Origin of the sequence: Mesorhizobium sp. WSM4884, assembly GCF_029625675.1 — a bacterium.
GTDB lineage: Bacteria > Pseudomonadota > Alphaproteobacteria > Rhizobiales > Rhizobiaceae > Mesorhizobium.
In genome coordinates this window covers 98,261-212,141 of the sequence record NZ_JARTVO010000008.1, presented here as the reverse complement: position 1 = coordinate 212,141, position 113,881 = coordinate 98,261, and the positions used below count along the sequence as shown (strand labels likewise).

The 113,881-nt window shown below is 61.7% G+C and carries 105 protein-coding genes, 2 tRNA genes and 4 pseudogenes (1 of these 111 only partly in view); 54 read left to right on the top strand and 57 right to left on the bottom strand.

Annotated features, from left to right (window positions below):
• From P9236_RS15405 to P9236_RS15370, 8 genes and pseudogenes are all read right to left on the bottom strand, one after another.
• Window positions 1-540 (bottom strand): annotated as a pseudogene (locus P9236_RS15405) (UDP-glucuronic acid decarboxylase family protein) (its annotated part extends 414 nt beyond the left edge of the window); the annotation flags it as partial.
• A 21-nt stretch (window positions 541-561) separates the two neighbouring features.
• The gene (locus P9236_RS15400; RefSeq protein WP_278075478.1) at window positions 562-1,671 is read right to left on the bottom strand and encodes a glycosyltransferase; all 1,110 of its coding nucleotides are present in this window, start codon (window positions 1,669-1,671) and stop codon (window positions 562-564) included.
• Window positions 1,668-2,762, bottom strand: coding sequence for a glycosyltransferase (locus tag P9236_RS15395; RefSeq protein ID WP_278075477.1), 1,095 nt, complete (start codon window positions 2,760-2,762; stop codon window positions 1,668-1,670). Before P9236_RS15395 ends, P9236_RS15400 begins: the two co-directional genes overlap by 4 nt.
• Window positions 2,759-3,889, bottom strand: coding sequence for a glycosyltransferase (locus P9236_RS15390; RefSeq protein ID WP_278075476.1), 1,131 nt, complete (start codon window positions 3,887-3,889; stop codon window positions 2,759-2,761). Before P9236_RS15390 ends, P9236_RS15395 begins: the two co-directional genes overlap by 4 nt.
• A gap of 2 nt (window positions 3,890-3,891) precedes the next feature.
• Window positions 3,892-4,953, bottom strand: a complete 1,062-nt coding sequence (locus P9236_RS15385; protein ID WP_278075475.1) for a glycosyltransferase family 4 protein — start codon at window positions 4,951-4,953, stop codon at window positions 3,892-3,894.
• 23 nt (window positions 4,954-4,976) lie between these two features.
• Window positions 4,977-6,269, bottom strand: coding sequence for a TIGR04295 family B12-binding domain-containing radical SAM protein (locus P9236_RS15380; RefSeq protein WP_278075474.1), 1,293 nt, complete (start codon window positions 6,267-6,269; stop codon window positions 4,977-4,979).
• Window positions 6,266-7,333, bottom strand: coding sequence for an NAD-dependent epimerase/dehydratase family protein (locus P9236_RS15375; protein ID WP_278075473.1), 1,068 nt, complete (start codon window positions 7,331-7,333; stop codon window positions 6,266-6,268). The genes P9236_RS15380 and P9236_RS15375 overlap by 4 nt, the downstream gene beginning before the upstream one ends.
• Entirely contained in the window at window positions 7,330-8,436 is a 1,107-nt protein-coding gene (locus P9236_RS15370) for an SDR family NAD(P)-dependent oxidoreductase (RefSeq protein ID WP_278075472.1), read from the bottom strand. Before P9236_RS15370 ends, P9236_RS15375 begins: the two co-directional genes overlap by 4 nt.
• A gap of 177 nt (window positions 8,437-8,613) precedes the next feature.
• On the opposite strand from P9236_RS15370, the gene P9236_RS15365 reads away from it, so the two are divergent.
• Window positions 8,614-8,886 carry a hypothetical protein gene (locus tag P9236_RS15365; RefSeq protein WP_278075471.1) on the top strand — a complete coding sequence of 91 codons (273 nt, stop codon included), beginning with the start codon at window positions 8,614-8,616 and terminating at the stop codon, window positions 8,884-8,886.
• A gap of 598 nt (window positions 8,887-9,484) precedes the next feature.
• Here the strand turns inward: P9236_RS15365 and P9236_RS15360 are convergent.
• The gene (locus tag P9236_RS15360) at window positions 9,485-9,748 is read right to left on the bottom strand and encodes a hypothetical protein (RefSeq protein WP_278075470.1); all 264 of its coding nucleotides are present in this window, start codon (window positions 9,746-9,748) and stop codon (window positions 9,485-9,487) included.
• Between the two features lie 249 nt (window positions 9,749-9,997).
• On the opposite strand from P9236_RS15360, the gene P9236_RS15355 reads away from it, so the two are divergent.
• From P9236_RS15355 to P9236_RS15345, 3 genes are all read left to right on the top strand, one after another.
• Window positions 9,998-10,489, top strand: a complete 492-nt coding sequence (locus P9236_RS15355) for a hypothetical protein (RefSeq protein WP_278075469.1) — start codon at window positions 9,998-10,000, stop codon at window positions 10,487-10,489.
• A gap of 741 nt (window positions 10,490-11,230) precedes the next feature.
• Window positions 11,231-11,662 (top strand): hypothetical protein, encoded by a 432-nt coding sequence (locus P9236_RS15350; RefSeq protein ID WP_278075468.1) that lies wholly within the window; start codon window positions 11,231-11,233, stop codon window positions 11,660-11,662.
• A 314-nt stretch (window positions 11,663-11,976) separates the two neighbouring features.
• Complete coding sequence (locus tag P9236_RS15345; protein WP_278075467.1) at window positions 11,977-12,564, top strand: diguanylate cyclase; 588 nt, start codon at window positions 11,977-11,979, stop codon at window positions 12,562-12,564.
• A 204-nt stretch (window positions 12,565-12,768) separates the two neighbouring features.
• Here the strand turns inward: P9236_RS15345 and P9236_RS15340 are convergent, their stop codons facing one another.
• A complete protein-coding gene (locus tag P9236_RS15340; RefSeq protein ID WP_278075466.1) occupies window positions 12,769-12,966 on the bottom strand; it encodes a DUF2934 domain-containing protein in 198 nt (65 codons plus the stop codon).
• A 153-nt stretch (window positions 12,967-13,119) separates the two neighbouring features.
• Here P9236_RS15340 and P9236_RS15335 point away from each other — a divergent pair, with 153 nt between their 5' ends.
• Window positions 13,120-13,434 carry a hypothetical protein gene (locus tag P9236_RS15335; protein WP_278075465.1) on the top strand — a complete coding sequence of 105 codons (315 nt, stop codon included), beginning with the start codon at window positions 13,120-13,122 and terminating at the stop codon, window positions 13,432-13,434.
• 19 nt (window positions 13,435-13,453) lie between these two features.
• Here the strand turns inward: P9236_RS15335 and P9236_RS15330 are convergent, their stop codons facing one another.
• The 3 genes and pseudogenes from P9236_RS15330 to P9236_RS15320 form a co-directional block, all read right to left on the bottom strand.
• Window positions 13,454-13,621: a hypothetical protein gene (locus tag P9236_RS15330; RefSeq protein ID WP_278075597.1), complete on the bottom strand. Its 168-nt coding sequence runs from the start codon at window positions 13,619-13,621 to the stop codon at window positions 13,454-13,456.
• A gap of 88 nt (window positions 13,622-13,709) precedes the next feature.
• Window positions 13,710-13,905, bottom strand: a pseudogene (locus P9236_RS15325) (erythromycin esterase family protein); the annotation flags it as partial.
• A 12-nt stretch (window positions 13,906-13,917) separates the two neighbouring features.
• The gene (locus P9236_RS15320; RefSeq protein ID WP_278075592.1) at window positions 13,918-15,678 is read right to left on the bottom strand and encodes a thiamine pyrophosphate-dependent enzyme; all 1,761 of its coding nucleotides are present in this window, start codon (window positions 15,676-15,678) and stop codon (window positions 13,918-13,920) included.
• Window positions 15,679-15,837: 159 nt separating this feature from the next.
• Here P9236_RS15320 and P9236_RS15315 point away from each other — a divergent pair, with 159 nt between their 5' ends.
• Entirely contained in the window at window positions 15,838-16,731 is an 894-nt protein-coding gene (locus P9236_RS15315) for an alpha/beta hydrolase (protein ID WP_278075464.1), read from the top strand.
• Window positions 16,732-16,941: 210 nt separating this feature from the next.
• Entirely contained in the window at window positions 16,942-17,205 is a 264-nt protein-coding gene (locus P9236_RS15310; RefSeq protein ID WP_278075463.1) for a hypothetical protein, read from the top strand.
• 256 nt (window positions 17,206-17,461) lie between these two features.
• On the opposite strand, the gene P9236_RS15305 is transcribed toward P9236_RS15310, so the two are convergent.
• Together P9236_RS15305 and P9236_RS15300 are read right to left on the bottom strand one after the other, a co-directional pair.
• Window positions 17,462-18,022, bottom strand: a complete 561-nt coding sequence (locus tag P9236_RS15305; protein WP_278075462.1) for a hypothetical protein — start codon at window positions 18,020-18,022, stop codon at window positions 17,462-17,464.
• Between the two features lie 20 nt (window positions 18,023-18,042).
• Window positions 18,043-18,771, bottom strand: coding sequence for a DUF4142 domain-containing protein (locus tag P9236_RS15300; RefSeq protein ID WP_278075461.1), 729 nt, complete (start codon window positions 18,769-18,771; stop codon window positions 18,043-18,045).
• Between the two features lie 579 nt (window positions 18,772-19,350).
• Here P9236_RS15300 and P9236_RS15295 point away from each other — a divergent pair.
• Window positions 19,351-19,959 (top strand): isochorismatase family cysteine hydrolase, encoded by a 609-nt coding sequence (locus tag P9236_RS15295; RefSeq protein WP_278075591.1) that lies wholly within the window; start codon window positions 19,351-19,353, stop codon window positions 19,957-19,959.
• 2 nt (window positions 19,960-19,961) lie between these two features.
• On the opposite strand, the gene P9236_RS15290 is transcribed toward P9236_RS15295, so the two are convergent.
• Window positions 19,962-22,262, bottom strand: coding sequence for an FdhF/YdeP family oxidoreductase (locus tag P9236_RS15290; RefSeq protein ID WP_278075460.1), 2,301 nt, complete (start codon window positions 22,260-22,262; stop codon window positions 19,962-19,964).
• A gap of 120 nt (window positions 22,263-22,382) precedes the next feature.
• Here P9236_RS15290 and P9236_RS15285 point away from each other — a divergent pair.
• From P9236_RS15285 to P9236_RS15245, 8 genes and pseudogenes are all read left to right on the top strand, one after another.
• Window positions 22,383-22,624, top strand: a pseudogene (locus tag P9236_RS15285) (adenylate/guanylate cyclase domain-containing protein); the annotation flags it as partial.
• Window positions 22,625-23,333: 709 nt separating this feature from the next.
• A complete protein-coding gene (locus tag P9236_RS15275; protein ID WP_278075459.1) occupies window positions 23,334-23,999 on the top strand; it encodes a hypothetical protein in 666 nt (221 codons plus the stop codon).
• 7 nt (window positions 24,000-24,006) lie between these two features.
• Window positions 24,007-27,054 carry an OmpA family protein gene (locus P9236_RS15270; RefSeq protein WP_278075458.1) on the top strand — a complete coding sequence of 1,016 codons (3,048 nt, stop codon included), beginning with the start codon at window positions 24,007-24,009 and terminating at the stop codon, window positions 27,052-27,054.
• Window positions 27,055-27,068: 14 nt separating this feature from the next.
• Window positions 27,069-27,563, top strand: coding sequence for a Rab family GTPase (locus P9236_RS15265; protein ID WP_278075457.1), 495 nt, complete (start codon window positions 27,069-27,071; stop codon window positions 27,561-27,563).
• 3 nt (window positions 27,564-27,566) lie between these two features.
• Complete coding sequence (locus P9236_RS15260; RefSeq protein ID WP_278075456.1) at window positions 27,567-28,637, top strand: adenylate/guanylate cyclase domain-containing protein; 1,071 nt, start codon at window positions 27,567-27,569, stop codon at window positions 28,635-28,637.
• A 664-nt stretch (window positions 28,638-29,301) separates the two neighbouring features.
• Window positions 29,302-30,516, top strand: a complete 1,215-nt coding sequence (locus P9236_RS15255) for a glycosyltransferase family protein (RefSeq protein WP_278075455.1) — start codon at window positions 29,302-29,304, stop codon at window positions 30,514-30,516.
• 1 nt (window position 30,517) lies between these two features.
• The gene (locus P9236_RS15250; RefSeq protein ID WP_278075454.1) at window positions 30,518-31,762 is read left to right on the top strand and encodes a glycosyltransferase; all 1,245 of its coding nucleotides are present in this window, start codon (window positions 30,518-30,520) and stop codon (window positions 31,760-31,762) included.
• Complete coding sequence (locus P9236_RS15245; RefSeq protein ID WP_278075453.1) at window positions 31,759-32,910, top strand: glycosyltransferase family protein; 1,152 nt, start codon at window positions 31,759-31,761, stop codon at window positions 32,908-32,910. Before P9236_RS15250 ends, P9236_RS15245 begins: the two co-directional genes overlap by 4 nt.
• Before the next feature lie 152 nt (window positions 32,911-33,062).
• On the opposite strand, the gene P9236_RS15240 is transcribed toward P9236_RS15245, so the two are convergent.
• Window positions 33,063-33,737, bottom strand: a complete 675-nt coding sequence (locus P9236_RS15240) for a class I SAM-dependent methyltransferase (RefSeq protein WP_278075452.1) — start codon at window positions 33,735-33,737, stop codon at window positions 33,063-33,065.
• A gap of 157 nt (window positions 33,738-33,894) precedes the next feature.
• Here P9236_RS15240 and P9236_RS15235 point away from each other — a divergent pair, with 157 nt between their 5' ends.
• From P9236_RS15235 to P9236_RS15225, 3 genes are all read left to right on the top strand, one after another.
• Window positions 33,895-36,609, top strand: coding sequence for an ABC transporter ATP-binding protein (locus P9236_RS15235; protein ID WP_278075451.1), 2,715 nt, complete (start codon window positions 33,895-33,897; stop codon window positions 36,607-36,609).
• A gap of 173 nt (window positions 36,610-36,782) precedes the next feature.
• Entirely contained in the window at window positions 36,783-37,232 is a 450-nt protein-coding gene (locus P9236_RS15230) for a cyclic nucleotide-binding domain-containing protein (protein ID WP_278075450.1), read from the top strand.
• A 76-nt stretch (window positions 37,233-37,308) separates the two neighbouring features.
• Window positions 37,309-38,163: an MBL fold metallo-hydrolase gene (locus P9236_RS15225; protein WP_278075449.1), complete on the top strand. Its 855-nt coding sequence runs from the start codon at window positions 37,309-37,311 to the stop codon at window positions 38,161-38,163.
• Between the two features lies 1 nt (window position 38,164).
• Here the strand turns inward: P9236_RS15225 and P9236_RS15220 are convergent, their stop codons facing one another.
• A complete protein-coding gene (locus tag P9236_RS15220; RefSeq protein WP_278075448.1) occupies window positions 38,165-38,929 on the bottom strand; it encodes a polysaccharide deacetylase family protein in 765 nt (254 codons plus the stop codon).
• Entirely contained in the window at window positions 38,926-40,014 is a 1,089-nt protein-coding gene (locus tag P9236_RS15215) for a glycosyltransferase family 4 protein (RefSeq protein WP_278075447.1), read from the bottom strand. The genes P9236_RS15220 and P9236_RS15215 overlap by 4 nt, the downstream gene beginning before the upstream one ends.
• A gap of 92 nt (window positions 40,015-40,106) precedes the next feature.
• Between P9236_RS15215 and P9236_RS15210 the strand changes: the two genes are divergently transcribed.
• The 8 genes from P9236_RS15210 to P9236_RS15175 all read left to right on the top strand — a co-directional run bounded on the left by P9236_RS15210 (window position 40,107) and on the right by P9236_RS15175 (window position 51,148).
• On the top strand, window positions 40,107-41,267 hold the full coding sequence (locus tag P9236_RS15210; protein WP_278075590.1) for a DUF3095 domain-containing protein: 1,161 nt from the start codon (window positions 40,107-40,109) through the stop codon (window positions 41,265-41,267).
• A 113-nt stretch (window positions 41,268-41,380) separates the two neighbouring features.
• Window positions 41,381-42,724 carry a nucleotide sugar dehydrogenase gene (locus P9236_RS15205; protein ID WP_278075446.1) on the top strand — a complete coding sequence of 448 codons (1,344 nt, stop codon included), beginning with the start codon at window positions 41,381-41,383 and terminating at the stop codon, window positions 42,722-42,724.
• Between the two features lie 258 nt (window positions 42,725-42,982).
• The gene (locus P9236_RS15200; RefSeq protein WP_278075445.1) at window positions 42,983-44,323 is read left to right on the top strand and encodes an adenylate/guanylate cyclase domain-containing protein; all 1,341 of its coding nucleotides are present in this window, start codon (window positions 42,983-42,985) and stop codon (window positions 44,321-44,323) included.
• Between the two features lie 167 nt (window positions 44,324-44,490).
• Entirely contained in the window at window positions 44,491-46,386 is a 1,896-nt protein-coding gene (locus P9236_RS15195; RefSeq protein WP_278075444.1) for an ABC transporter ATP-binding protein, read from the top strand.
• A complete protein-coding gene (locus P9236_RS15190) occupies window positions 46,383-48,281 on the top strand; it encodes an ABC transporter substrate-binding protein (RefSeq protein ID WP_278075443.1) in 1,899 nt (632 codons plus the stop codon). The genes P9236_RS15195 and P9236_RS15190 overlap by 4 nt, the downstream gene beginning before the upstream one ends.
• Window positions 48,282-48,283: 2 nt before the next feature.
• Window positions 48,284-49,282 carry an ABC transporter permease gene (locus P9236_RS15185; RefSeq protein WP_278075442.1) on the top strand — a complete coding sequence of 333 codons (999 nt, stop codon included), beginning with the start codon at window positions 48,284-48,286 and terminating at the stop codon, window positions 49,280-49,282.
• Complete coding sequence (locus P9236_RS15180; RefSeq protein WP_278075441.1) at window positions 49,279-50,460, top strand: ABC transporter permease; 1,182 nt, start codon at window positions 49,279-49,281, stop codon at window positions 50,458-50,460. Before P9236_RS15185 ends, P9236_RS15180 begins: the two co-directional genes overlap by 4 nt.
• Before the next feature lie 208 nt (window positions 50,461-50,668).
• On the top strand, window positions 50,669-51,148 hold the full coding sequence (locus P9236_RS15175) for a class I SAM-dependent methyltransferase (protein WP_278075440.1): 480 nt from the start codon (window positions 50,669-50,671) through the stop codon (window positions 51,146-51,148).
• Window positions 51,149-51,169: 21 nt separating this feature from the next.
• Here P9236_RS15175 and P9236_RS15170 read toward each other — a convergent pair whose 3' ends face one another.
• A complete protein-coding gene (locus tag P9236_RS15170) occupies window positions 51,170-52,585 on the bottom strand; it encodes an adenylate/guanylate cyclase domain-containing protein (protein WP_278075439.1) in 1,416 nt (471 codons plus the stop codon).
• Here P9236_RS15170 and P9236_RS15165 point away from each other — a divergent pair.
• From P9236_RS15165 to P9236_RS15155, 3 genes are all read left to right on the top strand, one after another.
• On the top strand, window positions 52,543-53,607 hold the full coding sequence (locus P9236_RS15165; protein WP_278075438.1) for a hypothetical protein: 1,065 nt from the start codon (window positions 52,543-52,545) through the stop codon (window positions 53,605-53,607). The genes P9236_RS15170 and P9236_RS15165 overlap by 43 nt on opposite strands.
• A 38-nt stretch (window positions 53,608-53,645) precedes the next feature.
• On the top strand, window positions 53,646-54,209 hold the full coding sequence (locus P9236_RS15160) for a GNAT family N-acetyltransferase (protein WP_278075437.1): 564 nt from the start codon (window positions 53,646-53,648) through the stop codon (window positions 54,207-54,209).
• Between the two features lie 196 nt (window positions 54,210-54,405).
• Window positions 54,406-55,791: a hypothetical protein gene (locus tag P9236_RS15155; protein WP_278075436.1), complete on the top strand. Its 1,386-nt coding sequence runs from the start codon at window positions 54,406-54,408 to the stop codon at window positions 55,789-55,791.
• Window positions 55,792-55,870: 79 nt separating this feature from the next.
• On the opposite strand, the pseudogene P9236_RS15150 reads toward P9236_RS15155, so the two are convergent.
• Window positions 55,871-56,161: pseudogene (locus tag P9236_RS15150) on the bottom strand (tetratricopeptide repeat protein); the annotation flags it as partial.
• 175 nt (window positions 56,162-56,336) lie between these two features.
• On the opposite strand from P9236_RS15150, the gene P9236_RS15145 reads away from it, so the two are divergent.
• Window positions 56,337-59,630, top strand: a complete 3,294-nt coding sequence (locus P9236_RS15145; RefSeq protein WP_278075435.1) for an adenylate/guanylate cyclase domain-containing protein — start codon at window positions 56,337-56,339, stop codon at window positions 59,628-59,630.
• A 17-nt stretch (window positions 59,631-59,647) separates the two neighbouring features.
• Complete coding sequence (locus P9236_RS15140; protein ID WP_278075434.1) at window positions 59,648-60,328, top strand: redoxin domain-containing protein; 681 nt, start codon at window positions 59,648-59,650, stop codon at window positions 60,326-60,328.
• A gap of 121 nt (window positions 60,329-60,449) precedes the next feature.
• On the opposite strand, the gene P9236_RS15135 is transcribed toward P9236_RS15140, so the two are convergent.
• The 11 genes from P9236_RS15135 to P9236_RS15085 all read right to left on the bottom strand — a co-directional run bounded on the left by P9236_RS15135 (window position 60,450) and on the right by P9236_RS15085 (window position 69,731).
• Window positions 60,450-63,377 (bottom strand): trifunctional glycosyltransferase/class I SAM-dependent methyltransferase/polysaccharide deacetylase, encoded by a 2,928-nt coding sequence (locus tag P9236_RS15135; RefSeq protein ID WP_278075433.1) that lies wholly within the window; start codon window positions 63,375-63,377, stop codon window positions 60,450-60,452.
• A gap of 29 nt (window positions 63,378-63,406) precedes the next feature.
• Window positions 63,407-63,482, bottom strand: a tRNA-Phe gene (locus P9236_RS15130).
• Between the two features lie 154 nt (window positions 63,483-63,636).
• Window positions 63,637-63,858, bottom strand: a complete 222-nt coding sequence (gene yacG / locus P9236_RS15125; RefSeq protein ID WP_278075432.1) for a DNA gyrase inhibitor YacG — start codon at window positions 63,856-63,858, stop codon at window positions 63,637-63,639.
• A 13-nt stretch (window positions 63,859-63,871) separates the two neighbouring features.
• The gene (locus tag P9236_RS15120) at window positions 63,872-64,498 is read right to left on the bottom strand and encodes a Maf-like protein (RefSeq protein WP_278075431.1); all 627 of its coding nucleotides are present in this window, start codon (window positions 64,496-64,498) and stop codon (window positions 63,872-63,874) included.
• A gap of 128 nt (window positions 64,499-64,626) precedes the next feature.
• Window positions 64,627-64,845, bottom strand: coding sequence for a translation initiation factor IF-1 (infA, locus tag P9236_RS15115; protein WP_006200926.1), 219 nt, complete (start codon window positions 64,843-64,845; stop codon window positions 64,627-64,629).
• 198 nt (window positions 64,846-65,043) lie between these two features.
• Window positions 65,044-65,496, bottom strand: coding sequence for a low molecular weight phosphatase family protein (locus P9236_RS15110; protein ID WP_278075430.1), 453 nt, complete (start codon window positions 65,494-65,496; stop codon window positions 65,044-65,046).
• Window positions 65,497-65,617: 121 nt separating this feature from the next.
• Entirely contained in the window at window positions 65,618-66,103 is a 486-nt protein-coding gene (locus P9236_RS15105; RefSeq protein WP_278075429.1) for a UPF0262 family protein, read from the bottom strand.
• A 2-nt stretch (window positions 66,104-66,105) separates the two neighbouring features.
• A complete protein-coding gene (gene hisD, locus P9236_RS15100; protein WP_278075428.1) occupies window positions 66,106-67,398 on the bottom strand; it encodes a histidinol dehydrogenase in 1,293 nt (430 codons plus the stop codon).
• A 9-nt stretch (window positions 67,399-67,407) separates the two neighbouring features.
• A complete protein-coding gene (locus P9236_RS15095) occupies window positions 67,408-67,842 on the bottom strand; it encodes a DUF2948 family protein (protein WP_278075427.1) in 435 nt (144 codons plus the stop codon).
• Window positions 67,843-68,047: 205 nt separating this feature from the next.
• Window positions 68,048-69,340, bottom strand: coding sequence for a UDP-N-acetylglucosamine 1-carboxyvinyltransferase (gene murA / locus P9236_RS15090; protein WP_278075426.1), 1,293 nt, complete (start codon window positions 69,338-69,340; stop codon window positions 68,048-68,050).
• A gap of 142 nt (window positions 69,341-69,482) precedes the next feature.
• Entirely contained in the window at window positions 69,483-69,731 is a 249-nt protein-coding gene (locus tag P9236_RS15085) for a hypothetical protein (protein WP_278075425.1), read from the bottom strand.
• Window positions 69,732-69,952: 221 nt separating this feature from the next.
• Between P9236_RS15085 and P9236_RS15080 the strand changes: the two genes are divergently transcribed.
• Window positions 69,953-70,027: transfer RNA gene (locus tag P9236_RS15080), tRNA-Thr, on the top strand.
• 77 nt (window positions 70,028-70,104) lie between these two features.
• Here the strand turns inward: P9236_RS15080 and P9236_RS15075 are convergent.
• The 6 genes from P9236_RS15075 to P9236_RS15050 form a co-directional block, all read right to left on the bottom strand.
• Window positions 70,105-70,812 carry an NAD(P)H-dependent oxidoreductase gene (locus tag P9236_RS15075; RefSeq protein ID WP_278075424.1) on the bottom strand — a complete coding sequence of 236 codons (708 nt, stop codon included), beginning with the start codon at window positions 70,810-70,812 and terminating at the stop codon, window positions 70,105-70,107.
• 25 nt (window positions 70,813-70,837) lie between these two features.
• Window positions 70,838-71,314, bottom strand: a complete 477-nt coding sequence (locus tag P9236_RS15070) for a DoxX family protein (RefSeq protein ID WP_278075423.1) — start codon at window positions 71,312-71,314, stop codon at window positions 70,838-70,840.
• Between the two features lie 11 nt (window positions 71,315-71,325).
• Complete coding sequence (locus P9236_RS15065; protein ID WP_278075422.1) at window positions 71,326-72,111, bottom strand: DNA-binding domain-containing protein; 786 nt, start codon at window positions 72,109-72,111, stop codon at window positions 71,326-71,328.
• Window positions 72,098-73,117, bottom strand: coding sequence for a DUF692 domain-containing protein (locus P9236_RS15060; protein ID WP_278075421.1), 1,020 nt, complete (start codon window positions 73,115-73,117; stop codon window positions 72,098-72,100). Before P9236_RS15060 ends, P9236_RS15065 begins: the two co-directional genes overlap by 14 nt.
• A gap of 43 nt (window positions 73,118-73,160) precedes the next feature.
• The gene (locus P9236_RS15055; RefSeq protein ID WP_278075420.1) at window positions 73,161-73,430 is read right to left on the bottom strand and encodes a DUF2282 domain-containing protein; all 270 of its coding nucleotides are present in this window, start codon (window positions 73,428-73,430) and stop codon (window positions 73,161-73,163) included.
• A 233-nt stretch (window positions 73,431-73,663) separates the two neighbouring features.
• Window positions 73,664-74,521: a hypothetical protein gene (locus tag P9236_RS15050; protein ID WP_278075419.1), complete on the bottom strand. Its 858-nt coding sequence runs from the start codon at window positions 74,519-74,521 to the stop codon at window positions 73,664-73,666.
• A gap of 233 nt (window positions 74,522-74,754) precedes the next feature.
• Between P9236_RS15050 and P9236_RS15045 the strand changes: the two genes are divergently transcribed.
• From P9236_RS15045 to P9236_RS15020, 6 genes are all read left to right on the top strand, one after another.
• The gene (locus tag P9236_RS15045; RefSeq protein WP_278075418.1) at window positions 74,755-75,009 is read left to right on the top strand and encodes a hypothetical protein; all 255 of its coding nucleotides are present in this window, start codon (window positions 74,755-74,757) and stop codon (window positions 75,007-75,009) included.
• 189 nt (window positions 75,010-75,198) lie between these two features.
• Window positions 75,199-75,474, top strand: a complete 276-nt coding sequence (locus P9236_RS15040; protein WP_278075589.1) for a hypothetical protein — start codon at window positions 75,199-75,201, stop codon at window positions 75,472-75,474.
• Window positions 75,475-75,638: 164 nt separating this feature from the next.
• Window positions 75,639-76,553 (top strand): LysR family transcriptional regulator, encoded by a 915-nt coding sequence (locus tag P9236_RS15035; protein ID WP_278075417.1) that lies wholly within the window; start codon window positions 75,639-75,641, stop codon window positions 76,551-76,553.
• A gap of 290 nt (window positions 76,554-76,843) precedes the next feature.
• Window positions 76,844-77,344, top strand: a complete 501-nt coding sequence (locus P9236_RS15030; RefSeq protein ID WP_278075416.1) for a cupin — start codon at window positions 76,844-76,846, stop codon at window positions 77,342-77,344.
• Between the two features lie 90 nt (window positions 77,345-77,434).
• Window positions 77,435-78,637 carry an MFS transporter gene (locus P9236_RS15025; RefSeq protein WP_278075415.1) on the top strand — a complete coding sequence of 401 codons (1,203 nt, stop codon included), beginning with the start codon at window positions 77,435-77,437 and terminating at the stop codon, window positions 78,635-78,637.
• A 138-nt stretch (window positions 78,638-78,775) separates the two neighbouring features.
• The gene (locus P9236_RS15020; RefSeq protein WP_278075588.1) at window positions 78,776-79,201 is read left to right on the top strand and encodes a DUF302 domain-containing protein; all 426 of its coding nucleotides are present in this window, start codon (window positions 78,776-78,778) and stop codon (window positions 79,199-79,201) included.
• 61 nt (window positions 79,202-79,262) lie between these two features.
• On the opposite strand, the gene P9236_RS15015 is transcribed toward P9236_RS15020, so the two are convergent.
• Window positions 79,263-80,174, bottom strand: coding sequence for a LysR family transcriptional regulator (locus P9236_RS15015; protein WP_278075414.1), 912 nt, complete (start codon window positions 80,172-80,174; stop codon window positions 79,263-79,265).
• Window positions 80,175-80,447: 273 nt separating this feature from the next.
• On the opposite strand from P9236_RS15015, the gene P9236_RS15010 reads away from it, so the two are divergent.
• From P9236_RS15010 to P9236_RS14990, 5 genes are all read left to right on the top strand, one after another.
• Window positions 80,448-81,230 (top strand): 3-hydroxybutyrate dehydrogenase, encoded by a 783-nt coding sequence (locus P9236_RS15010; RefSeq protein ID WP_278075587.1) that lies wholly within the window; start codon window positions 80,448-80,450, stop codon window positions 81,228-81,230.
• 22 nt (window positions 81,231-81,252) lie between these two features.
• The gene (locus P9236_RS15005) at window positions 81,253-82,404 is read left to right on the top strand and encodes a patatin-like phospholipase family protein (RefSeq protein ID WP_278075413.1); all 1,152 of its coding nucleotides are present in this window, start codon (window positions 81,253-81,255) and stop codon (window positions 82,402-82,404) included.
• A 30-nt stretch (window positions 82,405-82,434) separates the two neighbouring features.
• A complete protein-coding gene (locus tag P9236_RS15000) occupies window positions 82,435-83,829 on the top strand; it encodes an NAD(P)/FAD-dependent oxidoreductase (protein WP_278075412.1) in 1,395 nt (464 codons plus the stop codon).
• A 237-nt stretch (window positions 83,830-84,066) separates the two neighbouring features.
• Window positions 84,067-85,413 carry an NAD(P)/FAD-dependent oxidoreductase gene (locus P9236_RS14995; protein ID WP_278075411.1) on the top strand — a complete coding sequence of 449 codons (1,347 nt, stop codon included), beginning with the start codon at window positions 84,067-84,069 and terminating at the stop codon, window positions 85,411-85,413.
• Window positions 85,414-85,553: 140 nt separating this feature from the next.
• Complete coding sequence (locus P9236_RS14990; protein WP_278075410.1) at window positions 85,554-86,258, top strand: peroxiredoxin-like family protein; 705 nt, start codon at window positions 85,554-85,556, stop codon at window positions 86,256-86,258.
• Here the strand turns inward: P9236_RS14990 and P9236_RS14985 are convergent.
• Window positions 86,242-87,147, bottom strand: a complete 906-nt coding sequence (locus P9236_RS14985; protein WP_278075409.1) for a LysR family transcriptional regulator — start codon at window positions 87,145-87,147, stop codon at window positions 86,242-86,244. The genes P9236_RS14990 and P9236_RS14985 overlap by 17 nt on opposite strands.
• 148 nt (window positions 87,148-87,295) lie before the next feature.
• A complete protein-coding gene (locus P9236_RS14980) occupies window positions 87,296-88,189 on the bottom strand; it encodes a LysR family transcriptional regulator (RefSeq protein ID WP_278075408.1) in 894 nt (297 codons plus the stop codon).
• A gap of 108 nt (window positions 88,190-88,297) precedes the next feature.
• On the opposite strand from P9236_RS14980, the gene P9236_RS14975 reads away from it, so the two are divergent.
• A complete protein-coding gene (locus P9236_RS14975) occupies window positions 88,298-88,960 on the top strand; it encodes a peroxiredoxin-like family protein (protein WP_278075407.1) in 663 nt (220 codons plus the stop codon).
• A 19-nt stretch (window positions 88,961-88,979) separates the two neighbouring features.
• Complete coding sequence (locus P9236_RS14970) at window positions 88,980-90,212, top strand: MFS transporter (protein ID WP_278075406.1); 1,233 nt, start codon at window positions 88,980-88,982, stop codon at window positions 90,210-90,212.
• A 127-nt stretch (window positions 90,213-90,339) separates the two neighbouring features.
• Here P9236_RS14970 and P9236_RS14965 read toward each other — a convergent pair whose 3' ends face one another.
• Window positions 90,340-90,612: a hypothetical protein gene (locus P9236_RS14965; RefSeq protein WP_278075405.1), complete on the bottom strand. Its 273-nt coding sequence runs from the start codon at window positions 90,610-90,612 to the stop codon at window positions 90,340-90,342.
• 435 nt (window positions 90,613-91,047) lie between these two features.
• Between P9236_RS14965 and P9236_RS14960 the strand changes: the two genes are divergently transcribed.
• Window positions 91,048-92,478 carry an NAD-dependent succinate-semialdehyde dehydrogenase gene (locus tag P9236_RS14960; protein ID WP_278075586.1) on the top strand — a complete coding sequence of 477 codons (1,431 nt, stop codon included), beginning with the start codon at window positions 91,048-91,050 and terminating at the stop codon, window positions 92,476-92,478.
• A 73-nt stretch (window positions 92,479-92,551) separates the two neighbouring features.
• On the opposite strand, the gene P9236_RS14955 is transcribed toward P9236_RS14960, so the two are convergent.
• Window positions 92,552-93,298, bottom strand: coding sequence for a GGDEF domain-containing protein (locus P9236_RS14955; RefSeq protein ID WP_278075404.1), 747 nt, complete (start codon window positions 93,296-93,298; stop codon window positions 92,552-92,554).
• A gap of 240 nt (window positions 93,299-93,538) precedes the next feature.
• Window positions 93,539-94,240 (bottom strand): thermonuclease family protein, encoded by a 702-nt coding sequence (locus P9236_RS14950; protein WP_278075403.1) that lies wholly within the window; start codon window positions 94,238-94,240, stop codon window positions 93,539-93,541.
• A 206-nt stretch (window positions 94,241-94,446) separates the two neighbouring features.
• On the opposite strand from P9236_RS14950, the gene P9236_RS14945 reads away from it, so the two are divergent.
• A complete protein-coding gene (locus P9236_RS14945; protein ID WP_278075402.1) occupies window positions 94,447-94,983 on the top strand; it encodes a hypothetical protein in 537 nt (178 codons plus the stop codon).
• A 39-nt stretch (window positions 94,984-95,022) separates the two neighbouring features.
• Here P9236_RS14945 and P9236_RS14940 read toward each other — a convergent pair whose 3' ends face one another.
• The 10 genes from P9236_RS14940 to P9236_RS14895 all read right to left on the bottom strand — a co-directional run bounded on the left by P9236_RS14940 (window position 95,023) and on the right by P9236_RS14895 (window position 103,231).
• Entirely contained in the window at window positions 95,023-95,586 is a 564-nt protein-coding gene (locus tag P9236_RS14940) for a hypothetical protein (RefSeq protein ID WP_278075401.1), read from the bottom strand.
• Complete coding sequence (locus P9236_RS14935) at window positions 95,583-96,137, bottom strand: L,D-transpeptidase (RefSeq protein ID WP_278075400.1); 555 nt, start codon at window positions 96,135-96,137, stop codon at window positions 95,583-95,585. The genes P9236_RS14940 and P9236_RS14935 overlap by 4 nt, the downstream gene beginning before the upstream one ends.
• 64 nt (window positions 96,138-96,201) lie before the next feature.
• Complete coding sequence (locus P9236_RS14930) at window positions 96,202-97,368, bottom strand: AAA family ATPase (RefSeq protein ID WP_278075399.1); 1,167 nt, start codon at window positions 97,366-97,368, stop codon at window positions 96,202-96,204.
• Complete coding sequence (locus tag P9236_RS14925; protein ID WP_278075398.1) at window positions 97,365-98,012, bottom strand: TadE/TadG family type IV pilus assembly protein; 648 nt, start codon at window positions 98,010-98,012, stop codon at window positions 97,365-97,367. The genes P9236_RS14930 and P9236_RS14925 overlap by 4 nt, the downstream gene beginning before the upstream one ends.
• A gap of 2 nt (window positions 98,013-98,014) precedes the next feature.
• Complete coding sequence (locus P9236_RS14920; RefSeq protein WP_278075397.1) at window positions 98,015-98,563, bottom strand: TadE/TadG family type IV pilus assembly protein; 549 nt, start codon at window positions 98,561-98,563, stop codon at window positions 98,015-98,017.
• Between the two features lie 5 nt (window positions 98,564-98,568).
• Window positions 98,569-100,089 carry a pilus assembly protein TadG-related protein gene (locus P9236_RS14915; RefSeq protein WP_278075396.1) on the bottom strand — a complete coding sequence of 507 codons (1,521 nt, stop codon included), beginning with the start codon at window positions 100,087-100,089 and terminating at the stop codon, window positions 98,569-98,571.
• Window positions 100,090-100,155: 66 nt separating this feature from the next.
• Window positions 100,156-100,461 carry a hypothetical protein gene (locus P9236_RS14910; RefSeq protein ID WP_278075395.1) on the bottom strand — a complete coding sequence of 102 codons (306 nt, stop codon included), beginning with the start codon at window positions 100,459-100,461 and terminating at the stop codon, window positions 100,156-100,158.
• Window positions 100,448-101,893: a type II and III secretion system protein family protein gene (locus P9236_RS14905; protein ID WP_278075394.1), complete on the bottom strand. Its 1,446-nt coding sequence runs from the start codon at window positions 101,891-101,893 to the stop codon at window positions 100,448-100,450. Before P9236_RS14905 ends, P9236_RS14910 begins: the two co-directional genes overlap by 14 nt.
• Window positions 101,894-101,941: 48 nt before the next feature.
• Window positions 101,942-102,970: a Flp pilus assembly protein CpaB gene (gene cpaB / locus P9236_RS14900; RefSeq protein ID WP_347405191.1), complete on the bottom strand. Its 1,029-nt coding sequence runs from the start codon at window positions 102,968-102,970 to the stop codon at window positions 101,942-101,944.
• An 81-nt stretch (window positions 102,971-103,051) separates the two neighbouring features.
• The gene (locus tag P9236_RS14895; RefSeq protein WP_278075392.1) at window positions 103,052-103,231 is read right to left on the bottom strand and encodes a Flp family type IVb pilin; all 180 of its coding nucleotides are present in this window, start codon (window positions 103,229-103,231) and stop codon (window positions 103,052-103,054) included.
• A 499-nt stretch (window positions 103,232-103,730) separates the two neighbouring features.
• On the opposite strand from P9236_RS14895, the gene P9236_RS14890 reads away from it, so the two are divergent.
• From P9236_RS14890 to P9236_RS14865, 6 genes are read left to right on the top strand one after another with little or no spacing between them, the layout of a single operon-like run.
• The gene (locus tag P9236_RS14890) at window positions 103,731-105,116 is read left to right on the top strand and encodes a CpaF family protein (protein ID WP_278075391.1); all 1,386 of its coding nucleotides are present in this window, start codon (window positions 103,731-103,733) and stop codon (window positions 105,114-105,116) included.
• A complete protein-coding gene (locus tag P9236_RS14885; protein WP_278075390.1) occupies window positions 105,116-106,087 on the top strand; it encodes a type II secretion system F family protein in 972 nt (323 codons plus the stop codon). The genes P9236_RS14890 and P9236_RS14885 overlap by 1 nt, the downstream gene beginning before the upstream one ends.
• Window positions 106,088-106,129: 42 nt before the next feature.
• The gene (locus tag P9236_RS14880) at window positions 106,130-107,053 is read left to right on the top strand and encodes a type II secretion system F family protein (RefSeq protein WP_278075585.1); all 924 of its coding nucleotides are present in this window, start codon (window positions 106,130-106,132) and stop codon (window positions 107,051-107,053) included.
• Between the two features lie 51 nt (window positions 107,054-107,104).
• Window positions 107,105-107,656 (top strand): tetratricopeptide repeat protein, encoded by a 552-nt coding sequence (locus P9236_RS14875; protein ID WP_278075389.1) that lies wholly within the window; start codon window positions 107,105-107,107, stop codon window positions 107,654-107,656.
• The gene (locus P9236_RS14870) at window positions 107,653-108,171 is read left to right on the top strand and encodes a prepilin peptidase (RefSeq protein WP_278075388.1); all 519 of its coding nucleotides are present in this window, start codon (window positions 107,653-107,655) and stop codon (window positions 108,169-108,171) included. Before P9236_RS14875 ends, P9236_RS14870 begins: the two co-directional genes overlap by 4 nt.
• Window positions 108,171-109,256: a phosphatase PAP2 family protein gene (locus tag P9236_RS14865; RefSeq protein ID WP_278075387.1), complete on the top strand. Its 1,086-nt coding sequence runs from the start codon at window positions 108,171-108,173 to the stop codon at window positions 109,254-109,256. The genes P9236_RS14870 and P9236_RS14865 overlap by 1 nt, the downstream gene beginning before the upstream one ends.
• A 311-nt stretch (window positions 109,257-109,567) precedes the next feature.
• On the opposite strand, the gene P9236_RS14860 is transcribed toward P9236_RS14865, so the two are convergent.
• The 3 genes from P9236_RS14860 to P9236_RS14850 form a co-directional block, all read right to left on the bottom strand.
• On the bottom strand, window positions 109,568-110,794 hold the full coding sequence (locus P9236_RS14860) for an ABC transporter substrate-binding protein (RefSeq protein WP_278075386.1): 1,227 nt from the start codon (window positions 110,792-110,794) through the stop codon (window positions 109,568-109,570).
• 300 nt (window positions 110,795-111,094) lie between these two features.
• Complete coding sequence (locus P9236_RS14855; RefSeq protein ID WP_278075385.1) at window positions 111,095-111,463, bottom strand: hypothetical protein; 369 nt, start codon at window positions 111,461-111,463, stop codon at window positions 111,095-111,097.
• A gap of 72 nt (window positions 111,464-111,535) precedes the next feature.
• Window positions 111,536-113,875, bottom strand: coding sequence for a DUF5801 repeats-in-toxin domain-containing protein (locus P9236_RS14850; protein WP_278075384.1), 2,340 nt, complete (start codon window positions 113,873-113,875; stop codon window positions 111,536-111,538).
• Window positions 113,876-113,881: the final 6 nt, after the last annotated feature.

Sequence of the window (113,881 nt, the reverse complement as noted above, 5' to 3'; positions counted from 1 at the left end):
AGCGACACGGACGTCGGCGATCTCGGCCCGCAGATAGTCGAAACAAAGCGTCTCCGCGGTGCGCTTGCCTTCATCATAACAGGCGCGCGGACCGGTGCAGTTCACGTGACCCAGATAATCCTCGCGCTGCGGATGCTGTTCGGGATCGCCGTAGATTTCGCTCGTCGAGGCCTGAAGGAACCGTGCGCCGTCGCGCACTGCCAGTTCGAGCAGGTTGAGCGTGCCAATCACGCAGGTGCGCGTCGTGTGAACCGGATCGGCCTGGTACCGGGGCGGCGACGCCGCGCATGCCAGATTGAAAATACGGTCGACCGGCTCACCAAGCTCCAGCGGAGTGCAGATATCCTGCTCGATCAGCCGAAACCGCGATTGGCCGATAAGGGTCGTGATGTTTTCCATACGCCCGGTGAGGAAGTTATCGACACAGATCACGCGATGGCCGTCGTCAAACAGGGCCTCACATAGGTGCGAACCGAGGAAACCGGCACCGCCGGCGACGACCACCGTCCGTGTCTGTTGAGCCTTTCTTGAACGCCGCATCTCCATGTTCTCCCGTATGCCTCATGCTGCACTTTCGACGTCCAGATCGAGCAACGGACGTATCGGTCCGGGCTGCACGAGCACGGAAGCGAACTCACGCGCCCGGGCGTCTCCGGTGTGTCGGTCCAGGACCAGCGCATAAGCCTGCCTGGCCATATTGAGCCTGGCGCGGTCCGACTGTCCCAAAAGGATTCCTGTCACATCGTCCGCGCTCGCGGCCGTCTGGATTGCCGAAGCTGGAAAGAAGCTGTCGAGGCCGGGCCAGCGGTCGCTGATGATCGGCGTTCCGCACGCCGCGGCTTCGAAAAGCCGCACGCTGGGTGACCATCCAGCTGCGACCATTGAAGCGCGCGTCAGGTTCAGCGTGTAACGCTGCCTGCTATAAAAGGCGGCATGGTCGGCGGGCGGCAGGTGTTCGATCCGCTCGACGTTGGAAGGCCAGGCGATCTCCGAGGGGTATTGCGAACCGGCAACCGCGAACCGTCGCTCCGGCAGCCTGCGCGCCGGCTCGACCAGCAGCGTTTCCAACATCGGCTGCCGGTCCGCGCTGTATGTGCCGAGATAGCCCAGATCCCATTCGATCTTGCCTCCGGTCCGATGATGTCGCTCGGGATCAACGGAGCAGTAGAGGGGCTCCGCCCGGCGCGCGCCGAATTCGAGCTTCAGGCGTTCGAGGGTCGGTCCCCCAGTGAAGGAAAAATAGATATCGAAATAGGGGATCTGCCGGCGCGCGAGATAGTCGCAGTTGTCTTCGGCGACTCTTGCCAGCGTCACCGGCGTGTCGACGTCGTAGAAGCATAATTGCCCGGTGCACAACGACGCGAGGTCGTCGATGATCGCTCTGCCTTCCGGCACGAACGAACCGACGACCACGACATCGGCACGTTGAAGCTCTCGCTGATGGTTCCGGCGGAGTTCGTCCACCGTGTCGTAATAGCGTAAGTCACAGAAATCGGGGTCGCGCAGATCGCGGTGGTGCTCATACCAGGGCACGTCGCGTTCGAGAAACGTGACGCGATGGCCGAGCGTGTTGAGCGCGCGCAGCAGCCCCCGAAACGTCGTCGCATGGCCGTTGCCCCAGGAAGACGACAGCGAAAGACCCAGGAAAACGATGTCGAGAGCCTTGGTCATTCCGCGGCCTCCACGGCCCGGCGCTCGAAATGCGCCTTGAAGATGGAGTCAACCAGCTCAGCCCTCAATGTGTAGGTGTGTTCGGCGAGAACGCGACGGAGCGCCGCCGCGCCGATCGCCTTCGCTTGCTGTGCCGTGAGCGTGTGCATAATTGCGGCCACATCGGCGCCATCCCGCGCGACCAGGATTTCCTCGCCAGGCGTAAGGAACAGCTCGATACCGGCCCATGCATCCGTAATGAGGCATGCACCGGCGCCGGCCGCCTCGAACACCCGCGTTGCCGGCGAAAAGCCGTTGCTGGCCATGCTGTCGCGGCTGATGTTCAGCACCGCCTTCGGCGTGACATTGAAGGCGTTGTGGTCTCGCGTGCCGACATGGCCGAGCCAGGAGACATTCGCCGGCATCGGCTTGTCGCCCCAGCCTGATCCGCCGAGCAGGAACTTCTGGTCCTCCAGCGCGCGGGCGGGCTGGAGAAAGAAGTCTTCCACGCGCGCCTCGCGATCCGGCAGGCGATTGCCGAGAAAAGCGAGATCGCAGGCGAAACGGGGATCCGGAGCGATCGGGAAATGCGTCTCAGGATCGAGCGCGTTGTAGATTGGCAAACATTCAGCGACACCGAGCGCCCTATAGTCCCACACGACGGGATCTCCGCCGCCATAGGTCAGCACGAGGGCGATCCTTTTGAGCTCCTCGTGGAGAGGATGGCCGCCATCGTTCCGCAATTCGCTGAGCGTCGCAGGGGCGTCGACGTCCCAGAACACCGTCAGCGCGTCATTGCGAGCGTGGTCGAGCACGGCGCGCAACAGCGCTTCGTCTTCAAAACCGACACCACTTGCCTTGACGACGATATCGGCCTGCGCGGCACAGGAAGCGACCTGCATCAGCGCATCCGGCGTCGCCTCGTAGACAACGACGTTGCACCAGTCGGGAACCTCGATGTCGCGGTGCTTCTGCCGGTCAAAGGCGTCTGGTTCGTAGAAGACGATGTCGTAGCCTCGCCGGGAAAGTGCCTTCAGCAGGCCGCGATAATAGGTAGCTGCACCGTTCCAGTAGGATGATAACAGGCTGGACCCATAAAAGGCGATCTTCATGCGGCAGCCTCCTTTGCTGTCGTGCTGTCGACCGCAGAGCGATTGCCGCACGCGGCGAGTATGTCGAACAATTCGTCCACGCGGCGCCGGCACGTGTGCCGCGCGAGAACGGTTTCCAGCCCGGCTGTGGCCAGCGTCTTCGCAAGTCCGGCATCATGCAGCACATCGCGCAGGCGTTGCCGCATCTCGGCGCCGTCGCGGGCAAAGAGGAAATCCTGGCCGGGACGGAACAGCCCTTCGATGTCCGGCCACGGCGCCGAGATCAAAGGAATGCCGCAAGCCAACGCCTCGAACATGCGGATCGTCGGGATTCCGGCCAGTTGTTCCCGATATGGTCGGCGCGGAATGTGCACCGTGACGCGATGCTGCGCGAATGCCTTCGGAACGTCGGCATTGGCGAGCCAACCCTGATATTTGAGCCCAGCGCCGGCTAGTGCTGCCCGTGCTTGCGCTGGGTAGCGTACGCCGTGCACGGTTCCCGACAGGCCAAGCTCACGTGCCGGCTCGACGAGGAACTCCTGGATTTCGGCGCTGCGTTCGTCGTCGCCCCAGTTGCCGACCCACACCAGATCCAAGGCGGGATCGACGCCGGGGGACGGCTTGAATAACCGTTCGTCCGCTGCTTCATGCCAAGTGAAAACCCGTTTGCCCCAGCCGGCGCGAAGATAACTCTCCCGCAATGCCTCGCCGAACACCAAGACGCCGTCATAATGCTCGAGCTTCAGTGCCGAGATCCACTGCGTGGCCGATACGGCGCGATGATGCGTGTCGTGGAACAGCAGTGTGAAGTTGCCGCCGTTGAGCCTGGCCCGCCCGATACGGGCGACAAGGTCTGAATCGGTCCATTCATGGACGATCACCACATCCGCGTCCCCGATCCAGGCCTCGTGGTCGAAGGAGGCATCGTAGGTCACCGGTACCAGCTCGGGAAAATCCTTCCGGAAGCGTTCGACTGCGAAGCGGCCTTTCTCGGCCAGCAGGTTCGAACGGCTCCATCCGTCTGCGGGCTCGAGCGCGAATGCATGATGTCCGCTCGCGATAAGTTCGCGCATGATGCCGCGCTGGAAATGCGCATTGCCATGATTCCAGTCGGAAACGACGGAATGGGTGTAGAGCACGAACCGCATGTTCAGTGTCCCACGACGGCCATCGCCGCCCGAGCGTAGATTTCGCGCATCGCCGTTGCCTGAGCCTGCGGCGAAAATTGGCGCGCGCGCCGAGCGGCGCGCCGGCCGAATTGGTGCCGCAGGTCCGCGTCGCGGGCGAGTTGGGAGATGCGTTGGGCAAGTGCGTGAGGATCGTGCATGTCGAAGAACATGGCCGCGCCATCCCAGATCTCGCGATAGGTCGCAATGTCGGCGAGCACCAATGGCGCGCCCGAGAGGGCAGCTTCTAAAGCGGCAAGGCCGAAAGGCTCGTAGATAGATGGCGAAACGAAAATGCCGGCCCGCGCCATCAGCCGCCGCACCTCGGCATGGCCGACCGGGCCAAGCGTAACGCAATGATCGAGACAAGCCCTCTGTCCGTCCGCCCTGTCGAGCGGGCCAGCAGCGTAGACCGGCCATTCGGCGATCGCGGCGGCGGCATCGAGCACCTTCGCGTTCTTGCCCTCGTCCCACCAGCGGGCGGCGGCGAGGGCAAACGCATCGCGGTGTGACCCCACTGGGCCGGGCTGGGCGCTGTTGTGGACGATGCTCAGGCGCGCGATCGGTCCATAGCAGGTCTCCAGCATGGCGGCGTGGCTTCGGCTTGGCGAAACGACTGCACCGACACGGTCGAATCCGGCTCTGTTGCGATCCTCCTGCCAGGCCCACTCGGCCGCCACGGCTTGGCCGCGCACTGCCTGCAGCCACGTCACGACACAGGAATGCGAGACGACCACGACAGGGCAGGGCAGATCGATCCTGGCCGCTTGCGCCGGTGCATTGAGATGAACGAGGTCGGCGGCGAAGGCTGTTGCAAGGGCCTGCAGTTCGTCGGGAAACCGGTCGAGAGCGCCCTCGTCGAACGTCATCCAGTCCGGGGGGGTTTCAAGCCACGCGAGCGTGGCGAAGGACTGCACTTCCCGAACCTGTTCCACCGACGGATGGGGCCCGAGGCCGGCCAGCATGAGGCAGTCGCCGCCAGCAGCAAGCTCGCGTGCCAGATCGAGCGAATAGCGCCAGACCCCGCCGACGGCGTCGGTGGTCATCAGGATGCGCCTTGGGCGATGGGTCAATGACTGCAGCATGAGGATTCCAACTCGGCGAGCGCACGCGGACGCTGATCTTGGATGTCGCTGAATGTCCGGAACGAGGCGAGGTAGTGCTCATGCGCACGCTCCCAGGCGAAATCGTCGGGCTCGCCCCATAGTTCGCGATAGCTTGGTGAGCTTGGATAGGGATAAAGCGGCACCGGCTCGTTGGCCCAAACGCCGTTGTCGATGAGATGCTTGCGCCAATAGTCCACCAGCGCCGGATCGTCCTCGACCACGCCGATGAGATTGGCCTGGACGAAGGGAACGTGACGACGGGCGTTCACCAGCAGCGCGGCCAGTTCCTCGGTGCCCAGCCGACACCGCTTCGCCAGCATCTCGCGGCCTTCGACGGTCAGGCTTTCGAGGCCGGCTTCGATCGAGACGCAGCCAGCCTCGCCCAACAGTTCCAGCAGCTCCGGTTTCCAGAGATCGATGCGCGTCTGAACACCGAATTGGACGTCTCGGTCGATTAACGCCTCTAGCAGCGCCTTCTGTGGCAGGAAGATCTCGTCGATGAAATAGACGTAGCCGACGCCCTGCGCGATCAGGCCGTCGATCTCGGCGACGACGGCGTCATGGTTCCTGCGTCGATAGGTGTCGCGAAAATCGATCTTGGCGCAGAAGCTGCAATTGTACGGACAGCCGCGGGACGCCTCGACTTCCGCGCCGGCACCTTTCTGATTTGCGTCGAAGCGATGATGATGATGCGCGTGGGCGGCGATCCAGTCGGACGGCCAACGCAGCGCTGGGTGGTCCACAAAGCGGCTGACGCCCACGTCGCCATTGCTGGCCAGCACGCCCGCCTCGAGGCGGCAGGTGTGGGAAACGGTGCTCCAGTCGTTCCGCCCGGCAAGCTCCGTCACCACCTCCTCGCATTCACCGCGCACGACCAGGTCGACGTTGAGCTTGCGCAGGGTGGGGGCTGGCGTTGCCGAGCCGTGCGGGCCAACGGCTACGGTGCGGCCGCCGCGCCCGGCAAGATTCCTCAGAAAATCAGCAGGCACCCGCAGCTCCGGTGGCGCGCAGCGCCAGAACAGGTAAGTCGGCGCGGTCGTCACCACAGTCATATCGGGCCCGAACGCCGCCACGCGCTCGGCAAGGGCTGCGTTCTCAAGATCCTGCAATTGTCCGTCCAACATCAGGACTTCATGCTGGTTGGCGTCGAGCAGGGCTTTGCAGTATCCGAGCTCCAACGGCAGATGCGGCTGGCGGCAGCCGAAGTAGATGCTGTGCTCATACGTCCAGTGCGGGTTTACCAGCGCGACTTTCATGCGACATACCTCGCGGTTTCCGAGCGTGACTGGAGACGGTGCCGCAGCAGCCAGCTGGCCAATTCGCAGACACCTTCACGCCATGTCACATGTGCCCGCCAGCCGAGAGCGGCCTCTATCTTGCGGGTATTGGCGACGAAGAAGGGCTGATCGCCGGTGCGTTCAAGGTCGTGGCGAAGCACGACGTCGCGGCCGGTCACGGTGGCGATCTCCGACAGCAGCGCACGCAGGCTGACGGCGTTGTGCGGTCCACCACCGAGGTTGAACGCCTGGCCCTTGAGATCTTCGATCCTGGCCAGCACGCCGCGATAAGCGGCAACGGCATCGGATACATGCAGGATGTCGCGCACCTGCTTGCCGTCCCCGTAGATGGTGATGGGCCGGCCGCTGAGCGCGCTCAGCAGGAAATGCGCGACCCAGCCCTGGTCCTCGGTGCCGAACTGACGAGGTCCGTATATGCAACTCATGCGCAGGACCGCCGTCGGCAGGCCGTAGGATTTCGCATAATCGAGGACATACTGATCCGCCGCGCCCTTTGAGCAGCCGTACGGCGTGCAGAAGTCGAGCCCGATCGTCTCGTCCACACCATTGGCGCGGATGGCGTCATCGGCGGGCTCGTAACGATCGTTCACCTCCCGCACCGCGACTTGAGGTAAGCTGCCATAGACCTTGTTTGTGCTGGCGAAGACCACCGGTGTGCTAGCCTGGCGAGCAGCTTCGAGCACGTTGAATGTGCCTTTCAGATTGATGTCGAGGTCTTCCGCGGGATCGAGCAGGCTCGTGGTTACGGCGGTCTGCGCGGCCAGATGGAAGATCGCCCTGGCCGGCGCCAGGGTCGAAGCCAGCGTGCTCCGATCGCGTATATCAACGGTTTGCATGCTGAGATGGCTGCCATGCCTGCGCTGCAGCCATTCGAGGTTCTGTTCAACGCCGGGGCGGCTGAAATTGTCGATGACCAGGACCGGCTCGCCGTCCGACAGCAGGCTGTCAGCCAGATTTGAGCCTATGAAGCCGCTGCCGCCGATAACGGCCACCGGGGCCTTGTCGCGATGCGGTTGGCTCATGATACCAGTCCCCGCTTTTCGAGCTCGCGCTTCATGTCGGCGCCACGGTCGACGGCAACGCTGTTGCGTACCCAGGCTGCGAATTCACCGAGCGAATTCTCCAGCATGTGGTTTGGCTCGAAACCGAGCAGTTCGCGCGCCTTGCCGATATCCGCGAAGCAGTTGCGAATATCGCCGGAGCGGGCTTTTCCAAGAATCTCGGGCGGCCGCTTCGGAATGCCCATCGCCTCGGCAAGCAGGCGGGCGACCTCGTTGATGGTATAGGAGCGTCCGCTGCCGATATTGATGGCGTGGCCGGCAGCCTGTCGCTGCTCCAGCGCCAGCCGGAATGCCCGCGCGACGTCACGCACGTGGACGAAATCGCGTTTTTGCTTGCCATCCTCGAACACCATCGGCCGCTTGCCGTTGGCGAGCCGCGCGGCGAAGTTGGCGAGCACGCCGGTGTAGGGATTGGCGAGCGCCTGTCCGGCGCCGAAGACGTTGAACAGGCGCAAGGCCACGGCATCCGTATCGTAGGCCTGGCCGAAGACCAGCACGGCGCGCTCCTGCGCATATTTGGTCAGCGCGTAGATCGAGGCGAGATCGGGCCGCTTCGCCTCGTCGGTGGGGATCGGCGACAGCGTTTCGCCCGTCGGCGACAGCAGGTCCCATTGACCGGTCTTGACGTCGAGCGGCCTGCGACGGGCATCATCGATGCGCTGGCCGTCTGGCGTCTCGTACAGCCCCTCGCCGTAGATACTCATCGACGACGCGACGACGACACGTTCGACCGGGTTTTTGATCAACTCCTCAAGCAGGGTAGCGGTGCCGAGATCGTTGCTGCCGACATAACGGACGATCTCGTACATGGATTGGCCGACGCCGACCTCGGCGGCCAGGTGGATGACGGCATCAGCATCGGAAACCGCTTCGGTAATCGCGTCTCGATCGCGCACGTCACCCTTTATCAACTCGGCGCCGGGCGGGATGTTGATTGCATCACTGCCATGCACCTGGTCCAGCAGTGCGTCCAGAAGGCGCACCTCGTAGCCGTGTTCGATAAGCTCATGGGCGACATGTCGGCCGATAAAGCCACAGCCCCCTGTAACCAACACTCGTTTCACGAGAACTCCTTGCGGATCTGGCGTTGGGCTACCGAACTGCGGGACCAAAGGTTTGTTCCCTCCTTCGACCAAGTTTCCCGCAAACGCCGGAGGTCCGCCGAGCCGGCGCCCCCTTTGGAACATTGCCATCGGCGCGCTGTTAGGACCGCATCGTTCCGCAGCGAGAAAGGGAAAGCCATGTCCGAAGCGAAGACGACGACCAATCACGAAGAGATACGCAGATGGGTTGAAGAAAGGGACGGCCAACCCGCCGTGGTTCGTACGAAAAGCGAGGGCGGCATCTTGCGCATCGACTTCGGCGAACCCGAGGAAGCGCTCGAACCGATCGAGTGGGATGAGTTCTTCCGGATATTCGATGAGAACGACCTCGCCTTTCTGCATCAGGACGAAGCTGGCGGCGGAGGAAAGAGCCGTTTCAATAAATTCGTCGAGCGCAGCCGGAGCTCTTGACCTCGCATTGGCGGCTACAGTGCATCAAGCGGGATCGACCTTGGTCGACTTCGATCCAGCCGCGTGTCTCCCAAACGGGTGCGGATATTTTCTTCGAAAACTGAGATGTACGCGCAGACGCGGCCGCTGCAGGACGGAACCGTTTTCCGGATCCGGCCGTTCCGGCGTTAACGCGGAGTCACATCTATGGTACCTTTTCGGATCTGGACAAGAAACTCACCGAAAACATCTACGACCATGGGAGTCGCTTGACCGACCGGAGCGCTGATCTGCCACGGCGGGTCAAAGAGACGGTCGATCTCCTCATGCCGTTTGTGCAGCCCCAGCGGGCCGTTGTTCCGAGCGCCTGACGCCAGGATCGAAATTTCTATCCTTTGTCGCCGTGCAACTCCCGGTCCTTTGTTTCGCGCAACAGCCGGACGATCGCGTCGACCGGAGAAGGGTCGACCGTCGGGTGGATTTTCCGCCGCCACAGATGGCGAAGGAGCTTTTTCAACGTTGGCATCGAAAATCACCTCCTGAGCTATCGATATTGCATGGAAGATGGATGTCTCAGAGTTGGGGCGCGACGTCCTTTGACGAGCCGCCGGCATAGTCGTCATCTGAGCAGTGCAGCGAGCAGGAACGCGGCAGCCGCCAGGATCACGAGCGCTGCAATCACCAGCACAGGTCCCTTCCTGCCAGGCTGAAGGCCGGACGCATTCTCCGGACGCCGCATCGCGTTGGCGAAGCTCGCCTGGTTGGTGAATTTCGGTTCATGCCGCGTAGCGGGGCCGTCCGGATTGGAGGCGTCGCCGGCCTCGGCATCCGTTTCCTGCGGGGCGGCTGCAGGATCGAACCCGGGCGTCTTGTCTTCAGTCATGCCAGCCTGGATTTGGCCTCGATCCTCCGCGGGTGTTCGCTTGCTAATCATCGGAAGCTCCTTCCCAACCAAACATCTGTGCGGCCTTGCTGTTCCAACAGCGGTCTGAAGTCGAAGGACAGTGCTGTCGCGCAGGGGCTCGCCTTCGACCCGGCTGCCAGTTCGTGGGCGGCGGGCCCGAGCGTCGCCGGAACCTTTTGATTGGGCCTGCTTTAACCTTCGGTCATGTGAAGATGGCGAGGCCCGGCGATGCAGGTTCTCGGAACCGAAATAAATGCCGAAGCGGAAGGTGTGGTGGTCGAATTTCTCGGCGAGGGCGGGGAAAAAATTGCGGTCACAATGGCCGTACTCCAACCGCGCCCAACGCTTGATGAAGCCGCGCCTATCGCCCGAGCCAGAGACATGATGGTCCAGTGCTCCGTGTTCGACAACACCGAGGACCGATCGCGAGAAAACAGCAGCAACCGCGACCTCGGCGGGCCTGTCTTGCCGGCCAGGACCGAGTGTGTATTCAGACTCGAATATCGCGACAACGACAGCGTGCGGCAGCTCCAGGGTGTGGAACTGGCGAGCCTCGAGGCCGCGCATGGCGAGACGCCGCGCCCGGCAACCGATCTGCTCGACGACGCTACCGAAGGCGGCCAAGAGGGCTGGGCCGTCCGGATCCGGGACGGAAGCGGCGAGACGGTATCATCGATCGACTTCAATGCGGCAAGGCGTGAAAAAGCGGCGGCGGAATGAGGACCGGGCTGCGTAGCTGAAGAAAGGATAATGGATGCTTCCCTTCCTTTCGCTGAACGTGATGGCGGCTGCCAGAGGCGACGGGCTGCATCCAAAGCTTGCCCGCCTGCTCAGGACAGGGCTGGATTCAGCTGCGTCTGGAGTGGTTGTGCTTCGTCAAGCTTGCGACGGCGCCCCGATCCAGGCCGGCCCTAATCCGGTAGGCACAGCCGATGGAGCGCCGCAACAGGGCGTAGTCCGGTTCCCCGCCCGGCAAAGCCTCGACGCCCGGCACCGGAAGAGCCAATAACCTCCAGTTCCGCTGGAAGTTATTGGCTTCAGCGTCCGAAAGTGATCCCCTTCGTAACAGGGTGACGTTCAGTTTGATGCTGTGCAGGCGCCGTTGCTTGGCGTCTGTCGAAGATCCGTGGGCAACTTTGATCAGCCCGAGTCCCCTGTTGCCTTGGACCTACGGCCTGTTGATAACATCCGAAGCGTGCGCGATTGACGCTGGGCGAGACTTCCACGTGAGGTCGGTACGCGCGCACCTCAACCTAGCCGGCGCGTACCTCTCTCTTCTGCACAAGCGCGCAGCATAAATTGTGAAATCTCGGGAACATTGCAGAAGAGTGTCAGTTCGTGTCGATGCAGGCATTTGCTGCACGGTAGCTGCGGGAGATCGGTGCAACACCGATCCGGCCACGCCGCGATCCCTTCGGGCGGCGCGGACTATTACCGCAGCGAGATGAACAGGAGCCGATCATGAAGCACCAGACGCTCGACGAATTACACTCTGTCGCGGGTATCAGTCCTTTCGCGCCAGCACTGCTCATGACAAGAGCACAGCGGTTGGAGCGGTGGGCGGAACTGCTTGAGCAGAATCCCTTACGCTGTCTCGCAGCGCTTGTCGGTACGGAACACCTTTATCCAGGAGTCCGGGCCGAAGCGCGGGCGGCCGGATCCCCGCTTACGGTCGCATTTGAGGACCCGCTGCTGCGCGCCTCCGGCCTACAATCGGACACTTACGGCGAAGCGAAGAGCTTTTTCCAACTTTCGGATTGGGAATTGCATGAAATCGTTTGCAGCTGCCATGCCGGCGCCACCATGCAAGCCAGTTGGGCTGCCGGGCGCGTCCGCCGGATCGCCGTCGGCAACCGGATCGTCGCTTGGCTAAGAAGCCGCTTCGTGCGTTGACTGTCCCACGCTATCGGTAGGCGATTGCCACCGCCGTCGCCAGGCGATGCTTCGACCTTAATGCCGCGAACATGATCCCGGCAGCGGACGGCCTTCAATTGTGCCGCAAGCCCGATAAGAACCGTTCCGGTTCCGATTGCCGATCGACCTGGCCATCGTGGGTTCGACTGGCATCCGAAGCAGTCCGGCGCGCGGAGGCTTTGTGCGAGCTCGCAGCCTTAGACCATTATCCAGCGTACAAGACAGGCACGCAATGACGCCAGCATGAGCCTCATGGAAAAAAATCGAATGCGTCAGAGACGGACCGCAGCTCAATGCTGAACGATCCTATGGTGCTGATTCTGATGTATTTCGTACTGCCTGTCTGGCTGATTGCAGGATTTGCCGATTGGCTCTGCCATCGCGCGACGCATATCGAATCGACGACTGGCGCGAAGGAATCGCTGATCCATCTGCTGATGTTCGCCGAAGTCGGCATTCCTTTACTCGCGGCGATGTTTCTGGAGGTCAACTCCTTGATAATCGCCATGATGATTATCCTTTTCCTCGTCCATGAAGCGACCGCCATATGGGATGTGCGTTACGCCACCACCGCGCGCACGGTAAGCCCGATCGAACAGCACGTGCATAGTTTCCTCGAGATGATCCCGCTGATGGGGCTGGTCAGCGTGGTTTCCTTGCACTGGGGCCAGTTCCTGGCGCTGTTCGGATTTGGGCCTGAGAAGGCTCGAATTGGCCTCGCCTGGAAGGAGCAGCAACTGCCCGTGGCATACATTGCAACGGTGATGACCGTGATTCTGCTGTTCGAACTGCTTCCTTATGCGGAGGAGTTTTTTAGGGGCCTGCGAGCCAACTCCGGGCGACTGGTTCCTCCCAAGGCTAGGCGAAAACAAAGCAGGTGAGACTGCCACGCGCTGAGGGGCCGCGGGTCGTTGAGGCCTGCGTCAGCCGTTCTGGTTGATCGCGTGGGGCGAAGGCTGCTGGCCGGGCGAGTGCCTGGAGTCTCGACCCATCCAAGCCCAGACGGAGATCAGTACAAGCACGATCGCTACGGCTGCAACCCATGCAACGGTCCGCAACATCGCAGGTCCCTCCTTTTGGGGTTCCTAGCTATCCGACTTGTTTGGGTCCGAGGCTGTGCCGACTGTCGGGTCGGGTACGACAGGACCTCGCTCGGCTTCCGAGCCTTCAGATTCGATCTCCTGAACCGCCTGATCCCAATGCTCCTGTTGCCTTCCTTGCGGCCGCCCCTCGCGCTCCCAGATTTCGTGGGCCCGACGTCTGATGCGTTCTTCCCTGTCCATGGCTGCTTGCTCCACGCGCCTGACCCGACGCTTACTGGGGCCTAATTGAGAAGCCACGCGTTTGTTCCATCGGATATGACTGGGTACAGATTGCCCCGCCGAGGAACGCTCTTGCGATGATCTTGTTATCCTTCCGATCACCCGGAGGAAGCCATGAGCAAGGAAGAGAATCGCCGCGAAACCGGTGCCAGGAAGTACCCGCCTAACTCCGATCCAGACCCTTCAGACCAGTTTTCGCAGGCCGCGGCCAACAACGAAAAGCCACAGGATCGATTTGGGCTCACCCGCAAGCAGGGCGAGGTGGAAGACAAGACCTTGCAGTCCGAAAGCCGAAATCCTCAGGGGAGGGCTATACCCAGTCCGGGGACCCAAAAGAGTTCCGGAGCCGGCCCATCGGTCGCCGAGCATTCGAGGGATGCAAAAGCGCCCAAGGGCGGCCAGCAGGGCGCTTATGTGAAAAAGTCGTAGTGCTCGCCTGTCGCATCACCTATTCGTCCGCACCTTTTTCCGCGGGTTGATTGCGCCAGTATCGGTGGTGTCGTTCTCGACGTCGCCTTCTGAAGGTGCCCTTGGACGTTCCGATGCCGGGATCGCTGCCGATATCGGCGTCGCTGGGTTTTTTCGATTTCGGGTGTTGGTTTTTGATCATGGCCATTCCTCGCTGCATATACTTGACGAACCGGGAGATGCGCGGAAGTTCCGGCTCGCTGCTTGTGGCGAATGAATGGGCTCGGGTGCGTAGAGCCGAAGGGGTAGGTTTCCGGTATGCCACTCGTCGCGTGCTGCGGCCCGAGCGGCGTTACGGCGGTGGTTTCATCAAACCAGGCGAAGGTATCGAATTGTCGCGCCCGCGAGACGTGGGCATAGTGGCTGTGCACTTCGGTTTTCCGGCCGATAGATCACGCCGATGAAGCGTTCGAGCTGACGCTCGGTGAGCCGAATGCCGCGACGTCAACGCTCCGCCGCCATCATCGTCTTTGCCGGCTCCCGCGCGATATTGTCCTCGATCCGTTCGTGCCCCGGGGTCTCTGGCAGCGCCTTGCGGAAATTCTTGGCGTAATCGGGCGGCATCTTCGGCGGCATCATCGGCTCGTAGGCGTCGACGAGCGCCTGGATGACGACGGGTCCATCGGCGGCGAAGGCTTGGTCGAGAACGCGCTCTACCTCGTCGGCCCGCTCGATGCTGAAACCTTTGCCGCCCATCGCCTCGGCGGCTTTGGCAAAATCGATCGGCTGCAATTCGCAGCCGAATTGCGGATTGCCGAGGAACATCATCTGCTCCCAGGCAATCTGGTTCAGCATGTTGTTCTTGATGACCAGCAGCTTCAGCGGAATGCCATAGCGCACGGCTGTCGAGAACTCACCGAGCTGCATGGCAAACCCGCCGTCCCCCACTATTGCGGCGATCGGCCGGCCTGGAAATGCAATGCCGGCGGCGATCGCGTAGCTCAGGCCGCAGGCCATGGAGGCCAGCGCCCCGGAGACGCCGAACGCCTGGCCGTCGCGGAGGTCGATGTGGCGTGCGGCAAGTTCCGTATTCTGACCGGAATCGGCAGCCAATATCGTGTTGTCGGCCAGTCGTTCACCGAATGCGCGAGCGACCAGTTGCGGTTTGAGCGGATGGTCTTCGCCGTCCTCCGATTGGCGCATCATTTCTCGCCACTCCTGCATGGCCGTTCGCGCCGCAGCAAGGAAGGCACCGTCAGCTTTTGGCTCGAGCTTCCGGTTAAGCGCTTGAAGCGTTTCCGCTGCATCGCCAACCAGGCCGGCCTCGACGGGGAACCGCAAACCGATGCGCTGCGCGTCGCAGTCTATTTGAACGCCGCGCGCCTGCCCCGGCTTCGGATAATATTCGATGTAGGGAAAGGTCGAGCCGACGATGAGAACGGCGTCGCAGGTCTCCATCGCCTCCTGCGACGGCAAGGTCCCCAGGATGCCGATGCCGCCGGTGGTGTAGGGATGGTCGTCTGGGAGAACGGCTTTGCCTAGGAGCGCCTTGATGACCGGCGCCTGCAGCAGTCCTGCGGTTTCCTCGAGCTCTGCCGCGGCGCCCATCACGCCGCGACCTGCAAGAATGGCCACTCGCTTGGCTCCATTCAGGATGGCTGCTGCCTTGTCCAATTCCTCGTCGTCGGCGACGCAATGGGGAACGAACATGTCTTGTGGCGTATGCGCCGGACGGTTGCGCTTCGAACGCTTCGCCGCGTCGGAAGGCTGCTCCTGGATGTCGCTGGCGATCGAAAGATGAGCGACGCCGTTGCGAGCGAGCGCGGTCCGGCAGGCAAGACTTGCCACATTCTCCATGTGCGCCGCATCCGACACTTGCACGTTGTAAACGGCGACGTCGTTGAAGACACGAGTCAAGTCGACATCCTGCTGCGTGAATGTCTCGATTAGATCGTGGAACTGCATCCCGGTAATTGCGAGCACCGGAGCCTGATCGAGCTTGGCGTCATAGAGCCCGGTCAGAAGGTGGGCACCGCCGGGTCCGGACGTGGCAAGGCATACGCCAAGCTTTCCGGTCCATTTGGCGTAGGCGCAGGCCATGAATGCGGCGGATTCCTCATGGCGCACCTGGATAAATGAAATTCTGTCCTGCTTCTTCCGCAGCGCCTCCATGATGCCGTTGATGCCGTCGCCGGGCAGGCCGAATACGACCCCGACGTTCCAGTCAATCAGAGTATCGACGAGAATTTCCGCTGCATTTGGCATGGCAAGGCTCCGCTGAATGCCCCCGAACCAGCAGGTCGGCAGTTGGTTCCTTGGCAGTGCAACGCTGCGGTCGGCGTCTGGAACAATCCTGTCCGCACAGGGTTGGGGCTGCGCGGCAAAGCCGTATCGAATGGTAGTCCGAAGATTCGCGAGCATTCCATGAATAGGCTTTTCTTCTGCGACACACCGCTTCTGCGGATTGCCTATTTGACCGGTGGCCCAGAGGACGGTCCGCCCGTCCTGCTTCTTCATGGTTGGCCGGATGACGCAACCACCTTTGGCGATGTAGCACCAGTCCTTCAGGTCGCCGGGTTCCGCACATTCGCGCCCTGGCTGCGCGGATTCGGGCAAACCGTTTTCCGCTCCACTGAGACGATGCGCTCCGGCGAGATCGCCGCAATGGCGCAGGACGCACTCGATTTGGCTGATGCGCTGGGTATCGGGCTCTTCGCTGTCGTCGGTCACGATTGGGGCGCCCGCGTTGCTTATCTGCTGGCGTCGGTTTTTCCCGAGCGGATCACATGTTGCGCAGCGATGTCGCTGGGATGGCAGCCCGGTGCAACGGCGACGCCGCCGTTCGAGCAGGCAAAGGCATTCTGGTATCAGTGGTTCATGGCGACGAAGCGCGGAGAGGAAATCGTCCGTCAGAACGGTCGCGCATTCGCGCGGTTCCAGTGGGAGAGCTGGAGCCCTCCCGGATGGTTTGACGACGAGCTTTTCGACAAGGTGGCGATATCCTTCGAAAATCCTGACTGGGCCGAGGTGACGCTGCATTCCTACCGAGTCCGGTGGGGTGAGGCGGCGCCTGATCCGCGCTACGCAGAACTGGCCCGCAGGCAGATCGCCGCAAACACCATCTCGGTACCGGTGCTGACGCTCCATGGCGAGGACGATCATGTCGTGCTCGCCAAAAGTTCGGAAGGTAAGGAGCGCCATTTTATCGCCAGCTATGACCGTCGGCTTCTCCCTGGCGTCGGTCATTTCCCAACGCGTGAGGCACCAAGGCAGGTAGGCGAAATGCTAGAGGAGTTTTTGATTGCTTCGAGCCAATAATGCTCGAGAGAATAGGCGCCCGCCAAAGGTCCGAACCTCCGAATGGCCGTGACATCCGGGCTCATTTCGAGCCCCGCCCTGACCCATTGTTGCCTGCCGCAACAGGGCCTTAAAGGACCCCGGGAACGAGTGAGCCCGACACGGATTGAGTCTTACTCGCTGACGAGGAGAGCGGCAGGAATAGGGGTTCAAAGTTGGAAAGGATTCGCTATGAGCGAGCCACTGAAAACCACAAATCACGAGGTGATCCGGGCGTGGATTGAAGCCCGCAGAGGCAGACCTGCGGTCGCGCGGACTACAGGACAGGGCGCGGTGCTGGCTGTTGACTTCGGTGAGCGCGAAGACGATCTGGAACCCGTCGGATGGGAAGAGTTCTTCACCATTCTGGACGATAACGAGCTTGCCTTCCTTCATCAGGATATAACCCCGGAGGGTGTCCCCAGCCGGTTCAACAAATTCGTCGAGCGCGGATGACCGAGTGGCCAGGCGCTAAGGCGAACGCATACGCTCGCCTGACGCTCATTGATTGCCGGGCATTTTGCTGCTGCCTTGCGGGTTCTTCTTTATGCCGGCCGCCGGAGACGTATCCTGTGGCGCGTTACCATCTGATTCTGCTCGGGCCTGCGCTTCAGCGATGCCGTGGGCCTCGATGTGGATGAACGCCCCGTCACACGCCAGCAGGACCGCGACGGTCAGTATCAGGGCCGCAGCATTCGTTTCACGCCGATCCCTATTTGCTCTGCTGGCAGTAGTCGCCGGCAGCCGGGTCAAATCCTGTCCAGCCGTCTGCTTCGTATTCGAGCCGCCGTTCGGCGATGTCCACCGATCTGGATTCGTGAAGGATCGCTTGTGCCTGCGGAGCGAGGTCATCCTCGACGCGAGCGGTGACCAGCGTGCCGCCCCGGCGGACGCCTTCGGCATAGACATGGGCATCGTGTTCCGACACATCGGCATCATCCGTCAGGCTGCCTATGATGCCGCCGGCCGCTCCACCCACGACGGCGCCGGCGGCCGCGCCTGCGGCGGTCGCCGCCAGCCAACCAGCCGCGACAACTGGACCGACACCAGGTATTGCAATAGCGCCAAGTCCAGTGGCCAAGCCACCAGCGCCTCCCACGACTGCCCCGATGCCGGCTCCGCTGACCGCATCTTCGGCCGCAGGAGAATGCCGGCCATCGGCGTTGTTTGCGATGATGCTGAGATCGGATGTCGGCACGCCCATAGACTCCAACTCTCCCACGGCATCAGCGGCATCGTCATAATCGTCGAACAGCGCGGTGATCGTTTGCATCTTGGTAACTCCTGTGATGATTACTGCTGGCCGGCAAAGACGTTGCCCTGATAGTCGAGCGCGACGGAGATTGTCTTGCCACCCTTCTTCGCCTGACCGCGCCAGATACCCTGGCCGTCCTTGGCGAGCGACGAGATGTCGGTGTAGCCGGCGTCTTGGATGCGATTCTTTGCCTGGGATTCGGTGAAGCTGTTGGCGCCCGGAACAGGGGCAGGTGGCTTGGGTGTCGATGCCGACTTGACCGCCGGCATGGCTGCATTCGCTGCCGCGATTTTCTCGATCATGTCCTGATGCGTCTTCAGGGTCGGCAGAATTCCTGCCGCGAACGCCTTCAGGCTCGCATTGTCGCCGTCCCTAGCGTAGGATTGGAAGAGGTTCACGGCGTCGGCGTGCGCACTGCGCTGCATCTCGACATAAGGCTGATCAAACCCTGTCGTGGTGTTCTGCAGTTTTTCCAGGTCGCTTTGATGCGCGGCGTCGGGCTGAGCCGGCACCTGCAGCTTCTGTTCGCTGGCGATCTTCTTCAGCTTCTCGTTCGCCGCGCTGTGATCGGCAACCATTCTTTCGGCAAAAATTTTGACCTGCTGGTCCTTAGCCCTGTTCTGCGCAAGCTTGCTCGAATCAACCTCGAACAGCCCGCCGACGGCGGCCTTGTCGACAAAGGTCTGCGCGCTATCGGCGGCGACCGCCGGAAAAGCTAGCGACACCACGGCGAAGGCTAGCGATGCAAGAAGTATCCGCGCGTTCATGGTTCCAAGCTCCTTTGCTCGACGAGTTGGAGCCGAACAACCGTCTCACGGCTTTGTTCCAGTCGAAGCCGTTCGATTTTGAGAGAGCGGAACAGTCATTCGCAGCCTGCGTTGCACGAACAGGCAAGCGCCTGACTTGCCAATGCGGCGCCGAGGGTCGGCCCTCCACGCACTTGTTGCGACGCACCAATTCGGCGGCGCGGCCTCACCGCCACAGGGAACAAAGCGGCAACGCGTCATGGCCTCAGATATGCGAGACAACTGATGTACGAATGGTTGGCGGATAAGGCGACCTTGATCTCCGCTTTTGCCAGCATAGCCATGCTCGTGATCTGGTCCATCTATCTGCACATCTTCTGGCGAAGTCACCAGCGACGAAGAACGCCCAAGCTCTTGATCAACTGGGGTAAAGGGCGGGAGCTATCGGCGCGATGCTTCGTCACCAACATGAGCGAAGCGGAACGAGGTGCATGGCGGGACGTTACATCAGCACGATTCAGCAACCGAAGTATCGAGCCGAGCCTTAGTGCGCCAGCCTTGCGTCATCACATCGTACATGAACTCTCGTCGGAGATTCTGATGTCGGTTTCCGGCTTGAGCTATGGCCCTCTTGGCGATCGCTGCGCGCATCTCTGCGTCGACATGCAAAAATTATTTGCCGAGCCTTCGGAATGGGCGACGCCATGGATCACACGCGTCCTTCCCAGGATCGTGAACCTCGCCGAAAGAAAAGCCGAGCAGACTATCTTCACGCGCTTCGTCCCAGCAGAACGGCCAGGGAAGGGTGCTGGCACCTGGCGGCGTTATTATGAGCGCTGGGCATCGATGACGATCGTGAATGTCGGCCCGCAGATGATCGAGTTGCTGGCGCCGCTGCCATCGTTTTGTCCACCGGCGCAGGTGATCGACAAACACATCTATTCGCCTTGGCCGGAAGGCAAGCTGCAGGCCGTGCTTGCGGCACGCCAAATCGACACGCTGGTGGTCACCGGCGGGGAAACCGATGTCTGCGTCCTTGCGACGGTGCTTGGCGCGATCGACATGGGCTATCGCGTCGTGCTGGTCACCGATGCGCTTTGCAGTTCCTCCGACGCCACGCACGACGCGCTGATGACCGTCTACCACCAGCGCTTCGCGCAACAAGTCGAGACCGTCGAGATGAAGACGATTCTCTCGGCCTGGACCTGAAGCTATGCGACGATTCTCACTGGCACCGACTTCGCCGCCGGCACGTGCGCCTTGTGGGCCCGATGCCATAGCGGGATCAAAGGGTTGAGTTCGGGATAGTAGCCGGCGCAGTTGCCGCTTGGTATGGAGTAAGGGGTGACCCGCAGGCCTCTCACCCGCCGCTCGACGCCATCAGTGGCATGCGCCTCGAGAGCGACCTCCTGCCCCGCGCTGAGCCCCATCCGTCGGATGTCTTCCTCGTTCATCAGCAGGACCATTCGCGTTCCAATGATGCCGCGCAACCGGTCGCGATAACCATAGACGGTCGTGTTGAACTGGTCGTTCGACCGTACTGTGATCAGGGTCAGCACGTCCTCGCCCGACACATCGATGTCCGGGTCGGTCTCCAGCGTAGTGGGCAGCTTGAAATTCGCCTTCTTGTTCGGCGTCTGCCAGACGCGCTTCGACGCCTTGATGTCGCGATGGAATCCACCCGGCGTAAGGAAGCGTTTGTTGAAATCCTTGAAATGTGCCGGGAAGCAGCGCTCGATCTCGTCGCGGATGCGGGCATAGTCCGCGACCCAGACGTCCCATGGGACCGAGCTCTTGCCGGCGACAGTCGCCTTGGCGAGTTCCGCGACAATGCTCGGTTCGGACAGCAGGTGCTCGCTCGGTTTTAGCCGCGATCCGAAAGAGCCATGGATGCAGGCCGTCGAATCTTCGACAGAGACCCATTGTGGCCCGCTGGTCTGAATGTCCTTCTCCAGCCGCGACAGGCATGGCAGGAGATATGTGGTTTTCCCGGCGATCAGATGGCTGCGGTTGAGCTTGGTCGCGACCTCGACGTGCAGGTCGAGGTTCCGCCAGGCCTTCTCGACCAGTCCGGTTTCCGGCACGGCTCGCACGAAATTGCCGCCGAGCCCTATGAAACCGTGAACCCGCCCATCGATCACGCCCTCGCAGGTCTCGACCGTGTCGAGCCCCTTTTCTCGCGGCGGCTCGAAGCCGTAGAACTCCCGGAATTTGTCGAGCGGGACAAGCTCCGGCTTTTCGGAAATGCCGACCGTGCGCTGTCCCTGCACGTTGGAGTGTCCGCGCAACGGCGATATGCCGGCTCCGGGCTTGCCGACATTGCCGCGCAAGAGCAGGAGGTTGCATAGCATCTGCACGTTCTCTGTGCCGTGGCGATGCTGGGTGAGCCCCATGCCGTAATTGCCGATAACCGCATTGGCCCGGCTGTAAATTTCAGCGACATGTTCGAGATCGGCTCGCGAGATGCCGGAACGCCGCACGATGTCTTCCCAATCGGTGGCGCGCAGATAGGCTTCGAACTCGGCAAAGCCGGATGTGTGCTCCTCGATGAAGGCGGTATCGAGGACGCGTTTTCCGCCTCGCTCTCGGGCTGCGTCATCGAGCGCCACCACCGCCTTGGCGATACCAGTCATAGCCGCAATATCCCCGCCCGCCCGGATCTGGAAGAAGTCGCTCGACATTTCCGTCCCCGGGCCTGGCGACAGCATCTCGACCGGGTTCTGCGGGTTCTTGAATCTCACCAGGCCGCGCTCACGCAGAGGGTTGAAGGTGATCACCGGAACACCGCGCTGGCGAGCGTCCTCGATGGGGTGCAACAGGCGCGGCGCGGTGACGCCGGTATTGTGGCCAAAGAAGAACATCATGTCGGATTTGGCGAAGTCCTCCAATTGCACCGTACCTACAGGGGAGCCGATCGATTCCGGTAAGCCGACCGACGTCGACTCGTGACACATGTTCGACGAATCGGGCAGGTTCGAAGAACCGTAGATGCGGGCAAAGAGTTGATACATGAACGAGGCCTCGAGGGAGGCGCGTCCGGACGTGTAGAAGACCACGGACTTCGGGTCGAGGTGCCTGAGCTGAGCGCCAATGTCGCCGAATGCGTCCGGCCACGCCACCGGCTCGTATTTGTCGGTGGCGCGGTTATAGCGCATCGGCTCCGTCAGGCGTCCCTGTTTCTCCAGATCATGATCCGGCCAGTCCAGGAGTTCGGTCAGGGTATGTGCGGCAAAGAAGGATGGCTCGCAGCGTCTGCTGGTCTGCTCCCACATCGTTGCCTTGGCGCCGTTCTCGCAGAACTCGAAAGGCCGCGGCTCGGCCGGCTTTGCCCATGAGCACGAGACGCACATGTAGCCGTCCGCCTTATTCTGCTTGAGCAACGTGCTCCATATGTCGGACAGCAGCAGTCCCTGGTCCCGCGCGTTGCGGATCAGAGATTTGAGCGAGCCCCATCCGCCGGTCGGATGATTGTATTTCTTGATCTCGACGTGATCGGTGACAGCAGGTTCCATGTCGGTCGTCCATAAGGAGGAAGCACAAGGAAAACCGCAGCGGGGCTCAGTTGTTCCAGCTTGCCTCGTCGGTGATGTGCGTATTCCGGCCAGGAGCACGGTGCATGCCGTGCTCGACCAGCACTCGGTGAGAACGTGCCGGGCGTCTCGATCCACGCGCGGATCGTTGAACAGGTACTGTCTGGCCACTATCTGTCGCGGCCCGATTGGGCAAACGGGCTGGAAATCGCATCGATGGCGATGCTGAGCAGCCTTCTGGTGGTTCTCACGATTTTCGTAAGCCCCGCGATTGCGCTCGCCTGCGGCCTGGCGTTCACGGCCTGGCGCTCGTCGCATCATGGCTTGCCTTTTCGCTTGCAGGTAGCAACACGCCGCTCGACAGCATGCCGGCGTTCTTGCGAGCCGTGATGCAGTTCTCATCCTCGACCCATTTCGTAAGCTTCGCGCAGGCTATTCTTTATCGGGGTGCCGGCATTGACGTGGTCTGGCCGCAGTTTGCCGTCGTCGGGATCGTCGGTGGCGCATTCTTCGCCCTCTCCATCATGCGCTTCCGCAAGATCAGCGCCGCCATGATGTGAGCCGCCATCATTGATGCGCGTTTGGGGCGTTTGCCTCGGGAGCGCGGAGGCAGAAGCGTTGGATGCTAGCCAGGATGTCGTTGGCAGACTTGCTCCATCGGAACGGATCGGGTCGGCATTGGTGGCCTCGATGTAAGTTTGGATTGCCTTTTTCGAGCTTGGTGACCGAGCGGAACACGCCTCGTTTGAGGGCGCGTTCGGTCAACAGCGCGAAGAGGCGCTCGACCTGATTGATCCATGACGCCGATGTCGGAGTGAAATGAACGTGCCAGCGCGGGCGCTTATCAGCCGGGATGGAGGTCTTGTGGGCCCTAACCCGGAACTGAGACCTCGCCGTGTTGGTCCGAATTGGCAAGTTTCAGCGCTGCCACTAGCCCGAACAAGCGACGGACGAATCGACTTCAAGTCAAGAGGATTTCGCCTTGCGGGCCTTGTATTTGTCTGACATAATTTACCGTCTCCTAATGTTGCAGTGGGTAATTGGGGCACGGTGATGGCGAAGGAATCTTCGAGTGCCGCTTCTGCGGCAAATAAAGCGGACGCAAATTTGATCGGTAATGCAGAGGGAAACGGGCTGAACTTTATGGCCCCCCAAGCGCGCGAGGGCGGGCCCGGCGGTGACGCTCCAGGTGTCGACAAGATACGCGATCTGCTGTTCGGCAATCAGATGCAGGACTATGATCGCCGCTTCTCCAAACTTGAGGAACGGTTCCTGCAGCGGTTCAAGGATGTCGAATCCGAGGCCAAGCGCAATCTTGAGACCTACGAGACGAATGCCAAGAAGCAGGTTGACTCGCTGGCGACGCAGTTGCGGAACGAAAAAGATGCGCGAGCCGAGGCCGACAAGGAGATCGACCGCAATCTTCGCGATCAAAATCAAGCGCTTGAAAAGCAGGTGCGCGCTTTGTCTGATCAATTGAGCGAGCTCGAGCGCGAAATAGCGGATCGCATGAGCAGAAGCGACCATTTGCTGCGCGAGGAAATCAAGCAGAAGAATGAAAGCGCTCAAATGCTGATGGAGAAGATCTTTTCCGACCTCAGCAACGTCAAGACCGACCGAAATCTTTTGGCCGGCCTGTTTGTCGAGGTCGCGAAATGTCTCAATCAGGATCCGGTCGGCAGCAAGGGCAATTCGGAGCGTGGCTGGAAAGTGAGTTGATCGGAAGTTGACGTCGAGCGTCGAACCAATCAGCCTTCCTAAAAAAGCAGCTTCGAACGATACCGGGATTGATCGCGAGGCTTTGGCCCGCCTTTTGGTGGAAATTGCCAAAAACGTCGATCCGGACAACCATGCGCTTTACGAAGGCGTTCCAGCCGCCGATCATCGGCTGGAAAGGCTTCGCCAACTGCTCGTCGGCCACGAAATCTCGGAGCTTTCACGCGTTACGCACCTGCTCGACGAACCTGAGCAGCTTGCGGCTGCGGTGGGGAGCGTTCTCCCCACCGCAGCCGCAGGGGCATCTCTTGTGCAGCTCGGCGAGGCCCTTGCGCCAGCTGTCGAGAGAGCTGCGCAAAGGTCCATCCAGAAGAACCCCAGCGCGCTGACCGATATATTGTATCCGGTGTTTCTGCCGGCCATTCGCAAGTCGATCGGCGAAAAGATTGACCAGACCTTCCAGTCGCTGAATGAATCTTTAAGGCATATATTTACCTGGCATGGTCTCAAGTGGAGATTTGAGGCCTGGAGGACGGGAACAAGCTTCTCCGAAGTCGTTCTCAAGCATTCTCTCGTCTATCGCGTGGAGCATGTCTTTCTCATCAGCCGCAGCTCCGGGCTTTTGATCGCGCATGTAACAGCCGAAAACGCGACCAGCGAAGACCCACAACTGATTTCCTCGATGCTCAGCGCAATCCAGGATTTTGTGAAGGACTCGTTCAACGAGAAAGAAAACAGCGGCCTGGACACCATCCGGTTCGGAGAGCTTCGCCTCTGGTCGGAAGTCGGACCGTTTGCGACGTTGGTTGCTGTGATCAGGGGAAATCCGCCGGAGGAGCTGCACGAAATAATCCGCGACGTATTGCTTCGCATCCATGATCAGTCCTCGCAGGCTTTGGAGCGCTTTGACGGGGACACCTCGCAGTTGCCCGGCGTAGAGACCCAGTTGCAGACCTGCGTCGAGCTGCAGCATACGGATTCAAAAGAGGGATTCCCGTGGCTGGTGGTGACGGCAGCCCTGCTGATTCTGACTGCGGCAGGCGCCTTGTTCTTTCTTTCCTGGCAAGCCGGGCAGCGCTGGCAGACCTATCTGTCGCGGCTGGCGACCCAGCCGGGGATCGTCGTTGCCGAACAAAAAATTCGCGGCGGCCAGTTCTACATTGCCGGCCTGAGAGACCCGCTCGCCGCCGACCCGCAGTCGCTGTTGTCGGGAACGGAGGTCGATCCCGCCCGCGTTCATTCAAACTGGCAGTTCTACCAGAGCCTCGAGCCGGAATTCGTTCTGAAGCGGCTGACGGCGTCGCTGATGCCGCCGGATTCGGTACGACTCTCGGTCGTCGATGGTCGCATCGTCGCCGAGGGTGAGGCGACCACCACGTGGATCAACCGGGCGCGGGCCGCCGCCCAGCAGCTTTCGGCAGGCGGACCGGTCTTCGACATCTCCGGGGTCCGCGATGTGAGCGCCGAGGAGCGCTGGCAGGCCTATGTGTCGCAACTGGAAACCCAGCCTGGCATCATCGTCGCCGATCAGAATGTACGCGACGGCCAATTCCATATTACCGGTCTGAGAGACCCGCTCGCCGCCGACCCGCAGTCGCTGTTGGCCGGAACGCAGGTCGATCCCGCGCGTGTTCATGCAAGCTGGCAATTCTACCAGAGCCTTGAGCCACAGTTCGTGCTGAAGCGGCTGACGGCGTCGCTGGCGCCGCCGGATTCGGTGCGGCTTTCGGTCGTCAATGATCGCATCGTTGCCGACGGTGAGGCCACCACCGCGTGGATCAACCGGGCGCGGGCGGCCGCCCAGCAGCTTTCAGCCGGCGGTCCGGTCTTCGACATCTCCGGGGTCCGTGATGTGAGCCCCGAGGAGCGCTGGCAGGCCTATGTGTCGCGACTGGAGACGCAGCCCGGCATCATCGTCGCCCAACAGAATGTGCGCGATGGCCAATTCTATATTGCCGGCCTGAGAGACCCGCTTGCCGTCGACCCGCAGTCCCTTCTGTCCGGGACGCAGGTCGATCCCGCTCGCGTTCATGCAAGCTGGCAATTCTACCAGAGTCTTGAGCCGCAGTTCGTGCTGAAGCGGCTGACGGCGTCGCTGTATCCGATGGATAAAGTGCGACTTTCGATCGTCAATGGCCGCATCGTTGCCGAGGGCGAGGCTCCCGACACCTGGATAGATCGGGCGCGCGCAGCGGCAAGACAGCTTTCAGTAGGCGGACCGGAGTTCGACATCTCCAAGGTTCGTGATGTGAGCCCCGATGCACGCGCGGCGGAGCATTGGCAGTATTATGTGTCGCGACTTGAGGCCCAACCGGGAATCATCGTCGCTCAACAAACGATGAGAGGCGGACATTTTTACATTTCCGGTCTGAGAGACCCTCTTGCCGCCGACCCGCAAGCTCTGCTGTCCGGAACGGAGGTTGATCCTGCCCGGGTTCATTCACAGTGGCAATTCTTCCAGAGTCTTGATCCGAAGTTCGTGGTGAAGCGGCTGACGGCGTCGCTGTCCCCGCCGAAATCGGTTCGGCTTTCGATCGTCCAGGGTCGCATCGTTGTCGAGGGCGAGGCACCTGCCGGCTGGATCAGCCGGGCGCAGGCCGCCGCCGACCAACTTTCGGCGGACGGAGTGGTTCTGGATGTCTCGCAGTTGCGCGAGCTAAACCTTGAGGAACTTAATCATTTGAGAGAGGCCATCCAGACGACCGATATCTTCTTCTCTTCCGGTAGAGTTGTCCCGGGACCGGAGCAGACGCCGGTGCTCGACAGATTGGCTGATCAGTTGAAGGAATTTGCCGAAAATGCCCGCAAGGCTGGCGTGACAGCGCGGTTCATGTTGACCGGTCATTCGGACACAACGGGCCGTGAGACGGCCAACGCGTCGATCAGCGCCGCCCGCGCCGAGACAGTTCGCGCGCTTCTCAACAAGCGCGGCGTCGCTCCGGAACTGCTGCAGGTTCGGGGCGCGGGCACCTTTGAGCCGGCGGTGCCCGAAAATGAAAATAGTCGAACTGGGAACTCCACCAATCGCCGGGTTTCGATTACGGTGAACCTGGAGTAGCGCGGAGCCCCAGGATGCTGCAAAAAAAGATCTGCATGTTGGGCGGGTTTGCTGTCGGAAAGACGAGCCTGGTGCGCAGGTTCGTGCAAAGCATCTTCTCGGAAAACTACCTGACCACGGTGGGCGTGAAGATCGACAAGAAAAGCGTCTCGTTTCCGGACAAGACAGTGGACCTGATTTTGTGGGATCTGGCCGGCGAAGACGATATCGGCTCATTCCGCGTCAGCTATGTGCGAGGCGCGACCGGGCTCGTGCTTGTCGTCGATGGTACCCGGCCCGCCACCCTTGCCGTGGCGCTCACGCTGCGCGAGCGGGTCGAGGCCGAATTCGGCGCCTTGCCGTTCGTTCTGCTGTTCAACAAATCGGATCTGGCTGATCAGTGGGCGATATCGGATGGTGAGATCGACGAACTGAAGCGACGTGGATGGCAAATCTATCTGACAAGCGCGCTTTCAGGCGAACATGTCGACGATGCATTTCGTCAGCTTGCTTCGATGGTCGCTAAGTAAACCATGGCCAGATTGCCGAAAGAAGTCAGAAGCTGGATATACGATTTCTTCTCTAACGAGCGCTTTGCCGCATATCTGAAAATCGATGCCCGGCAATGCATAGAAGAGAAGGGCGGCAACCTCGAACATTACGGGCTCTCGTCGCTTCGCACTGGCGAGCTCGTTGCCGATCAGCTTGAATTCATGGAAGGGCTGCTGCCTTGCCCGGAGCTTCCATTCCATATGCCCATGATGGAACTGCCCGGTGGCCACGTCGCGGACCTTCATTTCTTTGGTGACGGCGGCTCGACGTGGCTGGTCTTTCTCGACGCCACTCCCGAACGTGACCACCAACAGCGGCTTCAGCAGAAGGCCTATGAAATGACGCTCCTGCAGGAGAGGGAGCGTCAGCTCAATGCGAAGCTGCAATCGACGAACGAGGCGCTGAGGGAGAGCCAGGAGGGCTTGTCGCGCGAATATCGGCGCGCCGAATCCCTGCTCCTCAACATTCTTCCGGCCTCGATCGCGGAGCGGTTGAAAGCGGACGAGCAAATTGCGGACAACCACGCGGAGGTCAGTGTGCTTTTTGCCGACATCGTCGGCTTTACCGAAAGAGCGCGAAGCGTCGGAGCCACGACGACGCTCGCTATTCTAAATTACTTCTTCAAGGCGGCGGATCTGCTCTCGGAACAACATGGCTGCGAAAAGATCAAGACCATCGGCGATTGCGTCATGGCGGTCGCTGGCCTGCCCACCGCGCGATCCGATCATGCCCAAGCCCTTGCGAACTATGCGCTGGAGCTGCGGGAGGCGGCCAGGCGCGAGCGCTTTGCGGGCGAACCGCTAGGACTGAGAATTGGAATTCACTCCGGACCGATCGTGGCGGGCGTCATCGGCAAAAGGCGGTTTGTCTATGACCTGTGGGGCGACACCGTCAATCTCGCCGCGCGCATTCAAAAGGCCGCGGAGCCGGATGAAATCCGTATTTCGGATGCAACCCACCAATTGCTCGGATCGGATTTTGCTTGCGACCCGCTCGGGGAAACGGAATTGCGTGGCACGGGTCGTGTGCGAATGTGGCGGCTTCGCGGCTGATTTGCCGTGCTTTGGGGGGCAATCCAAACCACCTGCGACACGCGGGCCCCGGGCACGCGCCTGCTCCACCTTGGTCATCCTGCTTTCGAGAAGACGATCGTTGACTACCGTCACACCGGATCCTCAAACCTGCCTCGCGACAGCCTACTGAAAAACCAGCACGATGCGAATGGATTGAATCCGTTTGGCGTACGAGAGTTCTGGCGAGGAGGTACGGCGCACCGGAGCGGACGGGCCGCTGCATCAGTTTGAAATTTCGAATCGTTAAATGCGATAGAGGCGACACCGTTGCCGAAATTCGGTGGGCTGATATGAAAGACGGATGAGAAAACCCGACCGACCAACGATGAGGGGCGCTCTGATCGCGCTTGAGCTTGCCAGCATCGTTCTCGTTGCCAATTCCCGCTGGACAGGCGGGATTAATTTTACGAATCGCATCGTAGACCGGGTCCATGACCCATAGACCTGGTTGGGCCGAATTGGCTCTAATTGTATTCGCTATCGTAACAATGCCGCCTTGGATGCTCTATAGGGGACGATAAAAGGGCTGAGGGACTCCACGCCCCCTGTAGCAAGTCGGACAGGCCGGTAGACCCGGGATGGTTTCGAAGCCTGCGGGATCGCCCACTGTGCTCAAGACGAGAATTCTAGAAGACGTTCAAAAATGACCCAGCACGTACCAGACGCTCGAATTCTCATGTACAGCCACGACACGTTCGGGCTCGGCCACTTGCAGCGCTGCCGGACGATCGCGCATTCGCTGGTCGAGGATTTCCGCGGACTTCAGGTGCTTATCATTTCGGGCGCGACCATCGCCGGCGCCTTCGACTACCGCGCCCGTGTCGACTTCGTGAAGATCCCCAGCGTCATCAAGTTGCGCAACGGCGAATACAACTCGCTGGAAAAGGATATCGATCTGGACGAGACGCTAAGGATGCGCCAGTCGATCATCCGCCACACAGCCGAGACCTTCCGGCCGGATATTTTCATCGTCGACAAGGAACCCCTTGGCCTGCGCGGTGAGATCGAGGACACGCTGTCCTATCTCAAGACACGGGGCACCACGCTCGTGCTTGGCCTGCGTGAGGTGATGGATGCGCCGCATCTGCTCGAGGCAGAGTGGGCACGCAGGGATGTGATGCGCAAGATAGGTCTGTTCTATGACAGGGTCTGGGCCTATGGCCCACCGGATTTCTACGATCCGTTGACCGGCCTGGACGTGCCGCCGGCTGTCAGGGCAAAGATGAGGTTCGTCGGTTTCCTGCAACGGAGCCTGCCGCGGAACGAGTTGCCTGGCCACCGGCCCGAGGGCGAGTACATCCTCGTCACCACCGGTGGCGGCGGCGACGGCGCCGAACTGATCCACGACGTCATCGATGCCTATCAGCAGGATCCGCGATTGCAGCATAGGGCGCTGATCGTGCTTGGGCCTTACATGCCGGCGCGCAAACGCAACAAGCTGCTCAGGAAGGGGGCCAAAATCCCCTACATCAAGATCATCGAGTTCGACAACCGCATGGAAGACCTGATTGCCGGGGCCAAGGCGGTGGTAGCGATGGGCGGTTATAACACCTATTGCGAGATACTGTCTTTCGACAAACCAGCGCTGATCGTGCCGCGCGTCGAGCCCCGGGAGGAACAACTGATCCGCGCTCGGCGCGCAGCCGAACTCGGCCTCATCGAGATGCTGTTGCCGGATGAAGCCAAGGATTCCCAGCGGTTTGCCAATGCGCTGGTGGCGCTGCCGGAGCGACCCCGCCCATCACAGAGCAATCCGCATCTGACGCTGGAAGGGCTGCCTCATATTTCAGAAATCGTCGCGGAACTGCTCGACCGGCGGGCCGGCCATCACCTTTCGGTCATCGAGGGAATGAACTGAGTTGCAGCGTCGCAAGATCGTCGTGGTTCTGAAGGGCTATCCGCGGCTGTCGGAAACCTTCATCGCGCAGGAATTGCTCGGTCTGGAGCGCGCCGGGTTCGACCTGGTACTCGTCGCCCTCAGGCGGCCGACCGACGCCAAACGCCATCCCGTGCATGACGAGATCAAGGCGCCCGTCCATTATCTGCCGGAATATCTGCATCACGAGCCGCTGCGCGTGGTTCGCTCCCTGTTTGTTCATCTGCTGCGGCCGGGCTTCTGGCGGGCGCTCGGATCGCTGGCTGCCGATATTCCCCGCGACTTTACGCGCAATCGCGTGCGCCGCTTCGGGCAAGCGCTGGTGCTGGCTGCCGAATGGCCGGAGGACGCGGGATGGCTGCATGCGCATTTCGCGCACACGCCGGCATCGGTGACGCGCTATGCCAGCCAGCTTCGTAGCCTGCCCTGGAGTTGCTCAGCCCATGCCAAGGACATCTGGACGTCGGCGGACTGGGATCTGGCTGGCAAGCTTTCCTCGGCGCGCTGGACGGTCACTTGCACCAAAACCGGCTTCGACCGTCTGAAAGAACTCGCCAACGGCAACTCGTCCGTGCATCTGAGCTATCACGGGCTCGATCTTGATCGCTTCGGCAGTTTCGGCGAGGCGCGAACGCAGCACGACGGCTCGGCGCCGGATCAACCGGTTATCATTCTAAGTGTCGGGCGTGCCGTCGAAAAGAAAGGTTACGACACCTTGCTGAAGGCCCTTGCCCTCTTGCCAGGCGATTTGGCGTGGCGTTTCGAGCATATCGGCGTCGGCGAGGAACTGGAAAAGCTGAAGGCGCTGGCGCAAAAGCTTGGCTTGGATGGTCGCGTCACTTGGAAAGGCGCGCTGGGGCAGAAGGAGGTGCTTGAGCACTACCGCTGCGCCGACATCTTCGCCCTGGCCTGCAGGATCACCGCAAATGGCGACCGCGACGGCCTGCCGAATGTTCTTGTGGAGGCGGCTAGCCAGCGGCTTGCCTGCGTGTCGACCGCTGTTTCCGGCGTGCCGGAGCTTCTGTCGGCGGATGAAACCGGGCTGCTGGTTCCGACGGAAGACCCGGTGGCCCTGGCACGGGCGCTGGAGCGACTGATCCGTGATCCCGCGCTGCGCGCCCGCCTCGGCGACGCCGCGGAGCAGCGCGTGCGTGGCAATTTCGATCATACGGCAAGCATTGGACAGCTCAAGGAACTGTTCGAGCGCGAGTGGGGGGCCGCCGGTTGAAGCGGCTGCGCGCCTTCCTCTATGTCCAGCACCTGCTCGGTATCGGCCATCTCGCACGCTCCAGCCGTATTGCGGCGGCCCTGGTCGATGACGGCTTCGACGTAACCGTCGTGACCGGCGGAGCGCCGATCGCCGGGTTTCCGGGGCCGGGGGTAAAATGTGTAACCCTGCCACCCGTCACCTCCGGTGATGAAGGATTTTCCGGACTTGTCGACCTGCAAGGCAAACCCATCGACGATGATTTCAAGAAACGGCGTTCCGAGATGCTGCTACAGGCATTCCGGGACTGCAGGCCTGATATCGTCATTGTCGAGGCGTTTCCATTTGGACGCCGGCAGATGCGCTTCGAACTCTTGCCGCTGATCGATGCCATCGACGCGACGTCGCCCAGGCCGCTGCTGGCGACGTCCGTTCGTGATATCCTTCAGGAGCGCGTCAAACCGGGCCGAAACGAGGAAACGGTCGATCTCGTCAACAGGCATTTCGACCTTGTCATGGTCCACGGCGATCCGACTTTCGCTACCATCGACAAGACATTTCCACTGGCTGGGGCGATCAGGGCCGAAGTCACCTACACAGGGCTCGTTGCTGCCCCGCCACCACCCGCGGCCACCGAGCGCTTCGACGTTCTGGTGTCGGTCGGTGGCGGGGCTGCCGGAAGGAGTCTCGTCAGCTCCACCATCGCAGCGGCGCGGAACGCCAACCACGGTTGGAAATGGTGCTTGATCACCGGTCCGAATCTGCCGGAAGACGAGTTTGACGTGATCGCAGGCGATGCCACGCCGGGCCTGTCCGTCTTCCGGTTCCGCGAGGATTTCGCCAGCCTGCTGACCGGCGCCCGCCTGTCAGTCTCGCAAGCGGGTTACAACACGGTCTGCGATGTCCTGCGCGCGGGTTGCCGCTCCCTGCTCGTTCCATTTGCAGCCGGCGGGGAAACCGAACAAACGGCTCGCGCCCTGATGCTCGAGGAACTCGGTCTTGCAACGATGCTGATGGAAAAAGACCTAACGCCTGAAGGTTTGGCGCAAGCGATCGAGCAGGCGCTTGTGGGACCGAGGCCATCCGCGCATCGTCTCGATCTGGAAGGCGCGCATCATTCGGCGCAAATCCTGCGCGAGCGGTACCGAACATGGTCGTTGAGACTCTAGTGCAGTTCATCGTTTCACGGAAACGCTGAACTGCTCCATCTATTTTGTTTTTTGGCAATTCCGGAAGACCGTTACACACTTTTCCTGGAATGCTCTAACGGTCGCGCGATGTCGTTGTCCGGGAACGCCATGTTCCTCCGGGCGAAAATGCCTCAAACGGTTCCGATCAGCATGAAGCGCGTATAGTTCTTTGTCGGCAGCTCGCCGGAGAAGCGGATCTCCCGCAGCGCCGCCATCGCTTCGAAGGCCGTGAGCGAGGCCACGCAGTTGATGTGCGTCGGCTCGCTGAAATAATCGTTGGATTGCAGCAATACGTTCGTGCCGCGAGGAATGAGAGCAAGCCAGGCGCGCAGGTCGGCTATGTGTTCGCAACTCGTATTGACTAGCAGGTCGGACCGCCCGGCTGCATAGTCGAGTGCGTACATATCTGCCGTCAGCGCCCGGAACCGGTCGCCGGCTTCCCGGTTGAGGGTCCGGGCGACCGGCGCGACTTCGGGGTCGATATCGATGCTATCGACAGCCGCGATGTCGAAGCGGGCGTCGTTGAAAAGCATCGCCGGCAATACGCCGTACCATCCACCCAAAACCCATATGCGCCCGTACCGGCCGCCGCAGCTTTCGAACAGCCTGTCGAGCGCCCACATCTTGCAGGCGACCTGCTTGTGGTTGAAGGCGTTGGCGATATCGGCCGTCGGATGCTTGGCGATAACGCGCGCCAGCCCCGCCACGAGAGGGTGGTTGACGTAGGCGGCAATCCCCCGCGTGAGGTCCAAGGCCTGCTCGTGCCCGTCCATGCTGGCATTGCGTGGTTGCGTGACATCCATCATATTCGCCTTGTATGTTGGGATTTCGGGCGACACAACGCAATCTTGCCCGCAAAGCCGCCTCGCGGGCTTCCAACGTGTCGCCGGCGATGATTGCCGATGCGCCGGTCGCCAGCAGACGCTTTGCTTTGTTCTTTAAACTGAAGGTCCACAGTCGCATATGGAACCCAGCCTAGCTCGCTACATCTGGAAGCACACCAAGAAGCAGCAGGTCTGGATATTGGTCATCGTCTTGCTTTCGATGATCCCGTATTTCATGTCCTTCGATCTGCCGAAGCTGATCGTCAATGGCCCGATCCAAGGTGGCGGCTTCGAGCAACCGGGCGCGACCCGGCCATTCATGAGGCTGCACTATAACCTGCCGTTCATCGGAGATGTCCAGTTCTTCTCCGGTTTTCGGCTCGACCGCGAGGAGACGCTGTTTGCCCTGAGCCTCGTGTTCCTCCTGCTCGTCATCATCAACGGCCTGTTCAAACTCTACATCAACACCTACAAGGGCCGCCTCGGCGAACGCATGCTGCGGCGTATCCGCTTCGATCTGGTCGATCGTGTGCTGCGGTTTCCGCCGCGTTACTTCAAGCGCGTGAAATCCGCCGAAGTGGCGACCATGGTCAAGGACGAGGTGGAGCCGCTGGGCGGCTTCATCGGCGATGCCTTCCTGCAGCCGGTGCTGCTCGGCGGCCAGGCGCTAACGGCGATGCTGTTCATCGTGGTCCAGAACTTCTGGCTCGGAATGATCGCCGCCGTGATCGTGGCGGTCCAGATCGTGCTCATCCCGCGAATGCGGCGGCGGCTGATCGTGCTCGGCCGCGAGCGGCAGTTGACGGCGCGCGCGCTTTCGGGCCGGGTCGGCGAAATCGTCGACGGCATCGGCACAGTTCACATCCACGATACGTCAAACTACGAGCGCGCCGACATAGCTGCCCGGCTTGGGCGCATCTTCAAGATCCGCTTCGACCTTTACCAATGGAAATTCATGGTAAAGTTCCTGAACAATTTTCTCGCGCAGCTCACGCCCTTTCTGTTCTACATGTTCGGCGGATATCTGGCCATCCACGGGCGGCTGGACGTCGGCCAGCTCGTGGCCGTGATCGGCGCCTACAAGGACCTGCCTGGGCCGATGAAGGAACTGATCGACTGGGATCAGGCGCGCCAGGATGTCCAGGTCAAGTATCAGCAGGTCGTTGAACAGTTCACGGTCGAGGGTGTCATTGCGCCGAGAATCTCGGCACTGGCGATCGAGAATCCCGGTCCCATGACCGACCCGCTGTCAGCGATCAATCTATCCGTAGCAGACGATGGCGGCGCAATGCTCCTCGACCATATCTCTCTCCAGGTCAAGCCGGGCGAGACGGTGGCGCTGGTCAGTACCGCAACAGGCGGAGCGGATGCGCTTGCCGAAGCCTTCGCGCGGCTGGTCTGGCCTAGCAGCGGAAGGGTGGCTTCGGGTGCCGAGGACCTGCTTGAGCTCTCTGAAGCGGTGACCGGCCGGCGCATGTCCTATGCCTCGTCGGATGTCTTCCTGTTCCAGGCAAGCCTCCGCGACAACCTGCTCTACGGGTTGAAGCACGCGCCGCTGACATCGGTGACTTATGAAGATGCCGCGGCAGACCAGCGCCGCTGGGACATCGAGGAGGCGCACCGGTCGGGCAATACGGATCTCGATATCCACAGCGACTGGATCGACTATGCTTCCGCCGGCGCTACCGGCCCGCACGACCTCTTTGAATCCGTGCGCCGGGTGCTCGACGCGGTTATTCTGTCGCGCGACATTCTGGATCTTGGCTTGCGCTCTTCGGCCGACCTCACGCGCCACACGGAGCTTGCCGGGCGGATCGTCGAACTGCGTGCGGCGCTGCGGACCCGGCTGGAGCACGAAGGGCTGAGCGAACTGGTGGTTCCTTTCGAACCGGGCGCCTACAACAAGGAAGCAACGATCGGCCAAAACCTGCTTTTCGGCGCGGCCGCCGGCCCCGAACTGGCCGACAAGGCCCTGGCGGCAAATCCCTATTTTGCTTCTGTGCTGAGGCAATCCGGCCTCGACCGCGCGCTCTACGAAATGGGTATGGAGATCGCGGAACAGGCGATCGAGCTGTTTGCCGACCTGCCGCCCGATCACCAGTTCTTCCAGCAGCTCGCCTTCATGAGCGCCGAGGAGATACCCGCCTACGAGACCTTGCTGCAAAGGCTCAAGAACCGCCCCTACGAGGCGGTTCCGGAAAACGACCGTGCCATGATCGTCACGCTGAGCTTTGCCTATATCGAGCCCCGGCACCGCTTCGGCCTGCTGAGCGACGAGCTGATGGGAAAGATCGTCGCTGCACGCAACCTGTTCTATGAAAACCTGCCGCCCGAGCTGCAGAATGCGGTCGAACGGTACGATCCCGCCAAATACATTTCCGCGGCTACCGTCATGGACAATGTGCTGTTCGGGCGTGTGGGCAACAACCATCCCGACGCGCCGGACCGCATACGCTCCATCGTCTATGACATTCTCGACGAACTGGGGCTTTATGCCGAACTTCTGAATGTCGGCCTGGACTTCAACGTCGGCTCCGGCGGCAGGCGGCTGACCGGCGGACAGCGACAGAAGCTCGACGTTGCCCGGGCCCTGCTCAAGCGTCCCGATTTTCTCATTCTCAACCGGCCGCTGGAGGCGCTCGACCACCGCATGCAGGACAAGGTGCTGCGAAACGTGCTCGAGGAAGCCAGACGCGACGGCCATTCGCCGGCAATTGTGTGGGTCGTGACGAATCCGGCAATGGGGATGATGTTCGATCGCGTTGTCGTCTTCGACTCGGGTCGCTTGGTGGAAGACGGAACTCAAGAGACACTTCTGGCGCGGAGCGGTATTTTCAAGCAACTGGTGTCATAGCGCATTGGACATTCGCATGGATCATTCAGCCGGCGGGTACTTGTCGCAAGGTCAAGGAATTAGGGTTTCCGGCTTATCGGGCTCGCCGTCTTGCGCGCGGTTCGCGTCGCCATTTCTTCTGGGTGTCAGTTGTTCTAGTCTCGCAGATGTGAATTTTGGGAAGGTTTGCGACGATGCTGCTCAAGGATGAGGTTGGAACGCTGCAACGCGTTCCCTTGTTCTCTGGCATAGAGCCGACAAAGCTCAAGCTGCTCGCGTTCACGTCCGATCGCGTGAGCTACAGCGCCGGCCAGATTCTTTTCCGGCAGGGCGACGAGGGAGACGCAGCCTATGTCATCCTTTCAGGCAGGGCGGATATTCTGGTCGAATCCGATAGCGGACCGATAAAAGTTGCCGAACTGGTGCCGAATTCAATCGTTGGCGAGATCGCCATATTGTGCAACAGCAGTCGCACCGCCACCGTCAGAGCAGCAAGTCCGCTGGAAGCTTTGAGAATCCGCAAAGATCATTTCCTGAGGCTTATGAATGAGTTCCCGGAAATGACCATCGAGATATTGCGGGTTCTTGCCGATCGCCTAAGCCATACGACCGCGGATCTGATCGACGCACGGAGCGCCAAGTAACGAGCGACGCGCGCTTAATCCTCGCCGTCGTGATGGCTTCCGGCTAGCATGGGTGACTGGACCGCGAAGGAGCAGCATGGAGGACGTCGTTTTCCTGGTCAGGTTTTGGGGGGTGCGCGGCAGCATTTCGGTATCGGGGCCAGAATTCTCCCGCTATGGCGGCAACACGATCTGCATTGAGATGCGATGCGGCGAGCACACGCTTCTGTTCGACGCGGGCTCTGGCTTGCGACCTGCCGGCGGGGCGCTTCGGGCGTCGGGCGTGACCGATTTCGACCTGTTTTTCACCCATTGCCATTACGATCACATCATCGGGCTGCCGGCCTTCAAGCCGATCTACGACCGGAGCGTCAAAGTCAGGCTCTGGTCCGGCCATCTTGCGGGGCGCATGACGACCCGGCAGATGGTCGATGAGTTCATGCGCCCGCCGTGGTTTCCGGTGACGCTCGATATCTGCAAGGCAAGCATCGACTGCCGCGATTTCATATCCGGAGACGTGCTTCGGCCGCGCGAAGGGGTGGTGGTCCGAACCGGCAGTCTTAACCATCCGGGCGGTTGCATAGGCTACCGGGTCGAATGGGGCGGCCGCGTCGTGGCGGTGATCACCGACACCGAGCACGAGCCGGACAAACTCGATCAGGCGGTGCTCGGCCTGATCGAAGACGCAGACCTCGTCATCTACGATTGTGCGTATACCGAGGAGGAAATGGAACGCCGCCGTGGCACCGGGCACTCGACATGGCAGCAGGGCGTCAAGCTCTGCGAAGCGGCCGCTGCGCGGGCGCTTGCGCTGTTTCACCACGATCCGGCACGCACCGACGAGGAGCTGGACGAGATCGAGAAACTGGCCAAGGACAGGTTTGCCGGAGCTTTTGCCGCGCGGGATGGCCAGACGCTCGAATTTCCAGTCTCATTGCACAAAAAGCGCTGAGCTATTTTCCATCATCGGCGCTGCGCGCGATCAACGTCCTGATCGGCAGCCATGCGCAGGCCTCGGTCTGTGCGGTGACTGTGAACAGCCGTTCGAGGAAAAGCCAGGCCGATTCGTCATGGACGAGATGGTGGGTGAGCAGGCCGACCGGCTCGCCGCCGTCGAACCCACGCTGCAATTGTGCGACGATAGCCTGAACCAACAGACCATGATCGCGGCAACCGCGCGTGCCATGCCAGTCCATGATGTCGACATTGCTGTTGATGACCGCCAGCGAAGCCGGCTTTGGCGGCCCATAGACCGACAATGCTGCAAATCCTATCGATCCAAGGTCGGATACCAAGCCGGGGTCGATCCTGTTCCAGGGTGGCACCAGCATTGGGACGGCACGTGCGCCATGCAGGTCGGTTACGTGCGAAAGCCCGCGAGACAGATCGTCGAGCACCACCTCGCGCGGCCGATGCGGGCCGAGCTCCTGCTTTTTCTGGTCCTCCGGCGCATGATTTCGGTGCGCCCAGCCGTGGATGGCGACCGTGACATGCGGCACCTCGTCAAGCCGGGCGACAAGCTTCTCATCGGTCAGGGCCGGAATGACGGCCAGAGTGACCGGAACCGCGAATTCGCCGGTGAGGTCGAGCAGCCGATCAAGCGCAGGCGTCGGACCCACGGTGTCGTCGTCGCGCAGCCAGAATTCAGCCTTACGCTTCTGCCGTTGCCAGCGCGCCAGTTCTTCCACCAAGGGCTCCCAGATCCGATCGGATGTCATGAAACCGGGATCTTCCCAAGCAGTTCGGCCAGACGCACCGCTCCGGCACCGAGGGAACGTTCCTCGAGAATGAAACGTCTGGCTTCTGCGGCCATGATGGTTCTTTCCTCGTTACGAGACAGCAGCCTTTCAATGGCGCAGGCGAACGCCGCCACATCGCCCGGCGGGGTGAGAAACCCGGCCTGGCCATCCCGCACGACCTCCGGCACGCCGGCGACGTCCTGAGCCACCACCGGAAGGCCGGCGGCCTGTGCTTCAAGATAGGCAACGCCATAGGCCTCGCCGAAACCCGGCCAGACGTAAATTCCTCCACTATAGAGGACGTCGGGCACGGCTGCTGGCTCGATCGCGCCAAGCCATTCGATACGATCGGCGGGCAAGCCAGCGAACTGCGCTTTGACCTCTTCGCGGGCAGGCCCGTCGCCGACGACCGAGATGGTCCAGGGCAAGTGGCCGATCGAACCGAGCGCTTGCGCCAGCATGCGGTAGCTGTCCGCTTTGTCGCCCGGGCGCATCATGGCGACAGTAACGAGGCGCGTCGGACAACCCCGTGCCGGCGTTTCCCTGAATAACGACGTGTCGATGAAGGGCGGCAGCATGCCGAGAGCGGCGCCGGGTATCGCATCTGCCAGTCCCTGACGATCCCTTTGCGTGAAGCAGATGTTCAGCGCCGCTTGTTCGACGGCCCGTGCCACCAACGCTTGCGTGTCGGCCCACAAACCGGCGTTGCGCCGGCTCGAATAGGAGGCTTCCGCCGTCAAATAGGGAACGCCAAAGGCCGACGCCAGCTCGGGCCCGATCAGGTCGGGCGCCTTGTAGTAGGGATGGTAGGTAAACCAGAGATCAGGCCTGCCGTCATGGTCCCAAAGCCTTGCCAGCCGCGCGGCTTCCTCCTTGGCCTCGATCTTGAGCGCATCGAAACTTTTCGCCGCCGGTTCGCGTAGATAGGAGCGCAGTTCGGATGCCAGTTCGACGCTATGCCCTCCATGCTCCAGCGCCTTGACCAGCATCCGTGCCATCTGGCGGTCGCCGGAGGCAATGGGATCGTTGGGTGACTTCAGCGGCGCGTAGAAGGCAATTCGCATCGCCGGACCCTATCATCGCAAAGCCGGCGCAAGTCAATTTCGAAGCATGATCGTCGTCACCTTCAAGCAGTGGAATGTGCTATCTGATGCTCATGGAAACAGCTGCCGCGCCCGATCCGTTCGTCGCTTCCCTGCCGGTGTTCGCAAAGTTCGAAAGCGTTGCCGATATCGACAACTATCGACCTCTCCCCGATGGCTGGGCGCTGGCCACCGCCGACATCGTCGGCTCGACCAAGGCGATCGAGGCTGGGCGCTATAAGACCGTGAATATGGCTGGCGCCAGCGTCATTTCGGCGCTGCTCAATGCGCTGGGTCGGCAAGATTTTCCCTTTGTCTTCGGCGGCGACGGCGCGCTCGTGGCGTTTCCCGGCTCGGCGCTCGAAATCACCCGCGACGCGCTTGCCGCTGTCCAGAGATGGGTGGCGGACGAGCTGGACCTGACCTTGCGTGCCGCAATCGTCCCGATAAAGGATATAAGAGCGCAAGGTCTCGACGTTCGCGTGGCGAGGTTCCAAGCCTCCGAAGCGGTCTTCTATGCCATGTTCGCCGGCGGTGGCGGCAGTTGGGCTGAGGCCGAGATGAAAGCGGGGCGCTACCGCATCGATCCGGCGCCGGCCGGCGCGCGACCGGATCTGACCGGCCTGTCCTGCCGCTGGAACCCTATCGAGGCCCGACATGGCGAAATCGTCTCGATCATCGCGATACCGGGCACATCGCGCGACTTGCGCGGTTTTCAGCTGCTGGTTTCCGACATCATCGCCCTTGCCGGCAGGCAGGAGCGCGATGGCCACCCGGTGCCGGTGAACGGGCCGGACTACAGTTTGATACCCGCCGGTCTCGATATCGAGGCGCGGGCCACGGCGCCGGCAGGACGGCGGTGGCTGGCGAAGCTGTGGGTGATGTTTCTGATGACGCTTACGGCTGTCACCGATCGATTTGGCTGGACGATCGGCAGTTTCGATCCGAAGGTCTACAAACGCGACGTGGCCAGCAATTCGGATTTCCGGAAGTTCGACGACGGCTTGAAGATGACCATCGACGTCGACGCGGACGTGTTGCAACGGATCGAGAACCGGCTGAAAGAGGCGGAAGAGGCGGGCATCTGCAGCTATGGCCTGCACCGCCAGAAATCGGCCTTGATGACATGCCTGGTCGCTTCGCCGCTGCAGCGCGATCACCTTCATTTCATCGATGGCGCGGCCGGCGGCTATGCGATGGCTGCCGCAAGCCTGAAGGCGAAGGTGCCGGTTTGATGACGGCTTGCGGAAACCGACCTTCCGCAATATGCCTCGGCCATGGTCTTGGGACCAAGTGAGCTTCGGCATGCGGGCGGACAGCCTGTCCGAATTGACGGGAAAACAGATTTTTGGACGCCTCAGGATCGATATATGACCATCTTCTGAACCGGATTTCGACGCGCGCCGCGCAGGTCGGCGTGATCGGAATGGGTTATGTCGGGCTGCCGCTGGCGGTTGCGATCGCACGCGCCGGCTTCCCGGTTTCCGGCTTCGACATCGAATCCCACAAGGTCGAGAGCCTGAATAACGGCCAATCCTACATCGAGGCGGTGACGCCGACATCCCTTGCCGGCCAGGTGGCGAGCGGACGGTTCCGCGCCACCGCGGATTTTGCCGAACTGGCCGTCTGCGACGTCATCATCATCTGCGTTCCGACACCGCTTACAAAACACCGTGAGCCGGATCTCTCCTTTGTCAGGAACACGGCGGACACCATCGCGAGGCATTTGCGTCTCGGCCAGCTCATCGTGCTGGAATCGACCACCTATCCCGGCACCACCGACGACGTGATCAGGCCCATACTGGAAGAAACGGGCTTGCGGTCGAAGAGAGACTTCTTCCTCGGTTTCTCGCCCGAACGCGAGGATCCCGGCAACCGAAGCTTTGAGGTCGCGACGATCCCCAAGGTCGTGGCAGGCGACGGCATTGAAGCGGCGACGCTCGCGCAGGCTTTCTACCAGGGCGTGGTCAAGACCGTCATTCCGGTTTCCACCATGGCGACCGCCGAGGCGGTCAAGCTGACGGAAAACATCTTCCGCTCGGTCAACATCGCCCTCGTCAACGAGCTGAAGGTCGTGCTCGGCGCGATGGGCATCGATATCTGGGAAGTGATCGAGGCGGCAAAGACCAAGCCCTTCGGCTACATGCCTTTCTATCCTGGCCCCGGACTTGGCGGGCACTGCGTTCCGATCGATCCCTTCTACCTGACATGGAAGGCGCGCGAATTCGAACTGCCGACCCGCTTCATCGAGCTGGCGGCGGAGATCAACACGGCCATGCCGCGTCGTGTGGTCGATGAACTGGCGAAGGCGCTGGACCGGCGCTGCGGTAAGGCGCTCAGCCGCTCGCGCATTCTCATCATCGGGCTCGCCTATAAGAAGAATGTGCCCGATATCCGCGAAAGCCCCTCATTGCGGCTCATTGAACTCATCGAGGAATGGGGCGGCAAGGCGGAATTCCACGATCCACACGTCACCGAGATCCCGACCACGCGGGAGCATATGGCGATCAAGGGGCGCCGCTCGGTAGAATTGACCGAGGCGGCCTTGAAGCATTTCGATGCTGTCGTCATTGCAACCGACCACGACGCGATCGACTATCAGACGATCGCCGATCATGCCCCTCTCATCGTCGACACACGCAATGTTTTCGGCCGCCTCGGGTTGGCCAGAGAGACGGTGGTGAAGGCCTGACGACCTCTGCGCCGGCGAATTTTACCAGATGCGGGGATCGTGATTGCACTCCGCCGGCAGCCTCGCCACATATTGCAGCAGAACATAGACGCAGTGACGCCAACTCCCGCAAGGACAATCATCAAGGGAATTCTTCACCGCTTTTGCCACCGAAGCCGGCGCTGTTGACTTCCGGGCTCTTATCTTTGGGTCGTTGGCGGACTGTGTTATGGCGGATCAGAGGACAATGGCTCCGTCTTCGACGGATTTCGAGGCAGCATGAGCACAGCGCAAGCAGAGATTTCCCCCATCCTCGTGGATAAGGTCGCCGATTGGCTGACCCAGTCGGCGCTGGCGGGCAACGACTTGGAAACATTGGTCAAAGGCTTTTGCGAGCGGCTGGCCGCTGCTGGCCTGCCGCTGAAGCGGGTGCATTTGAGCTTTTCGATGCTTCATCCACTTTATGACGCGCTCAGCTTTACGTGGCTTCGCGGCCGAGGCTTGCAAGTGGAAGGCTTCCGCAAGCAGGGCGGCGTGCCGTCGGACAGATTCCTGACCAGCCCATACTACCATCTGCTCAGCCATAAGCTCGAGCATCTGCGGCGCCGGCTCGACCCGTCGGTGCAGCCGGAGTTTCCTGTTTTCGATGAACTCAGGCTGATGGGCGTCACCGATTACTTGGCCTTCGTCCAGACCTTCGGCGGCAACACCAGTCAGGGCATGATGGGGTCTTGGTCCACCGACAGTGCCGCAGGGTTCAGCGACAGCATGATTTCGGCACTGCTGCGCATCCAGAGCCATCTCGCCATCGCAACAAAGATGGCGGTGCTCACCAAGCTCGCCGACAACATGATGACCACCTATCTCGGCGGCGACGCCGGCAGGCGCGTGCTTGACGGTCAGATCAAGCGCGGCGAGGGCGATACGATCCGGGCCGCACTGGTCATGGCCGATATGCGTGGGTCGTCAAGGCTTGCCGAGACCTCGGGCCGCGAAATCTACATCGATACGCTGAACCAGTTTTTCGATGCCGTAGCTGCGCCTTTCAACCGCACAGGCGGGCAGATCATGAGTTTCATAGGCGATGGCTTCATCGCCGTCTATCCTTGCGAAAGACACCGCTCGCAATCCGAGGTCGCATGCCAGGCTGCTCTTGCGGCCGCGCACAAGGCCACCGCGCGCATGATGGATCTCAACCTGCGCAGAAAGGAGCAAGGGTTGGGCGACATACACTTTGGCATCGGCCTACATGTCGGCAATGTGATGTTCGGCAATGTCGGGCTTGCCGATCGACTTACATTCTCTGTCTTCGGCGCAGCTGTGAATGAGGTCCAGCGCCTCCAGATTCTGACCAAGAAATATCCGCACAGCGTCCTCGCCAGCGAACACTTCGCCAACTACTGCGGCACCGACAACTGGTTGACGCTCGGCAAGGAGCAACTGCCGGGCATCAAGCAGAAGCTGACGGTGCTTGCACCCGATCTGTCGGGTGCGCTTGCGCTTGATGACGACGGCGCGCTGGAGCCGACTTATGACCGAAGGTCGGACGCCGAGCAGGTCATGCTGCTTCATCGCGATGCCGCGCGGATGTCGGCAGGTGACCCGAGCAAGATCCAGTAACCGCCACGATCTGATCCGAACGTCTTTGCTACGCGGTCCTGTCACCGGTTTCGCCCGGGAACTGGCGATCGTATCGAATCCACGTTGCTCTGGGCTGGCAATGCGCTAGTCTCGCTGACTGGGCCTGCCGCCGCCCGGCAGGCCGCCAGAGTGGGGCTGGTGTGACAATGAGTTCGGGTGTTGATCTGCTGCGGATCGAAGACGTCGGCATCTCTTTTGCCATTATCGGGGGACCGCTGCATGCTGTCAGGCGCGCAAATCTTCGCGTCCTGCCCGGCAAGGTTACCGCGCTTGTAGGCGAATCGGGTTCCGGAAAATCGGTTCTCAGCCAGGCAGTGATGGGCATTTTGCCGAACATAGCCCATACTCGCGGCCGTATCCTGTTTTCCGACCCTGAAAAGCCCGGCACGACGCAAGATATCCTGCAAATGCCGCGTGACGGACCTGAAATCCGGGCGTTGAGAGGCAGCCGCATCGGCAAGATCTTTCAGGAGCCGATGACATCGCTGTCGCCGCTGCACACGATCGGCAACCAGGTCAGCGAGTCCCTGCAGATTCATACGCCCATGGCTCGGGCGGAGCGCAGAGCGCGGACTGAGGAAATGCTCGGTCTTGTCGGCTTCCCCAATCCCAAGCGCGCCTATGACATGTATCCCTTTGAGCTTTCGGGAGGATTGCGTCAGCGCGCCATGATTGCCATGGCGCTTATCTGCCGGCCCGCCCTGTTGATCGCCGACGAGCCGACGACGGCCTTGGACGTCACCATCCAGGCGCAAATCCTCCTATTGCTGCGCGGGCTTCAGGCCAAGCTGAACATGGCGATGCTGCTGATCACGCACGATCTCGGCGTGGTCGCCAATGTCGCCGACGAGGTGGTGGTGATGTACCATGGCGAGATCATGGAAGCGGGACCTGTCGAGGCGATATTCCGCCGGCCAGGTCACCCTTACCTGAAGGGTCTGATGGCAGCCGTTCCGCATTTCGACCTGAAGCCTGGCGAAAGGCTCAAGGCGCTCCGCGAGGTGCCGGTGAATGTCGGGAAACTGCTCGGCAAGCAGACGGCGCCGTCATCGAAGGGGCCGGACGACATCCTGCTGTCGGTCAGGGATCTGAAAAAGACCTTCACCATCCGCAAGTCCGGATGGTTCGGCGGGGATCATCAAACCACTGTTCGCGCCGTGGACGGCGTGAGCTTCGATATCAGGCGGGGTGAGTGCCTGGGTCTGGTCGGCGAAAGCGGCTCCGGCAAAACCACCGTCAGCAAGATCCTCATGCGAGCTGTCACCCCCAGCGGCGGCTCCGTGATCTTCAACGGCCGCGATGGACCGATCGACGTCTTGGCAGGCGAGGGAGAGGTCCTGCGCACGCTGCGGGCGAAAATCCAGATGGTCTTCCAGGATCCGGTTTCATCGCTTTCACCTCGCATGACGGTAGAGAACATCTTGAGCGAGCCGCTGGAAATCCATCAACGTGGCAATGCCGCGTCGCGGCTCGCCACGGTCAAGAGCCTGATGCAGGCGATCGGGCTCGATCCGCGCTTCATCAAGCGTTATCCGCACAGTTTCTCCGGCGGGCAACGTCAGCGTATTGGCATCGCCCGCGCGTTGGCGCTGGGGCCTGAACTGCTGATCTGCGACGAACCGGTTTCGGCGCTTGATGTCTCTGTCCAGGCGCAGATCCTGAACCTTCTGAAGGACCTGCAGAAGGAACTGGGCCTGACCTACCTGTTCATATCCCACAACCTGGCGGTGGTGGACTACATGGCGGACCGCATTGCGGTGATGTGCGGCGGGCGTATCGTCGAGCTTGCGCCGCGCGAAATTCTGCTTAGGAAACCGATCCACCCCTACACACGCTCACTGGTCGCCGCCGTACCTTTCCCAGATCTCGACCGGCCGATGGATTTCAAGACCCTGAAGCTCGGCGGCGCTTCCGACACCAGCGCATGGGGACCGCAATTCCGCGACGACGGCGAAGAGGATATGCTGTCGCCGCTCGACCTGGGCGGGGGCCACCTCGTGCTGGCCCGACGTTCGGCCGATGTTAGCGAGTTGCGCCATTGATCAGCCGGCGCACCGTCCTTGGGGTCATGGCTTCGGCGTTTCTGCCGAGCCCATTGCGCGCCGGCGATCTGGAGCCGGACTTTCTTAAACCGCAGCTGAAGGCCAGGGCGCTGCCGGCACTCGCCGAACGCTTGCCCAAGAGCCCGCGCGTGTTGAACCTCGCTGCGATGGGCCGGCAGCCCGGCCAGTATGGCGGTACGCTGCGCACGATCATAGGCAGTCAGAAAGATATCCGGATGATGACGATCTACGGGTATGCTCGCCTGGTCGGCTATGACGAAAAGCTCAACATGCAGCCCGACATTCTCGAAAGTTTCGACGTGGCGGATGATCGCGTCTTCACTTTCAAGATACGCGAAGGACACAAATGGTCTGACGGCAGCCTGCTGACGCCGGAGGATTTTCGCTATTGCTGGGAAGATGTCTGGCTGAACGATGAGCTTTCGCAAGGCGGGCTCGCTCCGGCCCTGCTGGCGGACGGCAAGCCGCCACGCTTCGAGATCGTCGATCCATTGACGGTCCGCTACAGTTGGGATGCGCCCAATCCCGACTTCCTGCCCAAGCTCGCTGCCGCTTCGCCGCTACCGCTTGTTCTGCCGGCCGCCTATCTCAAGCAGTTCCACAAGAAATACCAGGATCCGTTCCGGCTCGCCGGCCTGATGAAGGAGAATCGGGCCAAGAAATGGACGCTCCTGCATATCCGCATGTCGCGGCAGTATCGCCCGGAGAACCCGGATCTGCCGACGCTCGATCCCTGGCAGAACCGGACCAAGCCGCCGGCCGAGCAGTTCGTCTTCGACCGGAACCCGTTCTTTCATCGAATAGACGAGAATGGCCGGCAACTGCCTTACATCGACCGGGTTGTCCTGAATGTCAGCTCGTCGGCGATCATTTCCGCCAAGACCGGGGCAGGCGAGAGCGACCTGCAATGCATGGGAATTGATTTCTCCGATTACGCCTTCCTGAAGGACGCTGAGAAGCGCTATCCGGTAAAGATGCATCTCTGGAAACGCACGCAGGGTTCGCGGCTGGCGCTACTGCCCAATCTTAATTGTGCCGACCAGGTTTGGCGTGGCCTTCTCCGTGACGTGCGCGTGCGCCGCGCACTTTCGCTCGCTGTCGACAGGCGCGAGATCAATTTGGCCGTGTTCTACGGATTGGCGCAGGAAAGTGCCGATACGGTCCTGCCGGAGAGCCCGCTCTACCGGCCGGAATTTGCGAAAGCCTGGGTCGCACATGATCCCGACCAGGCCAATGCCCTGCTCGACGAGGTCGGGCTTCAGACGCGCGACGATGACGGTCTACGCATACTTCCCGATAGACGCCCGGCGCAGATCATAGTGGAAACGGCCGGCGAAAGCACGCTGGAGACTGACGCGCTCGAACTCATCACCGATCACTGGCGCCAGATCGGCATCGCTCTGTTCATCAGGACTTCGCAGCGCGACGTCTTCCGCAGCCGCGCGCTTGGCGGCCAGATCATGATGTCGATGTGGTCGGGCATCGACAACGGCGTGCCGACCGCCGACATGAATCCCTACCAGTTGGCCCCCACCATCGACGACCAGCTGCAATGGCCGCTCTGGGGTGCCCACTACTTGTCACATGGCACGCTCGGCGAGGCGCCAGACCTTCCGGCTGTGGCCGAGTTGATGGCCTTGCTCAAGCGCTGGAACGCATCGACCGAAGCCGCGGAGCGCGCCGAAATCTGGAACTCAATGCTGTCGATCTATACCGATCAGGTGTTTTCGATCGGCACTGTGAACGGAACGCATCAACCGATCCTAGCGTCCTCGCGGCTGCGCAATCTGCCTGACAAGGCGCTCTACGGCTACGACCCGACTGCCTATTTCGGTGTCTATATGCCGGACACATTCTGGCTTGGAGAGTCCTGAGCGTGCTTCGATATATTGTCTGGCGCATCGCCGTGATGGTTCCAACGCTGCTGATCATATCGGCGCTGGTGTTCACGATCATCGAGCTTCCCCCGGGCGACTATTTCGACAGCTATGTCAGCGAGCTTCGGGCTCAGGGCGAGGCGGTGGATTCCGATCGCATCCAGATGATGCGAAAGGAATATGGTTTCGACAAGCCGCCGGTCATTCGCTACTTCTACTGGGTCGGCGGGATGCTGCACGGCGATTTCGGCTATTCTTTCGAATATGAGCTGCCGGTTCGCGACGTCATCGGCGACCGAATGTGGCTGACGGTGCTGGTTTCCTTCGTCACGATCATCGTCACCTGGCTCATCGCCTTTCCGATCGGCATGTACTCCGCCACGCACCAATACAGCTGGGGCGACTACGGCCTGACCTTCCTCGGCCTTCTCGGCCTTGCCATTCCGAATTTCATGCTGGCGCTGATCCTGATGTATTTCGCCAACATCTGGTTCGGCACGTCCATCGGCCATCTCATGGATCAGCAATATCTCGGCGAGCCGATGAGCTGGGCCAAGGCGAAGTCGATCCTCGCCCATCTCTGGATCCCGGTCTTGATCATCGGCACCGGGGGCACTGCAAGCATGATCCGGCGGCTGCGCGCCAATCTGCTCGATGAGCTGCACAAGCAATATGTCGTGACCGCGCGCGCCAAGGGCCTTCATCCCTTCAAGGCGCTGGTCAAATATCCGCTGCGCATGGCGCTCAATTTCTTCATCTCCGACATCGGCTCTATCCTACCGGCCATCATCTCCGGCGCCGAAATCACGGCGATCGTGCTGTCGTTGGAAACGACCGGGCCGATGCTGATCAGGGCGCTGCAGAGCCAGGACATGTATCTGGCAGGGTCGTTCCTCATGTTCCTCGCCTTCCTGACGGTCATCGGTGTCCTGATTTCCGACCTGGCCCTGGCGCTGCTTGATCCACGAATTCGCTTGCAGGGCGGCAGCACCAAATGAACACGCAATCGCCGCTGCCCGCTCCAGGTGCCCCACTGCAACACTACGTATCCATCGCGCCCTTTGACCTGCAGTCGGTCGAGGCGATGACGGCGGAGCAGTCGAAGGTCTTTCAGGCATCGCAGTTGCGGCTGATGTGGTGGAAATTCCGACGGCACCGGCTTGCCCTCATATCCGGCATTTTCCTGGTAGCGCTTTATCTCGGGATACTGATCTGCGAGTTCCTGGCGCCCTACAATCTGCACACGCGCAACATGGACTACATCTATTCGCCGCCGCAGCAGGTGCACCTGTTCCACAACGGCCAGTTCGTCGGGCCGTTCGTGTACGGCCGCCAGATGACGCTGGACATGGACACGCTCAAACGGAATTACATCGAGAACCGGGATGATGTTCAGCAGATACGTTTCTTCTGCAAGGGCGACAGCTACCTGTTCTGGGGCCTGATCGAAGGCGACAGGCATCTTGTCTGCCCTGCCGAAAACGGCCAGCTCTTCCTAGCCGGCACCGACAGGCTGGGGCGCGATGTGCTCTCGCGCATCATCTACGGCGCACGCATTTCATTGACCATCGGCCTTGTCGGCATCGGTTTCAGTTTCCTGCTCGGCATCGTTATCGGGGGGCTGGCCGGCTATCACGGCGGTATCTTCGACCTGATCGTTCAACGGATAATCGAAGTTCTGCAATCGATCCCCAGCATTCCGCTGTGGCTGGCTCTGGCGGCGATCATGCCGATAACCTGGAGTCCGATCCTAATCTATTTCGGCATCACCGTCATCCTCGGGCTGCTCCACTGGACCGGACTGGCGCGGGCCGTGCGCTCAAAACTTCTAGCATTGCGCGAGGAGGATTACGTTCTGGCCGCGCAATTGATGGGCGCCAGCAGCGGCCGCATTATCCGGCGGCACCTCATTCCGGGCTTCATGTCGCATCTGATCGCGACGGCGACGATCTCCATACCCGGCATGATCCTGGGCGAGACGGCGCTGAGCTTCCTGGGGCTCGGCCTGCGGGCACCGATAACCAGCTGGGGCATCCTGCTCACCGAGGCGCGCAGCGTCAGCGTGATCGCGTTCTATCCATGGCTGCTTTTGCCGATCCTCCCCGTCATTCTCGTCATCCTGGCGTTCAACTTCCTCGGCGACGGCTTGCGGGATGCCGCGGACCCCTACAAGTGACATCGCAGTTGCGCGGCGGCGGCGCCTATTCCACCCGGTATGATCCTTGTCGGCAGCCTGTGCGGTTGTTGCAGCGTTCATCGTTCGCCTCTATATGCGGCGAGACGTGATCAGGGTTTAACATGTCGCCCCAGGGTTTCATCCGTGAACCGTTCCGGTCGCGGGCATAGCCGATCTCTTGGGCTGGGTTCAGGACACACAAACGCATATGACTCGCCTCGAGAATTTCATCAGCAGGATGACCGCACAGCGCGACATTCTCGATCACGTCTGCGTCGAGGTGGCTAAGATGGAGGGGCTTGTGCTCGAACTCGGCCTCGGCAATGGCCGGACGTTCCACCACCTGCGCGAGCGCCTCCCCGGACGCCGGATCGTGGCGTTCGACCGCGAAGTTGGCGCACACGCCAGCTCAATTCCCGAAGCTGAAAACCTCGTGCTCGGTGAAATACGCGAGACGGCCAGGAGGTTCATTGGCATCGACGCCGCTCTTGTCCATGCCGACATCGGCACCGGCTACGACGATCGCGATGCAGTGACTGCCACCTGGCTTCCCGATCTGATTGCGGGCCTGCTTCGCGTCGGCGGCTTCGCGGTGAGCGGCACGCCGCTTGATCACCCGCAGCTGCAACGCCTGCCGGCGCCGACTTCGGAGCCTGCCTATCGTTATTTTCTCTGTAGGCGCGTCTGAGGACCGAGACGACCAAAGTCTTCAGGGGATCGTATATACTGCGATCTCTCGCTCAATGCCGCGCAGCGAGACCTCGTGGGGCTCCGGCTTCAGCGATTTCCTGCGCAGCAGATCGGCGGTGAGATTGTCGTCGACCACCGCGCGAGTGGCGAAGATCGCCTGTGCATTGGCAAGGTTCTGGACTCGCGAAGCGATGTTGACCGTCTGGCCGAAATAGTCCTGCCGCTCGTTCATGGACACGGCGATGCAGGGGCCGGCATGAACTCCGATCTTGAGCAACAGGTCCTCGCGCCCGCTCTCGTTGTTGAGCGCACGCATTGCCTCGCGCATCCTGAGGGCCGCAGCAATCGCCCGATCAGGCGTCGCGAACGTCGCCATCACCGCATCGCCGATCGTCTTCACCACCGCGCCGGCCTCCGCCGCGACGATCTCGTGCAGAACCTGGAAATGCTCGCGCACGAGATCGAAGGCCGAAAGGTCGCCCACCCGCTCGTAGAGCGCGGTCGATCCGCGCAGGTCCGTGAAAAGGAAGGTCAGGCTGGTGATCTTCAGGCGCTGGTTGATGTCGACCGTATCCGTGCGATAGAGATCGCGAAACGTCTGGTTGGTGAGCAGGCGCTTGGCGGTCAGGAAGGGTCGGCGTTTGCGCAGCAAATCATGCAGGCCCTGGCCGGCGATGAAGACCGTCGGCAGCACGCGAGTGTCTGTTCTGTTTTCCAGCGAAATGCGCAACGGGCCGGGTTGCATCTCCAGCGTCTGGCTCTGGACGTGGTCGCGGTCGAAGACCAAGGAGAGGCCTCGGCGCTCCTTTGTCGGTTCGCCCTTCACGTCGATGAACTGCACTGAATGGGTGACCGGCTCGAAGACGATGATGAATTCGGACGGAAGCTGTACGGGCAGAACCGCCTTTTCACCGGGCGCAAGCTCGATGTCCTCCAGCGAGATCTCTTCCATCCTTTTCGCGAAGTCTTCATCCGGCAAATCGACGCCGGACGCCCAGTAGATCTGGCGGAAATACTCCATCAATGGTAGCTCGTGCGGATTGTGGGCGGCAATCCTGCGTATGCGGGGACTGACGGTGAACGTCACCTCGACCATCTCGTCGAGGGTCGGTGAATAACCCTCGGCGCACAGCGTGCAGGTGTATTCGTCCTTCTGCACTGTTTTCAGCGTGGCGTTGGTGTCGAGCACGCCGCCACAGCCGGGGCACAGAACATTCCACGAAATGTCGAAGATGCCGACCCGCGCTGCATGGAGAAAGGCGCCTATGGTGCGCTCCTCGTCGAGGCCATGCTTGCTGGCGAAGGCCGGCGCATTGATGCGGCAAAGTTCGCTGTCTCCGCCTTCCGCGATGGTTCGCTGGATCGCGTCGATTGCCAGTGGATCGACATCTGGTGATTGCCGCAGAAGCGAGAACAGATCCTGAGCTTCGTTCATCGTGCAGGCTCCGAAAATGCGCCCAAGCCATGTTGACCGGACCGCTCCTTGGTTCGGCCACTGCATTTTACTTCGAAACGGACCGTGCGGCCATTCGAATAGACAAACCTGATGATCATTCAAGTTCCATTCGACCGATTTTCACCGGCCGCAAGCGGCACTATGATGTCCGCGGGCATTCACCTTGGGGACTCTCTCCCATGCCGACCTCCGACAATCCGCCATTTCCCACGGCCCTGCGCCTATTTTCGGTGGCGGTCATCATCGTCCTGATCGTGGGCGCGGGCCTGTTTTTCGCGCCTGTGCTGGTCAAGGCGAGGTGGCCTTGGGCCGTCACCCCGTTCAATGCCCGCTTCCTCGGCGGCTTCTACACCGCCGAAATGGTCGTGATGGCGGCGCTGCTGTTCTGGAACCGCTGGTCGCCCGGCAGGCTCGTGCTGGTCATGGCCTTCATCTTCACCGTCATCGTGTCGGCGGCTTCGTTCATCAATCTCGGCTATTTCAACTTCGAGCGCAAAGCGCCGTGGCTGTGGTTTTTGGTCTATCTCGCCTCGGTCGCGGTATCAGGGCTGTTCCTGTGGCAGGCCTGGGATCGTCCTTCCGCAAAGGGCGTCACCTTAAACCCGGCATGGCGCGGCTACATGCCGGTGGAATTGGCGGTCCTCGGATTCTATGGCCTCGGCCTGTTGCTGTTTCCCCTGAAATTCAGCAGCTTCTGGCCATGGCCGGTCGACGCCTTCCACGCGCAGGTCTACAGCGCCATCTTCCTCGCCGGCGCGGGGGGCATATATCTCGTATGGAGAAGCGCGCCGCGCGAGGAACTGCTGGTGCTCGGCTTGGCGCAGTTTTTGGTTGGCCTGCTTGCCATCCTTGGCCTCTTCATCACCGACGCTGCGGTGCACCGGATCGACAGGACGGCGATCGGAACGTTATGCTGGCTCGCCCTTTTCGGCTGGATATGCATCAGCGGCGTCTTCAAGCTATACGCCGCCTCCCGATATTTCGGCCGGCAACCGGCATAGCAAGTTGCAGAGACGGCTGGATTTTCAGGTGACGTCCGGTGCATCGTGCCGGACCGATCGCCTTCGCCTGGAACGCCATGACCAGCACGACCTCGCCATCGTCCGACAAGATCCGCCCACAGCTCCGACCCGTCCGGTCAAGCGATGCGGAGGCGCTTTGCGCTATCTTCAACAAGCCGGGCTTCCGCTGGGGCACGTTCAGGATGCCCTTCGAAAGGGTGGAGCAGGTGGAGCGGCGCATCGCCAAGTCCGGCCAGGAAACCACATGGATCGTTGCGGAGGTGGACGGCAAGGTCGTCGGCCATGGCAGCCTGGTCGCACAGGACTCGCCGCGCCGTTCGCATATCGGCGAGATCAATATCGGCGTTGATGACGCCTTTGTCGGCAAGGGCATCGGCTCCGCCATACTTGGCGCGCTGCTTGACGTGGCCGACAACTGGCGGGCCCTGAAGCGGGTCGAATTGACCGTCTATGCCGACAACGAACCGGCTATCCGTCTTTACACAAGCCACGGCTTCGAGATCGAAGGTCGGCATGTGAAGGCCGGTTTTACCGACGGGCGGTACCACGACCTCCTGAGTATGGCCCGGCTGCGGTTCTAAGATCCGGTGTTGGCCTCGGCCGTGCAGCCGACCTGACAATTCGTGCCGAGTCGGCGAACAGGTGATTGCTGATGGAGAACCTCGTGGGATACGGTCAATTTCGCCTCACACCATTGATCGCATTGCTTGGCCCGAGCGCGTCCAGCAAGTCTGGTCTCCCTTGGCGCCTGCGCCGCAAGCGGCTTGACGGGAACCGATGACCGCCGTCTTTGACCCGACCCCTGCGCCTCCGGCGGAAATTCTGGCCGTGCTGTCACTGCTCTGCCCGGAAGTCGTGCGCGACATCGAGCAGAATTGGAATGCATCGGTTTCCGACTACGCCCGCCATCTGTGGCGTCCGGTGGCAAGGCCTGCTTCGGGCCCGGCAATCGCTGCCCGCTCGATCCTGCGCGACGTCCTGCGTCAGCGCCTCGGTGCGATTATGCAGCCCGAGGAGATCGGCAAGGCGCTCGAAGAGTTCGAGCACAGACCCGTGATTCAATCCGGCCTGCACTGCCTGCTTCTGATGGACCGGATCACCTTCGATGCCCTCCTGCTTGCCTGGATCGGCGCGGTCGAAAACGGGCTGTCGGCCTTCGTCAACTTCATGGGAACGACGATGACCATGGAGACAGTTGGCCGGGAAGGGCCGGGATGGCTCGATGTCGGCGACGACAAGGTCAACCTCTTTGGCATGGGGCGCCACAAACTGTGCCGCAAAAGCGCCTGCGTGGCCGGTCCCGTATCCCTCAACACGCGTGCGCTCGAAGCGGTGGGCGATGAAACGGACGCCAGCCGCTGGCTGGGCACTCTGCTTGCCTGTCAGGACAAGGTGTTTGGAACCGCCGCCGACGGGCTGACAGCCCTCAACGAGGACCTGGTCGCCAATTGGGATCGTTCCGGCATGACCGTTCCCGTCTTCATCGATGATCGCCTCGCCGCCGCTGCCATGGCGCGGCATCTGGAAAATGACGGCAGCCTTCTTTCCAAGCTGCTCATCGAACCCGCAAGGCGGCAGCGTCTCGAACAAGCCTTGCAGGAAGCCGCATCAGGCCCATTCGGCAGATTCTTGCCCAATACCACGGACTATTTCTGGGGCATCCGCGAGGAGCGCGTGCGCAGGCTCGTCCTCAAGAACGGGCACCTGATCGAGCCCGACAGGCCGCATGGTCTTTCCATCCCGTTCGAGCGGCTGCATCTCAAGCAGGCGCTGCTCGACGGCGTGCTGCTGCCGAACTTGTTCCTGATGTTCCTCGTCCTCGCTATCTTGCCGCGGGTAAGGGTCGTGGGCGGCCTGAGACAGATTGGCTATGTAGCGCTTTTCCACTCCATGCTGCTGGCTGTGCTAGACGAAAACGCGCCGGAAGAGCGCGATCTGGCCGCGGAACTGCAGGTTCGGGAAAATGCCTGGGGCACGCGGGTCATCGATGAAAAGATCTCGGTCCGCGAGCAGCTTGCCGGCCTGCCGGAAGGGGCGCTCTTCCCGCACCTGCTTCGGCAATACCGATTGCGGACATTTGCCGAGACGACCGACGACTTGAAGCTGGTTCGCGAAAACGCCCGATGGCGCAAAATCGGCCAGGCAGGAATCAAGGCGACCTGAGTCTCACTTCAGGCCTTATTCGCGGAGGGTCCATCGCGATCGGCTGCAGATCAGGCCTGACCTCACATGGCCTCAACTGTCATTGCACGACACCGGCCTTGCGGAGCCCGTCCACCATGAGTTCGAAATCGGCAGGGTTCTTGTAGGGCAAGACTTTGCGACGGTATTCCAGCGAATAGTCGGGATTGACGCGAAGCACCTCCTGCCATGCCGCGCGGGCCTCGGCGAAACGGCCCAGGTGGCTGTAGCTGGCGGCCAGAAGCGCGCGCGAGACGTCGGTGACAGCGTTGCGAGCCAGCCGTTGCATCAAGAGGTCAACGGCCTCTTCGTACCTTCCTAGTTGGAACGATGCCAAAGCCTGGAAGTGCAGAGGCACGCAGCCGACCGAATCGGCAGCGCTCTGCCACCGGACCGGATCGATTGCTCGATGTCCCTATGCGCTGCCGCTTGCCGGTCGACGGCTATCGGTTCATCCTTGGGACTACCTTGGCCGTGAAGCGCGTAGCGAGATCACGCTGTCACGGCCGCAAGTGAGGTCTTGTTGGATGGACTGCTCGGGCTGCGGTTTCCAGATTGAGAGCGGGTACGCCTTCTGTCCGAGGTGTGGCAAGCGCCAGCCCGTGCCGTGCGCCAGTTGCGGCTACCCCTGCGCACCCGATTTCGAATTCTGCCCGAAATGTGGGGCCAGCGTCGGTGCGCCCGCAAAAGCCGTCGAACGACCTGCTCCGACACCACGCCGGACCATTGTGCCGCCTTCTCGAACTCCGTCGCTGCTTGCAAACAGCGAAGACGGGCTGCCTCCCGTCTCTGACGCCGATCGCAGGACGGTAACGGTCTTGTTCGCCGACCTTTGCGGCTTCACTACACTCAGCGAGCAGCTCGACCCCGAGGTCATGCAAACGCTGCAGAACGAACTGTTCAAGGAATTGACGGCGGCAGTGCGAAACTTTGGCGGTTTCGTCGACAAGTTCATCGGCGATGCACTGCTTGCCTTGTTCGGTGCGCCGGTCGCGCATGAGGACGATCCGGAACGTGCGCTTTGCGCCGCTCTCGACATGATGGCACGGACGGCACGGCTCGGCGAAAGCACCTTCCACTCCGGCTCGCCTCTGTTGCTTCACATCGGCATAAACACTGGTCCGGTCGTTACGGGGGGATTGGGCATCGGCACCGCCAAATCCTATTCGGTAACCGGCGATACGGTGAATACGGCGCAACGCTTGCAATCGTTGGCCGCACCGGGTGAGGTGCTGGTTGGCGAGCTCACTCACAGGCTGACCCGGCATGCCTTTGCTTACGAGTCGCTGGGTGATGTCGTGCTTCGCGGCAAGGCTGGCAGCGTGCTCGTCCACCGACTGGATGGGCCGCTTGCGGCGCCGCGTGCAGCGCGTGGGCTCGAGGCGCTCGGCCTCAGCGCGCCGATAATAGGCCGCGGTGCGGAGCTCAATAGAATGCTGGCCAGCCTTGATCAGGCGTGCGGCGGCTCGGCCCAGCTTGTCCGCCTGGTCGGAGAAGCCGGTATCGGGAAATCGCGGCTGGTGAAGGAGTTCGTCGCCCGCGTCGGCGACGAGGATCGTTTTCGCAACGTCGCCGTGCGGCAGGCCACGTGCTCGCCGCTTGGCGAACAATCATTCGGCGCTTTGGGTGCAGTGGTGCGCAGCGCTGCCGGGATGATGCAAAACGACAGTGGGGAGGAAATGCGGAGCAAGCTCGCAGACTTGCTTGCCGATCTCGGCCTGCAGGGCGAGGAGGTGAAGCGGCTGATGCCTTTGCTCTACCATGTGCTGGGCCTTGGCGACCCCGACGCCACCTTGCAGCACGTCGAGCCCGAGCAACTGCGGCGGCAAATTCTCTACGCAGTCCGCACGATCATCGAACGGCGGCTTGCGTTGTCGCCGCTGTTGATCGTCGTCGAAGACCTGCACTGGGCCGACGCCGTGTCGCTCGAGGCGCTGCGTTTCGTCATGGACAGGTTGGAACGCACGCGGGTGATGTTGCTGGTCACGCATCGTCCGGCGCCGCACAACGACCAGCTCGACTCAAGCCGTGTCAGTCACACAGCGCTCAGGCTTTCGCCGCTCACCAGCGATGACGGGCGCAGCCTGCTGGCGGCGCTTTTCGGCGAGAGCTGGGTGAACTCGGCAGGAGGGCTTGTCGACCAGATCCTCGATCGGGCGGGCGGCAACCCGCTTTTTATAGAGGAGATCGTTCGCGGCCTTATCGATCGCGGCGTATTGATGCGCGAGGGTCAGCAATGGCGGACTGTGGCAGGCGAAGTCGCAACCGGCATTCCCGCCACTATCCAGGCAATGTTGCTAGCTCGCGTCGACCGGCTTCCCCAGGAGGTGCGCCGCCTGGCCCAGGAAGCCGCGGTGATCGGCCCGCGCTTCGATGCCACACTTTTGAAAGCCGTGACGGCCGACCCCGGCCGCCTGGAAGCCGGCTGCGAACTGCTTTGCGATGCGGAAATCATCGAGGAAGTTGCCGGATCAGGCTCGGTCTCGTCGCAGAGCTACCGCTTTACGCAAACACTGCTGCAGGACGTGATCTACCAGAATCTGCTCCTGCAACGCAGGACCGACATCCACGGGCGCGTCGGTGCCGCCTTGGAGCAACAGTGCGGCGACAAGCCGGAACGGCTCGAAGATTTGACCGTGCTCGGTCATCATTTCGCACTAAGCGCTGAGCGGGAGAAGGGTGCGCATTACCTGCGGGCAGCGGGCGATCGCGCTCGCATGATATACGCCAACGACGACGCCCTTCGTTTCTACGAGCGAGCACTGACGGCTTTGGGCGCGACCGGGCAAACGCCGCTCAAACTGGCAATTGCGGAGCGCATTGCCGATTTGAGCGGTCCGGCAGGCCGCCGCGAGATCGCGCATCAGCACTACGAGACGGTGTTGCAGGCATACCGCGAGTCGGCCAATCGCGTCGCTTCGGCGCGAGTTTTGCGCAAGATCGGCCGGCTGTTCTGGGACGTCGGCAAGCGGGACAACGCGGAATCGCGCTACGCCGAAGCGGCAGCGCTCCTCGATGGAGCGGATGCCCCGGTCGAGCAGGCGCATCTCTGGCAAGAACGTGGCCGACAGGCGTTCCGTAGCGGAGATCACGCACTCGCGGCAAAATGGGCCGACGCGGCGCTGGATTGCGTACGCTCCCTGACAGCGGAGCATGCCTCCGAGGTGGGGCGTGACGCCACCCTTGTGACCGCCGAGGCGCTCAATACCAAGGCTGTTGCGCTGGCTCGCCTTGGGCGAAGCCATGAAGCTGTGCGTCAGATTGAACGTAGCATCGAATTGGCCGAAGACGCCGGCCTGCCGGGCACGGCCTGTCGCGGCTACACCAATCTCGGCGTGCTTTACACGACCATCGATCCGGCAAAGGCGATGGAGGTCTGTCGGCGCGGTCTTGAAGTGGCGCGCCGTATTGGTGATTTGGGGTTCCAGGCGCGCCTCCTCGCCAATCTGGCGGTCGCTTGTTGTACGTTCACGGATCGCTGCCCGACGGAGGGCGTGCCTGCCGCCGAGAAGGCCATCGAGATCGACCGCGCGCTCGACCAGCGCGAGCATCTGCCGGTGCCGTTGATCGTGCTTGGGCAGATCCACCAGTGCAACGGCCGTCCGGAGCTGGCGGTTGAGTTGTTCCACGAAGCACTGGACGTAGCCCGCGAAACGGGCGAACCCCAACTGCTGTTTCCGTGCTATGATGGTCTCGCAACGCTCAATCTCGACCTCGACAATCTGGCCGAGGCCGAGCGCTATTTTTCCTTGGCGCAGGGTATATGCGCCCAGCACGGGCTCGACCCGGAAGGACTTGTGGTGCTGCCTTTTCTCGACTAGCGGGTGGGAGGTTGGAAATGTCCGCGCATAGTGACTTGGTACCGCTTCAACCGGGCGACCGCGCGCCAAACGTGGTACTCGACGCCATAACCCAGGAAGGCAAGATCGCGCTTGACGACTTTCGCGGACAAAAGCCCGTGCTGGTCGGCCTGTTTCGAGGTCTGCATTGTGCGTTTTGCCGGCGCCATATCGCCGCCCAGGCGCGGCTCGATCCGGAGCTGCGCGAAAAGGGCGTGGGGAGCCTGACGGTGGTCAACACGCCGATCGAGCGAGCGCGACTCTATTTCCGCTACCACCCTATGCCTAATCTGCTTGCGGCCTCCGACCCTGAGCGCGCTTCGCATCGTGCTTTTGGACTGCCCAATCTCGAATTCACCCAAGACGAGACGAACTGGCCGTACAAGGTTTCGATGGCAGCGGCAAAGGATTTGCGGGTCGACATACCAGGCGAGTTGCCCGGTCCGATGGATCCTTTTGCGGCCAGCGAATTCCTCGACAAAAGGGACCATTACGAAGTGACCGAAGCCGACGAACAGATGATGGCAACGGGACACGGACAACTGATCGGTCAGTTCCTGCTGGACCGGCAGGGCATCGTCCGCTGGAGCTTTACGGAGGTCCCAGAGGGCGGGCGATACATGTTTGCGGCGCCAAGCCCGAAGGAGTTGATGTCGGCGGTGTCGCAAGTCGCCCAATAGACTTGCGAACGAGGTGACGGGCGGGACACGGAACGAAAAGCGGAACCAATTTGTCACAAATCTAGACATTGGCCTCGGCGAGGCCCGCACGGTCGTGGCAGCACGCACCCTGCTGAGAGATTTACCGATCTTCGAGCACGGCCTCGACACGGGCAACAAAATCATCGAGCGAGCGATCCCCGCGAACCTCGATGCGCGGAAGGTCGATGGGATCGCAATCGAGGTCCGCCGGCCCATGTCTGCCGCCGAAGCCGATCCGATAGCCGCACTCCTTGGCCAGTCGGCCAAGCCGTCGGTCGGTGACAGAGAAGGGGGCAGCGAACGCCGCGGTTGGTCGACCGGTCCACCGTTCGATGAACATGCGAGAGCGCAGGAGCTCGGCGGCCAAGTCGGAGCTCGATAGACCATCGATCGCGCGATGCGTCGCCAGGTGGCTTCCGAAGAACGCACCTTCGCCGGCGAGGCGCCGCACCGTCCCGGCGCCCATAAGCTGCGTCGGCGGACCGCTGACGGCGTCCCACCGTGCACTTTCGCCCACAAGGTCCGTCACCAGGAACACTTCCGCAGTCAGGTCGTTCGCGCGCAAGATCGGCCAGGCATGGTCGGCAAAGTTCTGGAAGCCGTCATCGAACGTGATGAGCACCGGGCGACCAACGAAAGGTTGACGGTTGGCGATGAACCGCTCCAGCTGCTCGGACGTAATAGCGTGAAAACCATTGGCGCGCAGCCACGCCATCTGGCTGCCGAATGCTGCAGGAGTGCACCGAAAACGGGCAAGCGCGGCCGGACCCTCATCGTCGACGCTGTGATACATGAGGACAGGGATGCGCTGCCGTCTTTCGCTGCGTGCGACGTCGCGGCGCAAGGCCCGCGCCCCGCCCCAGACGATTTTTCGCGCGACGCCCATGTCGATCGGGGCGCGGATCGGCACGTGATCAATCGTCGGTTCCGTCGCCACGTCGTCCGGTGACAGGCGGCGGAATCGGTCTATGCGATAGAGCTCGGTCTGGATCGATCGCTCGAGGACGAGGCCCTCGGTGCCTTCCAGCGTCTTCGAGATCGCCTGTGCACCGAACGTGTTCCAGTCGAAGCCTGTCCTTTCAAGATCGTCACCCAGCACGAATGCGTGTGCGCTGATGAGCCTGCCTCCAGGCGCCAACGCCTCAACGAGTTCTTTGGCGACGCGCCGCAACTCGGCGAGATCATCCAGGTAGTAGAGCGCCTCCGAACAGACGATCAGGTCCATTTCACCCGGCAGCGTATCCGCGGAAAAGTCCAATACGCCGAAGTCAACATTCGGCTGATCGCTGCATCGCTCGCGCGCCCGCGCGATGGCTACGGCGGAGATGTCGGTTGCGGTCAAGTGGCCCACTCGCGGCGCCAACTGCCGCGTGAAGTGGCCCTCCGCGCAGGCCAGCTCAAGCGCCCGTCCGATGGGACCGGCAGGCAGAATTTCGAGCTGTCGCTCATATTTTTCCTGCTCATAGGGCGAAGCGTAGTTCCAGCGGTTCTCGGTCGTGAAATGGCGATCCCAGAAAGATGTGCGATCCTTGCCGTTTCCATCCGTAGGCCGTGCGCGGCGCGGCGTTGCGAGAGGCACCGAAGGTTCGGGGCTCGACCGAACCAGCCCCTCCGCTTCCGCGGCCAATCGCGCGAGTTTGCCGAAGTGGCTGTCCGAATCGGACCGGCCTCCCGCCATGGACAACGATGCCTCGGCTTCAAACATCTCCGAGGTGGCGCCCTCTTGCGTTGCAAGCCGCTCAGAGGGCACGAGATCCAGGATCAATTCGATCCAATGACGCCTTGTCACCTTCCCGAGCGCGCCGAACTGGACGCGAGCCTCGATCCGGCCATCGATCGTTAGATAGGCATAGATCTGATCGAGTCCTTCCGGAAGTTCGATCGAGGTTGGATTTCGAGCGTCGACGCGAATTCCGAGCGTCCGCTCCAGTTTGCGCGGCGCGGCAAGATCGTCGAAGTCGAGAAGCATTTGCTCGAGGTGATACTGGACGCGGCGACCAGCTCCTGGATCGCCCCAAAGCTTGCCGAGTTCGATGGTCAACTCGGTGAGGGGACCGCCGAACCTGTCCCACCTGGCTGCCAATTGCGCCGGCACCGACAGGCTTCCCACCATAAGGCCATCGAGGACCAGCTTGGCGACCTCACGGACCCACTTACGTCCTGCCGGGAGCGCATGCAGGGACCGTGGGGCGATGGAGCGCGAGCCGCGGCCGCAATCCGTCGCGGCGTTCCACAAGGCAAACCACGCGAGCGCTTCGGAAGCGGTGCGGCCGTTCGTCTCGATCGCTCCATTGGCGTGAGCCGGCGCTGGGTGTTCGACCCTGGGATCAGGCGAAAAGCCGCGGGCGATAACGATTTCCGCATCTGCCATCACCTGCGCCGAACTGAGGGCGGGTAAGTTGCGGCTGATCCGACAGAAAGCGAGCGGCTCGTCGACCATCACCCAACGTTTGCCGAGACGTGCGAGGCGCTGCCACAGGTCCCAGTCCTCGCAAGTGCGCAGCGACACATCGAAACCGCCCAACTCGACAATAGTCTTCCGATCAACCAGTAGCGCGTGAGTGCGGATGGCGCACTGGCGGGCGAATGTTTCGAAGGGCTGGATCGCGACCTCGGTCGAGATGCTCGGCGGGGTGAGTTCGCCATCGGGCATCATGCGCCGAGAGCCGCAATAGGCGGCCACCGCATCGGGAGCGGTTTTCAGCGCGGCCAGCATTTTCGCAAGAAAGCTGGTATCTACCCAATCGTCAGCATCCAGAAACATGAGCCATTGGCCCCGCGCTATCGAAATCCCGCTATTGCGCGCGGCGGCGGCGCTATACGCGCAAGAGCTCAACGTGCGAAATCGTGCATCGTGCTCCACATAACCCGCGATGATCGCGGGCGTGCGGTCAGTGGAGGCGTCGTCGATGATGATCGCCTCCCAATCCGGTCTGTCCTGATCGACGAGGCAATCGAGTGCGCGCGCCAGCGTTGCCTCGGCGTTGTGCGCAGGAACCACGATTGAAACCAAGGGACTATGCGCCACGCCAGTCTCCGGACTGGACAAAGAGGTGATGGTGCCCAGAGGCGGATTCGAACCACCGACACGCGGATTTTCAGTCCGCTGCTCTACCAACTGAGCTATCTGGGCCTGTGCCGGCTAACGGGGTCGCCCACCGGGTTTCACCAGGGCACCGGGCGGCGCCCCTGGAAAGCGCGTGGGTTATAGCATGGGAATTTCGCCTGTCCAGCGCTTAGGTGTTGATAAAGAAAAATCGCGGGAAATGGCCCATTGCCACGCGCATTCACGCCTCGTCTTTGGACGAAGGGCCTTGCTTCGGGCCGTCGTCTTCTTCCTCCTCGTCGTCGCGACCGGGGATGACGTAGGCGCCTTTCAGCCAGCGATTGAGGTCGATGTCCTTGCAGCGCGCCGAGCAGAACGGATAGTGCTCGCGCGCGGAAGGCTTGCCGCATTCGGGGCAGGGTCGCTTCGGGCGGAGCGGCGTGACCTTGTCGTCAAGACTCATGGGTCGTCCATGCTCATGGCCGCGCGACGTGCCAGTTCTTGTGCGCCTTGAAGCCTTCGCCGGAAAGCAGCGCCACGCTCTCATAGAGCGGTAGGCCGACCACATTGGTGTAGGAGCCGACCAGCTTGACGACGAAGGAGCCAGCCAGGCCCTGCACGGCATAGCCGCCGGCCTTGCCGCGCCATTCGCCCGAGGCGACATAGGCGTCGATCTCCTCGCGCGGCAGCCTCTTGAAGCGGACCCTGGTTTCCACCAGCCGCTGCCTGAGCTTGCCGCCCGGCGTGATCAGGCAGATGCCGGAATAGACGCGGTGCGAGCGGCCGGAAAGCAGGCCGAGGCAGTTGACGGCGTCGTCGATCGTCTCGGCCTTGGGCAGGATGCGCCGCCCGACGGCCACCACCGTGTCGGCGGCGAGGATGAAGGCAGGCACATGGTCTTCCTCGCTCTTCAGCGACGCGAGCGCCTTCTCGGCTTTTTCCTTGGAAAGGCGCTTGGCCAGTGAGCGCGGATGCTCGGCGCGCAGCGGCGTCTCGTCGACGTCGGCCGGCAAAATGCGGTCCGGCTCGATGCCTGCCTGTTGCAACAGCTCGATGCGGCGCGGCGAACCCGAGGCAAGCACGAGCTTCTGCAGGATGCTCATGGGAGCATGATGCCGAAAAGTGTGAAGCGGTTTTCGGACAACGTCATGCTCCACTCCCTGGTTTGGAGCCGGATGATTTCGGGTCGAACAGACCTGAGATCATCCGGCTCTGGGTTCGCGCCGAACTGTTACTTGAAACGGTAGGTGATGCGGCCTTTGGTCAGGTCGTAAGGCGTCATCTCGACCAGGACCTTGTCGCCGGTCAGCACGCGGATGCGGTTCTTGCGCATGCGGCCGGCCGTATGGGCGATGATCTCGTGCTCGTTTTCGAGCTTCACCCGGAACATCGCATTGGGCAGCAGTTCCGTGACCACGCCCGGAAACTCGAGGACTTCTTCCTTCGGCATTCGATACCTTTGCTTGGATGGCGGTTCCGGCGCCTAGAGCATGATGCCGAAAAGTGTCAAGCGGTTTTCGGACGACATCATGCTCTACGTCTTTGATCTGGAGTCGGATGATTTTCGGCCGAACCGACCGGAAATCATCCGGCTCCAGCCGGAATTTGCGGCGGAACCTATATGATAATCGCCCGCTTGTGAACATGCTTAATCCGTCGCGTTTCTTGCTTCCGGAAGCAAGAAACGTCGGCTAATGCGCGCTTTCAGCCGTTCGCGCACATCGCGATAGGCCGCCATGATGTGCTCGCGCGTGCCCCCGGTGTCGGTCGGGTCGGGCATCGGCCAGTATTCCACCTCGACGGCGAGCGAGCGGGTGAGCTCGAGCGCGGCGTGGTGCGCTTCCGGCGCCAGCGTGACGATCAGGTCGAAATAGTCGTCCTCCAACTCGTCTAGCGTTCTCGGTTGCCGCTCGCCGAGCGTCAGACCCTCCTCGGCAAGCACGGCGTCGACGAAGGGATCGCGCTCGCCGCTGCGCACGCCGGCCGAAGCGACGAAGGTGGTGGCCGGCAGGAACCGTCGCGCCAGCTGCTCCGCCATCGGCGAGCGAACGGCGTTCATGCCGCACAAAAACAGGATCGAATGCGGCAGTGCGGCCGGCACTAGAGCATGGTCCCGAACCGGAGGTCAGCGAACGCAAAAAGTGGGAACCGGTTTTCGGAGAAGACCATGCTCCAACAAAGAGTTAGATCAGGATGGCGATTCAACGAAACGTCATCCCGATCTAGCCCCGCCAGTGCAGCACGCAGACCAGCGTGAACAGTCGCCGCGCAGTGTCGAAGTCGATCTCGATCTTGCCGGCCAGTCGGTCCATCAGTGTCTGTGAGCCTTCATTGTGCAGCCCGCGCCGCCCCATGTCGATCGCCTCGATATGGCTGGGCGTCGAGGAGCGGATGGCCTCGTAGTAGCTTTCGCAGATCAGGTAGTAATCCTTGACGATGCGCCTCAGCGGCGTCAGCGACAGGATGTGGGTGACCACGTCGGCGCCGTCCTCGCGGCTGACGGCGAACACCAGGCGCTGCTCGGCAAGCGACAGCTTCAGCCTGTATGGCCCGGCGCCGTCGTCATTGACCGGCCGAAAGCTGTTTTCCTCGATGAGATCGAAGATCGCCACCGCCCGCTCATGCTCGACATCGGGCGTCGAACGTCCGATCGATTCGTCGAGCTCGACGTCGATCAGCCTGTCGCGGTTTTGGTGGCGGCCGGACATCGTTACATGTTCAGCCTGATCGCCACGGAGCGTGCGTGTGCGTCGAGCCCTTCCGCTTTGGCGAGCGCGATCGCTGACGGCGCCAGCGCCTTGAGCTGCTTCGGGCCGAGCTTCAGGATCGACGTCCGCTTGACGAAATCGAGCACGGACAAGCCGGACGAGAAACGCGCCGAACGCGCCGTCGGCAGTACGTGGTTGGAGCCGCCGACATAGTCGCCGATGACTTCCGGCGTGTGCCGGCCGAGGAAGACGGCCCCGGCATTGCGCATCCTCGCGAGGAAGCGTTCGGCGTCGTCGAAGGCGAGCTCGACATGCTCGGCCGCGATGCGGTCGACCAGCGGCAGCGAGGCTTCGATCGTCGGCACCAGGATCACGGCGCCGAAATCGCGCCAGCTCGCCGCGGCCGTGTCGGCGCGCGGCAGGGTCTTCAACTGGCGCTCGACCGCACGCTCCACCGCCTTGCCGAACTCGGCATTGTCGGTGATCAGGATCGATTGCGCCGACGCGTCATGCTCGGCCTGCGCAAGCAGATCGGCGGCGATCCAGTCCGGATCGTTTTCGGCATCGGCCACGACCAGCACTTCCGACGGCCCAGCGATCATGTCGATGCCGACGGTGCCGAACACCTGGCGCTTGGCGGCCGCGACATAGGCGTTGCCCGGTCCGACGATCTTGGCGACCGGCTTGATCGTCTCGGTGCCGTAGGCGAGCGCGGCGACCGCCTGCGCCCCGCCGATGCGGTAAATCTCCGAAACGCCGGCGAGGTCGGCTGCAACCAGGACCAGCGGATTGATGACGCCGCCGGAGGCCGGCACCACGATCACGATGCGCTCGACGCCGGCGACTTTCGCAGGCACGGCATTCATCAGCACCGAGCTCGGATAGCTCGCCGTGCCACCCGGCACATAGAGGCCGACGGCCTCGATCGCCGTCCAGCGCGAGCCGAGCTCGACGCCGGCGGCGTCCGTGTAGCGGTCGTCCTTCGGCTTCTGCCGCTCGTGATGCGAGCGGATGCGGTCGCGCGCGAATTCAAGCGCTTCGACCGTGGCGGGGTCGGCCGCGGCATAGGCCTTGGCGATATCGTCCCTGGATACGGCGATGCCGAGCTTGCCGAGATCGGCCTTGTCGAATTTCAGCGTGTAGTCGATGAGGGCCTTGTCGCCCTCGTCGCGCACCCGCGCAACGATGTCGCGCACCACCGCCTCGACATCGGCAGACACCTCTCGCTTGGTGGTGAGGAATGCCGAAAAGCGCTGCTCGAAATCGGCGTCCGTTTGGCTAAGCGTGATGGCCATTGTCTGTGCTCAGGTCCTGTGAACAGGGCGTGAGGTGGCTTGCCAGGCGCCGCCGATGTCGGCGAGCCTTGCCTCGATGCACTCGACGTCGAGCATGATCGTGCCGCCTCCGGAAAACACCAGTTCGATGATGCCGGCCGGCTTGCTGATCGCAACGAAGCTGATCGCCAGCAGCGAAAGCACCTCGGCCGGCTTGTCCCGCGCGATGCCGCTGGTCTTGGCGCCGAGCACGCGGTCGAAATGCAGGACGCTCTGGCGCCGCTCATTGTGCTGGCGGAAGAGGCCGGACTTCGCCTCCCAGACGAAGCGGTTCATGGTCAGCACGAAGCGTTTGGCCGCCGGCAGGTATTCGAGGTCGGAGACTTTCATCACGGCGTCCTGAACATGGGCCGAGACGATGCTCAGGTCCTGGTCGTCGAGCGCGATGAGCTTGAGAGCGGCCATGCGGTATGCGCACCTGAAGGTTGACGGTTCAAGCTTCTGTTAGAACATGATCCCGAAAAGAGGAAACCGGTTTTTGCTTTTCGCGGCAAAGATCATGCTCAAACAAAATTCTAGAGCGTGTCGAACTCGACAAAATCGAGATCAATAAGGCTCTAGTGGGTCTTTCCCGCCGGTGCAACTCGCCCGAAACGATTGCGGCGAAGCGTCAGCCCGAAATCCGCTCGATCACCGCGCCGCAGCCGGAGAGCTTCTCCTCCAGCCGCTCGAAGCCGCGGTCGAGGTGGTAGACCCGGTTGACGACGGTCTCGCCTTCGGCGGCGAGGCCGGCAATCACCAGCGATACCGAGGCGCGCAGGTCGGTCGCCATGACTGGCGCGCCTTTCAGCTTGGCGACGCCGTCGACGATCGCCGTCTGGCCGGAAAGCGTGATGTGGGCGCCGAGGCGGGCGAGCTCCTGCACATGCATGAAGCGGTTCTCGAAGATCGTCTCGGTGATGCGGGACTTGCCCTTGGCCATCGTCATCAAGCCCATGAACTGCGCCTGCAGGTCGGTCGGGAACGCCGGGAAAGGCGCCGTGGTCACGTCGACCGGCGCTATGCCGGCGCCGTTGCGCTTGACGCGGATGCCCTCATTGGTCGGCGTGATCTCGGCACCCGTCTCGGCGATGACGTCGAGGGCGCTCTGCAGCAGGTCGGGCCGAGCGCCGTCGAGCATCACGTCGCCGCCGGTCATCGCTACCGCCATGGCATAGGTGCCGGTCTCGATGCGGTCCGGGATGACGCGCACGCGGGCGCCGGACAGCGCCTCGACGCCCTGGATGGTGATGGTGGAGGTGCCGGCGCCGTGGATCTTGGCGCCCATGGCGATCAGGCATTCGGCGAGGTTGACGATCTCCGGCTCGCGCGCGGCGTTTTCGAGCACCGTCTCGCCCTTGGCGAGCGAGGCCGCCATCATCAGCACATGCGTGGCGCCGACCGACACTTTCGGGAACACGTAGCGATTGCCGTGGAGACGGCCGTTCTTCGTCTTGGCGATGACGTAGCCGTTGTCGACGTCGAGCTCTGCGTCCAATGCCTGCAGGCCCTCGAGGAACAGGTCGACCGGACGCGTGCCGATGGCGCAGCCGCCGGGCAGCGACACCTTGGCCTCGCCCATGCGGGCAAGCAGCGGCCCGATGACCCAGAAGGAAGCCCGCATCTTCGACACCAGCTCGTAGGGCGCGGTGGTGTCGACGATGTTGCGGGCGGAAAAATTGATGGTGCGCGAATAGCCTTTCTGCTGGCTCTCGCGCCGGCCGTTGACAGAATAGTCGACACCGTGATTGCCGAGGATGCGGATCAGTTGCTCGACATCGGCCAGATGCGGCACGTTCTCCAGCGTCAGTGTGTCGTCGGTGAGCAGCGAGGCGATCATCAGCGGCAGCGCCGCGTTTTTGGCGCCCGAGATCGGAATGCTTCCGGCAAGCTCATTGCCGCCGACAATTCTGATGCGATCCATGAAAGAACGTCCCCTCGGCCCGGACGGGCCGGTTTCAATCGGTTGAGTATGTCCGGCTCTAGACTATTGGCCGGCGCGGTTCAAGAAATAGGATTTCCCCATCTGTGGCCCAAGTATGGTCGGCCAGTGTGGCTGATTTGGGTTACTTTTCCTGCATTTTTCCTGCAGACGGCAGGCCCTCCGGCCGCTGATCGAGATCGAAGGCGCGCTGCTTGTCAGCGTCGCAGGCGCGCTGCTTGCCAGCGTCGAAGGCGCGTTGCTGGTCAGCGTCCCCGGCGCGCCGGGAGCGCGCCTGCGCCTTGCGTTTTTGCAGGTTGGCGCGCAACGCTTCGGCGAGCCGGTCCTTGCGCTCGCCGCCGCCCTTTTTCGGTGGACTTGCCTTGTCGTTCATCGTCCGTCCCCGCCGGCGTATAGCCGGCTCTGGTTCAGGCATAGTTATCATTGTGGCGCCGCCATGTCATGGAAGACTGCCGGAAGCGGCTTCCACAGCTGCGGCGTTCGATGCATGCCGCCCGAAACCGCGCTGGTTTTGCGACAATCACATGCGTCGTTTTAAGGTTTTCTTGGCCTTGCGCTTGCCGGTTCGTTATGGCAGAAGCGCCGCCATCGCAGGCTGCGGTAGCTCAGTGGTAGAGCACTCCCTTGGTAAGGGAGAGGTCGAGAGTTCAATCCTCTCTCGCAGCACCAGCCTATCTCCTTGAAATCGCGGCCAGGACCTGCGTGCGGCGCACTGCGCACTGCTTGGTGAACCGGACAGATCCTTTTCACGTCGACTTCAAAACATACAGTTCGTCGAACTCCGCAAGCTTCGGATACGCGATCGTCGGAGCATGAGCGAGGCTGAGGACGCGTTCACGGTAGCGATCGAGGCACATCTGGCGCTCGTCGTCGCCGATACGCGCTGGTGCGTGCACAAGGAACGGCTCGATCACCGTGAACCCGACAAAGTAGAGCATGCCGTGGTTGATTGGGAACAGGATCTCGGCGATTGGGCCGTTCAGGCCGCGGCTGGAATAGATCGGCGGCGGTCCGCCGATCGTGACGGAGCACATGGCGCGCTTCCCTGCGAAGACGCCGCGGTCATACCATTTGCCACTGCCATAGATGCGGCCACCCGACGCGAACACCCGGTCGACCCAGCCCTTGAGGATCGCCGGCAGCCCGAACCACCAGAGCGGAAACTGCAGGATCAAGACGTCGCACCAGAAGAGCTTGTCCATCTCGGCCTGGATATCCGGGGCGAACCCGTCGTGGGCGGCCGCATTCGCTTCTTCGGCCTGCTGACGGTAGAAATTCGCGTCGTGCACGGTCGTGAAGTTGCGGCGGTCCGATACCGGATTGAAGCCCATGGCGTAGAGATCGGAGACGACGACCTCGTGTCCCGCGGTGGACAACGCCTTCTGCGCTGTGCGGGTGAGGGCACCGTTGAAGCTCTTGGGCTCGGGGTGTGCGTGAACGATGAAGATGCGCACCGTGCTTTGCCACCGGTTTCGATATTCATTTTCTGGATGTCGATAGGACCCGCGCGGCGACGTAGTCGAGCGAGAAGACACCGGCGCCGCGTGTCAGCACGAGCAATAGCAGCGACGACCAGAGCAGGTGCTCAGCCCAGTTCTCCGGGTAGACGAAAATCTGGATGACTGAAACGACGCCGAGCAGCATCAGTGCAGCAAGCCTCGAGAACAGCCCGAAGAAGACCAGAACCGAGCCCGTGAGTTCGGCGGCGGTCGCCAATGGCGCCGCGATCGACGGGTCGATGAACGGCAGATTGTATTCGTTGGCGAAGAGCTGCAGCGTAACCGGCCAGGATGCCAGCTTGCTTTGGGCGGACTGCCAGAACACATGCGCGACCGCGACGCGTGCGGCGAGCTGGACCAGCGAAAGCGGAATGTGTTCGGGCAGCTTGATGATACGCCTGTAGAGGCCGACAAAGCCGGCCGGGTTGGACGAGGATTGCTCCGATATTGCGGTCATAACCGTCTCCGTCAGTTTGAGGGGGAATTCGAGGCGACCCGCACGTCGGTGACGAGCCTGTCGCGGAACAGACGCACAAGGGCCGAAACCAGGTCGAAGGCCGGGTCGAGCGCCAAGGCGCGGCCAGTGGCATGCTCGAGGCCCAAACCGTGCTTCAGCGAATGCCAGAAGGCGAAGCTTGCACGGTCGAGCAGAAAAAGCCGCACATAGTTTCCCGATCGCCACAACGCCACGCGTTCGGGGCGCCTTGCCCAGGTGATGTTTTCGTCGACCGCCGTCTCCTGTTGATGCGCCATCCATACCGACAGGATCGACCAGTGCGAGACGATCAGGCGCAGCGAGGGTTGGAGCAGGATATCCGGCGAGAGTCCGAGGTCGGTGTTGTCTTGTTCTGCGAGGCTGCGGGCTGGCAGCGAGGCCGTATCGAGCGCCTCGGCGATGGCCCATTCGAGCCGCGCCGTTTCGGCGATGATCGGCATGTCGGCCAGCGTATCGATCGTCTTCAGGAAGCGCGGGAAGCCGGCGCCATAGCGCGCAAGGCGCGATTCGACCGGCGGATGGCGTCGAATGAACTCGCTCGCCACGTAGCGGAAGAACCGTTCGTCCACTAGGCGAACCGTGACCGGAAAGACCGCCATCAGCACCGCGGTGAGCGAGCTGCGCGTATTGTTCTGGTAGATGCGCAGCCGGGCCAATGGATCGGCCTTGCCGGCGGTCAGCATTTTCGCGGAGACCATTGGTTCGATGGCAAGCACCGAGCGCGCCATGGTGGTCTGCAGGTGTTCAAGCGGCAACATCGTATCTTCCCTCCATCGGCGTTAAAGCGTTCGACATGACGTGTCCGGCCTTGGCGGCAGCAAATGCTGCGAGCACGGGCATGCTGGTCCGCGCAGTTTCAAAGGGGGATACGGGACGGGGCTTGGCTGCCGCGGCCTGTCTGGCGGCCTGCTTGCGGCTGAACATGAGCGAAGCGGTGAGCATGTCGGCCCACATGGCTTCGCCAAGCAGCACGTCGAGAACCGGAACGTCGGTATCCCATTCGATCAAAGTCGGGCGCGGCCCCAGCCGGCCTATCGCGTGCTCATAGAGCGACCAGACGACCGGTGGTACGCGAGAGCCATGATCGTCGATGAGCACGGTATCGGTTCCGACCCGGTTGGTCGCATGGCCGGCGAGATGGATTTCGCCGATAGCCTGCTCAGGCAGCGCGTCGATGAAGGCCTTGGCGTCATATTGCAGATTGTGCGCCGAGACATGGACGTTGTTGACGTCCAGCAGCAGGCCGCAGCCGGTCCGCTCAACGAGCTCGGCCAGGAACTCGGCCTCGTTCATCGACGAGTCCGCAAACGCGACATAGGCGGACAGATTTTCGATCAGCACCTGCCGCTTCAATGTTTCCTGGACGGTTTCGACGTTGCGGGCAACGATCGCCAGCGCTTCTTCGTCATAGCGCAGCGGCAAGAGATCGTTGAGGTAGGCGCCGTCGGCGACGCTCCAGGCCAGATGCTCGGAAACGAGATCGGGCTGGAAGCGCCCGCAGACCATGCGCAGCCGCTCCAGATGATCTCGGTCCAAGCCCCGCGCGCTGCCCAGCGATAGGCCGACGCCATGCACCGACAACGGATAGGTCTGGCGCAGCCGTTCCAGCGCCTCGACGCCTGCGCCGTCTCCCATGTAGTTCTCGGCATGAACCTCCAGCCAGCCGGCGGAGGGTCGCCGCGTCAGCATTTCGCTGATGTGAGGAGAGCGAAGACCGATGCCCGCCGATGCGGGAATCGCGAGGGGCTGAAACGCACGGGACATCGGTCTGCTCCATTCTAGAGGGTGGACAAGAAGTTTGGATCGTTCAGGCTTTCGGCTTGTCGCTGCCGCCCGCGATCTTGGCGCAGCTGCCGGCGGGCACGTAGAGCCAGGAATCCGGCTGGTTGTCGGCGGTCGCGGTGCCGGCGCAGGAATGCGTCGCGGTCTGGCAGTCGTTCTGGCCCGCCCTGACCACGCCGTAGCACTTCTCGAAGGCGAAGCTGGGCTTGGCAGCGGGGCCGCTGTAGGCCGCTGTCGCGGCAAGCGAAGTGGCGGCCGCGAGGGCCGATCCGATGAGGGTCTTGGTGTTGATCACAGGCTTGTCTCCTGGTTGGCGTTTCGAGGGAAAGACCGGCCTTGGGCCCGTCTGCAAATCAGTCTCTCCGATCAGGGTGCCGAGCTGAAATGCTGTCTCGGCATGGAATTGATACGCAGTCACTATGTCCCAGGAGGCGACGCGAAAAAGCCCTCCGGCGGGAGACGCCGGAGGGCTTGGCGCCTGCATTCGGGAGTATACGAAGCAGGCGCGGCTAGGCGGGAGCGAGGCGCCTAGATGTATCGTCTTTCGCAGTTGGAGGCTGGGGCTTCTGCACTGCGGAAAGGATCAGCGGCAAGCCAGTCTGCTGCACGCAGCCGCCCCCTGTCGCGCATGTCGGTCAGTTCGCCCCAGTCGATCCACGGCCGCAGGAGCAGCGGAGCTCCGGCACGATATCGACTGTCGAATATGGTGTGAACAGGCGCGCAAGTGGTCGCGCAATGACTGGCTGCGAGGCTGCGGTCCGGACAGGGTGTGGTGAACACGGACGGTCTGCCGGTGACAACCAGGCGATGGCGAGCTTCAGGTGATAGCACAGGTGGCGACTGCAAAACGTCGCCGTCACCCCAATAAATGTCGCCGTCGATCTCGACAGGCAGCGAGAGGAAGGGAATCGTAGCCGCCGCCACGATCGCATCGACAGACAACTGGTCGCTTGTGAATACCTTCATCGCATCCGTGCGCGCGTTGACGACCAGAACGCCAAGTTTCACCGGGCAGTCTTCGTCACGGATTTGCTCGAGGTCGATTGACTGTTCCAGGACGGATCGAAGCAGGCTGGCTCTGCCGTCGGCGAAAATTGAGGCGTGGCTGACGCGCCGCCAGAAATTGGCGAGTGCCGTCCGCGCGCCGCGCCTGCCGCCGACGCTCAAGCCATAGGCAAAGACCGCCGCCTCCATCGCTGCAAAGCCCGACGCGGTGACGCCGCTGACGCTGCAGCTCGGCTCGTCCAGCAGGCGATCGAGCACGCCCCAGACGAAAGCGCCATGTGCATCGTTTGCCAGCACGATGTCGATCGTCCGGTTTTCCACACCAAGATCCGCGACTGATGCGATGGCTTGGTCTGTTCTCATTGCGGGCTGGGTAAGCATCGTTTGGTCTCCATCCCAAGATTGTCGACAAGGCGACTGGAGAGAGACTGCCGCATCTTCTTGTCCAGCCGAAATGCCAAGGTGGCATGAAGTCCATAGGCAGATTGCATTGGCTGCCGGTCCTCGTGCGCCGCACTCTTCCTCCGATCAGACGATGAGCGTTGCTTTGGCGCCGTTGCTGGAGCCGCGGCCTGGAATCGGGAGGATAAATGATGAGAGCAAAACTCAACTGTATGGCGGCGCTTGCCATAAGTCTTGGCGCAAATCCGGCGTCCGCCGACCCCTTCAGCGATCTTGCCGCATTGCCGACGTTCTACACGGACGCCGCGATGAAGACGATGAAACCTATGGCTGGGTTCAAGAAGGCCTGGTTCGCTCTGTCCAAGCATGACCGGGTCAAGATGACGAAGGCGTGCAACGACCCGGCGATGAGCAAGCCCCACGCCCAATTCTGCGCCAACCTGCTTGCCTTGGGCGGCGCAAATTAGCGGTGCTCGCCGAATACATCGAAATGCAGAGCCGGCATAAACTCCATTCGCAGACGGCATTGGCGAGTTGAACGCCGGATCAAGCAAAGTCCATCTCGGCAAGCAGGAACAATAGAGTTCCAAATGCTGCCGGTCATCAGCGCAGTCGTCAAAAGGGCGATTGCACAAACTCCAGAGAAGGTTCTTACCATGAATATCAAAGCTATCTGCTTTGGCGCTTTTGCCCTTTCGGTTATTGGCGGGGTCGCGTTCGCCGGAGTGCTCGACGAACCGTCCAACATGCAGCCCTTCTTCACCGATTCCGGCATGAAGACGATGAAGTCGAGTGCCGATTTCGAGACGGCATGGAAAGCCACGCCGAAGGCGATGCAGGTTTCGATGATGAAGGAATGCAACGACGCCGCCATGAGCAAGCCGCATGCTCAGTTCTGCGCCCAGCTCTTCGCCTTGGGCCATCACAGCTGACGTTCTTGGCGCCTGGCGCTGCAGGACGTTTTTGATGGCGGGCCTTGGCCCGCCGTCGTCGCATGACGAAACGCTATCGACATTATAGCGCTCATGCATTGGCGTGATGGAATGCCATGGGTCAGGGTTCCAGGGTGCATCTATGCTAGATGAGGGACGCCCGCATGGACATTCATCACATCCGCTACTTCCTGGCCGTCTGCGAGACCCGCAACTTCACGCGCGCTGGCGAAAAGTGCAACGTCACCCAGCCGGCGCTGTCCCGAGCGATCCAGCAGCTCGAGGATGAGGTGGGCGGCTTGTTGTTTAGGCGCGAGCGCAATCTGACCCATCTTACGGATCTCGGGGCTTTGTTGCGGCCGCGGTTCCAGCAGATCCTTGATGAGGTTACCGGCGTTCGCCAGGAAGCGTCGAGGTTCCTGTGCCTGGAGAACGCAAATCTCAAGGTCGGGGTCATGTGCACGATCGGTCCGCGGCGATTTACCGGTCTTTTGACGGACTTCAACAGGCGCCAGCAAGGCATTCAACTGCAGCTGGTGGAGGGCGTTCCAGCCTCCCTTTCGCAGCTGCTGGAAGCCGGCGAGATCGATGTCGCCATCATGGCGTCCAGCAACAGTTTTCCGGAGCGCTTCGACGTCACGCCGCTTTACCGCGAACGGTTCGTTCTGGCCTTCCCCAGCGGCCATCGGCTGGCCCGCAACGACAATGTCGCCATCTCCGAGCTCGACGGCGAGAACTATCTGAGACGCCTGAACTGCGAGTATCGGGATTACCTTGCCGGCCTCTGCAATGAACGTGGCGTGAAGCTCAGGATTTCCTACGCCAGCGAACGCGAGGACTGGATCCAAAACATGGTCTCGGGCGGGCTGGGAATCTGCTTCATCCCGGAATTCAGCGCCGTCATTCCAGGCTTGCAGATCAGGCCAGTCGTCGATCCTGAAGTCTGGCGGGAGGTCTCGCTGGTCGTCGTGGCGGGGCGCCGGTTCTCGCCGGCGACATCGACTTTCGTGAACAGCGTCAAGGCGCACAGCTGGCCGGAAAGCGGCATCGACCTGTCGGTCAGGAAGACTGCTGCTTAAAGCATGCCTCCCGAAAGTGGGAACCGGTTTCGGGAGACATGCGCAAAATCAAAAGCCTAAAGCGCAGGGAGCGAATCCGAAGAATTGCGACGCGCTTTAGCAGATCGAAGTGAAAGTCCAAATCCGCGACTGACTTCGTTGCGGAGATGATCGCGTTGGTGCGGTCACCTGCTATAGTTTTCAGGTATCGATTTAAGAGCCAGTCAGCATTTCTCTTTCTCCGAGGCTCCAGTCACTCTCCTTGTCATGCCCCGCCTCCCGCGATTGGGCACCGAAAAAGGAGAATAGACATGGCTTCCAGGACTATTGCATTGCAGGCGCCGCTGAAGCTGGCGCTGACACTCGGGCTTCTTACCGCGACCGCTGCTTTTTCCGCAGCCCCGGCTTCCGCCGGCGACTGCCCCGCCGGTCAGGCCGCTACGGCCGACATCCAGGAACATCCCAGCAAGCCGGTCGGCGTGACCGATACGGTCCTTGCCGCAATCGATCTCAGCTCGAAGGGCGAGGCCTGGAAGGGCAACATGCTGCGCCTTCGCAAGCTGGTCGTTCAGCCGGGCGGCGTGGTGCCGTGGCATGAGCACACGGCTCGCCCCGCCAACATCATCGTCGTCGAAGGCTCGATCACTGAATACGCCAGCACCTGCAAGGTCGGCATCGAGCATCCAGCCGGCGACGTGACCGCCGAGTTCGGCCAGCTCGCCCACTGGTGGAAGAACAACGGCAAGGTTCCGGCCGTCCTCTATTCGGCCGACGTTCTCCCGCCCGCGATGCGTGAAGATCACATGATGTGAGCCGCTCGTCGCGGCCGGCAGATCCCAGCAACAGCGACCAACAGCGCGTCCTCGGGTAGTCGCCTGGGGACGCATAGCCAGGAGCCTGTGATGACGACCAGTGAACATACCGAATTGATGTGGCTCCGCAGGGTTGCCGCAGATAGCTGGCGCTTCGGCCTGGTCGCCCTGATCGCGTTCCTGACGCTCGTCGACCTATTCGCCACCCAGGCCATTTTGCCCTCACTGGTGACGAAATTCGGCGTCAGCCGCGCCACCATGGGCTTTGCCGTCAATGCCAGCACGTTCGGCATGGCGATTGCCGGTATTGCCGTGGCTCTCTTCGGGCGTCGCATTGACCGCCGCAACGGCATCTGGATCAGCCTGGCCATCTTGGCCATCCCGACGACGCTGCTTTCGCAGACGGACAATGTTGTGGTCTTCGCGCTGCTGCGTGTAGCGCAAGGTCTTTGCATGTCGACCGCGTTCACGCTCACCATGGCCTACCTGGCGGAGCACTTTTCCGCCCGGCAGACCACGAGCGCGCTTGCGGCATATGTGACTGGCAATGTTGCCAGCAACTTTTTCGGCCGGCTGATGTCGGCGGCCGTCGCCGACATGTTCGGGATCTCGATCAACTTCCTGACCTTCGCTGCCCTCAATCTGTCCGGCGCGGCTCTTGTCTGGTTCACGCTGCAGAAGACCTCGGCAATGATGCGCTCGGATACGACGGGCGGGCTCGCTCGCGCGGCCTGGAAAGCCCCGTTGCAGAACGTCGAGCTGCGCGCCTCCTTCGGTATCGGTTTCCTCATTCTGTTCGTCTTCATCGGCACTTTCACCTATGTGAACTTCCAGTTGGTTGCGGCGCCTTTGTCGCTGACTCCGATGGCGCTTGGCGCGGTCTACTTCGTCTTCCTGCCGTCGATGCTGACCACTCCGCTCGCCGGGCGTGTGGCCTCGGGTCTCGGTCCGAGGGCAGGGGTTGGCGCGACGCTTGGGCTGGCGATTGTCGGCCTACTTCTACTGCTCACGCCCAAGCTTCCCATTGTCCTTGCCGGGATGGCGCTGGTTGCCATCGGCACCTTCCTGGCGCAGGCGATCGCCACCGGCCATGTCAGCCGAACGGCATCGCGCGACCGCGCCGCGGCAAGCGGGATCTATCTCGCGTCCTACTATGCGGGAGGGCTCGCCGGCAGCTTCGTCATCGGACAGATCTATGACCGGATTGGCTGGACGGCCTGCGTGGCCGCGCTGGCCGCAGTCCTTGTGGCTGCGATTGCGGTCGCGCGGGCGCTGAAGACACCAACAACATGACGATCGGAAAACCGATCGGCCGTGAGGCCATCCGCCTCTGGCGAGATCGCGCAAGAATCTCAATGCACTAGCCAACCACCGAACCCAACGGAGACTGAGATGACTACCTACCTGAAAACCCTGATCACAGGTGCCGCCATGCTGACGACGGTCGTCCTCCCCGCGGCCGCCTCGGACGGCGTCGTCACGGTGAAGAGCGACTATTCCGTCGCCGAGACCGTCGCCCGCATCAAGAAGGACGTCCTCAAGAAGGGCCTCATGTTCTTCGGCGTCATCGACCAGGCAAAGCTCGGCAACAAAGCCGGCAACGACGTCAAGCCGTCACGGCTCTTGATGTTCGGCAATCCGGCGCTAGGCACGACTTTCATCACCTCGAATCCCGAGGCCGGCCTGGACTGGCCGGTGCGCGTGCTGGTCTTCCAGACCGGAGACGGTGCCGTTTACGCCGCCTACAGCGATTTCGATTGGATTGCCAAACGGCACGGCATCACTGACCGCAGTGCGCAGTTCAAAATGGCGACCGAGGTCATTCAGTCCGTGACCTCGTCGATCAGGAAAAACTGATCAGCGCAACGAACTGGAAGTCCTTCGAACTCTGCGAGGCTGCCTGTATCGCGCGGCGAAGTCACTCGGCGGCGGACAATGCCTTTGCCCGCTCGCCGAACCATTTCTTCTGGGTGGCTTCGCGGACCAGCGCGCCGACCGCCGGCGAATGCCTGCGGCCGCGCACCGTGACGAGATTGACGTCGCGCCAGAATTCCGGCTCGGTGATCGGCAATGCCGCTACGCCCGGGTGCTTGGCGGTGTGCTCGGGCATGAACCCGAAACCGAGTCCGGCCGCGATCATGGCGAGTGTCCAGTCGTCGCGGTCGCTCCAATAGACGGGGCTGACGGTGACGCCCTGCTGGGCAAGGATGGCATCCGCGTAGCCGGCAAATTCGCAGTTGTTGCGGTGAATGTAGCTTTCATTGCTCATGTCCTTCACCCGCACGACCCGCTGATTGGCCAGACGATGAGCCAGGTGGACCGCCATCACCATCTGCTCGCGAAACAGCGGCAGGGCGTGCACTTCCTCGTCGGGAACGTCCGAAGGCAATGCGTAGATGGCGGCTTCGAGATCGCCTTCGAGCAGCCTTCGCCGGAGGCTCGCGGCGTCTGAATCGCAAAGGTGGAGTTCCACGCCGGGGTGATGGCCACGAACAGCTGCGATCAGCTCGATGATTTCGTCCGGAGCGATCGTGCTCATGATGCCAAGCCTGAGCGGCATCCTTTTCAGGTTCACATACTGCTCGGCAATCTGCTTTGCCTGGCGGGAGTTCTCGAACACGCCCTCGAGATACGTCTCCACCATGCGGCCGAGCTCGGTGAGATGGGTGAAGCGGCGCTCGCGGTGGAAAAGCGCGCCGCCGAATTCATCCTCCAGCAGCTTGATTGCGCGCGAAAGCGCCGGCTGCGTGACGTTGCACTGCTCGGCCGCCCTGGTGAAATTCAGCTCCTTGGCGACGGCCAAGAAATATCTGACTTGGCTGATCTCCACTGCACGCTTCCCCTGGAACGTGCTTGCCGCACGGCCCGCGTTGCCGGGCGATCTTACTAGTTGCCCCAAGGTCAAACAACCCAGCTTGCGGAGCTGCCTCGTGGCCACACCGATCACACCGCCAGCTATCGAATCCATGTCTCAACGGCATTTCCGCAGCTTCGGGAGCCTCGCCATACTGATCGCGAGAACCACGAACGGTGGGCTTGCCGTCCGTCGTTCGCAACCGGTGGCAGGTCACTGCGGCCACGGCTTCGACAGAAGGAAACGATGATGCTCACAGGAAAGACGGCTCTCATTACAGGTTCGACCAGCGGCATCGGCCAAGGCATCGCCGAGGCCTTCGCGGCCAAGGGCTGCAACGTCGTTCTGAACGGTTTCGGCGCTGCCGCCGAGATCGAGCACCTCCGGTCGAGGCTCGCCGCCGACCACGGAGTGACCGTGCGCTACGACAATGCCGACATGAGCAAAGGCGAGGCGATTACCGCGATGATGGACAAGGCCATCGCCGAATTCGGCGCGGTCGACATCCTGGTCAACAACGCCGGCATTCAGCACGTGGCGCCGATCGACGATTTCCCGATCGAGAAGTGGGAAGCGGTCGTGGCGATCGACCTCATCTCGTCCTTCTACACGATCCGCCGTGCTCTGCAGGCGATGAAGACGCGCAAATGGGGCCGCATCATCAATGTCGCGTCCGCCCACGCCCTCGTCGCCTCGCCATATAAATCCGCTTATGTCGCCGCCAAGCACGGCATGGCCGGCCTGACCAAGACGGTCGCGCTCGAGGTCGCCGAACAGGGCATAACGGTCAATGCCGTTTGTCCCGGCTACGTGCTCACGCCGCTGGTCGAAAAGCAGATCCCGGATACGGCCAAGGCCCGCGGGATCAGCGAAGAGCAGGTGATCAAGGATGTTCTGTTGGCTGCGCAGCCGACCAAGCAGTTCGTGACGGTGGAGCAGGTCGCCGCGCTCTGCCTTTTCCTGGCGTCGGACGACGCGGCCTCGATCACCGGCGCCATCATGCCGATCGAAGGCGGCTGGACCGCCCACTAGACCTGCACCAGGAGCGAAGGCCATGAACAAGTTCACGCGTAACCAGCCCGTTTCCGGGCCGGCAGTCGAGGTCACAAGCCAGGGCGACGTCAAACGCCAGACCGTCCTTGTCCTTCAAGGCGGTGGTGCGCTTGGTGCCTATCAGGCCGGCGTCTACCAGGCGCTCGTCGAAGGCGGCATCGAACCGGATTGGGTCATCGGCACGTCGATCGGCGCCATCAATGCCGCGCTGATTGCCGGGAACGAACCGCAAGATCGACTCCCCAGGCTGCGGGAATTCTGGGACGGCGTCAGCCGGAGCAGTCCAATCGACGAGTTCTTTCGGATGATGGTCCCGAGCAACATCTTCGCCAATACGACCACGCTGACGCGAGGGATACCGGGTTTCTTCGAACCCAACCCGAGCGCGCTGTTCGGGATCAACCGGGAAGTGGGCGTTGAGAACGCCTCCTATTACTCCACGGATCCTCTGAAGAGGACACTCGGCAACCTGGTCGACTTCGACTATCTCAACCGGCGCCATACGCGATTGACGGTCGGCGCCGTCAACGTCACCACCAGCGAGCTCAGATACTTCGACAGCAGTCAGATGCCGCTGTCGGCGGCCCACATCATGGCATCGGGAGCCCTGCCGCCGGCCTTCCCGGCGGTATGCATCGACGGCGAGCCCTACTGGGACGGCGGGGTCTATTCCAATACCCCGATAGAGGTCGTGCTCGACGCGCGACCGCGTCGCGATGCGCTGATCTTCGCGGTCAACATGTGGCAGCCGCGGGGCTCCGAACCAAGATCTATTTGGCAGGTCATGGGGCGGCAGAAAGATCTCCAATACGCCAGCCGTGGCAGAAGCCACGTCGCCCGCCAGGAGCAATTGCATCGGCTCAGGCACGTCGTGCGCGAAATGGGAAAACTCGTCCCGGAGGAGCGACGCGACGATCCGATGTTCAAGGAACTCGCCTCCTATGGTTGCCCGTCGGTCATGCACCTCGTTCGGCTGCTTTCCCCACGCCTCGACGGCGAGGATCACACCAAGGACATCGACTTCACGCGCGCTGGGATCCGCACCCGTTGGCAGGCGGGATACGAGCATGGGCAGCGCGTCCTCTGGCAGAAGCCGTGGGAATGCGAAGTCGACATGCTGCAAGGCATCGTCATCCACGAATCCCAAGAATGAACACTGCCCGAGAAGGAACGGAGCATTCCGATGCAGATCATAACTCCGGGCATGCGGCTCATTCCGGAAGCGGTGCTTGCCAATGACGCAGCGCTTTTTCGCACGATCCCCGAGACACCCTCGCATCGGGACAGATCGCTGCATCGCGTGGTCATCGTCGGCGGCGGTGCCGGAGGGCTGGAGCTGGCGACCCGCCTTGGTCGCAAGTTCGGTCAAGGGCGGCTTTCGGTCACGCTGGTCGACCGCAGCCGCACCCATATCTGGAAGCCGCTCCTGCATGAAGTGGCATCGGGCGCCTTGAGCACGTCGCATGACGCCGTCGAATACATCGCTCACGCCAGCCGCAACCGCTATCGATACCGTATCGGCGAGGTGGTCGGCGTCGACCGTGCAAAGCGCCAGATCTTCGTCGCGCCCAGCTTCGACGATGACGGCACGCAGGTCATCCCGCCGCGCGTTCTTGGCTACGACACGTTGGTCATGGCCGTCGGCAGCGTCAGCAACGATTTCGGCACGCCAGGTGCGGCTCGTCACGCCATCTCGCTCGACACGGCGGAGCAGGCTGCTCGTTTCAACAGGCGCATGATGGACGCGTGCCTGCGCGCCAACGCGCAATATGAGCAGCTGTCGCCTGGCCAGCTCCATTGCGTCATCGTCGGCGCGGGAGCCACCGGTGTCGAGCTGGCCGCGGAATTGCATAAATCGATGCGCGAAATTGCCTCGCACAATCTCGACAACATCGATTTCGAGAGGCTGATCCGCATCACTCTCGTCGAGGCCGGACCGCGCATTCTGCCCGCCCTTCCGGAGCACATGGCCCACGCTTCGGCGAGCCTGCTCATCAAGCTGGGTGTGCAGATCCGATGCGGCATCAAGGTTACCGAAGTCATGGAAGACGGCATCCGGCTTGGCGAAAAGCTGTTCGTGCCGGCCGAACTCGTGGTCTGGGCCGCCGGGATCAAGGCGCCGGATTTCCTCAAAGGTCTGGATGGCCTCGAGACAGATCGCATCAACCGCCTGATCGTGGATGAAACCTTGCGCGCCGTTGGAGACGAGAATGTGTTCGCGATTGGCGACTGCGCGAACTGCGTTCTGCCGGGCGAAGACAGCGCCTTACCGCCACGCGCCCAGACGGCTCACCAACAGGCCGGCCACCTGGTGAAGGTGATTGCAGCACGTCTCGCGGGGCAGGCTGTGCCGGCGTATCGTTACCGCGACTATGGCTCCCTCGTCTCACTCGCCGACTACGGTGCGTTCGGCAGCCTGATCGGAGGACTGAAGATCGAAGGTCTCGTTGCGAGGCTTGCCTATCGCTCGCTGCACAAGATGCATCTCAAGGCAGTGCATGGCCTGGCGAAGACAACTCTGGCGTCGATCGGCGAGATGATCGTCAGGCGCGCCAGGCCGCGGATCAAGCTTCACTGACGCATGTCGCCCAAAAGTGCACAGCGGTTTTGGGAGAACGACATGCATCAAAACAATGAACGCATGTCGCCCAAAAGTGCACAGCGGTTTGGGAGAACGGCATGCATCAAAACCAAAGAACGCATGTCGCCCAAAAATGCGCAGCGGTTTGGGATAACGGCATGCATCAAAACCAGGACTTGAAGCGCGTCGATCGAATCCGTTTCGACCGGACGCGCTTGGCGCGGAGGCGGTGCGGTGGAAAAGTATGACGTCGTCATCCTGGGCGGCGGCAATGCCGGAATGGGCGTCACGGTCGCGCCGCGCGCCGCCGGACTTTCCGTCGCTGTGGTCGAGGCACGCGATCTCGGCGGCACCTGTCCCAATCGCGGCTGCACGCCGAAGAAGGTGTTGGTTGCGGCGGCTCATGCGCTCGACGAGATCGAAAGGGCCGGCAGTCATGCAATCACGGTCGACAGGCCGAGGTTCGATTGGCGAGCCTTGATCGAGCGGGAAAAGGAGATCATCAGGGACATCCCGTCCCGACTGTCCGCGTTGATGGCCAAGCGAGGCGTCGATGTCATCTACGGCGAGGCCGCATTTATCGGCAGCAACGCCATCCGCGTCGGCACCCGAAAACTCGAGGCCAGGAACATCGTGATCGCCACTGGCTCCAAGCCGCGTCCGCTGCCGATCCCGGGCGCCGAGCATCTGACGACTTCCGACGATGTTCTGAGCGATCCTGTGCTGCCGCGTGCGGTGGTGTTCATCGGCGGCGGCGTTATCGCTTTCGAGCTGGGGCATGTCTACGCGCGCGCCGACGTTGAGGTCACGATCCTCGAGGCCCTGCCGCAACTTCTCGGAGGTTTCGACGCGGACGCCGTTGCCCAGCTCCGCGGCGAGAGCGAGCGGCTCGGTATCGGCATTCACACCACGGCTTGGGTCAGGAAAGTCGAAGAGGCCGGCGGACGGCTGCGGGTAAGCTTTGCGAAGGACGGCGTCGAATCCGTGGTGGAAGCGGATCGGGTCGTCAACTGCGCAGGGCGCGTGGCCAATGTCGAGGGCCTCGATCTTGGCGCCGGTGTCGTCGTGCACAGAGAAGGCCGTATCGAAATCGACGATCACCTGCGCTCGCGCTCCAATCCCGACGTCTACGTCTGCGGCGACGCGGTGTGGAACTCCCCGCAGCTTTCGCCGATAGCGACCTATGAAGGCGGGATCGTCGGCCGCAACATCGTCGACGGACCGAAGCATCGACCCGACTACAGTCATATCCCAGCCGCGCTTTATAGCATTCCGGCTGTGGCAGGCGTTGGACTGACTGAGGCCAAGGCAAGGGAACGGGGCCTTCACGTCAAGATCCATGTGAACGACATGCAGAGATGGCTCTCCGCGAGGACCTATGCGGAGGCGGTTGCATGGTCGAAGATCATCGTCGAGGAGACGACAGATCGGATTGTCGGAGCACATCTGGTAGGCCATGTCGGCGAGGAACTGATCCACATCTTCGCGCTTGCCATGAAATACGGGATCCCCGCTCGCGGGCTGTTCGAGATGGTCTGCGCGTTCCCGACTTTTTCGGCGGACATCAGGAATATGATGTAACGCGCCAATCCGAAGTGGCGAATAGAACATGAACCTGGCATGAGTCGATGCACGTGGGGCATCGAAACGATGCATGAAAAGCATGGCAATCGCCGAGGGGTCTCGGTGGTAGGCTACTTGCGACGTGTGAAAGTGCAAACATGGCCGTCGACGACCAGGCAATGACATTCGAGCAGTCCGTCCAGGCCGCCATCGAACTCGATGCGCCTCTCAATGAGCGGCTGGCGGTGATTGCAGCGGCGGTCCGACGCCTGAACTCGGAATTCGCGGACGCCGTTGAGCGGCTGGTGGATCGTCTGGAGAAACAGGGGGCCGGGACCATGGCGCCGGCTCGGGGTGAGGCCATGCCTGGTTTCCTGCTGCCAGACGACGAGGGCAGGCTTGTCAGCTTGGCCGAGATCCTTGCAAGGGGGCCTGCCGTCATCACCTTTCAGCGCGGGCATTGGTGCCCCTATTGCCGCTTGAACGCCATCGGGATCGTCGAGGTGCAGCGGCAGATCGCAGAACTGGGAGGCCAGGTCGTCGTCATCATGCCGGAGCGGCGCAAGTTCGCCAAAGCGATGAAGGCCGCCGTTGGCGCGCAGTTTCCTTTCCTGATCGACATGGACAACGGCTACGCCTTGTCCCTCAATCTTGCGATCTGGGTGGGCGCCGAGATGGAGCGGCTGATGGGTCTCGGGTTCGATCTCCCCAGCTATCAGGGCAACAGCAGCTGGTTCCTGCCGATACCCGCAACCTTCATCGTTGGGACGGACGGCATCATCACGGATCGCTTTGTCGATCCGGACTACCGCCGGCGGATGGACATTGACGACTTGATCGCCGCCCTTAGGCGGGCTCGCTGACGCCGAAGGACGACCAGTCGGCCGATCTCAACAGGTTGAGCAGCGTTGTCGCGACCGGCGAGCGCTGCCTGCCGGCAACCGCATAGACGGAAACGGTTCGCGACAGGTCGAGATCACGAAGCTTCAGCCGTCGGGTGTTCGAAGATCGCGGTGCCGTGAGCGAGACGAAGCCAACCCCGGCGTTCGCCTCCAGCAGGGCTAGCAGGTCCTGGTCGGTCTCGACCTCATGTGCAGTCCGAGGCGAATAGCCTTTTGCGGAAAGGCAGCGCGACAGTTCCTCGCTTGTCTCCCAATCGATCCGGCTGAGCACAGGTTCCGCGGCAAGCTGAGCCAACGCGACGTCGGCCTCGTTGCGGCGGGCCAGCGGGTGATCGGAATTCACGGCGAGTTCGATCCCTTCCTGGAAAAGTGGCCATGCGTCGAGGCGATCCCAGGCCTGACCCAGGGAGCCGGCAACGGCGAGTTCCACTTCGCCGCCCTTGAGCGCCTCTATGACGGCAACTGGCGAGCCGCGGTGGATCTTGAGATGCACGCCGGGATAGGCCCGGAAAAGCTCGGTGAACGGCGAAACCAGCAGCGCGATGTTGATGCTGTTGGAGATCGTCACGTTGAGCGGCGCGACGTCGCTGCTTTGAACTGCCTTGGCCAGTGACTTGGCAGAGGTCGCCGCGTCGTAGCACTGCTGCAGCAAGGGCAGCATGCGCCGTCCAAGTTCGGTCAGGTGCGAATGCTGGCGTTCGCGCCGAAGAAGCTCTCCACCGAGTTCCTCCTCCAGCGTCTTGATGGCTCGCGTCAGCGCGGGCTGGGTGACGTTGCACTCCTCAGCCGCTCTGGTGAAGTTCAACGTGCTGGACAGGGCCAGAAAGTAGCGGACCTGCTGCATCTCCATGAAACTTTCGCCCCCTCAGCGAAATGGTCTATCAGCGATGGCGCATATTGGAAGACTAACCCAATTGATCTCATTGAGCAAAGCGGCCGGCATGCGGCCGAAGTGCTTATTTTGCGATATGGGAGTTCCGACGAACCGTGTCACGGACTTATTGTGAGGAACCGAGTGACTTGCTCAACCAATCGGCGAATCCTCTGGCCCGCTTGCTCGGCTGGCGCCCCGCTGGGAAAAGGGCGTGGATGGGTATGATCGGCAGTGCAAAATCCGGCAGCAGGCGACACAGGCGGCCGTCCTGCAGTTCTGCGTTGAACATCCATCCCGAACCGAATGCCACGCCAAGTCCTGCCACAACGCATGCCGTGACGCCGGCCGAACTCGAGACTCTGATACGGGGGCTTTCGGGCAGGACAAAGCTGACCCGCGGATCGATCAGTTCCTGAAACGTCGCACCGGAACTGTCGGAAGGCCCGAAGATCACTTGGTGCTGCGCCAGATCGGCAGGGCTGCTGGGCTGGCCGTGCCGAGCAATGTAGTCCGGCGCGGCAACTAGCAGCCGTGGCGTCTGCCCGACCTTGCGCGCCATCATGCTGGAATTGTCGAGCAGGCCAAGCCGGATCGCGACATCGGCGCCCTCTTCGGCAAGGTTGCGCCGGCGATCGTCCATCATCAACTCGACAGAGAGATTGGGATGCTCGGCGAGAAGGCTGGGCAGACGAGGAATGAGCGCGCGCACCGCGAATGTAACCGATAGCTCGACGCGCAGAACCCCGCGCAGTTCCTCATTGCCTGCGGCGGTGTCGGCCGCCGCCCCGAGATCTGCCAGCAGCGGTCGGATCTGGTCGAGGTAGACTTGCCCCGCCTCAGTCAGCCCGACCTTGCGACTGGTGCGGATGAGAAGGCGGGCGCCGATGCGCGCCTCCAGGTCGTTCAATATCCGCGACACGGACGGCTGCGAAAGACCGATCTCGCGGGCGACCTGGGAAAGGTTTCCCCGCTCGGCCACCCGCACGAAAACCTCAAGTTCCTGAAGCCTGTCGGCCATTCGTTTTCCGGATGATTGCTATGCTCTCTGGCAAGCTACCCCTCCTTTTGGAAATAGGCGAGGACATTCCGCCGCTAAAAATGCGGTCAAGATTTGGAGTGTTGTCTCATGTCTCTTCAGGAAAAGCTCGACGCCTTCAAAGCCGACTTTGAAGGCAAGGCCCCAAGGCAAGCGGTCGAGATCATGCACCGCGCGACCGCCGAACTCATCGCATCGGGTCAGGCCGGCCAGGCCTTGAAGGCAGGCGCCGTTGCCCCGGCATTCACGTTGTCGGAGGCTGATGGCGGGTCTGTCGCATCCGAAGATCTGCTTGCTCGCGGGCCGTTGGTGCTCAGTTTCTATCGCGGCGTCTGGTGCCCCTATTGCAACATCGAGCTTGGCGCCTTGCAGGAAGCTTGGCCCGCAATCCAGGCTACAGGCGCCCAACTGGTTTCCGTCTCGCCGCAGTCGCTGGCGAACGGCCGCAAGGCCAAGCGCGACAAGAAGATAGATTTTCCGATGCTGAGCGACCCCGGCGGCAAGGTCTCCGATGCTTTCGGCCTGCGGTTTCGCCTGCCGGATGACTTGATCGAGCTGTATCGGAGCTTCGGCGTCGATCTGCCGCTGATCAACGAGGACTCCTCATGGACCTTGCCGATGCCGGCTCGCTTCGTGGTCAGACAGGACGGCGTCATCGCCTACGCAGAAGTCAGTCCGGACTACACACGCAGACCCGACCCAGCCGACCTTTTGCCGGTGCTCAAGCAACTGCAGGGCTCCATCGCGGCCTGAACCGATGGGTATGGACCGCATGGCAGTCGCCAACGTCACCGCAGCCAGCGCCGTCCGGCGCTGGTCGATGCTGGTCGTGATCTCGATCGGTGCATTCCTGCCGATGACCACATGGTTTTCCGCAACGGCGATCGCGCCGCAACTGACGCAATTGTGGGGCCTCTCTCCGGCGGAGGGCGCCTGGGTCACCGGCGCCGTGCAGATCGGCTTTGCCATCGGCGCGTTGGGCTCCAGCATGATTGGCCTTCCGGATATGGTTTCGCTTCGCAAGCTAATCGGCGTCAGTGCTTTGACTGCGGCCGCGGCCAACCTCGGTCTATTGTTCGCACCCTCCGTCGGCTTGCTGCTGGTAGCCCGTTTTGTCACCGGCTTGGCGCTGGCGGGCGTGTATCCACCAGCGGTGAAGCTGGTGTCGACCTGGTTCAGTCGTGGACGGGGAACGGCGCTTGGCGTTCTCCTCGCGGCGCTGACGCTTGGTTCTGCCTTTCCTCATCTAATATCAGCCCGAGCCGCCGAATTGGCGTGGCAGGACGTCATCGTGGCGACCTCCCTCGCGGCACTGGCTGGCGCCTTGTTGATCCTCCGGCTCGGCGAGGAAGGGCCTTGTCCTTTCGCGAGATCGGCATTCGACCCTCGCCACATCAAAACGCTGGCGCGCAACCGCGCGCTCATGCTCGCCAATCTCGGCTATCTCGGTCACATGTGGGAGCTCTACGCCATGTGGGGCTGGATACTGGCCTACATCAGGGCAGGAAGTCTCGACATCGTAGCCGGCAGTTCGCGAGGCGCCTCCCTGCTCGCCTTTTTCGTGGTCGTGTCGGGCGGTATCGGCTCGATCCTAGGCGGGATAGCAGCGGATCGTATCGGCCGAACCGCGACCGCGGCGGCGATGATGGCGGTTTCCGGTCTCTGCGCGCTGACGATAGGCTTGGCCTTTGACGGTCCGTCTTGGCTGTTCGTCACTGTCGCCGTTCTCTGGGGAGTAACCGTGATCGGCGACTCCGCGCAATTTTCGGCGATGGCGACCGAATTGAGCGATCCGCGTTATGTCGGCACCGCGCTCTCCCTGCAGTTGAGCAGCGGCATCGCTCTCACCTTCGTTTCCATCCATCTGACCTCATTCGTGGCGGAGACGGTCGGCTGGCGCTGGAGCTTCCTGATCCTGGCGCCCGGCCCGCTGCTTGGCGTCGTCGCAATGCTGGCGCTGCGGCGCCTGCCAGCGGCACGACAAATAGCGCATGGACTGATGTAGTAGGTTGACCGCGATGCGGAACTTGTTTGCGGAGGCGGCCTCTTCAAAGCTCATCCCTGCGGCGGCCTGGCGGGACGCTTCCGCCAAGGGCGGCCATATACCTCGCAAACAAGCCCCTGGCGCTGCGCTAGTTCGTAGTCAGCGGACCGGCGCGGTTTTCGGCAATCCACCGAGCCTGTGCGCCGCCCCGGTTCCGGATATCGCCGATATGGTGAAGCTGGCGGCCAGTATTGCGGTCCACCGGGACCACCCGGCCATTGATGCTGACCCGGACGGATGGGTCGGCCTCGGCGGCGACTGGCGTGCCACCGCCGACATGGATGATCAGTCCTTCGGCTTCCGGTTTCTGACGCGGTTTCCTGGACGCCGAATAGTTACCGCCGCTGATCTGGTCGGCCAAGCGCACAATCGTCGAGCGGTTCTGTTTCGATCAGTCGCTTGACCTGAACATCCTCACGCCGCGGGCCATCCCGCTTGGAGATGATTTCGACCATGAATCCTCCCAGATTCACCCGCCGCTTCGTGCCGGGGTCGCGTCTTCTTTTTCTGACCCTACACGACCTCGGTTATTCACCGTTCGTTCGTTGGCTAGCACGAAAGTGTCCAGCTGGTAGCAGGTGGCTGCTACAGGCCGCTTGAGGTCCGCGAATTCGCGTCGATGGCTTCGAAGGCCGCCAGCTTGATCAGGTGGGTCTACCGCCATCTTTCCCAGGCCCTATGAGAGGTAGGGATGTGCGGCATACAGGTTGGCGATTGATACCCATCAACTTGCTTGAGGAGGAAACCGGTATTGCCCCTGTGCCCGCCGATCATCCGCCACCTGAAATCCCCCGACCTGTTCGGCGCGATCGATCGTGTGCCGGTAATTGGCGCGCCGCTGAGCGGGCGCACGTTCGAGGTCTTCAATCCCTCGACCGGCGAACTGCTGGCGGAACTTCCCGACATGGGTATCGAGGAGACGCGCGCGGCGATCGACAGGGCCTATGTCGCCCAGGCCGAGTGGGCAGGGCTCACCGCCCGCGAGCGCAGCGAAATGCTGTGGCGATGGCATCAGCTGATCGTCGACCACACCGACGATCTCGCCGGGATCCTCACCGCGGAGATGGGCAAGCCGCTTGCCGAAGCCAAATCGGAGGTCTCGCATGCGGCGGCGTATCTGCAGTGGTATGCCGAGGAAGCCAATCGTATCTATGGCGAGACGATCTCGGCGCCGTCGACGGACCGGCGCATGCTGGTGATCAAGCAGCCGATCGGCGTCGTCGGCACGATCACGCCGTGGAACTTTCCAGCATCGATGGTGGCGCGCAAGATCTCGCCGGCGCTGGCGGCGGGCTGCGCCATCGTGCTGAAGCCTGCCGAACAGACGCCGCTTGTCGCGGGCGCCATGTTCGCGCTCGCCGCCGAGGCCGGTTTTCCCGACGGTGTCGTGAACCTTGTCTACGCCTCCGAGGGCGCTGCGGTGGGGCGTGAGCTCTGCCACAATCCCAAAGTGCGCAAGATCAGCTTCACCGGATCGACCGAGGTCGGGCGGCTGCTGATGCGCCAGTGTGCGGACCAGATCAAGAAGGTCAGCCTCGAGCTGGGCGGCAATGCGCCTTTCATTGTCTTCGACGACGCCGACATCGATGCCGCCGTGGACGGCGCGATCCAGGCGAAGTTCCGCAATGCCGGTCAGACTTGCGTTTCGGCGAACCGCCTTTACGTGCAGTCGGGCGTTCATGACGAGTTCGTCGATAAATTCGTGGAACGGGTTCGCCAGCTTCACGTTGGCGACGGTTTCGATCCCGGTGTCGCCATAGGCCCGCTGATCGACAGGCGTGCCCTGGCCAAGATCGAATCCCATATCGCCGACGCCGTGGCAAAAGGCGGTGCGATCCGGTGCGGCGGAGGCCGGATTGGCAGCGACGGCACATTTTTCCAGCCGACGGTCCTCACCGATATCTCCAGCGCGATGACGGTGGCGCAAGAGGAGACCTTTGGACCGTTGGCCCCGGTCATCCGCTTCGAGGATGCGGATCAGGTGGTGCGTGAGGCCAACGACACGATCTACGGCCTCGCCGCCTATTTTTATGCTTCCAACCTGAAGCGCGTCTGGCGCGTGGCCGAGGCCCTGGAATATGGCATGGTGGGAATCAACACCGGACGTATGTCTTCTGAGGCCGCGCCTTTCGGCGGCATGAAGCAGTCCGGCATCGGGCGGGAAGGATCCCGCCACGGCCTCGAGGATTACCTCGAGATGAAATATCTCTGCATGGGCGGCATCTGAGGCTTAAACGACCAGGGTGCCTTTGAACGATGTGCCCCGGAATGATCGCCCCAGGCAGGTCTCCGCTCGCAGGTCAGTTGCTGACATGCGACAACGCCAGGTCAGCCTCGTCCTGAGCCTGCAACAGAAGTTCCTCCGCGGACCGGAACATGTCCTCGAACGCCAGTTCATGCTCGAAGACAACGCCGCCGGCGCGGACGGTGAGCACGTCCTTGTCGCCTTTCGGCGCAAAATAGATCTGGCCGACCGCCTGTCGAATGCGTTCGCCGACCTCCTTGGCGTCCTGCTTCGTCGCGCCGGGAAGGAAAACCCCGAACATCGAATTTCCGAGCCGGCCGATCAGGTCGTCCTTGCGCACCGAGGATCGGATAGCCGAGGCGATGAGCCGCAAGGCTTCGTCGCCCCATCCTAGGCCGAAGCGCAGGTTGATCGACGCAAGATGTTCCGGGTGGATGACGAGGAAGGCGCCGGAGCGCGGGCCGGCCGGCCGCGCCGCCCTTCTGTCGACCATCGACGTGAACACCGTCCCGTTGAGGCAGCCGGTCAGCCGGTCGTAGGTGCCGGACCTCGTCAGTTCCTGCCGGTAGCGGCGCACCTCGATCTCTCTCCAGCCGAGCAAGGCAAATAGCGGCAGGCCGATGATGATGGGCAGCAGCGTCGCGGTGATGACGCTGCGGCCGAATGGCGTCAACGCGTCTATGAACAGGAGCAGATAGTTGAGGCCAAGCGACAGCCCCACGCAGCCGACGGTGCCCAGCAGGGACAGCCAAACGACATGCTTCCATGCTTTTGCCGGCGCGGTCTGTGTTTCTATGCTCACTGGCCAATCTCCCGTTGGACGCATTGGCTTAAAGGCCGTGTGTTACGATTTCCGTTTCAGCAAGGCCTACAATTTGAAGGAAATCAGAGTCTTTCTCCCTTGATGCGCCGGCGGTTGCACCCCGTTCTCGCTTGATGATCCGATTCGGCCACTGAAACAGGTCAGCGCTTGGTAGGATCGCTGAACTCATTTGACCATTCCGTTTTTACGCAATTCCGAACCGAAGGCGGCTCGAGTGCTTTATTGCGGCGGGCCGAAGATGCCCATCTTGGCGCCCCGGGCCACGGATTCGGCCTTGCCGTAGATGCTCGAAGGCGAAGCCATGGCCCAGCCATTGGCAACGAGCCAGGCGCCGACATCCTGCTTGCCGAGCATGCAAGGCGCGGCGATGGCGAAGCGGTCGACATCGGGCGGCAGCAGGCATTTCAGCGCCCGGCCGCGGATCCAGGCGTTGAAAGCGGCGCGTGCGCGCTGACCGCAGGGCCAGACGGCATCGCCGAACGCGCAGGTCCTGCCGGGGTCGATATCGACGGTCCCGCTGATTATGACCCGGCGCCCCATGGCTTCGAAGATCGACGACGAGGTGGCGACCGGACGGTAGAGCAGCGTCCCGGGCCAGTCCTGTGGCATCGGCGTCTTCAGTGGCGAGGCGAGGCCGAGCTTGCCGAGCGGGGGTCGGGGCTCGATGCGCTCGATGCCGGATGCGTCGAGCGGTGGCGGCGCGATCAGGTTCTCGGCTATCCTTCGCGCCGGCTGACTGGGCCGCGCGTCGTGAATGGGGGCGTGAGGAGTGGGTCTGCCCTCGCCGGCATCCTGGGCCGGCGGCGAGGGGAGGTCGGGCGGCAACCAGTGCCTGGACCCCGCAATCAGCAGCGCGCCGGCGACCAGTCCGAGGCTGCCCAGCGTCGCGGCAAGCCGGCCGATCGATCTTACCTCGCCCATAAGCGCGCCCTCGCGGACCGGTTCCAACTGTCGATGATGCTGCCCGAACGCAATCCGCTCTGCCTTGTCAAACGGCACCGCACCTTCGCCGCGTCATACGACTATACATTAGCCACCGGCGACATTGCTTGAAAAGCAAGGCGTTGCGTTAAGTCCCGCGCAACCAATGCAGCCTATATTCAGGCATCGGATGTCGAGGGGATGACATGACGCGCAAGCCGACACTGCTCTTTGCCTTCCCGGCCCTCATGCTTTTCCTGCTGGCGGCGGAGCGAACGGCGACATTCCTTCTCGGAACCTATTCGGCTAGTCCCGCCATGTGGCGCGTCTGGCTCGAGCTGCGCCCTTTCTCGACGATGTTCTGGCAGCAGGTGGACTTGTATCTCGGCGGTTCGATGGCCCTCGACGCCGCCATAATCTTCGTCGCCTCGGCCGCCTGCTGGATGGCCTGCCAGGCCAAAAGATCCGCCGGCTTCTTCCTTGCCAATCATGCCGCCCTGATGTTCGCCGGGCTGATGATCGCGGCCGGCAGCCACTCGGAAACGGCGAGCACGATTGCTAGCTTCACCGCGCCGCGCGGCCTGCAATTTTCGCTGATGATCGACTTCAGCTTGAAGAACTGCTTGGTGCTGTGCCTAGGGCTGGCGGCCTGCGCCTATTGCCATGTCGCTTTCCTGCGCGAAGCGAGGCTGCGCGCGGAAGCCCGCGCGATCCGCATCCTGGCGCTGCAGCGCGATCTTTAAGCCGTCCCCGGGGGGCCGAACGGGCGTTCCGCCGCCGCGTCAGTTGATCTTCTTGTAATAGACCTTGCCGTCGGCTTGCTGGATGCGCTGGTAGGACGGGTTGGGTCCAGGCGGCGACACCTTCCTTTTGAACGCGGGCGAGGCATCGGCGGAGTCCGGCTCGGCGGGATTTTCGACGGCTGATGCATCGGCCACCGTCGTGCCGGCGAAGGCGGGCTCCGGCACCGCGCGTGGCATCTCGGCATCTGTGGCGGCGGGCTGGCCCTGCTCCAGATGGGCGATATTGCCGTTGATCCGGCCGAAGCTCGCCTGCAATTGCCGGTCCAGCGTCTCGAACCGGCTCTGGAAGCCGTTGTTGACCGTGTCGATGCGGGCGCCGATCCGCTGCTCAAACTGGCCGAGCTGGTCCAGCCGCGCCTCGATCGCCCTGAGGTCGTTGACGCCGCGATAGAGATAGATGGCGGCCGTGACGTTGACGAAGGTGACGAGCGCCGCACCTGCCATGACGGCGCCGATGGTCACCGCCCGGTTCGGCCTGCCCGGGGCTTTCTCCCGTTCGCCGAGTTCGATAGCCGGAATCTCCGGTTCGCCGATCATTGTCATTCAACCACCACCTTTGCGCCCACAGCGACGCGTTTGAAGAGATCGATCACGTCCGTGTTCGTCAGCCGGAAGCAACCGGAAGTGCCGTCGAAACCGACGCCCTTCGGATCGTTCGTGCCATGGATGCGATAGAGCGTGTCGCGGCCGTCGCGCGACAGATAGAGCGCCCTGGCGCCGAGCGGATTGTAGGGGCCGGCAGGCACCATCGCCGGCAGTTCCGGCTGGCGCGCGCGCATCTCCTTCGGCGGGCGCCATTCCGGCCATTCGGTCTTGGATGTGACCTTGACCGTGCCGGTCCATCCGAAGCCGTCGCGGCCGACGCTGATCTGATAGCGCAGCGCCTGGCCTGGGCTCGTCACCAGATAGAGCGCCTTCTCGTTCTTGCGAATGATGATCGTTCCGGCCTGCTCGCCGGTCTGGAAGGCGACCGTCTTGCGCAGGCTGGGACCCATCGCAGGGAGCGGCGGCAGGCTCGATCCGGCTGCGGCGCGGTCGCAGGCCGGTGCGAGCGCAATGCCGATCAGGCAGGCGCCCGCAAGGCGTGTCGCCATCCACCGCATGTGCCTTGCCGCGATTGCGGACGCAAAACCGCTGCGCATCTTTCCTGGAATTGCGCTAGCGCTGCTGGGCATTGTCCAGCCGCTCCTTGAACATGCGCTTCAGGTCCTTGTTGAAGCGGGCCCGCCCATCCACCTCGGAGGGCAGGATGGCGCGGTTCAGCGCGTCGGCGAGCAGCGCGTTGTCCAGCGCCAGCGACTTGATATGCGGCGCCTTGAAGATCTTCTCCAGCTCGCTGCGCGAGAAGTGGTTGCCGAACCATTTGCGCTTGTGCTTGTTGGCGACCAGCGTGATCGAGACGCCATTGCCGCGCAACTCGCGGATCTTCTTGTAGAGCCGCTTGCCTTGCCGGAGCGACGCGACGTTGAGCTCGAAGACGATGAAGATCTCGTCGCTGGTCCGCAGCACCGATTCGTGCCACGGCGTCTCGATGTTGGGCAGGTCGATGACGATGTCGTCGAAGCGGTAGGCGACGAGGTCGAGCAGCCGGAAGACGAAATCGGCGCCATGCGGCTCGAACGGCAGCTGCGGCCGCTCGAAGGAATAGAGCGTGAGGCCGGAGGGCCGCGACAGCTTGATCACGTCCATCAGCTCGACGTCGAGCCGGTCCGGCTGGCCGATGATGCCGGTGAGATCGAACTGGTTGAACTGGTTGAGATAGGCGCCGCAATTGGCGCTCTGGAAGTCGAGGTCGACGAGGCAGGTCGAGGCCGCCCGCTCGGCCGACTTCGAGGCGAGATGCTCCGCCGCCGAGATCGCCAGCGTGGTCGCCCCGGCGCCGCCGCTGGCGGCGATGAAGGTGACGATGCGGCTCTTCGTGCCCTGGCTGCCGGTGTCGTGAAAGGTGACGGCGTTGAGCAGCTCCTTGGGATCGAGCGGCTTGTGCAGCCAGTCCGACGCGTTCATGCGCACCAGCACGCGCGTCTGCTCGGACGAAAGTTCGCCCGAGACCGCGATCAGCGGAACCGATGACCACTTGGAGCGCGCCTCGACGATCGCGCTGTCGCCGAGAAGCTCGCCGCTGCCGAGGTCGAGGATGATGATGCCCGGCCGCGCATCGACCGGCGGCCCCTTCAGGAACTCGACGGCTTCCGAAACCCTGACGTCATAGATCGCCAGCGCGTCGAGCCGCGTCGTCACATCGCGCCTGAAATTCGGATCGGACGAGAACAGTGCGACCTGTTTTCGCTTCGTGGGCAGGACTCTGGTGTCGATGGCGTTCATGATGGCGCGCTCGTTTTCAGGTCTTCGCCCGTCACAGTGCTCAGCATGGAGGGCATGTTGATGTTGGCAAAGCCCATCAGTCCCTGGAGGAAGAAGAACTGGAAGGTCCGGTTCTGAAGGCTGACGGTGATGGTCGGAATGGGACCACCCAACCGGGTCTGAAATCCTAGTCCTGTTGCCGCATAGGTTATGACGACGTTGTCACGTTGAAGGCCCGGAAAGAAATGGCACATGCCGGGCCGCTGAGTGCCGGTTAGAGCTGGACACGCATTGTCGTTGGTGACCGCCGTGTCCCCTCTGAAGATGCGACTGAAGGCATTGGCGTCGAAGTTGGCCGAGTTGCCACTACAGGCACCGGTGCTCCCGGTATATTTGCAGACGAATGGAGCATAGGCGCCGGCTACCACTGGCGCCCCTGGCACCGAGGTCGGTGCCGCTGCGGCAAGCACGGTTGCCTTCACCACCGGATCGGAAATCGAGGCCAGCCTTGCGCCGACCTGTACGGCCTTTGTCGCGGCATTCCACTGAAAAAACGCGTTGCCGAAGTCAACGAAACCGAGCGTCAGCGCAAAGAGCAGGGTCGAGACTATAGTCATCTCGACCATTGCCGCACCGTCTTGGGATTTTACGAAACGTCTGATCATCGTCAGAATCGGATCAACCGCTCCTCGTGGTAACCGGTCAGCGTGATCGTACCGATGCCAACTAACGAGAGCAGGCCAACGCCGCTGTAAGCGTAAGTACCGTCTGCGCGGACAATGCAGACCTGCGGAGTGACTGAGCGGTACTGGGTGACGCCGGAAACGACCGCGTCATGGCAGGAGCCGCTTGCGCCTATGGTCACTGTCACATCCGATTTCTGCCAGCCATTTACGCGCGGGCTGTCCGTCACCTTGCCACTAACTACAGTCAACGAGGCCTTGCCGTACACTGCGATGTTGGTCGCGATATCGGCGCAGTCGATCGCCGGCCAGCCGACGTCGGTGTACATCTGGCTGTTGCAGCGAGCTCCAAAACGGGCCGCGTCCGTCAGCCCCGCTTCCATCAGCAGTTTGTCGTGGATCAGATTGCCGAATTCGAACACGCCGGCCGACAGAACAAGCATCAGCGGTGCGACAAGAGTCATTTCGACAAGCACTGCACCACGCTGGTCTTGGCGGAATTTCGTCAGATGGCGTACGGCCTTTCGCAACATCACCATCACCTGTAGAGCTGCGCTTCGTCGCGGAGGTAGTTGTCGAGCGTGCCACGACCGCCTTTGCCGGTGATGTCGACCAGTTCAACATAGATGTTCTTCCCGTCCTTAACCGGCTCCGTAATGAAGAAACTGCCAAATCGTCTGACGGGAACAGTTGCGCGGCCCTTGAAACTTACGCCGCTAGCCTGCAACGCATTGCAGTCCAGGATCGCGCCGTAGAGCAAGCGGCGGTCGGTGGTGGTGATCGGAGCACCTGCTGCTGCTGGCGGGGTGCCTCTTTCGCCGCCGACCGAGGCGTCGCCGACAATGCTGTCGGAACTATTGCCGTCGCCATTAGGATCGATCTCATAGCGATAGACCTCGTAGCGCGTCGGGAGGTCGGCGCCAGTGCCCGATAGGGCTGCGGGGACGGCACGCGTCGGATGGTTGACGGACCAGTAGCGTGCGAAGTTCCAGTCCCCCTCGCCCATACGGCCGCCCATCATCGTGCAGTTGCCGGCGATCTGGCACGAGTCGCGCTCAAGTCCGACCCCCTTGTTGACATCCGTCTCGTAGTCGACCTTGTTGCTCGCGACATACTGGTCCCAGTTCTTTGCGCCCTTGCGCACGTTGACCGCAGGGCCATCCGAGTAGTTCGAGGAGTTGATGCCGAAGCGCGAGTTGATCCCGTTTTCCACAGGGCCTGAGTTCTGCCCGGGCTCGGTCTCTACGCCGTCGCGAGAATAGCAATTCTGCGGCTTGGAGTCCGCGAGCATCTTCTCGAGTTCCTTGGCCCCCGTACCAAACGGCGAAGAAAGGAAAGCAAAGTTGCCGGGTGCGTAGAAGCCGTCCCCGCGCAGGACGATTTGCCGACGACGATACTGTCTGGTTTGTGCCGCCTGTTCCAGTGTCACGCCACCAGTTATGCTGGTATCTTCGTACGGATTGCACATGAAGACTGGGGTGTAGTCGCAAACGCTCGACGTGAAGCCCGCGACGGCGGTAGCTCCGACGTTGAAACTGTTGCTGGCTGAGTTTCCAGTGAGGAATGAGGCTGGGAAGATGGCCGCAAAGCCCGTGGGGGCTACAGTCACTTGGACGAAACGCGTCTCCAGTTCTCCCGCCGCAGGATCGGTGTTGGCATAATTTGCCGAGGTGATGGCGACGTTGTCGTTGGGAAGAGTTTTCAGGAAACACCATGAGATGTTCCCAGCGCTGTTGCATCGCAGCGTACCGCCCGGTTGGCCCGAAGTCAGAGTAAACCTTCCATTCGGCGCGGCCGTCGAAAAATGACCTTCGTTGCTGACCAACGTTGCCATCGCGCGCTCGGCCCGCGCCCAAGCGCCAGTAGTCCCGTCGAGTTCAGCCGCTCCGGCAAGCGCTAGGGCATCGGCGCCTTTCTGTAGATCGTTATGCATGTTGTTGACCCGGCTCATGTCAATCGCCAGGAGCGAAAAACCGATGATTGCCGGCAACATGATACTGACAAGGACCAGAGCTATGCCTCTCTGATCGCGCCAGAATCTGCGTATGGTCCCCAACATGACCTTACTCGCTGTCCTTCTGCGCCTGCCCTCGTCGCCTAGCGCGTTTGTCTCCGCATCCTCTGTTCAGTTCAGCGGCGTGCTTGCGCCAGCCTGGCCGACATTCACTGTCATGTTCGTTGCTGGCGCCGATGACGGCGTCGGCGGTATCTTGTATTTCTGCACGACACCGACGGATCGAGCGCCATCGCCCTCGATCTTCGTGTTGTTCGAAGCTGGATTGTATGGGTCGACCGTCTGCAGCAGCTCGTTGGCCTTCTGCGAGTCGCCTGATGCCAACGTCATCGTGTCGTAATTGTTCAAATAGTCCGCCGCGCAGCCCGCGAGCAGGCTGGAGCCGAGAAGGACGATAAGGAGCTTATTTCTTGACATAGACCAGCTTGTCCTTCGATTTCACATCCAACATGTGGCCGTAGGGGCCGGTCACGCCGTCGCCCAGCTCATACTTCCTGATCATATCCTTGCTGACCTCGAGCTGGCCGAGCAGGAAAAGCTCCGGATCGTTGGCCGGCTTGGTCTTGTCGAAAGGTGTCGCCAGCTGCTCGCCGGGCTTCACCGGCCGCACCAGATGCGGCGTGACGATGACGACCAGTTCGGTCTCTTTCTTCTGCGTGCTCGAATTCCTGAACAGCGCCCCGACAATCGGAACTTGACCGAGCCAAGGCACCTGTTCCTGCAGCCTTGTGTTCTTGCTTTGGAGCAGTCCACCAACCGCGAAGCTCTGCCCATCGCGCAGGTCGACCACGGTCTGCAGCTTGCGGCTGGTGAAGATCGGATCGCCGGCGGGCGTGAAGTCGGTCACATCGCTGACTTCCGGCGCCAGCTTCATGTGGATCTTCCCGTCGTCCAGAACCACCGGTGTGAAGTTCAGAGCCACACCGAATTGCTTGTAGTCGATTTGGACCTGACCCAAAGCGCCGACGGTGCGGATAGGGACTTCGCCACCAGCATTGAAGCTGGCGGTCTCGCCGGAAACCGTGGTGAGATTGGGTTCGGCCAGCGTGCGCACCAGCCCCTTCGCTTCGAGCGCTTCGATGTACAAGTCCACTTTAACATTGCTGTCGATGACGCGCGTAAGCAGTGCTCCGAACGGACTGGCATTGGACAGAAGACCACTGAGCAAGGTACCCGACCCGAGCACCACGTTGTCTTTATCCACCGCGGCTATGCCGGTTCCGACTTTTGTGGAGCCGTCTCTATTCGTGCTCTTGAACGACACACCAAGATCGCGGCCGGCATTGCGACTTGCCTCCAGGATGCGGACCGAGAGATTGACCTGCTCGCTGTCGTCGATGGTGACGGCATTGATGATGGCGTCGGGGCCATATTGCTGCGTCACCTCGACGATCTGCGCCAGCGTGGCGGCGTCCTTGACGTGGCCGCTCAGCCGAACCTTGCCGTTGATCGAACCGATCTCGATGCGTGCCCTCGGCGCCACCTGGCGGATCGCGGCCGCCATGTCGCTGACATCCTGGCCGACCTCGATCTGGAGGGTGCCTAGCGAACGCTTGTCGTCGGAGAACAGGTTGACGGTGGTCGTGCCGACGCTCTTGCCGATGATGTAGAGCGTCTTATCGGTCATCGGCTGGGCATCGGCGATCTTTTCGTCACCGACGACTATGTCGCCAAGCGTGGCGTTGACTGTGATCGTCGCGGATTGTGAAACGGGCACGAACACGCGGTGCAGCGAAGGGCTCGACACATCGATGAAGCGGTCAGCCGCCCAGGCCGAATGGTCCAATATCGCCGATACGCCAACAAAGGATAGCGCGGCCGCCGCTATCCGAACCCAAAACCCTTGCATTCCCCGTCTCCCCTCTGCTGCCGGTGGCAGCCCGCCGCGCTCTCCTCGTCAGTTTTGGCGCGGCACTTCGTATGATTCGAGTTTAACGCCCCGGAACACGCTCACCGTCACGCGCTTCGGGGATTCCGGCTGGACAAACTTTACGACCTCTTTCGCTTCAGGCGCCGAGACTACTACCGGTTCCGGTTTGGCTTTGCTCAGTTGGTCAATCTGGGTACCTACCCGTTCCACAGCCTGAGCCAGCCCGTCAATTTTCGCGTTCGCGCGTTTTCGTTCTTCCGCGGCCGCCGCCTCATCAGCCTTCTGCCTTGCGAGTTCGGCCTGTCGCTTGGCAACATCGTCTGGCGTATCGCCGGTCAGGTCGGCGAGGGTAACCCGTTCCGTCGTCTCACCTTTGCCGGCCGCAGCCTGGCGGAGCGCCAGCGACAGCTGGCCGGCGCCGGCGGCAAGCGTCAGCTTCTGCGCATCCTTGGTGCTGACTTCGACCGTCACCGCTTTCACGACCTGCGGGTTTTCCTTGCTTTCGTCGGCAACCTGATCGACCGCTAGAACCTTGACGCTTTGCAGCAGCACGTCGACGAAGCTTCTGTCGGCGCCTTCGTCGCCGCGAACGGTGCGGGTCAGAAGTATATCGACACGGTCGCCGGGGAAGACAAAGCCCGCGACACCGAGGACGTCATTCACGCGAATGGAGACGGCCTTCATGCCTTGCGTTAGCACCGCCGAGAGCGTGGCACGTTGGCCTGGGCCAGTGATCTTCGTCGCGAGAACCGGTTCGTTGACGCCGATCGCTTGAAGCGCCTGCTTGGTGCCGTCGCCAGCCAAAAGTTCCTTCGTTGTCTTGAACGCGCCAGCTGGAACTGCGCCTGCAGGCCAGGCGATCTCGCGCAATTTGTCGGCGCTCAGCGAGTCGCCGAATTTGAGTGGCACAGCGGCCACCACTACGGTATCGCGCGCCACATCGCCGGGCTTAGCCATCGCGCTGCGCTGGTTTGCCAGCCACATATTGGCAAGCACGACTGCCAGAACGCCGAAGACGCCGGCGAGGATGATCATGACTAAGGTATTCGCACGCATCGCCAGCCCCCGCTGAACTATTTTAGGCGCCATCGGCGCCAGGCATTAGTCCTGGCACCGATGCTAGACGAATACTGCTGATCAGTGACCTGAAATCGCAGAGTACAGAGCCGTCCACTTGCCGCTCACCCATGTGCCGACCAGCACCACGGTGGCAATCACAGCCACGGTAATGATGCCGAGCAGAATGGTATATTCGACCATAGCAGCGCCGTTTTCGTCGTCGCGGAACTGCCGGGTCAACGTCATCAGCTTTTCCATGCGAATGTCTCCTTACTTTGGAGGTTGAACCCGACGAGACGAGCCTAAGGATGAAACCCCATACCCAAGCATCCCCCGTCACGTTCAATCCTAGGTCCCGCGAAAAAGCCGGTCAAACGGATTAACAGTCTCTTAACCGTTCAATACTCGATTTTAGCCTCGTTCAATTTTCACAACGGCTTGATTCGTTTTGGTTTTCAAGTGATCTTAACCATTCATTCACAATTCGGCCACGCTGTGCCCGCGGGGGCTACAGCATTAGGGGTAAGGCATATCCGTTTATATTAAATGGCTTAGCTAGGATAATCGCATGGTTGCCGCCAAAGGTCCTAGGACTTTGGTCCGTGGATGTTGGGAGCGCGAAAATAAAACGATTTCCCGAATCCCTATTTCTTAACTATGTCGCAAGTAATAAATCTAGTGTGTCTTCCAGGCCGCTTGTGCCCCTCGTGGTTAACGCTTAGTTTCGATGTCGGGGAAATCGCAAAGGGGCAGCGACATGTTGGGTCGCTTCATCAAAGGGCAGAGTGAGCAGCGCGCACCGCAATCAACGCACGCGCCCACGGTAGCCAATGGCGCGGCGGTCGTGCAGCCGGTCCAGGCCGAGCCGGTCTCGGACGATTTCCTGTCGCTGAAGGTCGATCTGCATCGGCACCTCATAGACAGGTTCAATCTGACCGCCCTTGAAAATGCTTCCAAGGACGAGATCCTGAACGAGATCCGGCCGATCGTGCGCGAATTCGTGCGTGGCCGAAACACCCCGCTCAACGCGCGAGAGCTCGACCAGCTGACCAGCGATACGGCGGACGAGATGTTGGGGCTCGGGCCGATCGAGCCCTTGCTCAAGGACGATTCGATCGCCGATATCCTGATCAACACGCACAAGCACGTGTTCATCGAGCGCCGCGGTGTATTGGAAGAGACGGCAATCCGCTTTCGCGACGAGGCGCATCTGCTACGGATCGTCAATAAGATCGTCTCGAATATTGGCAGACGTGTCGATGAATCCGCGCCCATGGTCGATGCACGTCTCGATGACGGTTCGCGCGTCAACATCGCCGTGCGGCCGATCTCGGTCGACGGTCCGCTGGTGTCGATCCGCAAGTTCTCCAAGCATCCTTATTCGTTGGAGCGGCTGATCGCCTTCAACTCCATTCGTCCGCCGATGGTCGACTTGCTGCGGATCGCCGTGCAGGCGCGCAAGTCGATCCTGGTCTCGGGTGGCACAGGCAGCGGCAAGACGACTCTGCTCAACGCCCTTTCGAGCTATATTCCGACCAGGGAGCGTTTGGTCACAATCGAAGACGCGGCGGAACTGCAGTTGCAGCAGCCGCATGTCGGCCGCTTGGAAACACGTCCGCCCAATGTCGAGGGCAAGGGCGAGGTTCGCCAGCGCGAATTGGTCAAGAATGCGCTGCGCATGCGACCGGACCGCATCATCGTCGGCGAGGTGCGCGGCGAGGAAGCCTTCGACATGCTGCAGGCCATGAACACCGGCCATGAAGGTTCGATGACGACTATCCATGCCAACACGCCGCGCGACGCCATCTCGCGCCTCGAGCAGATGGTCGGCATGGCTGGCATGCCGATGACCAACGACTCGATCCGGTCGCAGATCGCCTCGGCCATCGACATTATCGTCCAGACGCAGCGCCTTTCCGACGGCGGACGACGAGTGGTTTCGATCTCGGAGATTACCGGAATGGAAGGCAATGTCGTCCAGTTGCAGGAGATCTACCATTTCGTTCGTCGGGATATCGCCTCAGACGGCACGATTGTCGGCGAGTTTCGCGCCACCGGCGTTCGGCCGCGTTTTGCGGCTGAAGTGGCGACCCTGGGGCATCATTTCGCCAAGGACGCCTTCAATCCGCAGGTGCCGCTCTGATGTTTTCCGGCCAAACGCTGCTTTATCTGGTCTACGTGCTTGCCGCAGCCTCTGTCATTCTCGCCGTGGAGGTTATGTACGTTTCCGTCGCCGGGACGCGTGCAAGGGCAGGCATAATAAACCGCCGCCTTCAAGTGATGGGCGAAGATGCTCCGGCGGAACGGAGCCTGCAAGGGCTTCTCCAAGAACGCGGTTTGACGACATCGGGCGATTTTGCCTTTGGCGCCGTAACCCTCAATCGTCTCTACACACAGTCTGGCATAACCGGCAATCCGATCAGTTTTGCGGCAGTCTTCTTGCTGGCGGGGCTCGTGCTAGCCTTGGTCGCCACACTTCTCCTGGATTTCTCGACTACCTTCGCGGGTCTCGTCTTCCTATTTGTTGCTTTCGCTCTACCTTTCCTCGTGCTGAGGCGGGCCAGGAACAAGCGGATTGCCAAATTCGCCAGCCAGCTTCCTGACGCGCTCGACATGATCGTGCGCTCCCTTCGCGCTGGCCATCCGACAACCGTGGCGATCGGGCTCGTGGCACGTGAAATGCCGGATCCGCTTGGAACCGAATTCGGCATTGTCTCGGATGAGATCTCGTTTGGCCTCAGCCTTGAGCAGGCCGTGCGAAAGTTATCAGAGCGTGTCGGCTTCGAGGGATTGCACCTTCTGTCGGTGTCGCTTTCCATTCAGGCAAAGACCGGCGGCAATCTTACCGAGATTCTGTCCAATCTGGCGTCGGTGCTGCGCGAGCGGCGCAAGCTTCGGCTGAAGATCAGGGCCCTGTCGGCGGAGGGGCGGATGTCTGCCTGGATTATTTCGCTCTTTCCGGTGCTGATGTTCCTCATCCTGTTGGGAATCGCTCCGAGCTACTATGGCGACGTTTGGAACAGTCCGCTCATTATGCCGGTGTTCGTGATCTTCGGATCCTGGGCGCTGTTGGGCGACTACATCATGTACCGCATGGTCAATTTCGATTTCTAGCACTGGGTCATCGGCTTGCTGAACGATCTTGGAAATTCGCCGATGTTGCTATCCTTCGCCATTTTCTTGGCGGCGGGCACGCTTTTTCTGCTGGTCGCTTTGGTATTGGCGCCGGTTCTCCAGACGAGAAAGCGGATCGCTGAAAGCCTTTTGTCGGAGGGAATAACAAGTCGCCGCTCGCTGACGGCTCAGCAGGAAATCAATAGGATATCGGCCCAGCGACCGGTGGACGCGTATTTTCGCGCCCTCGAAAAGGAACGCGGTGAGCCAAATGCACTTGAGGCAAAACTCTTCCGCGCCGGCTTCCACCAACCGAGTGCGCCTGTCATCTATATGGTCTCTCGTCTGGGCGCAGTATGCATTGGCTTTCTCGCCAGCTACACGCTGTTTTCCCACCTGCTACCACCTCAACTGCCCAGCTTCCTTGCCTTTGCTGGCGCGGCTCTGATCGGATTGGGCTGTATCGTTATTCCAAGCATCATGCTCGATCGCTTCGAGAATACGCAAAAACAGATCTACCGGCGCGGCTTTCCTGATTTCATGGATATGATGATCACCTGCGCCGATGCAGGTATGAGCCTGGAGGCCGCGGTTGATCGGGTCGGCAACGAACTCGCAGGCACCCACAAGTGGCTCGGCATTCAGCTTTCGATCATGAATCTGCAATTGCGCGCCGGCAAACCGTTGCGCGAGGCGCTGCGCGAACTGGCAGATCGCATCGGCCTTGATGAGGCGAAGGCCCTTGCGGTGCTGTTTCGTCAATCGGAAGAGCTCGGCACGAGCCTCACCGAGGCGTTGCGTGTCTACAGCGACGAAATGCGTAACCAGAGAATCATGCGCGCGGAAGAGCAGGCCAACGCTTTGCCGGTCAAGATGATGATTCCTCTTGGTCTCTGCATCTTCCCGGTGGTGATGATGGTGGTCATGTTGCCGGTCATCATCCGCATGAAAGGCATTTTCTTCTAACTTGTCATATGATTAGTTTCTAAACAGAGTCGGGGACTCGTGGGACACACAATGACACGGCCAAAGCGCATCGCAGTCGCGGCCAGCCTGCTGCTTATCTTCCTTGCAGGTTGCCAGACGAATGACTCCACCGGCGGTGTCGTTCGCACCAACGAGCCGGCCAAAGGCGACTACACCGCCTTTGGCGACGCCTTCGACGGGCTGAAGACAATCAGCAATGTCGACTATTACGCGTCGGACCAGGCGGTCACCGAGGCCAAGACCCAGTTCCGTTCGGAAAACTACGGCAATGCCGGCGCCCTGTTCTACAAGGCCACACGGCTGGCACCCAATGATGGCGTCGCCTGGCTGGGCCTAGCCGCCTCCTGCGACCGCATCCGGCGCTTCGACCTTGCCGACCTCGCCTACGGCCGCGCCTATCGTTTGCTTGGCGCGACACCGGAATATTACAACAACCTCGGCTACTCCTATCTGCTGCGCGGCAAGCTGCAGGAAGCGCGTGATAATTTCCTCAAGGCCTATGAGCTCGCGCCCAACGATCCGACCGTGGCCAACAATTTGAAGCTGCTATCGTCCAGCGTGCGGAACATCGAGCGGTCATGAGCCTTCTGCTCGCGGTATCGCTCTTCTTCAAGATGCTTTCCGTTCCCCTGCTCGGAAGGATTGCCTGGCTCGACTTCACGACCCAGAAAATATCGAACCGCGATGTCCTGATGCTGCTTTGCCTAGGCCTCGGTTCCTTACAACTGATGTCCGTTCAGGCGGGATCGTGGTGGGACATGGGATTAAGCGCCATCGCCGCATTGCTGCTGTTTGTCGTTCTCTTTCCGCTCTGGGCTCTGCGGAAGCTGGGCGCTGGCGACGTGAAACTGATGGCGATTATTCCATTCGTGATTGGAGGCCCTGGCCTTGCTTTCTTCTCGATTTTGCTTCTGCTGTTTGCGCTCGCCACTGCTGCGGTCATAAAATATCCTTTTATGCTGCCCGAGGGGGCTTTCCGCGTTTACGTTCAGCACCTGGACCGTAAGGGTGTCGTACCGTTCGGGGTGCCAATCTCGCTCGCTGCGATCTGCACGATAGTGCTGCTACTCATGAATAGCGTATATGCTGATGTGTGATGGACCGCGACAGCGCGTCCTGCCAAGTTAAGCTGGACCTGATCAAAATGCCGATGACAGAGGCTATACTTCATGGCGGTAGTCTTGCGGCCTGGCGCGCGAACAACTCCTTCTACATCGCGATCGCGACTTACATACTCCTTGCGGTTACCGCAGCCGAACATTGGGGAATCCCCATAGACGTGCAGCTTTACAATCAAGGTTTCTGGGTGTTTGGCTGCGCTGTTGCGGTCGTCTTGTTTTCGATTATTTCTATTCGCGTAATGCTGAGCAGGCCGGAACGGATATTTTCAGAGATTAAGTCGAAGCTTGCAAAATATCAACTTGGCGAAAGAATAATAAGAGGCGTTCCGGTCTTAATTGTTTTTCCAATATTTTTCTCGGTTTTTACAAGCATGAAGGACGGAATAAACAGAATAGTTCCATTTTATTTGGATGGAAAGCTAGTTGAAGTAGACAGATTTATAAATTTCGGCACCGATGCTTGGAGGGTATTTCACCCGGTATTGGGGTTAGGAATTGCGACATTTACAATTAATTTCTTTTATAACCTTTGGTTCGTATTTATGTTTGTGGTTTTATTTTGCGTAACATTCTCCGTGGGCAATGATCGCCTCCGCTCTCGCTATCTGGTGGCTTTTGTTCTGACGTGGGCCATCCTCGGAAATGTCGCAGCGACAATATTTGCCTCGGTCGGCCCAGCCTTCGTCATGCCGTTCTTCGGTGACGGCACCTTTGCTCCGCTTATGGATTACCTCAAGGCTACGAATAACGTCTACCCTGTATGGGCTCTATACGCACAGAACATGCTTCTCGCTAATGCAGCATCAGACGGTCCCCGTATGGGTAGCGGGATTTCGGCCTTCCCTTCAATGCATGTTGCCATAGCCATGTTGAACGCAGTCTTCCTCTGGCGTTTTGGCGGTATATTGCGATGGATTGGCGTTGCCTTCCTAATCATGACCCAACTGGGTGCTGTGCATCTAGCTTGGCACTACGCCATTGACGGGTATGCATCCATGCTAGCGACGCCCATCATTTGGATGCTCGCGGGATGGCTCTCAACAAGCTCGAAACGTGGCTGAGGCCATTTGATTCTTGGCGACGCTTTCCTTCAAGGCACGACGTTCGTACCAAACATGGATGCCCACTGAGGCTGCGTGCAAAGGCGCAAGTCCGAGCAAAACTGGCAGCTATGTCAGGCGCCATTTCCATTGTCGCACCGGCTTTTTCTTGGTGACAGGCAGCGGGGGCGGCTCGCCGGAGACGGCTGGCGTTGGCGCCTCGAACATCAGCCGTTCGATGAGCGCGACGGCACCAGCTCCCACCGCCCCGACGGCGGCCAGAATGAGAAGCTTTCTAAGGAAATCCAACGGCCCGCCCACCCCAATGAAATTCAAAACCCCGAGGTCTGCTTCTCCACCAGCTTCAGCTTGCCCTTCTCCACCTTGAAGAACGGCATCGATCTCTGGCTCGAGCCGTCGGCGCGGAAGCGGAACAGGCCGGTCGAGCCGCGGAAGCCGCTCGCGTTCTCCAGCACCTGCTTGGAAAAACCGTTCGGACCGACCGAGCTCGCTATGCCGGCCGACAGCGCCACCATGTCGTAGGCGTAGGCGACGTTGACGTCCGCCTGGTAATTGTAGGTCGCCTTGAAGCGGTCGGCGATCGGCCCGGTCTCGCTCTGGTCGAGCGTCGCGATATAGGCGCCCTCGTAGAGCGGATCGATCGGCCGCTCCAGCCAGCGGTCGGTGCCGATCAGGCTCACGGCCTTGCCGGGAATGCCTTTCGCCTTCAACGCCGCAAGCACGGGCGTCGGGCTGCCGTCGCCGCTGGCCACGATCACGGCGTCGGGCGCCTCGACCAGCGAGCCCATGTCGGACACCACCTTGGCGCCGTCCGACGCCGAATAGGGCAGCGTCACGGCAAGCGCCGCGCCGTAGATGCTGAGTGCGTTGCCGACACGGGCCTCGATGACGCCGGCGTTCGAACCCGCCGGCACCAGGAGCACGAATTTCTTGGCGCCCTTGCTGGCCACCGCTGCCGCGCCCGCGGCCGCGCTGTCGGCCTCGCTCAGCCGCACCGAATAGACGCCGGGGCCGCCGGCGAAATTGTCGGCCAGCGCCAGCACCGGCGGCCGCTGCGTGCCGGAGAGCTTGGCGAGGTGCTGCGCCGCCGCGAGCTCGTCCGGCCCGATGATCGCCTTCGCGCCGCCCGAGGTGATCGCCTTCACCGCCAGGTCCTTGGCATAGCCGCTGTCGCCGCGCGTGTCCTCGATCGTCAGCGTCAAAAGCTTGTCGCCGAGATCGGTCATCGCGAGCCTGGCGGCGTCATACATCTTCCTGCCGTCCTCGCCGGCGCTTCCCGGGGCCGACAGCGGCAAAAGCATGGTAATCTTGGTCGGGCCGCTGCCGAGCGTCAGGTTGCCTTTCGGCGCGGCAGCGGAGCTGGCGGTCAGCTGCGCGGGGGCCGTTGTGGTGGTGCTGCTTGCCTGGCTTGCCGGCGCCGCGATCGCGGAAGGGTCGAGCACGTCCGACGCGCCGCTCTTCGACTGGCAGCCGGACAACGTCGCGACGAGCGCAACGGCGGTTACCCACATGCGCGCATGGTGCCGCTCATATTTCATGATGCATCCACCCCATGTGTTGCCACCATGTGTCGCCGGGTATCTTCCGGTCTGTACACGATTCTTCTTACGATAGGCTTGCGAAGCCGTCCCGTAATTCCCGGATCATGGTTTAGCCGTCGAAAAGGCGCGCCCTGAGCGCCTCTATTCGCGCGTCGGTTCGGGATCGCATCGCGATGAGCGGCCGCATCCGCGGCGTGTTGCGCGGCAATCCGACTGAAGCCAGCCAAGGCGAAGGGCGAAGCGATCGCAGGCCTTCCCCTGGCTGCCATCGCAGCCGGTCGGCGCGCGCCCGTCAGCTCAGTGCATGTACTCGACCATGCGGTCGTGGAAGCACTCGCATTTGTTGAGGTAGTCCTCGTCCTTGTAGTTCGTCTTGAGGTAGCCATAGGCCTTGCCGCAGGCGACCTTGGCTTCCGAGGCCCAGACGAAGGCCGGACGCGACGAGTTGATCCATTCCGGACTGTTGGCGACGGCTATCGAGTCGTCCATCAGCTTCACCACCCTGTCCTTGAGCTCGACCATGTTGTCGGTCAGCACCAGGTCCGAGGTGCCGACGGTACGGCAATAATTCACCGCCGGCTCGCCGATGATGTCGGCGGCAAACCCCGTCGACCCGGCCAAGAACAGCGCCGTGGCCGAAGCCAGCAGTCTCGCGGAATGTCTCATGTAAGCCCCTCTTCGAATTGCGAATTCACGCGTTGCTTATGCATAGCATGGGAGTGTGGCTGCGCATAAGCATTAAATCGTGGCCGTGTGCTGTTGATGGTTCGAGTCATCATAGAGGATGTTGATCGTGCCGGCGGCAGGTCCGTTCGTCAGTTGCGCCACGTCCACAAAATTGGCGCCGCCGGTCGTGCCGTTGGTGTCGACGCTCAGCGTCTTCGTGCCGGCATCATAGTGCACGTAGTCGGCGATGTTGCCCCCCGCCGCCGTCTCGAACAGCGACGACAGGTCGATCTTGTCTCCTTCGGCCCCATTGTAGTCGGTGATGAGATCCTTGATGTCGAGGTGGTCGAGTCTGAACGTGTCTGCGCCGGTGCCGCCGGTTAGCGTGTCCTGGCCCGAGCCGCCGACGAGCAAGTCATTGCCGGCTCCGCCAACGAGGGTGTCGTTGCCGGCTCCGCCGACGAGTGTGTCGTTGCCGCCTGCTCCGCTCAAGTTGTCCGCTCCAGCTCCGCCATACAGCACGTTCCCGACATCGTTGCCGGTTATGACGTCGTCGAAAGCAGACCCGATGATATCGGGCGCCGCCGCCGTCGAAGTGTAGTTGTGCGAAGCGCCGGCAGCGTCCGCCGAGTGATCCGCAATTGTGTTCCCGCTCAGCGTCACGCCGATCAGACTTGTCGCCAAGTCCCCGTCCGCGTCCACGATCTGGATCGGCAGGTTGAAGTTGACGGGGTCGGTGCTCTGAACGGCTGCGCCAAATCCGGTAATGGCGAAGTCGTCACCGCTCTTGTTCAACAATTCCAGGCTGTTGTAGCCGTCGGCCGTGAACGTCGAGACGGAAACATGGTCGTCCATTATGCCTGTTATCTGGACGGCATAATGAACTGCGGCGCTGGGATCCACATCGACGAACTGAACCGTATAGGTTCTGTCGGTCAGTCCGCCGGGATTGCCTACCGTATAGGCCGTTGCGGCGGTGCCGATGTCCGCGAAATTGACGATCTGCGTCTCACCGTCATACGCGATCGCGACCGAGGTGACCGAATCGAGCACGCCGTCTCCAACTGTCTTGTTGTTGTCGGTGCCCGTCGTGGCGTTGTCGTCCTTGGCCGTGATTTGAAGAACCGAGTCGGTGTTTCCGTCGCCAAAGGTGAAGCTGGCGCCGTTGGCGGTGTAGTGACTGTCGAACACGTGGTCGCGATTTGTCGGATCGCCATAGCCTCCAGCCCCCATCGGGTTGCCGGTCAGATCCTGGACAAAGTCCACCCGGATGCCTTCGCCCGCGCCGATGTTCTGTCCGCCGGCGCCGCCGCCGATACCGAAGGAGTTCGCGTTGCCGTTGATGGTCGTGCCTGTGCCGAAAGGCGTGAAAAGCACGTCCTTCGAATTGTCGTCGACCGGGGTGCCGGAGTTTTTCTGACCAGTCGGCACGAAGCCGGCCCAGGCACCGTTGCCGCCGTCGAAATCGTAGGTGCCGTTGGAGAAAGTCACCTGCGTCAGGCTGTCGACCGTTCCGTCCATGTCGACAGTATAGTTGGCATTCTGGGCGTCGAGCGTGACGGTGAACACCGTCAACCCGTTGGCAATTCCATAGAGGGTATGACCGTCCGCAGAGACGTCGTAGATGATATGCGCGCCGCCGGAAGTCAGGCCGCTGTCCGCGCCATCGAGGGATGCCGCGAAAATCGCTGTGCCTGCGCCGTCCGCCCCATAGTTAGTAGACAGCGAGTGGTCTACGTCCAGAGCAAACGTGACCGGATTGCCTGCCCCGTTCGCGAGCACCGCATAATCCGGCGAGACTGCTGTCGGGCCGTCGTCGAGGAAGGTGACCGCACCGCCGACGTCGATGGCGCCGGTTGAGGCGCTGTCGCCGTCCGCGTCCGTCACCGTCGCCGTCACGGCGATCTTGCCGGCAAGGCTCAGCGCGTCGTTGTAGGCGGCCGCCGTCGAACCGTCGACCAGGTGCTCGAGCGCGACGTTCTGCACCACCGTCAGCTTGCCGTCCGAAGCGATCGACACCGTGAAGGCAGTGTGCGTGCCGCCGGCATCGGTGTACTGGCCCTGCACCGTGGCGCCGACCTGCACCAGCGTGATGGCATGGTCGCCCTGCGCCGTCGCCAGCCCGGAGGCCGAGTTCGTCACCGAAAGCGCATAGGCCGTCGTGCCGGCGCCGTCGGCGCCGTAGCTCGACGTCAGCGTCACGATCGCCGCAGCGCTCGTGGCCGTCATGATCGCCGGGTTCAGCACCCCGTCCGTCGTCGGGCCGTTGCTGGTCTCGTCGAGCGTCACCGAGCTGCCGACGACCGCGTTGGTGATCGAGGGGCCGTCGTCGAGGAAGGTAACCGCACCGCCGACGTCGATGGCGCCGGTTGAGGCGCTGTCGCCGTCCGCGTCCGTCACCGTCGCCGTCACGGCGAT

What these genes read in the sequence shown, in the direction of transcription:
- murA (WP_278075426.1), bottom strand. Translation starts at nt 69,340, where the DNA reads ATGGATCGCATCAGAATTGTCGGCGGCAATGAGCTTGCCGGAAGCATT.
- P9236_RS15230 (WP_278075450.1), top strand. Translation starts at nt 36,783, where the DNA reads ATGCTGCTCAAGGATGAGGTTGGAACGCTGCAACGCGTTCCCTTGTTC.
- P9236_RS15005 (WP_278075413.1), top strand. Translation starts at nt 81,253, where the DNA reads ATGAACAAGTTCACGCGTAACCAGCCCGTTTCCGGGCCGGCAGTCGAG.
- P9236_RS14855 (WP_278075385.1), bottom strand. Translation starts at nt 111,463, where the DNA reads ATGAGACATTCCGCGAGACTGCTGGCTTCGGCCACGGCGCTGTTCTTG.
- P9236_RS15365 (WP_278075471.1), top strand. Translation starts at nt 8,614, where the DNA reads ATGTCCGAAGCGAAGACGACGACCAATCACGAAGAGATACGCAGATGG.
- P9236_RS15035 (WP_278075417.1), top strand. Translation starts at nt 75,639, where the DNA reads ATGGACATTCATCACATCCGCTACTTCCTGGCCGTCTGCGAGACCCGC.
- P9236_RS15050 (WP_278075419.1), bottom strand. Translation starts at nt 74,521, where the DNA reads ATGCTTACCCAGCCCGCAATGAGAACAGACCAAGCCATCGCATCAGTC.
- P9236_RS14890 (WP_278075391.1), top strand. Translation starts at nt 103,731, where the DNA reads ATGTTGGGTCGCTTCATCAAAGGGCAGAGTGAGCAGCGCGCACCGCAA.
- yacG (WP_278075432.1), bottom strand. Translation starts at nt 63,858, where the DNA reads ATGAGTCTTGACGACAAGGTCACGCCGCTCCGCCCGAAGCGACCCTGC.
- P9236_RS14990 (WP_278075410.1), top strand. Translation starts at nt 85,554, where the DNA reads ATGGCCGTCGACGACCAGGCAATGACATTCGAGCAGTCCGTCCAGGCC.
- P9236_RS14860 (WP_278075386.1), bottom strand. Translation starts at nt 110,794, where the DNA reads ATGAAATATGAGCGGCACCATGCGCGCATGTGGGTAACCGCCGTTGCG.
- P9236_RS15030 (WP_278075416.1), top strand. Translation starts at nt 76,844, where the DNA reads ATGGCTTCCAGGACTATTGCATTGCAGGCGCCGCTGAAGCTGGCGCTG.
- P9236_RS14870 (WP_278075388.1), top strand. Translation starts at nt 107,653, where the DNA reads ATGAGCCTTCTGCTCGCGGTATCGCTCTTCTTCAAGATGCTTTCCGTT.
- P9236_RS15145 (WP_278075435.1), top strand. Translation starts at nt 56,337, where the DNA reads ATGGACTGCTCGGGCTGCGGTTTCCAGATTGAGAGCGGGTACGCCTTC.
- P9236_RS15010 (WP_278075587.1), top strand. Translation starts at nt 80,448, where the DNA reads ATGCTCACAGGAAAGACGGCTCTCATTACAGGTTCGACCAGCGGCATC.
- P9236_RS14935 (WP_278075400.1), bottom strand. Translation starts at nt 96,137, where the DNA reads ATGGCGACACGCCTTGCGGGCGCCTGCCTGATCGGCATTGCGCTCGCA.
- P9236_RS15315 (WP_278075464.1), top strand. Translation starts at nt 15,838, where the DNA reads ATGAATAGGCTTTTCTTCTGCGACACACCGCTTCTGCGGATTGCCTAT.
- P9236_RS14905 (WP_278075394.1), bottom strand. Translation starts at nt 101,893, where the DNA reads ATGCAAGGGTTTTGGGTTCGGATAGCGGCGGCCGCGCTATCCTTTGTT.
- P9236_RS14910 (WP_278075395.1), bottom strand. Translation starts at nt 100,461, where the DNA reads ATGTCAAGAAATAAGCTCCTTATCGTCCTTCTCGGCTCCAGCCTGCTC.
- P9236_RS15390 (WP_278075476.1), bottom strand. Translation starts at nt 3,889, where the DNA reads ATGCGGTTCGTGCTCTACACCCATTCCGTCGTTTCCGACTGGAATCAT.
- P9236_RS15195 (WP_278075444.1), top strand. Translation starts at nt 44,491, where the DNA reads ATGAGTTCGGGTGTTGATCTGCTGCGGATCGAAGACGTCGGCATCTCT.
- P9236_RS15260 (WP_278075456.1), top strand. Translation starts at nt 27,567, where the DNA reads ATGGCCAGATTGCCGAAAGAAGTCAGAAGCTGGATATACGATTTCTTC.
- P9236_RS15400 (WP_278075478.1), bottom strand. Translation starts at nt 1,671, where the DNA reads ATGACCAAGGCTCTCGACATCGTTTTCCTGGGTCTTTCGCTGTCGTCT.
- P9236_RS15275 (WP_278075459.1), top strand. Translation starts at nt 23,334, where the DNA reads ATGGCGAAGGAATCTTCGAGTGCCGCTTCTGCGGCAAATAAAGCGGAC.
- P9236_RS15095 (WP_278075427.1), bottom strand. Translation starts at nt 67,842, where the DNA reads ATGGCCGCTCTCAAGCTCATCGCGCTCGACGACCAGGACCTGAGCATC.
- P9236_RS15235 (WP_278075451.1), top strand. Translation starts at nt 33,895, where the DNA reads ATGGAACCCAGCCTAGCTCGCTACATCTGGAAGCACACCAAGAAGCAG.
- P9236_RS15395 (WP_278075477.1), bottom strand. Translation starts at nt 2,762, where the DNA reads ATGAAGATCGCCTTTTATGGGTCCAGCCTGTTATCATCCTACTGGAAC.
- P9236_RS15220 (WP_278075448.1), bottom strand. Translation starts at nt 38,929, where the DNA reads ATGACATCCGATCGGATCTGGGAGCCCTTGGTGGAAGAACTGGCGCGC.
- P9236_RS15215 (WP_278075447.1), bottom strand. Translation starts at nt 40,014, where the DNA reads ATGCGAATTGCCTTCTACGCGCCGCTGAAGTCACCCAACGATCCCATT.
- P9236_RS15255 (WP_278075455.1), top strand. Translation starts at nt 29,302, where the DNA reads ATGACCCAGCACGTACCAGACGCTCGAATTCTCATGTACAGCCACGAC.
- P9236_RS14920 (WP_278075397.1), bottom strand. Translation starts at nt 98,563, where the DNA reads ATGTTGCGAAAGGCCGTACGCCATCTGACGAAATTCCGCCAAGACCAG.
- P9236_RS15335 (WP_278075465.1), top strand. Translation starts at nt 13,120, where the DNA reads ATGAGCAAGGAAGAGAATCGCCGCGAAACCGGTGCCAGGAAGTACCCG.
- P9236_RS14980 (WP_278075408.1), bottom strand. Translation starts at nt 88,189, where the DNA reads ATGGCCGACAGGCTTCAGGAACTTGAGGTTTTCGTGCGGGTGGCCGAG.
- P9236_RS15310 (WP_278075463.1), top strand. Translation starts at nt 16,942, where the DNA reads ATGAGCGAGCCACTGAAAACCACAAATCACGAGGTGATCCGGGCGTGG.
- P9236_RS15180 (WP_278075441.1), top strand. Translation starts at nt 49,279, where the DNA reads ATGAACACGCAATCGCCGCTGCCCGCTCCAGGTGCCCCACTGCAACAC.
- P9236_RS15355 (WP_278075469.1), top strand. Translation starts at nt 9,998, where the DNA reads ATGCAGGTTCTCGGAACCGAAATAAATGCCGAAGCGGAAGGTGTGGTG.
- P9236_RS15380 (WP_278075474.1), bottom strand. Translation starts at nt 6,269, where the DNA reads ATGAAAGTCGCGCTGGTAAACCCGCACTGGACGTATGAGCACAGCATC.
- P9236_RS15200 (WP_278075445.1), top strand. Translation starts at nt 42,983, where the DNA reads ATGAGCACAGCGCAAGCAGAGATTTCCCCCATCCTCGTGGATAAGGTC.
- P9236_RS14985 (WP_278075409.1), bottom strand. Translation starts at nt 87,147, where the DNA reads ATGGAGATGCAGCAGGTCCGCTACTTTCTGGCCCTGTCCAGCACGTTG.
- P9236_RS15385 (WP_278075475.1), bottom strand. Translation starts at nt 4,953, where the DNA reads ATGACCACCGACGCCGTCGGCGGGGTCTGGCGCTATTCGCTCGATCTG.
- P9236_RS14930 (WP_278075399.1), bottom strand. Translation starts at nt 97,368, where the DNA reads ATGAACGCCATCGACACCAGAGTCCTGCCCACGAAGCGAAAACAGGTC.
- P9236_RS14940 (WP_278075401.1), bottom strand. Translation starts at nt 95,586, where the DNA reads ATGACAATGATCGGCGAACCGGAGATTCCGGCTATCGAACTCGGCGAA.
- P9236_RS15000 (WP_278075412.1), top strand. Translation starts at nt 82,435, where the DNA reads ATGCAGATCATAACTCCGGGCATGCGGCTCATTCCGGAAGCGGTGCTT.
- P9236_RS14945 (WP_278075402.1), top strand. Translation starts at nt 94,447, where the DNA reads ATGACGCGCAAGCCGACACTGCTCTTTGCCTTCCCGGCCCTCATGCTT.
- P9236_RS14915 (WP_278075396.1), bottom strand. Translation starts at nt 100,089, where the DNA reads ATGTTGGGGACCATACGCAGATTCTGGCGCGATCAGAGAGGCATAGCT.
- P9236_RS15175 (WP_278075440.1), top strand. Translation starts at nt 50,669, where the DNA reads ATGACTCGCCTCGAGAATTTCATCAGCAGGATGACCGCACAGCGCGAC.
- P9236_RS15025 (WP_278075415.1), top strand. Translation starts at nt 77,435, where the DNA reads ATGACGACCAGTGAACATACCGAATTGATGTGGCTCCGCAGGGTTGCC.
- P9236_RS15140 (WP_278075434.1), top strand. Translation starts at nt 59,648, where the DNA reads ATGTCCGCGCATAGTGACTTGGTACCGCTTCAACCGGGCGACCGCGCG.
- P9236_RS15290 (WP_278075460.1), bottom strand. Translation starts at nt 22,262, where the DNA reads ATGGAACCTGCTGTCACCGATCACGTCGAGATCAAGAAATACAATCAT.
- P9236_RS14865 (WP_278075387.1), top strand. Translation starts at nt 108,171, where the DNA reads ATGGACCGCGACAGCGCGTCCTGCCAAGTTAAGCTGGACCTGATCAAA.
- P9236_RS15045 (WP_278075418.1), top strand. Translation starts at nt 74,755, where the DNA reads ATGGCGGCGCTTGCCATAAGTCTTGGCGCAAATCCGGCGTCCGCCGAC.
- P9236_RS15065 (WP_278075422.1), bottom strand. Translation starts at nt 72,111, where the DNA reads ATGTTGCCGCTTGAACACCTGCAGACCACCATGGCGCGCTCGGTGCTT.
- P9236_RS15350 (WP_278075468.1), top strand. Translation starts at nt 11,231, where the DNA reads ATGAAGCACCAGACGCTCGACGAATTACACTCTGTCGCGGGTATCAGT.
- P9236_RS15295 (WP_278075591.1), top strand. Translation starts at nt 19,351, where the DNA reads ATGTCGGTTTCCGGCTTGAGCTATGGCCCTCTTGGCGATCGCTGCGCG.
- P9236_RS15300 (WP_278075461.1), bottom strand. Translation starts at nt 18,771, where the DNA reads ATGAACGCGCGGATACTTCTTGCATCGCTAGCCTTCGCCGTGGTGTCG.
- P9236_RS14880 (WP_278075585.1), top strand. Translation starts at nt 106,130, where the DNA reads ATGTTGCTATCCTTCGCCATTTTCTTGGCGGCGGGCACGCTTTTTCTG.
- P9236_RS14925 (WP_278075398.1), bottom strand. Translation starts at nt 98,012, where the DNA reads ATGATCAGACGTTTCGTAAAATCCCAAGACGGTGCGGCAATGGTCGAG.
- P9236_RS15225 (WP_278075449.1), top strand. Translation starts at nt 37,309, where the DNA reads ATGGAGGACGTCGTTTTCCTGGTCAGGTTTTGGGGGGTGCGCGGCAGC.
- P9236_RS15020 (WP_278075588.1), top strand. Translation starts at nt 78,776, where the DNA reads ATGCTGACGACGGTCGTCCTCCCCGCGGCCGCCTCGGACGGCGTCGTC.
- P9236_RS14975 (WP_278075407.1), top strand. Translation starts at nt 88,298, where the DNA reads ATGTCTCTTCAGGAAAAGCTCGACGCCTTCAAAGCCGACTTTGAAGGC.
- cpaB (WP_347405191.1), bottom strand. Translation starts at nt 102,970, where the DNA reads ATGCGTGCGAATACCTTAGTCATGATCATCCTCGCCGGCGTCTTCGGC.
- P9236_RS15265 (WP_278075457.1), top strand. Translation starts at nt 27,069, where the DNA reads ATGCTGCAAAAAAAGATCTGCATGTTGGGCGGGTTTGCTGTCGGAAAG.
- P9236_RS15360 (WP_278075470.1), bottom strand. Translation starts at nt 9,748, where the DNA reads ATGACTGAAGACAAGACGCCCGGGTTCGATCCTGCAGCCGCCCCGCAG.
- P9236_RS15375 (WP_278075473.1), bottom strand. Translation starts at nt 7,333, where the DNA reads ATGAGCCAACCGCATCGCGACAAGGCCCCGGTGGCCGTTATCGGCGGC.
- P9236_RS15105 (WP_278075429.1), bottom strand. Translation starts at nt 66,103, where the DNA reads ATGTCCGGCCGCCACCAAAACCGCGACAGGCTGATCGACGTCGAGCTC.
- P9236_RS15345 (WP_278075467.1), top strand. Translation starts at nt 11,977, where the DNA reads ATGCTGAACGATCCTATGGTGCTGATTCTGATGTATTTCGTACTGCCT.
- P9236_RS15330 (WP_278075597.1), bottom strand. Translation starts at nt 13,621, where the DNA reads ATGGCCATGATCAAAAACCAACACCCGAAATCGAAAAAACCCAGCGAC.
- P9236_RS15120 (WP_278075431.1), bottom strand. Translation starts at nt 64,498, where the DNA reads ATGAGCATCCTGCAGAAGCTCGTGCTTGCCTCGGGTTCGCCGCGCCGC.
- P9236_RS14895 (WP_278075392.1), bottom strand. Translation starts at nt 103,231, where the DNA reads ATGGAAAAGCTGATGACGTTGACCCGGCAGTTCCGCGACGACGAAAAC.
- infA (WP_006200926.1), bottom strand. Translation starts at nt 64,845, where the DNA reads ATGCCGAAGGAAGAAGTCCTCGAGTTTCCGGGCGTGGTCACGGAACTG.
- P9236_RS15305 (WP_278075462.1), bottom strand. Translation starts at nt 18,022, where the DNA reads ATGCAAACGATCACCGCGCTGTTCGACGATTATGACGATGCCGCTGAT.
- P9236_RS15155 (WP_278075436.1), top strand. Translation starts at nt 54,406, where the DNA reads ATGACCGCCGTCTTTGACCCGACCCCTGCGCCTCCGGCGGAAATTCTG.
- P9236_RS15320 (WP_278075592.1), bottom strand. Translation starts at nt 15,678, where the DNA reads ATGCCAAATGCAGCGGAAATTCTCGTCGATACTCTGATTGACTGGAAC.
- hisD (WP_278075428.1), bottom strand. Translation starts at nt 67,398, where the DNA reads ATGGCCATCACGCTTAGCCAAACGGACGCCGATTTCGAGCAGCGCTTT.
- P9236_RS15060 (WP_278075421.1), bottom strand. Translation starts at nt 73,117, where the DNA reads ATGTCCCGTGCGTTTCAGCCCCTCGCGATTCCCGCATCGGCGGGCATC.
- P9236_RS15210 (WP_278075590.1), top strand. Translation starts at nt 40,107, where the DNA reads ATGGAAACAGCTGCCGCGCCCGATCCGTTCGTCGCTTCCCTGCCGGTG.
- P9236_RS14970 (WP_278075406.1), top strand. Translation starts at nt 88,980, where the DNA reads ATGGCAGTCGCCAACGTCACCGCAGCCAGCGCCGTCCGGCGCTGGTCG.
- P9236_RS15040 (WP_278075589.1), top strand. Translation starts at nt 75,199, where the DNA reads ATGAATATCAAAGCTATCTGCTTTGGCGCTTTTGCCCTTTCGGTTATT.
- P9236_RS14885 (WP_278075390.1), top strand. Translation starts at nt 105,116, where the DNA reads ATGTTTTCCGGCCAAACGCTGCTTTATCTGGTCTACGTGCTTGCCGCA.
- P9236_RS15170 (WP_278075439.1), bottom strand. Translation starts at nt 52,585, where the DNA reads ATGAACGAAGCTCAGGATCTGTTCTCGCTTCTGCGGCAATCACCAGAT.
- P9236_RS14875 (WP_278075389.1), top strand. Translation starts at nt 107,105, where the DNA reads ATGACACGGCCAAAGCGCATCGCAGTCGCGGCCAGCCTGCTGCTTATC.
- P9236_RS14950 (WP_278075403.1), bottom strand. Translation starts at nt 94,240, where the DNA reads ATGGGCGAGGTAAGATCGATCGGCCGGCTTGCCGCGACGCTGGGCAGC.
- P9236_RS15340 (WP_278075466.1), bottom strand. Translation starts at nt 12,966, where the DNA reads ATGGACAGGGAAGAACGCATCAGACGTCGGGCCCACGAAATCTGGGAG.
- P9236_RS15240 (WP_278075452.1), bottom strand. Translation starts at nt 33,737, where the DNA reads ATGATGGATGTCACGCAACCACGCAATGCCAGCATGGACGGGCACGAG.
- P9236_RS15085 (WP_278075425.1), bottom strand. Translation starts at nt 69,731, where the DNA reads ATGAACGACAAGGCAAGTCCACCGAAAAAGGGCGGCGGCGAGCGCAAG.
- P9236_RS15070 (WP_278075423.1), bottom strand. Translation starts at nt 71,314, where the DNA reads ATGACCGCAATATCGGAGCAATCCTCGTCCAACCCGGCCGGCTTTGTC.